The 115,343-nt window shown below is 56.5% G+C and carries 102 protein-coding genes, 6 tRNA genes and 1 other RNA gene (1 of these 109 running past the window's edge); 42 read left to right on the forward strand and 67 right to left on the reverse strand.

Annotated elements, in window-relative coordinates:
• Positions 1-7: 7 nt before the first annotated feature.
• The 3 genes from ACOTXR_RS11925 to ACOTXR_RS11935 form a co-directional block, all read right to left on the reverse strand.
• Positions 8-784, reverse strand: a complete 777-nt coding sequence (locus ACOTXR_RS11925; RefSeq protein WP_421767034.1) for an MASE1 domain-containing protein — start codon at positions 782-784, stop codon at positions 8-10.
• 215 nt (positions 785-999) lie between these two features.
• Positions 1,000-1,075: transfer RNA gene (locus ACOTXR_RS11930), tRNA-Ala, on the reverse strand.
• Between the two features lie 41 nt (positions 1,076-1,116).
• Positions 1,117-1,192: transfer RNA gene (locus ACOTXR_RS11935), tRNA-Ala, on the reverse strand.
• 217 nt (positions 1,193-1,409) lie between these two features.
• On the opposite strand from ACOTXR_RS11935, the gene ACOTXR_RS11940 reads away from it, so the two are divergent.
• Positions 1,410-1,772 (forward strand): YfeC-like transcriptional regulator, encoded by a 363-nt coding sequence (locus ACOTXR_RS11940; protein ID WP_014884727.1) that lies wholly within the window; start codon positions 1,410-1,412, stop codon positions 1,770-1,772.
• Position 1,773: 1 nt separating this feature from the next.
• The gene (locus ACOTXR_RS11945) at positions 1,774-2,166 is read left to right on the forward strand and encodes a YfeC-like transcriptional regulator (protein WP_032629138.1); all 393 of its coding nucleotides are present in this window, start codon (positions 1,774-1,776) and stop codon (positions 2,164-2,166) included.
• Between the two features lie 44 nt (positions 2,167-2,210).
• Here the strand turns inward: ACOTXR_RS11945 and gltX are convergent, their stop codons facing one another.
• The gene (gltX, locus tag ACOTXR_RS11950; RefSeq protein ID WP_058690513.1) at positions 2,211-3,626 is read right to left on the reverse strand and encodes a glutamate--tRNA ligase; all 1,416 of its coding nucleotides are present in this window, start codon (positions 3,624-3,626) and stop codon (positions 2,211-2,213) included.
• 258 nt (positions 3,627-3,884) lie between these two features.
• On the opposite strand from gltX, the gene ACOTXR_RS11955 reads away from it, so the two are divergent.
• The 5 genes from ACOTXR_RS11955 (at position 3,885) to ACOTXR_RS11975 (ending at position 4,442) form a co-directional block, all read left to right on the forward strand.
• Positions 3,885-3,960, forward strand: a tRNA-Val gene (locus ACOTXR_RS11955).
• Between the two features lie 41 nt (positions 3,961-4,001).
• Positions 4,002-4,077 (forward strand) — tRNA-Val (locus ACOTXR_RS11960).
• 29 nt (positions 4,078-4,106) lie between these two features.
• Positions 4,107-4,182, forward strand: a tRNA-Val gene (locus ACOTXR_RS11965).
• Positions 4,183-4,211: 29 nt separating this feature from the next.
• Positions 4,212-4,287, forward strand: a tRNA-Lys gene (locus ACOTXR_RS11970).
• A 29-nt stretch (positions 4,288-4,316) separates the two neighbouring features.
• Positions 4,317-4,442: non-coding RNA, RtT sRNA (locus tag ACOTXR_RS11975), on the forward strand.
• Positions 4,443-4,497: 55 nt separating this feature from the next.
• Here ACOTXR_RS11975 and ACOTXR_RS11980 read toward each other — a convergent pair.
• The 3 genes from ACOTXR_RS11980 to xapA form a co-directional block, all read right to left on the reverse strand.
• Entirely contained in the window at positions 4,498-5,388 is an 891-nt protein-coding gene (locus ACOTXR_RS11980; RefSeq protein ID WP_058690514.1) for a LysR family transcriptional regulator, read from the reverse strand.
• 67 nt (positions 5,389-5,455) lie between these two features.
• The gene (locus ACOTXR_RS11985) at positions 5,456-6,712 is read right to left on the reverse strand and encodes a nucleoside permease (RefSeq protein WP_058690515.1); all 1,257 of its coding nucleotides are present in this window, start codon (positions 6,710-6,712) and stop codon (positions 5,456-5,458) included.
• 51 nt (positions 6,713-6,763) lie between these two features.
• Entirely contained in the window at positions 6,764-7,588 is an 825-nt protein-coding gene (gene xapA / locus ACOTXR_RS11990; protein ID WP_023338616.1) for a xanthosine phosphorylase, read from the reverse strand.
• Positions 7,589-7,795: 207 nt separating this feature from the next.
• Between xapA and ACOTXR_RS11995 the strand changes: the two genes are divergently transcribed.
• On the forward strand, positions 7,796-8,137 hold the full coding sequence (locus ACOTXR_RS11995; protein ID WP_014884732.1) for a FlxA-like family protein: 342 nt from the start codon (positions 7,796-7,798) through the stop codon (positions 8,135-8,137).
• Here ACOTXR_RS11995 and ACOTXR_RS12000 read toward each other — a convergent pair.
• On the reverse strand, positions 8,134-9,069 hold the full coding sequence (locus ACOTXR_RS12000; RefSeq protein ID WP_014884733.1) for a LysR family transcriptional regulator: 936 nt from the start codon (positions 9,067-9,069) through the stop codon (positions 8,134-8,136). The two genes, ACOTXR_RS11995 and ACOTXR_RS12000, sit on opposite strands and share 4 nt — an antisense overlap.
• Before the next feature lie 89 nt (positions 9,070-9,158).
• On the opposite strand from ACOTXR_RS12000, the gene ACOTXR_RS12005 reads away from it, so the two are divergent.
• Positions 9,159-10,154, forward strand: coding sequence for a bile acid:sodium symporter family protein (locus ACOTXR_RS12005; protein ID WP_014884734.1), 996 nt, complete (start codon positions 9,159-9,161; stop codon positions 10,152-10,154).
• Here ACOTXR_RS12005 and ACOTXR_RS12010 read toward each other — a convergent pair.
• The 3 genes from ACOTXR_RS12010 to zipA all read right to left on the reverse strand — a co-directional run bounded on the left by ACOTXR_RS12010 (position 10,151) and on the right by zipA (position 13,436).
• On the reverse strand, positions 10,151-10,366 hold the full coding sequence (locus tag ACOTXR_RS12010; RefSeq protein ID WP_014884735.1) for a DUF3820 family protein: 216 nt from the start codon (positions 10,364-10,366) through the stop codon (positions 10,151-10,153). The two genes, ACOTXR_RS12005 and ACOTXR_RS12010, sit on opposite strands and share 4 nt — an antisense overlap.
• Position 10,367: 1 nt before the next feature.
• A complete protein-coding gene (ligA, locus tag ACOTXR_RS12015; protein WP_045268310.1) occupies positions 10,368-12,383 on the reverse strand; it encodes an NAD-dependent DNA ligase LigA in 2,016 nt (671 codons plus the stop codon).
• Between the two features lie 69 nt (positions 12,384-12,452).
• Positions 12,453-13,436 (reverse strand): cell division protein ZipA, encoded by a 984-nt coding sequence (gene zipA / locus ACOTXR_RS12020; RefSeq protein ID WP_421767035.1) that lies wholly within the window; start codon positions 13,434-13,436, stop codon positions 12,453-12,455.
• Positions 13,437-13,665: 229 nt separating this feature from the next.
• Here zipA and cysZ point away from each other — a divergent pair, with 229 nt between their 5' ends.
• The 5 genes from cysZ (at position 13,666) to crr (ending at position 18,459) form a co-directional block, all read left to right on the forward strand.
• On the forward strand, positions 13,666-14,427 hold the full coding sequence (gene cysZ, locus ACOTXR_RS12025) for a sulfate transporter CysZ (protein ID WP_058690517.1): 762 nt from the start codon (positions 13,666-13,668) through the stop codon (positions 14,425-14,427).
• A 163-nt stretch (positions 14,428-14,590) separates the two neighbouring features.
• Positions 14,591-15,562, forward strand: coding sequence for a cysteine synthase A (gene cysK / locus ACOTXR_RS12030; protein WP_014884739.1), 972 nt, complete (start codon positions 14,591-14,593; stop codon positions 15,560-15,562).
• A 317-nt stretch (positions 15,563-15,879) separates the two neighbouring features.
• A complete protein-coding gene (gene ptsH / locus ACOTXR_RS12035) occupies positions 15,880-16,137 on the forward strand; it encodes a phosphocarrier protein Hpr (RefSeq protein ID WP_000487600.1) in 258 nt (85 codons plus the stop codon).
• Between the two features lie 44 nt (positions 16,138-16,181).
• Positions 16,182-17,909, forward strand: a complete 1,728-nt coding sequence (gene ptsI / locus ACOTXR_RS12040; protein WP_014884740.1) for a phosphoenolpyruvate-protein phosphotransferase PtsI — start codon at positions 16,182-16,184, stop codon at positions 17,907-17,909.
• A 40-nt stretch (positions 17,910-17,949) separates the two neighbouring features.
• On the forward strand, positions 17,950-18,459 hold the full coding sequence (crr, locus tag ACOTXR_RS12045; RefSeq protein WP_003861316.1) for a PTS glucose transporter subunit IIA: 510 nt from the start codon (positions 17,950-17,952) through the stop codon (positions 18,457-18,459).
• A gap of 44 nt (positions 18,460-18,503) precedes the next feature.
• Here crr and pdxK read toward each other — a convergent pair whose 3' ends face one another.
• From pdxK to ACOTXR_RS12095, 10 genes are all read right to left on the reverse strand, one after another.
• Positions 18,504-19,340: a pyridoxine/pyridoxal/pyridoxamine kinase gene (gene pdxK / locus ACOTXR_RS12050; RefSeq protein ID WP_023338619.1), complete on the reverse strand. Its 837-nt coding sequence runs from the start codon at positions 19,338-19,340 to the stop codon at positions 18,504-18,506.
• 5 nt (positions 19,341-19,345) lie between these two features.
• Entirely contained in the window at positions 19,346-20,257 is a 912-nt protein-coding gene (cysM, locus tag ACOTXR_RS12055) for a cysteine synthase CysM (protein ID WP_014884742.1), read from the reverse strand.
• 117 nt (positions 20,258-20,374) lie between these two features.
• Complete coding sequence (gene cysA, locus ACOTXR_RS12060; RefSeq protein ID WP_014884743.1) at positions 20,375-21,469, reverse strand: sulfate/thiosulfate ABC transporter ATP-binding protein CysA; 1,095 nt, start codon at positions 21,467-21,469, stop codon at positions 20,375-20,377.
• Positions 21,459-22,334, reverse strand: coding sequence for a sulfate/thiosulfate ABC transporter permease CysW (gene cysW, locus ACOTXR_RS12065; protein ID WP_023331041.1), 876 nt, complete (start codon positions 22,332-22,334; stop codon positions 21,459-21,461). Before cysW ends, cysA begins: the two co-directional genes overlap by 11 nt.
• Positions 22,334-23,167, reverse strand: a complete 834-nt coding sequence (gene cysT / locus ACOTXR_RS12070; RefSeq protein ID WP_023331042.1) for a sulfate/thiosulfate ABC transporter permease CysT — start codon at positions 23,165-23,167, stop codon at positions 22,334-22,336. Before cysT ends, cysW begins: the two co-directional genes overlap by 1 nt.
• A complete protein-coding gene (locus ACOTXR_RS12075; protein ID WP_058690519.1) occupies positions 23,167-24,180 on the reverse strand; it encodes a sulfate ABC transporter substrate-binding protein in 1,014 nt (337 codons plus the stop codon). The genes cysT and ACOTXR_RS12075 overlap by 1 nt, the downstream gene beginning before the upstream one ends.
• Positions 24,181-24,343: 163 nt before the next feature.
• Entirely contained in the window at positions 24,344-25,243 is a 900-nt protein-coding gene (locus tag ACOTXR_RS12080; RefSeq protein WP_023331044.1) for a Dyp-type peroxidase, read from the reverse strand.
• A gap of 92 nt (positions 25,244-25,335) precedes the next feature.
• Complete coding sequence (locus ACOTXR_RS12085) at positions 25,336-25,911, reverse strand: RpoE-regulated lipoprotein (RefSeq protein WP_014884748.1); 576 nt, start codon at positions 25,909-25,911, stop codon at positions 25,336-25,338.
• Positions 25,912-25,974: 63 nt separating this feature from the next.
• A complete protein-coding gene (locus tag ACOTXR_RS12090) occupies positions 25,975-26,424 on the reverse strand; it encodes a DUF2919 domain-containing protein (RefSeq protein ID WP_032635908.1) in 450 nt (149 codons plus the stop codon).
• On the reverse strand, positions 26,411-26,836 hold the full coding sequence (locus tag ACOTXR_RS12095; RefSeq protein WP_014884750.1) for a GNAT family acetyltransferase: 426 nt from the start codon (positions 26,834-26,836) through the stop codon (positions 26,411-26,413). The genes ACOTXR_RS12090 and ACOTXR_RS12095 overlap by 14 nt, the downstream gene beginning before the upstream one ends.
• Positions 26,837-27,048: 212 nt before the next feature.
• Here ACOTXR_RS12095 and amiA point away from each other — a divergent pair, with 212 nt between their 5' ends.
• Positions 27,049-27,924 carry an N-acetylmuramoyl-L-alanine amidase AmiA gene (amiA, locus tag ACOTXR_RS12100; RefSeq protein ID WP_014884751.1) on the forward strand — a complete coding sequence of 292 codons (876 nt, stop codon included), beginning with the start codon at positions 27,049-27,051 and terminating at the stop codon, positions 27,922-27,924.
• Positions 27,924-28,823 (forward strand): oxygen-dependent coproporphyrinogen oxidase, encoded by a 900-nt coding sequence (gene hemF / locus ACOTXR_RS12105; RefSeq protein ID WP_058690520.1) that lies wholly within the window; start codon positions 27,924-27,926, stop codon positions 28,821-28,823. Before amiA ends, hemF begins: the two co-directional genes overlap by 1 nt.
• Positions 28,824-28,902: 79 nt before the next feature.
• Here the strand turns inward: hemF and maeB are convergent, their stop codons facing one another.
• Positions 28,903-31,182, reverse strand: a complete 2,280-nt coding sequence (maeB, locus tag ACOTXR_RS12110; protein ID WP_023331046.1) for an NADP-dependent oxaloacetate-decarboxylating malate dehydrogenase — start codon at positions 31,180-31,182, stop codon at positions 28,903-28,905.
• Between the two features lie 289 nt (positions 31,183-31,471).
• Between maeB and tal the strand changes: the two genes are divergently transcribed.
• On the forward strand, positions 31,472-32,422 hold the full coding sequence (gene tal / locus ACOTXR_RS12115; RefSeq protein WP_014884754.1) for a transaldolase: 951 nt from the start codon (positions 31,472-31,474) through the stop codon (positions 32,420-32,422).
• Positions 32,423-32,441: 19 nt separating this feature from the next.
• Positions 32,442-34,430, forward strand: a complete 1,989-nt coding sequence (tkt, locus tag ACOTXR_RS12120) for a transketolase (protein ID WP_014884755.1) — start codon at positions 32,442-32,444, stop codon at positions 34,428-34,430.
• A gap of 69 nt (positions 34,431-34,499) precedes the next feature.
• On the opposite strand, the gene ACOTXR_RS12125 is transcribed toward tkt, so the two are convergent.
• Complete coding sequence (locus ACOTXR_RS12125) at positions 34,500-35,543, reverse strand: DUF1176 domain-containing protein (protein ID WP_045268318.1); 1,044 nt, start codon at positions 35,541-35,543, stop codon at positions 34,500-34,502.
• Between the two features lie 109 nt (positions 35,544-35,652).
• A complete protein-coding gene (gene nudK, locus ACOTXR_RS12130; RefSeq protein ID WP_014884757.1) occupies positions 35,653-36,243 on the reverse strand; it encodes a GDP-mannose pyrophosphatase NudK in 591 nt (196 codons plus the stop codon).
• 220 nt (positions 36,244-36,463) lie between these two features.
• Between nudK and narQ the strand changes: the two genes are divergently transcribed.
• Together narQ and acrD are read left to right on the forward strand one after the other, a co-directional pair.
• The gene (narQ, locus tag ACOTXR_RS12135; protein WP_421767036.1) at positions 36,464-38,158 is read left to right on the forward strand and encodes a nitrate/nitrite two-component system sensor histidine kinase NarQ; all 1,695 of its coding nucleotides are present in this window, start codon (positions 36,464-36,466) and stop codon (positions 38,156-38,158) included.
• Positions 38,159-38,300: 142 nt separating this feature from the next.
• The gene (gene acrD, locus ACOTXR_RS12140; RefSeq protein ID WP_014884759.1) at positions 38,301-41,414 is read left to right on the forward strand and encodes a multidrug efflux RND transporter permease AcrD; all 3,114 of its coding nucleotides are present in this window, start codon (positions 38,301-38,303) and stop codon (positions 41,412-41,414) included.
• Positions 41,415-41,522: 108 nt separating this feature from the next.
• On the opposite strand, the gene ypfM is transcribed toward acrD, so the two are convergent.
• Positions 41,523-41,582: a protein YpfM gene (gene ypfM / locus ACOTXR_RS12145; RefSeq protein ID WP_015572204.1), complete on the reverse strand. Its 60-nt coding sequence runs from the start codon at positions 41,580-41,582 to the stop codon at positions 41,523-41,525.
• 387 nt (positions 41,583-41,969) lie between these two features.
• Between ypfM and ACOTXR_RS12150 the strand changes: the two genes are divergently transcribed.
• Genes ACOTXR_RS12150 through ACOTXR_RS12160 form a run of 3 tightly spaced genes read left to right on the forward strand, consistent with a single transcriptional unit; the run spans position 41,970 to position 43,679 of the window.
• Complete coding sequence (locus tag ACOTXR_RS12150) at positions 41,970-42,326, forward strand: ArsC family reductase (RefSeq protein ID WP_014884760.1); 357 nt, start codon at positions 41,970-41,972, stop codon at positions 42,324-42,326.
• Positions 42,327-42,329: 3 nt separating this feature from the next.
• Positions 42,330-43,457: a succinyl-diaminopimelate desuccinylase gene (gene dapE, locus ACOTXR_RS12155; protein WP_014884761.1), complete on the forward strand. Its 1,128-nt coding sequence runs from the start codon at positions 42,330-42,332 to the stop codon at positions 43,455-43,457.
• Between the two features lie 24 nt (positions 43,458-43,481).
• On the forward strand, positions 43,482-43,679 hold the full coding sequence (locus tag ACOTXR_RS12160; protein WP_014171111.1) for a YpfN family protein: 198 nt from the start codon (positions 43,482-43,484) through the stop codon (positions 43,677-43,679).
• Between the two features lie 61 nt (positions 43,680-43,740).
• On the opposite strand, the gene ypfH is transcribed toward ACOTXR_RS12160, so the two are convergent.
• The 6 genes from ypfH to dapA form a co-directional block, all read right to left on the reverse strand.
• On the reverse strand, positions 43,741-44,436 hold the full coding sequence (gene ypfH / locus ACOTXR_RS12165) for an esterase (protein ID WP_023338628.1): 696 nt from the start codon (positions 44,434-44,436) through the stop codon (positions 43,741-43,743).
• A gap of 73 nt (positions 44,437-44,509) precedes the next feature.
• Positions 44,510-46,462, reverse strand: coding sequence for a tRNA(Met) cytidine acetyltransferase TmcA (locus ACOTXR_RS12170; RefSeq protein WP_222834864.1), 1,953 nt, complete (start codon positions 46,460-46,462; stop codon positions 44,510-44,512).
• The gene (locus ACOTXR_RS12175; RefSeq protein ID WP_032635896.1) at positions 46,462-47,331 is read right to left on the reverse strand and encodes a neutral zinc metallopeptidase; all 870 of its coding nucleotides are present in this window, start codon (positions 47,329-47,331) and stop codon (positions 46,462-46,464) included. Before ACOTXR_RS12175 ends, ACOTXR_RS12170 begins: the two co-directional genes overlap by 1 nt.
• Positions 47,332-47,451: 120 nt before the next feature.
• Positions 47,452-48,165: a phosphoribosylaminoimidazolesuccinocarboxamide synthase gene (gene purC / locus ACOTXR_RS12180; protein ID WP_008501631.1), complete on the reverse strand. Its 714-nt coding sequence runs from the start codon at positions 48,163-48,165 to the stop codon at positions 47,452-47,454.
• Between the two features lie 109 nt (positions 48,166-48,274).
• Complete coding sequence (gene bamC / locus ACOTXR_RS12185) at positions 48,275-49,309, reverse strand: outer membrane protein assembly factor BamC (protein ID WP_014884765.1); 1,035 nt, start codon at positions 49,307-49,309, stop codon at positions 48,275-48,277.
• 16 nt (positions 49,310-49,325) lie between these two features.
• A complete protein-coding gene (gene dapA, locus ACOTXR_RS12190; RefSeq protein WP_200923645.1) occupies positions 49,326-50,204 on the reverse strand; it encodes a 4-hydroxy-tetrahydrodipicolinate synthase in 879 nt (292 codons plus the stop codon).
• 145 nt (positions 50,205-50,349) lie between these two features.
• Between dapA and ACOTXR_RS12195 the strand changes: the two genes are divergently transcribed.
• Both ACOTXR_RS12195 and bcp read left to right on the forward strand, forming a co-directional pair.
• Complete coding sequence (locus ACOTXR_RS12195) at positions 50,350-50,919, forward strand: glycine cleavage system transcriptional repressor (protein ID WP_014884767.1); 570 nt, start codon at positions 50,350-50,352, stop codon at positions 50,917-50,919.
• Positions 50,919-51,389: a thioredoxin-dependent thiol peroxidase gene (bcp, locus tag ACOTXR_RS12200; RefSeq protein ID WP_014884768.1), complete on the forward strand. Its 471-nt coding sequence runs from the start codon at positions 50,919-50,921 to the stop codon at positions 51,387-51,389. The genes ACOTXR_RS12195 and bcp overlap by 1 nt, the downstream gene beginning before the upstream one ends.
• Positions 51,390-51,484: 95 nt before the next feature.
• Here bcp and ACOTXR_RS12205 read toward each other — a convergent pair whose 3' ends face one another.
• Complete coding sequence (locus tag ACOTXR_RS12205) at positions 51,485-52,549, reverse strand: AI-2E family transporter (RefSeq protein ID WP_058691223.1); 1,065 nt, start codon at positions 52,547-52,549, stop codon at positions 51,485-51,487.
• A gap of 221 nt (positions 52,550-52,770) precedes the next feature.
• Here ACOTXR_RS12205 and bepA point away from each other — a divergent pair, with 221 nt between their 5' ends.
• Both bepA and arsC read left to right on the forward strand, forming a co-directional pair.
• The gene (gene bepA / locus ACOTXR_RS12210; RefSeq protein ID WP_222834612.1) at positions 52,771-54,234 is read left to right on the forward strand and encodes a beta-barrel assembly-enhancing protease; all 1,464 of its coding nucleotides are present in this window, start codon (positions 52,771-52,773) and stop codon (positions 54,232-54,234) included.
• Positions 54,235-54,247: 13 nt separating this feature from the next.
• Positions 54,248-54,604 (forward strand): arsenate reductase (glutaredoxin), encoded by a 357-nt coding sequence (arsC, locus tag ACOTXR_RS12215; protein WP_045281130.1) that lies wholly within the window; start codon positions 54,248-54,250, stop codon positions 54,602-54,604.
• Here the strand turns inward: arsC and ACOTXR_RS12220 are convergent.
• Entirely contained in the window at positions 54,601-55,425 is an 825-nt protein-coding gene (locus tag ACOTXR_RS12220) for a transcriptional regulator (RefSeq protein WP_014884772.1), read from the reverse strand. The two genes, arsC and ACOTXR_RS12220, sit on opposite strands and share 4 nt — an antisense overlap.
• 146 nt (positions 55,426-55,571) lie before the next feature.
• Here ACOTXR_RS12220 and celB point away from each other — a divergent pair, with 146 nt between their 5' ends.
• From celB to ACOTXR_RS12235, 3 genes are read left to right on the forward strand one after another with little or no spacing between them, the layout of a single operon-like run.
• Positions 55,572-56,891 (forward strand): PTS cellobiose transporter subunit IIC, encoded by a 1,320-nt coding sequence (gene celB / locus ACOTXR_RS12225; RefSeq protein WP_023337590.1) that lies wholly within the window; start codon positions 55,572-55,574, stop codon positions 56,889-56,891.
• A gap of 3 nt (positions 56,892-56,894) precedes the next feature.
• Positions 56,895-57,851, forward strand: coding sequence for a N(4)-(beta-N-acetylglucosaminyl)-L-asparaginase (locus ACOTXR_RS12230; RefSeq protein WP_078309317.1), 957 nt, complete (start codon positions 56,895-56,897; stop codon positions 57,849-57,851).
• On the forward strand, positions 57,851-59,269 hold the full coding sequence (locus ACOTXR_RS12235) for a leucyl aminopeptidase family protein (protein ID WP_058691221.1): 1,419 nt from the start codon (positions 57,851-57,853) through the stop codon (positions 59,267-59,269). The genes ACOTXR_RS12230 and ACOTXR_RS12235 overlap by 1 nt, the downstream gene beginning before the upstream one ends.
• Before the next feature lie 86 nt (positions 59,270-59,355).
• On the opposite strand, the gene ACOTXR_RS12240 is transcribed toward ACOTXR_RS12235, so the two are convergent.
• The 4 genes from ACOTXR_RS12240 to ACOTXR_RS12255 form a co-directional block, all read right to left on the reverse strand.
• Positions 59,356-60,057, reverse strand: coding sequence for a DnaA inactivator Hda (locus ACOTXR_RS12240; protein WP_213014348.1), 702 nt, complete (start codon positions 60,055-60,057; stop codon positions 59,356-59,358).
• 95 nt (positions 60,058-60,152) lie between these two features.
• Entirely contained in the window at positions 60,153-61,442 is a 1,290-nt protein-coding gene (gene uraA / locus ACOTXR_RS12245; protein ID WP_023337593.1) for a uracil permease, read from the reverse strand.
• An 83-nt stretch (positions 61,443-61,525) separates the two neighbouring features.
• The gene (gene upp / locus ACOTXR_RS12250; protein ID WP_008501641.1) at positions 61,526-62,152 is read right to left on the reverse strand and encodes a uracil phosphoribosyltransferase; all 627 of its coding nucleotides are present in this window, start codon (positions 62,150-62,152) and stop codon (positions 61,526-61,528) included.
• A gap of 216 nt (positions 62,153-62,368) precedes the next feature.
• Positions 62,369-63,799: a 6-phospho-beta-glucosidase gene (locus ACOTXR_RS12255; RefSeq protein WP_014884777.1), complete on the reverse strand. Its 1,431-nt coding sequence runs from the start codon at positions 63,797-63,799 to the stop codon at positions 62,369-62,371.
• 266 nt (positions 63,800-64,065) lie between these two features.
• On the opposite strand from ACOTXR_RS12255, the gene purM reads away from it, so the two are divergent.
• The 4 genes from purM to ppx all read left to right on the forward strand — a co-directional run bounded on the left by purM (position 64,066) and on the right by ppx (position 69,544).
• Entirely contained in the window at positions 64,066-65,103 is a 1,038-nt protein-coding gene (gene purM / locus ACOTXR_RS12260) for a phosphoribosylformylglycinamidine cyclo-ligase (protein ID WP_421767037.1), read from the forward strand.
• Positions 65,100-65,741, forward strand: coding sequence for a phosphoribosylglycinamide formyltransferase (purN, locus tag ACOTXR_RS12265; protein WP_014884779.1), 642 nt, complete (start codon positions 65,100-65,102; stop codon positions 65,739-65,741). The genes purM and purN overlap by 4 nt, the downstream gene beginning before the upstream one ends.
• Before the next feature lie 200 nt (positions 65,742-65,941).
• Entirely contained in the window at positions 65,942-68,002 is a 2,061-nt protein-coding gene (ppk1, locus tag ACOTXR_RS12270) for a polyphosphate kinase 1 (protein WP_014884780.1), read from the forward strand.
• A 3-nt stretch (positions 68,003-68,005) separates the two neighbouring features.
• Positions 68,006-69,544: an exopolyphosphatase gene (gene ppx, locus ACOTXR_RS12275; RefSeq protein WP_014884781.1), complete on the forward strand. Its 1,539-nt coding sequence runs from the start codon at positions 68,006-68,008 to the stop codon at positions 69,542-69,544.
• Positions 69,545-69,548: 4 nt separating this feature from the next.
• Here ppx and ACOTXR_RS12280 read toward each other — a convergent pair whose 3' ends face one another.
• The gene (locus ACOTXR_RS12280) at positions 69,549-71,789 is read right to left on the reverse strand and encodes an EAL domain-containing protein (RefSeq protein ID WP_058691220.1); all 2,241 of its coding nucleotides are present in this window, start codon (positions 71,787-71,789) and stop codon (positions 69,549-69,551) included.
• A gap of 353 nt (positions 71,790-72,142) precedes the next feature.
• On the opposite strand from ACOTXR_RS12280, the gene ACOTXR_RS12285 reads away from it, so the two are divergent.
• Positions 72,143-72,331 (forward strand): YfgG family protein, encoded by a 189-nt coding sequence (locus tag ACOTXR_RS12285; RefSeq protein WP_050582636.1) that lies wholly within the window; start codon positions 72,143-72,145, stop codon positions 72,329-72,331.
• Here the strand turns inward: ACOTXR_RS12285 and ACOTXR_RS12290 are convergent.
• Positions 72,328-73,218, reverse strand: coding sequence for a LysR family transcriptional regulator (locus ACOTXR_RS12290; protein ID WP_014884784.1), 891 nt, complete (start codon positions 73,216-73,218; stop codon positions 72,328-72,330). The genes ACOTXR_RS12285 and ACOTXR_RS12290 overlap by 4 nt on opposite strands.
• 95 nt (positions 73,219-73,313) lie before the next feature.
• On the opposite strand from ACOTXR_RS12290, the gene ACOTXR_RS12295 reads away from it, so the two are divergent.
• The 3 genes from ACOTXR_RS12295 to ACOTXR_RS12305 are packed head-to-tail and all read left to right on the forward strand — an operon-like array spanning position 73,314 to position 75,815.
• A complete protein-coding gene (locus tag ACOTXR_RS12295) occupies positions 73,314-74,543 on the forward strand; it encodes an MFS transporter (protein WP_421767038.1) in 1,230 nt (409 codons plus the stop codon).
• 49 nt (positions 74,544-74,592) lie between these two features.
• On the forward strand, positions 74,593-75,060 hold the full coding sequence (locus ACOTXR_RS12300) for a DUF6130 family protein (protein WP_014884786.1): 468 nt from the start codon (positions 74,593-74,595) through the stop codon (positions 75,058-75,060).
• 11 nt (positions 75,061-75,071) lie between these two features.
• Positions 75,072-75,815, forward strand: a complete 744-nt coding sequence (locus ACOTXR_RS12305) for an alpha/beta fold hydrolase (RefSeq protein ID WP_023337598.1) — start codon at positions 75,072-75,074, stop codon at positions 75,813-75,815.
• A gap of 49 nt (positions 75,816-75,864) precedes the next feature.
• Here ACOTXR_RS12305 and iolB read toward each other — a convergent pair whose 3' ends face one another.
• The 10 genes from iolB to ACOTXR_RS12355 all read right to left on the reverse strand — a co-directional run bounded on the left by iolB (position 75,865) and on the right by ACOTXR_RS12355 (position 88,995).
• The gene (gene iolB / locus ACOTXR_RS12310) at positions 75,865-76,689 is read right to left on the reverse strand and encodes a 5-deoxy-glucuronate isomerase (RefSeq protein ID WP_058691217.1); all 825 of its coding nucleotides are present in this window, start codon (positions 76,687-76,689) and stop codon (positions 75,865-75,867) included.
• Between the two features lie 9 nt (positions 76,690-76,698).
• Complete coding sequence (gene iolE / locus ACOTXR_RS12315) at positions 76,699-77,589, reverse strand: myo-inosose-2 dehydratase (protein ID WP_058691216.1); 891 nt, start codon at positions 77,587-77,589, stop codon at positions 76,699-76,701.
• 11 nt (positions 77,590-77,600) lie between these two features.
• The gene (locus ACOTXR_RS12320; protein ID WP_023331065.1) at positions 77,601-79,505 is read right to left on the reverse strand and encodes a bifunctional 5-dehydro-2-deoxygluconokinase/5-dehydro-2-deoxyphosphogluconate aldolase; all 1,905 of its coding nucleotides are present in this window, start codon (positions 79,503-79,505) and stop codon (positions 77,601-77,603) included.
• Between the two features lie 12 nt (positions 79,506-79,517).
• Positions 79,518-80,651, reverse strand: coding sequence for a Gfo/Idh/MocA family protein (locus ACOTXR_RS12325; RefSeq protein WP_014884791.1), 1,134 nt, complete (start codon positions 80,649-80,651; stop codon positions 79,518-79,520).
• An 8-nt stretch (positions 80,652-80,659) separates the two neighbouring features.
• Positions 80,660-81,688 carry an ABC transporter permease gene (locus ACOTXR_RS12330; protein WP_014884792.1) on the reverse strand — a complete coding sequence of 343 codons (1,029 nt, stop codon included), beginning with the start codon at positions 81,686-81,688 and terminating at the stop codon, positions 80,660-80,662.
• A gap of 11 nt (positions 81,689-81,699) precedes the next feature.
• Positions 81,700-83,247: a sugar ABC transporter ATP-binding protein gene (locus tag ACOTXR_RS12335; protein WP_014884793.1), complete on the reverse strand. Its 1,548-nt coding sequence runs from the start codon at positions 83,245-83,247 to the stop codon at positions 81,700-81,702.
• Positions 83,248-83,301: 54 nt separating this feature from the next.
• Positions 83,302-84,231, reverse strand: a complete 930-nt coding sequence (locus tag ACOTXR_RS12340; RefSeq protein WP_008502118.1) for a sugar ABC transporter substrate-binding protein — start codon at positions 84,229-84,231, stop codon at positions 83,302-83,304.
• 31 nt (positions 84,232-84,262) lie between these two features.
• Positions 84,263-85,249 (reverse strand): inositol 2-dehydrogenase, encoded by a 987-nt coding sequence (gene iolG / locus ACOTXR_RS12345; RefSeq protein ID WP_023337605.1) that lies wholly within the window; start codon positions 85,247-85,249, stop codon positions 84,263-84,265.
• 303 nt (positions 85,250-85,552) lie between these two features.
• Positions 85,553-87,478: a 3D-(3,5/4)-trihydroxycyclohexane-1,2-dione acylhydrolase (decyclizing) gene (iolD, locus tag ACOTXR_RS12350; protein WP_058691215.1), complete on the reverse strand. Its 1,926-nt coding sequence runs from the start codon at positions 87,476-87,478 to the stop codon at positions 85,553-85,555.
• Positions 87,479-87,489: 11 nt separating this feature from the next.
• A complete protein-coding gene (locus tag ACOTXR_RS12355; protein ID WP_048996845.1) occupies positions 87,490-88,995 on the reverse strand; it encodes a CoA-acylating methylmalonate-semialdehyde dehydrogenase in 1,506 nt (501 codons plus the stop codon).
• A gap of 292 nt (positions 88,996-89,287) precedes the next feature.
• Between ACOTXR_RS12355 and ACOTXR_RS12360 the strand changes: the two genes are divergently transcribed.
• Positions 89,288-90,118 (forward strand): MurR/RpiR family transcriptional regulator, encoded by an 831-nt coding sequence (locus ACOTXR_RS12360; RefSeq protein WP_008502123.1) that lies wholly within the window; start codon positions 89,288-89,290, stop codon positions 90,116-90,118.
• 57 nt (positions 90,119-90,175) lie between these two features.
• Here the strand turns inward: ACOTXR_RS12360 and guaA are convergent, their stop codons facing one another.
• Positions 90,176-91,753: a glutamine-hydrolyzing GMP synthase gene (guaA, locus tag ACOTXR_RS12365; protein ID WP_006811514.1), complete on the reverse strand. Its 1,578-nt coding sequence runs from the start codon at positions 91,751-91,753 to the stop codon at positions 90,176-90,178.
• A gap of 69 nt (positions 91,754-91,822) precedes the next feature.
• Positions 91,823-93,289, reverse strand: a complete 1,467-nt coding sequence (gene guaB / locus ACOTXR_RS12370) for an IMP dehydrogenase (protein WP_014884799.1) — start codon at positions 93,287-93,289, stop codon at positions 91,823-91,825.
• 159 nt (positions 93,290-93,448) lie between these two features.
• On the opposite strand from guaB, the gene xseA reads away from it, so the two are divergent.
• From xseA to ACOTXR_RS12385, 3 genes are read left to right on the forward strand one after another with little or no spacing between them, the layout of a single operon-like run.
• Positions 93,449-94,822 carry an exodeoxyribonuclease VII large subunit gene (xseA, locus tag ACOTXR_RS12375; RefSeq protein WP_023338662.1) on the forward strand — a complete coding sequence of 458 codons (1,374 nt, stop codon included), beginning with the start codon at positions 93,449-93,451 and terminating at the stop codon, positions 94,820-94,822.
• A 58-nt stretch (positions 94,823-94,880) separates the two neighbouring features.
• A complete protein-coding gene (locus ACOTXR_RS12380; protein ID WP_058691213.1) occupies positions 94,881-95,900 on the forward strand; it encodes a M4 family metallopeptidase in 1,020 nt (339 codons plus the stop codon).
• Positions 95,901-96,251 (forward strand): protealysin inhibitor emfourin, encoded by a 351-nt coding sequence (locus ACOTXR_RS12385; protein ID WP_014884802.1) that lies wholly within the window; start codon positions 95,901-95,903, stop codon positions 96,249-96,251.
• On the opposite strand, the gene ACOTXR_RS12390 is transcribed toward ACOTXR_RS12385, so the two are convergent.
• The 16 genes from ACOTXR_RS12390 to pbpC form a co-directional block, all read right to left on the reverse strand.
• Positions 96,248-96,469: a zinc ribbon domain-containing protein gene (locus ACOTXR_RS12390; protein ID WP_014884803.1), complete on the reverse strand. Its 222-nt coding sequence runs from the start codon at positions 96,467-96,469 to the stop codon at positions 96,248-96,250. The genes ACOTXR_RS12385 and ACOTXR_RS12390 overlap by 4 nt on opposite strands.
• Positions 96,470-96,519: 50 nt before the next feature.
• On the reverse strand, positions 96,520-97,554 hold the full coding sequence (locus ACOTXR_RS12395; protein ID WP_078309315.1) for an oxidoreductase: 1,035 nt from the start codon (positions 97,552-97,554) through the stop codon (positions 96,520-96,522).
• Between the two features lie 58 nt (positions 97,555-97,612).
• Positions 97,613-99,157 (reverse strand): peptide MFS transporter, encoded by a 1,545-nt coding sequence (locus tag ACOTXR_RS12400; RefSeq protein WP_023331072.1) that lies wholly within the window; start codon positions 99,155-99,157, stop codon positions 97,613-97,615.
• Between the two features lie 299 nt (positions 99,158-99,456).
• The gene (gene der / locus ACOTXR_RS12405; RefSeq protein WP_014884806.1) at positions 99,457-100,929 is read right to left on the reverse strand and encodes a ribosome biogenesis GTPase Der; all 1,473 of its coding nucleotides are present in this window, start codon (positions 100,927-100,929) and stop codon (positions 99,457-99,459) included.
• 112 nt (positions 100,930-101,041) lie between these two features.
• Complete coding sequence (bamB, locus tag ACOTXR_RS12410; protein ID WP_014884807.1) at positions 101,042-102,220, reverse strand: outer membrane protein assembly factor BamB; 1,179 nt, start codon at positions 102,218-102,220, stop codon at positions 101,042-101,044.
• A 10-nt stretch (positions 102,221-102,230) separates the two neighbouring features.
• On the reverse strand, positions 102,231-102,851 hold the full coding sequence (locus ACOTXR_RS12415) for a YfgM family protein (RefSeq protein ID WP_014884808.1): 621 nt from the start codon (positions 102,849-102,851) through the stop codon (positions 102,231-102,233).
• A gap of 13 nt (positions 102,852-102,864) precedes the next feature.
• Complete coding sequence (gene hisS, locus ACOTXR_RS12420; RefSeq protein WP_014884809.1) at positions 102,865-104,139, reverse strand: histidine--tRNA ligase; 1,275 nt, start codon at positions 104,137-104,139, stop codon at positions 102,865-102,867.
• 80 nt (positions 104,140-104,219) lie between these two features.
• Positions 104,220-105,338, reverse strand: coding sequence for a flavodoxin-dependent (E)-4-hydroxy-3-methylbut-2-enyl-diphosphate synthase (gene ispG, locus ACOTXR_RS12425; RefSeq protein WP_023337626.1), 1,119 nt, complete (start codon positions 105,336-105,338; stop codon positions 104,220-104,222).
• A gap of 26 nt (positions 105,339-105,364) precedes the next feature.
• The gene (gene rodZ / locus ACOTXR_RS12430) at positions 105,365-106,372 is read right to left on the reverse strand and encodes a cytoskeleton protein RodZ (RefSeq protein WP_023338666.1); all 1,008 of its coding nucleotides are present in this window, start codon (positions 106,370-106,372) and stop codon (positions 105,365-105,367) included.
• Between the two features lie 292 nt (positions 106,373-106,664).
• The gene (locus tag ACOTXR_RS12435) at positions 106,665-107,831 is read right to left on the reverse strand and encodes a bifunctional tRNA (adenosine(37)-C2)-methyltransferase TrmG/ribosomal RNA large subunit methyltransferase RlmN (protein ID WP_014884812.1); all 1,167 of its coding nucleotides are present in this window, start codon (positions 107,829-107,831) and stop codon (positions 106,665-106,667) included.
• 169 nt (positions 107,832-108,000) lie between these two features.
• Positions 108,001-108,432: a nucleoside-diphosphate kinase gene (gene ndk / locus ACOTXR_RS12440; RefSeq protein ID WP_003860625.1), complete on the reverse strand. Its 432-nt coding sequence runs from the start codon at positions 108,430-108,432 to the stop codon at positions 108,001-108,003.
• A 121-nt stretch (positions 108,433-108,553) separates the two neighbouring features.
• A complete protein-coding gene (locus tag ACOTXR_RS12445) occupies positions 108,554-109,429 on the reverse strand; it encodes a 4Fe-4S binding protein (protein WP_058691210.1) in 876 nt (291 codons plus the stop codon).
• Complete coding sequence (locus ACOTXR_RS12450; RefSeq protein WP_058691209.1) at positions 109,429-110,217, reverse strand: dimethyl sulfoxide reductase anchor subunit family protein; 789 nt, start codon at positions 110,215-110,217, stop codon at positions 109,429-109,431. Before ACOTXR_RS12450 ends, ACOTXR_RS12445 begins: the two co-directional genes overlap by 1 nt.
• A complete protein-coding gene (locus ACOTXR_RS12455; protein WP_032635853.1) occupies positions 110,210-110,839 on the reverse strand; it encodes a DMSO/selenate family reductase complex B subunit in 630 nt (209 codons plus the stop codon). The genes ACOTXR_RS12450 and ACOTXR_RS12455 overlap by 8 nt, the downstream gene beginning before the upstream one ends.
• Complete coding sequence (locus tag ACOTXR_RS12460) at positions 110,836-113,214, reverse strand: DMSO/selenate family reductase complex A subunit (RefSeq protein WP_058691208.1); 2,379 nt, start codon at positions 113,212-113,214, stop codon at positions 110,836-110,838. Before ACOTXR_RS12460 ends, ACOTXR_RS12455 begins: the two co-directional genes overlap by 4 nt.
• An 88-nt stretch (positions 113,215-113,302) precedes the next feature.
• Positions 113,303-115,343: the 3' portion of a peptidoglycan glycosyltransferase PbpC gene (gene pbpC, locus ACOTXR_RS12465; RefSeq protein ID WP_058691207.1), read on the reverse strand. 287 nt of this gene lie beyond the right edge of the window; 2,041 of the gene's 2,328 nt are visible here — the last part of the coding sequence; its start codon lies off the right edge, out of view — the gene reads right to left on this strand; its stop codon occupies positions 113,303-113,305.

Below are 115,343 nucleotides of genomic sequence, written 5' to 3' on the forward strand. Positions count from 1 at the left end.
TCTCATATCAGGAACTTGTTCGCACCTTCCCTAAGGTAAAGAGAATAAAAATCAGCGGCATTAAATAGCCCGCTATAACAGGGGATTCAAAAGGGCCACATAAAACAGCGAGAATGAAGCCTAGAAGCATGAGCCAGACAAATATAAACAATGAATTCTTATGGAAAAAAATGGGCTTCACGCTTCGTCGCCAGAAGGTAATGGCATAACGAGGATTAATTATCATTCTTAACGGGTAATAGAACATCATGGTAAAAATCAGCGCCGCGCCTATCAGACTTTGAATATCCACGACGTTATAAATTACCGTCCCTTCACCGAAGAAGGTGGAGATAGTTACCGGGAAATCAAACAAATAGCCCGCTAAATACATCGACATTTTAATGCCGAGTGGCACAATAAAACCGAGCCAGAATATCCGTAATCCAATGTGCTTGTTAGGAATGCAGTAGCGCCAGCGCCTGCCCAGCATGATGCGCAACAGGCCGCACGCCGCGAACAACGCAAAGGTCTGACAAAACAGCAATACTGAATATTGTAGCGGTGCTAAATTAATATAGAATAAATTAGTAACAGTAAAACCTAACAGAATGGGAAGAATTGCCCGACGACCAAATAACAGAATTACCGCCAGCATAACGCTCAGGGGTAACCACGCTAAATAAACGTCGTGACCATTCACAATCGCGCGCGGGGAGAGATAACGGGAGAAAGGAACCGCGATCAGGCATATCGCCAGGGCAATTATAAATATCTTTACATTATTGTACGTTTTTCTATTCATTAAGCTGATGCGATTATTATCCGTTCATATCATTGACCGGATGGATAATAGGTTTATTAATTGTGCGAATCAAGTTGAAGTCTATTTATGGACAGGTTTATTGATTTCGATTGAGGTCAGGTACAGGAATACCTTCTTTTTGATAACAAAATGCGGTGGTGAACGTTACAAACAGATAAAAAAAACCCTAGTCTTTTGACGAGGGTTTAAAATTTTGGTGGAGCTAAGCGGGATCGAACCGCTGACCTCTTGCATGCCATGCAAGCGCTCTCCCAGCTGAGCTATAGCCCCACATGTGACTTTACTGACCGCACTCTGTTGGGTTCAGAGTTTGGTGGAGCTAAGCGGGATCGAACCGCTGACCTCTTGCATGCCATGCAAGCGCTCTCCCAGCTGAGCTATAGCCCCATCGTAAAGCTGTCATGTTGACGGGCGGCATAATATGAATTCCGCCGCGGAGTGTCAACGGCAAATTCATTGACCGTGATTCAATCGCCGAAAATTCATGCAAATGAATCACTTTGCGAGCCTGCTCGCAGTCATGAGTTAAGCCTGTCACGTTTTCACGTTAAACGGTGCTATAAAATGAGCCGTTAATTAACCCCAAGAATATTCAGGAAATTGTATGATCAAGGAACGAATGACGCCGGAAGAGTTAGCCCTGCTCACCGGCTATAGCCGACAGACCATCAATAAATGGGTACGCAAAGAGGGTTGGATAACGTCACCAAAACCAGGCGTCCAGGGGGGCAAAGCACGCCTGGTACATGTGAATGAAAAGGTGCGTGACTTTATCCGCAGCGCGCGGCGGGCAACGGAGACATCCGCAATGCCTGACGGCATCAGCAATGAGCGTTCGCTTCATACCCTCCTCCTGACGCTGGCAAATGAAATGACGCCAGAAGAGCAGAAGCAGATGACATCACTGTTACTGCGGGAAGGGATTACCGGTTTGTTACAACGCCTGGGAATTCGCGACCAGAATTAATATGAAAAGATTACGTAGCAAAATGACCACGGAAGAGCTGGCGGAGAGTTTAGGCGTTGCCAGGCAAACGGTGAATCGCTGGATACGCCAGCAGGGATGGGAGACCGAAGGTCTCAATGGTGTGAAAGGCGGTCGGGCGAGGCTCATACACGTCGATGCGCGCGTGAAGGAACATATCATGCGCCTCCCGGCTATCCGAAACCGTCAGGCAGTGTACCACCTGGCAGAGACAACAGCGCCATACATTGTCCCCTCCTCTACTCTGCGACCGGATATCATTGCGACGCTGGAAAACCTGACGCCGTCTGAACAGGAACGTCTGGATGCATTCCTGAAGCGCGAAGGGTTACGCGGCTTTCTTACCCGTCTGAATCTGGCTGAATATACGGCATAAAAAAACGGCAGGTCACCCTGCCGTTCTGCCAGACTAAAATGTGATTACTGCTGGTTTTCACGTGCCGCAATAAAGTCCAGCGCTTTGTTAATACGCGCCACGCTGCGTGATTTACCAATTGCATGCACGGTCACATCCAGTGCCGGGGACTGGCCCGCACCGGTCACCGCAACACGCAGCGGCATACCGACTTTACCCATACCAACTTCCAGCTCGTCCGCCGTCGCCTGAATAGCGTCATGCACGTTCTCTGCGGTCCAGTCAGCGATCGCAGTCAGCTTGTCTCGCACCACTTCCAGCGGCTGACGCGCAACCGGGCGGAGGTGTTTCTTCGCCGCATCCGCGTCAAACTCATCAAACTCTTCATAGAAGTAGCGGCAGCTTTCAGCCATTTCTTTCAGCGTTTTGCAGCGCTCGCCGAGCAGTTTCACCAGGTCCGCCAGTTCAGGGCCTGTACGGGTATCAATATTTGCCTGCTCAATGTGCCACTGCAGGTAAGTCGCCACGTATTCCGGCGGCATGGTATTGATGTAATGATGGTTCAGCCACTGCAGCTTATCGGTATTAAATGCGCTCGCTGATTTACTCACTGAGCTCAGAGAAAAGAGTTCGATCATCTCTTCGCGGCTGAAGATCTCCTGGTCGCCGTGGGCCCAGCCCAGACGCACCAGATAGTTCAGCAGCGCTTCCGGCAAATAACCGTCATCGCGATACTGCATAACGCTGACAGCGCCGTGACGTTTAGACAGTTTTTTCCCGTCGTCGCCGTTGATCATGGAAACGTGTGCATAGACAGGCACAGGGGCATTCAGCGCTTTCAGAATGTTGATCTGGCGCGGCGTGTTGTTGATATGGTCTTCACCACGGACAACGTGGGTAATTTCCATATCCCAGTCGTCAACCACAACGCAGAAGTTATAGGTTGGAGAACCATCTGTACGGCGGATGATCAGATCGTCCAGCTCCTGGTTGCTGAATTCGATCGGGCCACGGATCTGGTCGTCAAAGATCACCGAGCCATCCTGCGGGTTAGCAAAACGCACCACGCACGGTTCATCAGCAGCATGCTCGCTATGGTCATGGCGGCAGCGGCCGTCATAACGCGGCTTTTCACCGTTTGCCATCTGCTCTTCACGCAGCGCATCCAGACGCTCTTTGGAGCAGTAGCATTTATACGCCGTGCCCGCGACCAGCATCTCATCAATAACTGCGTTATAGCGGTCAAAACGTTTGGTCTGGAAATACGGGCCTTCATCCCACTCCAGGTTCAGCCAGTTCATCCCATCCATAATGGCTTCAATTGCTTCCGGCGTGGAGCGCTCAAGATCGGTGTCTTCAATACGCAGCACGAACTCACCTTTGTTGTGGCGTGCAAAAAGCCAGGAATAGAGAGCAGTACGAGCACCACCGACGTGCAGATAGCCTGTCGGGCTCGGCGCGAAGCGAGTTTTGATTTTCATGAAATGGCCTTACGTTATAAAGATGCCGGCAATCGGCAAATCCCGGGGAAAAAACAATGGGCAATATTCTATCACTGTGGGGGGATTCCTCAATGTTCATCCCTTTATCATGAGCGAGTTTGCTGTTTTTGTTTAGAAATCATGCGCCACCGCCCGTTTTGCGATCGTTTTGTTTAATTTTACGACGAACGAATAAAAACTTTAGAAAATGCGTTGACTCATTTTCAACTCTCCCTATAATGCGACTCCACACAGCGGGGGTGATTAGCTCAGTTGGTAGAGCATCTCCTTTACACGGAGGGGGTCGGCGGTTCGAGCCCGTCATCACCCACCATCTACTTCGGTAGACTCGCAGTGTAGATAAGTGTTGAGATTGGGCGATTAGCTCAGTTGGTAGAGCATCTCCTTTACACGGAGGGGGTCGGCGGTTCGAGCCCGTCATCGCCCACCATTCTCATCTTATCGCAGTAGTTCCGAAATGGGCGATTAGCTCAGTTGGTAGAGCATCTCCTTTACACGGAGGGGGTCGGCGGTTCGAGCCCGTCATCGCCCCCCATTCTCATCTTATCGCAGTAGTTCCGAAATGGGCGATTAGCTCAGTTGGTAGAGCAGTTGACTTTTCATCAATTGGTCGCAGGTTCGAATCCTGCACGACCCACCAATGTAAAAAAGCGCCCTAAAGGCGCTTTTTTGCTATCTGCGATATGGATGATTCGAACCTGCAGCAGGTTCGAGCCGAACGCAGTGAGGCACCGGAGTCGTTTACGGCGACGGCCCGAAGGGCGAGCGAAGCGAGTCATCCTGCACGACCCACCAATGTAAAAAAGCGCCCTAAAGGCGCTTTTTTGCTATCTGCGCATCTGCAGTTTGTCTACTTTCCTGCCGTCAACGTCTCAATCAACGTCTTCACCGCCGGCGTCACCTGTTTCTCGTTATACACGACATACAAATCTGCCGGAATACGCTCTTTCAGCGGGCGAAACACCACGCCCGGCCACTGCATTTGCGCGTAACTGTCGGCAGCGAGCGTAATCCCCATCCCCATGCTTATCATCGCCAGTACCGTTTGTGGCTCTACGGCTTCGCGTACAATCATCGGTGAAAAACCGGCCTGCTGGCAGACGCGATGTAAAAATGCCCAGTCAGAATGTGCTGACGGCATCGTGACGAAATACTCGTCCTGTAAATCAGCAAGCGCAACGGATGGTTCCCTGATCAGCCGGTGATCTTCCGGCATCGCCACAAGAAACGCCGCCTCGCGCAACCGCACGCTGGTAAACCCCCCGGTGGGCTCCGTTGCCATTCGCCAGATCCCAATATCCAGCTCCTGCCGCTCAAGCAGCGCCATCTGCATGACCGGCGACTTTTCGCGAAAAACGACATCAACATTCGGATGTTCTTTCAAAAAAGTGCGCATAACCGTGCGCACCTCACTCCACATGGCGGTACCGACAATACCCAGCTCAATACGCCCTGCCTCACCCCGGCCAATTTGTTCGACGCGCGCCAGAGCCTGATTTGCGCTGGCAAGCAGCCGACGAGACTCTTCCATCAGCACTTTACCCGCATGCGTCAACGCGACGCTTCGCGAGTGGCGAATAAACAGTAACGTGCCCAGCTGGCTTTCCAGCTCTTTAATGTGCAGGCTTAATGGCGGCTGGGACATATTGAGACGGGCCGCAGCCCGTCCAAAATGCAGTTCCTCCGCCACGGCCAGAAAATAGCGCAGCAGCTTGAGGTCGGTTCGATAGACGCGTTCCATCAAAACATATCCTGGCGATAACACTTAAGCGCCTACCTTAAAGCCTTTCACCGCAGAGAGGGGAAATTTAGTGCGCAACTGTGCGCATCTCGCTGTTTTTACTGGCGTGGTGGTAGTTAAAGCTGAAATAAAACACTACGGCCAGTACCAGGGCATAGGCTGCAAACACCAGCCAGATCGTCTGCCAGTCTTTCACCCCATCCACCGAGAAATAATCAACTGCCATACCGCTCAATACCGATCCGAAATAAGCCCCAATACCGTTAACCGTCGTCATAAACAGCCCCTGTGCGCTGGCGCGAATATCGGTGCTGACCTCCTGTTCGACAAACACTGAGCCGGAAATATTGAAGAAGTCGAATGCACAGCCATAGACAATCATGGAAAGCATGAGCAGCACAAAGCCCGTTGCGGAGGGGTCGCCAAAGGCAAACAGACCAAACCGGAGCATCCAGGCCACCATGCTCATCAGCATCACGGCTTTAATACCAAACCGTCCGAGGAAGTACGGAATGGTCAGAATGAAGAACACCTCTGACATTTGCGAAACGGAGAGCAAAATGGACGGGTACCTGACGATAAAGCTATCTGCATACGCCGGATTACGGGCAAAATCATGCAGGAAGGGGCTACCGAAGGTATTGGTGATCTGCAGCACAGCACCCAGCAGCATCGCGAACAAAAAGAACACCGCCATGCGAGGCTGTTTAAAAAGAACAAAGGCATTAAGGCCCAGCTTGCTGGCCAGAGACTGGGCCGTTTTCTGCTTTGCCATGGGAATGGCCGGCAACGTCAAAGAATAGAGCGCCAGCAGCAGAGACGCGCCAGCTGCAATATAAAGCTGCACGTTGCTTAGCTCCGCCCCCATCAGGCTTATGGCCCACATTGCCACAATAAAGCCCACGGTGCCATACACCCGCACGCGCGGAAAATGGCTTACCGTCTCCAGACCCGCCTGCTCAAGACAGGAATAGGAGATCGTATTCGACAGCGCAATGGTGGGCATAAAGGCCATCGCATTGACCAGCATGACCCAGAACATCAGGCCGGGCTCATTCACCTGCGCGGCGTAACAGAGTGCGGCGGCACAGACGAGGTGGCAAATGACGTAGGCGCGGTCTGCCCGTAGCCATTTGTCGGCAATGATTCCCACCAGCGAAGGCATAACGATCGCGGCAAGGCCTTTGGAGCTGTAGACCATGCCCACGTCGGAGCCGGTAAAGTGTAGGGTGTTGATCATGTAAGCACCGAGGGTAACCAGCCAACTCCCCCAGATAAAATATTGCATAAAGGACATCATCTTTAAGCGAGTCGTGATGTTCATAGCCCATTCCTTATAGCAGTGTGGCCCTGACGGGCCACTTTATTGTTTTACTCAGGCAATATGGCGGAGAAAACCGCAGATAAGATTGATGAAGTTCTGGCGTGAGAGCTCAGCCGCCGCGAGCGTCTGCTCATGCGACAGCTTTACCTCGCCCAAACCTTCGGCGAGGTTGGTAATTGCAGAAACGGCTACAACCTTCAGGCCACAGTGGCGTGCGGAAATCACTTCCGGCACCACGGACATGCCGACCACATCGCCGCCGATAATTTGCATCATGCGGATCTCTGCCGCCGTCTCGAAGTTCGGGCCCGGATAAGAGACAAATACCCCTTCATGCAGCGGGAAACCCTCTTTCGCCGCCACGGTTTGCAGCATCGCACGGTAATCCGCGTCGTAAGCATTGGCCAGGGAGAAGAAACGGTCGCCAAAGCGCTCATCGTTCAGCCCCACCATCGGCGTGCCAGGCATGGTATTGATATGGTCGCTCAGGGCAACCAGGCTCCCCGGCAGAACTTCCGGGCGCAATGAGCCTGCCGCATTGGTGCTAAACAGCAACTCACATCCCAGCAGTTTGAACGTGCGGATCGCATCGGTCATGATGGTCATCCCGCGCCCCTCATAGAAGTGCCCTCGCCCTTTCATACAGGCAACAGGCACCCCGGCAAGATGCCCCAGCACCAGCTCGCCTGCGTGGCCGTGGACGGTGCTCACCGGGAAGCCCGGCAGTTTTTCATAGCTCAGGGAAACGGCATCATCAATCTGGTCGGCGAGCGCGCCAAGGCCAGAGCCGAGAATAAACGCCACGCGAGGCGTGAAGTCAGGCTTAGCCGCACGGATAATATCGGCGCAATACCACGGGTTTTTTGAGAGGGTCATAGAGGCTCCTTGAGAATGAAGATCGCGATCGCATGGATCGCATGACCCTAGTCTTATATCCGGAGCCTGCGGGTGACCTCCAATACACTTTCCCGGCACCATCAATACTGTTTTTGTATCAATGTAATGTCCTGCCAGATATGGCAGTTTTGCTCAAGCTAATCCCGTCAGTGCCGATACCTCTGTTTTATAACGCGAGGAAAAAGTATGACGACTATCCAGGCTTCAGCCCCACCCATTCAAACCAGCGGCGGCGGGAGTGGGGCTTCCGGCGGGAACGATATTGCTGCGCAAATCAGCCGTATTCTCGACAAGATCCAACAGCTGACTCAGCAGTTAAAAGAGCTGGCGGACAGTTCCGGCAGTGCAGATGAAAAGAAAAAGCAGCAGGAGCTCATTCAGACCCAAATCACCGTGCTACAGGCGCAGCTCGCCGCGCTGCAGCACCAGCAGGCTGAAGAGGAGCAAAAGAAACAGGAGCAAGCGCCGGGTAAAGTGGAAGGGGTGAATAGCCCGACAGACGATCATCAGATCGATATCTATATTTAATCGTCGGATGCGTTAAACAGTGGGTCGCGTATGCGGGCCTCGGTTAATCGCTGTGCCTGGATACGCACCACTTCCCATATAGCCTGCGCCGCCCCCGAGAGGGAACGATTTTTGCGCCGGACTAACATCAGTTTTCGCTCGACAACAGGCGTTAAACGCTTCACGGCCAGTCGGCTCCCCTGCGGCAGGGGGAGTGCCAGAGCGGGCAACACGCTGATCCCAATTCCGGCTTCCACCATGGGAAACAGCGTGGCCGGATGCCCAATTTCCTGCACGATGGTGGCCTTTACGCCCTGATTAACCAGCGCGGAATCGATCAGCGGACGGCTGCCGGAGGCATAATCCTGCAAAACCAGGTTCGCGCCCTGCAGGGACTGCCAGTTGACCGCCGGCAAGGTTGCCAGCGGATCGTCATCCCGGCAGAGCAGTAAAAAAGGCTCAGAAAGCACGCTTTCGCACGCCAGGTCGCTCACCTGGCCGGGGTCGATCACAATACCAAAATCCACATCTCCCTGACGGATGCTTTCCAGCACCCACTGCTGCGGCCGGTCATGCAACACAAAATCAATGTCCGGATAGCGGTGGTTTCCCTCCGCGATACACTGCGGGATAAGGTGTGCCGATATTGTCTGGCTGGCTGCGACCCGCACGGTACCCGAAAGCTGCTGCCCCAGCCTTCCCACGTCTCTGAGCGTGCTGTTCAGTTCATCCAGCAGACGTTCGAGGCGCTGGGCCAGCTGCTGCCCTGCTTCGGTCAGCACCACTTCGCGTGTGGTACGGTCAAGCAACCGCACGCCGGTCTGATTTTCCAGCTCTTTCACGCTGTGGCTGACTGCTGACTGGCTGAGGCCAATCATCTCTCCTGCCCGGCTGAAGCTACGGGCATGGGCAACGGTGACAAAAATACGAAGCTGGCGTAAGGAGTAATTCATCTGTTTAATTCATGAATGAATGCAATAAATCAATTTTATTTCTCAAATGGAAAAAAGCACAATAGCGACATCTGTTTTCAGGAGTCATTATGAAACTATTTCGTATTGTTGATCCGTTTACGCTTACTCTGGTGGTCACCGTTTTACTGGCCTCGTTTTTCCCGGCCCGCGGTGGTTTCGTCCCGTTTTTTGAGGGGCTGACGACGGCCGCTATCGCGCTGCTGTTCTTTATGCACGGTGCAAAACTCTCCCGCGAAGCGATTATCGCGGGTGGTGGCCACTGGCGACTGCACCTCTGGGTGATGTGCAGCACCTTTATTCTGTTCCCCATCCTCGGGGTGCTGTTTGCGTGGTGGGCGCCAGTTAACGTCGACCCGGCACTCTACACCGGTTTTTTGTATCTCTGTATTCTGCCAGCCACCGTGCAGTCGGCCATTGCGTTTACCTCCCTCGCGGGTGGCAACGTTGCGGCCGCGGTCTGCTCCGCATCGGCATCCAGCCTGTTAGGGATTTTCGTCTCCCCGCTGCTGGTGGGCCTGCTGATGAACATGCATGGCGCGGAGGGTAACCTTGAGCAGGTGGGCAGGATCTGTCTGCAACTGCTGCTGCCGTTTGTCCTGGGCCATCTCTCGCGCCCGTGGACAGGTGCGTTTGTGACGAAGCATAAAAAGTGGATCTCCAAAACCGACCAGACCTCAATTCTGCTGGTGGTTTACTCCGCCTTCAGCGAAGCGGTCGTGAACGGGATCTGGCACAAGGTGGGCGCAGGCTCACTGCTGTTTATCGTGGTGGTCAGCATTGTCCTGCTGGCGATTGTCATTGCCGTAAACGTCTTTGTGGCACGTAAATGCGGCTTCAACAAAGCAGATGAAATTACGATTGTTTTCTGCGGTTCGAAGAAGAGCCTGGCGAACGGTATCCCGATGGCCAACATTCTGTTCCCGACCTCGGTAATTGGGATGATGGTATTGCCGCTGATGATTTTCCATCAGATCCAGCTGATGGTCTGCGCCGTGCTGGCGCGTCGCTATAAACGTCAGACGGAAAAACTGGCGCAGGAAGAGACCCGCGCCGCGAAGGCTTAAGGACGTTTCAGGGGCTGAACCAGCTGGGTCAGCCCCTCGGTTTTGATCAGTAGCGTAATAGCCATCAGCTCGCCCAGTCGCCCGGCCGGAAACTCATCCTTACGGGCAAACCACAGCAGATACTCCTCCGGCAAATCGATCAGCCTGCGGCCCTTATATTTACCGAACGGCATCTCCGTATTGGCGATCGCAACGAGCTGCTCTTTTTCCACGTTACTCTCCTAACAGACGCATCATTTCCGCTTCGTCGATAACCTCAATGCCAAGTTCCTGGGCTTTCGCCAGCTTCGAACCCGCTGCTTCCCCGGCAATCACCAGGTCGGTTTTCTTCGATACGCTGCCCGCCACTTTTGCGCCCAGCGCCACCAGACGCGCTTTCGCATCGTCGCGTGAAAGCTGGCTCAGGCTGCCGGTCAGCACCACCGTTTTACCGGCGAACGGACTGTCGATCTCTTCAGCATTAACCACCACCGGCGCGGGCCATTTGATGCCCTCTGCCAGCAGTTTGCCAATGACTTCGCGGTTGCTCTCTTCCGCAAAGAAGTTAAAGACGTGCGTGGCGACTACAATGCCGACATCCGGCACTTTCTGCAGCTCGTCGATGCTTGCCTTTTCCAGCGCCTCCAGCGTGCCAAAGTACGCCGCCAGACCTGCTGCCGTTGCTTCCCCCACTTCACGGATGCCCAGCGCGTAAAGGAAACGGGCGAAGGTGGTCTCTTTTGCGGCTTCCAGAGCGTTAACCACGTTCTGCGCCGACTTCGGCCCCATGCGATCCAGACCGGTCAGCTTGCCCGCCGTCAGTTTGAAGAGATCCGCTGGCGTATGCACATACTCTTTTTCAACCAGCTGATCGATAATCTTATCGCCCATGCCGTCGACGTCCATCGCGCGACGGGAGACGAAGTGCTTCAGTGACTCTTTACGCTGCGCGCCACAGATCAGGCCGCCCGTACAGCGCGCTACCGCCTCACCTTCAACACGCTCCACGTCAGAGCCACACACCGGGCAATGGGTCGGGAAGACCACTTCACGCGTATCATCAGGGCGTTCAGACTCAACGACGTTTACCACCTGCGGAATAACATCGCCCGCGCGACGAACCACCACTTTGTCACCAATCCGCAGGCCCAGACGTTCAATCTCATCGGCGTTATGCAGCGTGGCGTTACTCACCAGCACGCCCGCGACCTGCACAGGCTCAAGACGGGCGACCGGGGTAATGGCGCCCGTACGGCCGACCTGGAACTCCACGTCGCGAACGAAGGTCATCTGCTCCTGAGCAGGAAACTTAAACGCCACCGCCCAGCGCGGCGCACGCGCCACAAACCCGAGTTGCTCCTGAAGCGCCAGTGAGTTCACCTTAATGACAACGCCATCAATATCAAAACCGAGCGTCGGACGGTCCGCTTCCACCTTGTGGTAGAACGCGAGTACCGCTTCTGGCGAGTCACAGAGCTGCACGCGGTTACTCACCGGCAGGCCCCACGCCTTAAACTGCATCAGACGCCCGAGATGCGTATCCGGCAGCTCGCCTCCCTCCAGGATCCCCACGCCGTAGCAGAAGAAAGTGAGCGGTCGCTTCGCGGTGATACGCGGGTCAAGCTGGCGCAAAGAGCCTGCCGCCGCATTACGCGGGTTAGCAAATACTTTCCCGCCGGTGCGGCGCGCTTCTTCGTTGATTTTCTCGAAACCCGCCTGGGGAAGAAACACTTCGCCGCGCACTTCCAGACGCGCAGGAATGTTGTCCCCCTGCAGCTTCAGCGGAATTGCGCGGATGGTGCGCACGTTGGTCGTAATGTCTTCACCCGTCGTGCCGTCGCCACGCGTCGCGGCACGCACCAGCACGCCGTTTTCGTAGAGAAGACTGACCGCCAGGCCATCAAGCTTCAGCTCGCAGCACCAGGTGAGAGCGTCGCTGCTTTTCAGACGGTCCTGCACGCGCTTGTTAAACGCGAGGAAGCTCTCTTCATCAAAGACGTTATCCAGCGACAGCATCGGCACTTCATGGCGTACCTGGCTGAACGCTCCCAGCGGCTCGGCACCGACGCGCTGGGTGGGAGAATCCGGCGTAATGAGTTCCGGGTGCTGCGCCTCCAGTTCGCGCAGCTCGCGCATCAGGCGGTCATACTCCGCATCCGGCACCTCCGGCGCGTCCATAACATGATAGAGATATTCATGATGGCGAAGCGTGGTTCGCAGGTCAGTGAGTTGTTGTTCGATTGAGTCCATATCGCACCATCAATGAGAAAAAACCCCCGACATGCGGGGGTTGAGGAGGAGTTGACGTAAACGCGATGATTACGCGTTGGCTTCCTTAACTTCGCGGATGCGGTCCTGATACTCGCGCAGTTTCTGCGGGGTCATCATTCGACGCTGATCGTCGAGCACCACACCGCCTACTTCGTCAGCGATATGCTGAGCGGATTGCAACATCAGCTTAAAGTTTTGCAGTTCATCACCGTAAGAGGGCACCTGCATAAAGATGGTGACACCTGGGGTCACGAAATCACCGGTCATTTCCGGATCAAAAGTACCCGGGTTGACCATATTGGCCAGGCTGAACAGCGCCGGGCCGCTACCGTCAGGGCTCAGGTGGCGATGGAAAATATTCATGTCGCCAAACTTGAAGCCTGCCTGTTGAATACTGTTAAGCAGCACGTCACCGTTGAGATGGCTACCGTGATGCGCGGCCACGTTCATGATGATCACCGCTTCTTTATGCTGCGGTTTTTCAACAACCGGTTCTGGCTGTGCTACCGGTTCTGGCTCAACATGCTGTGCTGGAGCAGGCTGCGGCGCTGGCTGCACATGAACAGGCTGCTGCGGCTGTTGTACCGGCTGCGCGGGCTGTTGTTGCACAGGCTGCTGCACGGGCTGCGGTTGAACCGGCTGTGGCGCAGCAGGCTGCTGATGGACAGGCTGTTGCGGCGGCTGGCGCACAGGCTCTTCTACCGGCTGCGGCGCCTGCTGGCGCGGCTGAGCAGAGGCGTACGGCGGTTGATACTGGTGCTGCGCAGGACGGGGGGCTTCATGCTCCCCATGAGCCGCGCCGGGCGCAGTATTGACCCGATGAACACGAACTTCACCCACGCCGTCATCGTCGCGACCGTCGATGTCATCTTCAATGTCATCGTCATCACGACTGGACTTCATGCGCTTCAGTGGGCGATCGCGGAACATCGAAGAACGCTCTTTACGTCTGGTCCAGAAACCATGTACCAGTAAAGCGATTATGGCGATCGCGCCAACAATGATTAATATCAGACGCAAATCCTGCATCATTATATTCTCTGTTGTTCTAACACCTTGCCACCACGGCAAACATTTACTCACTAAGAGTATTTGCCGTTTACGTCAAGTGCAAGTGTGTGCAGAGCATTCACAGCATAAAGATGAAGGAAATCGTGCTTTTTGCTGGTTTTTCGAACATTTCCGAACTGGTCATTAGTCCACAAGTGGATAATATAGGCGGCAATTCCACTGGTTGTGAAAAAAGGAGTACAGCCTGGTTATGGTTTCAACATCGTCTTCTCCCCCACGCAGCGGCGTCTGGTATTTTTCTCAGGGCTGGAAACTGGTTTCACTGCCGGGTATCCGACGCTTCGTCATCCTTCCGCTGTTGATCAACATTGTTCTGATGGGCGGCGCGTTCTGGTGGCTTTTTACAAAGCTCGAGAGCTGGATCCCTGCGTTAATGAGCTATGTGCCCGACTGGCTACAGTGGCTGAACTATCTGCTCTGGCCGGTGGCGGTGATCTCCGTGCTGCTGGTGTTCGGCTATTTCTTCTCAACCATCGCTAACTGGATAGCCGCACCGTTTAACGGCCTGCTGGCAGAACAGCTGGAGGCGCGGCTTACCGGCGCGACGCCGCCGGACACGGGCGTGCTCGAGATCATGAAAGATATCCCCCGCATCATGAAGCGCGAGTGGCAGAAATTTGCCTGGTACCTCCCCCGCGCGGTAGTGCTGCTTATCCTCTATTTTGTTCCCGGCATTGGCCAGACCGTGGCGCCGGTGCTGTGGTTCCTGTTCAGCGCCTGGATGCTCGCCATCCAGTATTGTGATTATCCGTTCGATAACCACAAGGTACCGTTTAAAGCGATGCGCAACGCCCTGCGTACCCAGAAGGTCGCCAATATGCAGTTCGGCGCGCTGACCAGCCTGTTCACGATGATTCCCTTCCTGAACCTGTTCATCATGCCGGTTGCTGTGTGCGGCGCGACGGCAATGTGGGTGGACTGCTACCGTGCTAAGCACGCGTTATGGAAATAATGCAAAAATGTGTAAAGCAGGGGTGGCTTATGCCGCCCCTTATTCCATACTGATCCCCATTATTTCCTTGCAGTATATAGATATGCGAATTCCTTACTTCCCCCTCCCTGCTTAGCAGGTATGCTGGGGCGGTATCCCAATTTCATACAGTTAAGGACAGGCCATGAGTAAGATTTATGAAGACAACTCGCTGACTATCGGTCATACGCCCCTGGTTCGACTGAACCGTATCGGTAATGGACGCATTCTGGCGAAGGTCGAATCTCGTAACCCGAGCTTCAGCGTAAAATGCCGTATCGGTGCAAACATGATTTGGGATGCTGAAAAACGTGGCGTGCTGAAGCCTGGCGTTGAACTGGTTGAACCGACCAGCGGTAACACCGGTATCGCTCTGGCCTATGTCGCTGCCGCACGTGGCTACAAACTGACGCTGACCATGCCGGAAACCATGAGTATCGAACGCCGCAAACTGCTCAAAGCACTCGGCGCGAACCTCGTACTTACCGAAGGTGCGAAGGGCATGAAAGGTGCCATTCAGAAAGCGGAAGAGATTGTCGCCAGCGATCCGGCAAAATATCTGCTGCTGCAGCAGTTCAGCAACCCGGCTAACCCGGAAATTCACGAGAAGACCACTGGACCGGAAATCTGGGAAGATACTGACGGTCAGGTTGACGTGTTTATCTCCGGCGTTGGTACCGGCGGCACCCTGACCGGCGTGTCACGCTATATAAAAGGCACAAAAGGTAAAAAAGATCTGATCACCGTTGCGGTTGAACCCACCGACTCACCGGTTATCACCCAGGCACTGGCGGGCGAAGAGCTCAAGCCGGGTCCGCATAAAATCCAGGGTATTGGCGCGGGATTCATTCCGGGCAACCTGGATCTGAAGCTGATCGATAAAGTGGTCACCATCACTAACGAAGAAGCCATCTCTACCGCGCGTCGTCTGATGGATGAAGAAGGCATTCTCGCCGGTATCTCTTCCGGTGCGGCTGTTGCGGCAGCGCTCAAACTTCAGGAAGATGAAGCCTTTACCAATAAGAATATTGTGGTTATCCTTCCTTCCTCGGGTGAGCGTTACTTGAGCACCGCACTGTTTGCCGATCTGTTCACTGAAAAAGAGCTGCAACAGTAATGCCAGCATGTTAATAACGCGTAAAAAAGCACCTTTTCAGGTGCTTTTTTGTGGCCTGCTTCAAACTTTTGCCCCTCCTGGCATTGCTTCACCCCGTTGGGTCTGGTATTTAAACCAGCAATTATTTTGATGCGTGAAATTAATCAGTGAACGAAATAGCCTTGCTGAATCGATTTTATGATTTGGTTCAAGTCTTGCTTTCGCTGCATAATGTTTAATGACGATCGAAACGTCAGCGCTAACAATACAGGCTAAAGTTCAGTCGCCAGGCTAGACTTTAGTTCCACAACACTAAACCTATAAGTTGGGGAAATACAATGTTCCAGCAAGAAGTTACCATTACCGCTCCGAACGGTCTGCACACCCGCCCTGCTGCTCAGTTTGTTAAAGAAGCGAAAGGCTTCACTTCTGAAATCACTGTGACTTCCAACGGCAAAAGCGCCAGCGCAAAAAGCCTGTTCAAACTGCAGACTCTGGGCCTGACTCAGGGCACCGTAGTCACCATTTCTGCGGAAGGTGAAGACGAGCAGAAAGCAGTTGAGCATCTGGTAAAACTGATGGCTGAGCTCGAGTAAGTTTCCGGGTTCTTTTAAATATCAGTCACAAGTAAGGTAGGGTTATGATTTCAGGCATTTTAGCATCCCCGGGTATCGCTTTCGGCAAAGCACTGCTGCTGAAAGAAGACGAGATCGTCATCGACCGGAAAAAAATTTCTGCCGACAAGGTTGATCAGGAAGTTGAACGTTTTCTGAGCGGTCGTGCCAAGGCATCTGCGCAACTGGAAGCAATCAAAACTAAAGCTGGCGAAACTTTCGGTGAAGAAAAAGAAGCCATCTTCGAAGGGCATATCATGCTGCTCGAAGATGAGGAGCTGGAGCAGGAAATCATAGCCCTGATTAAAGATAAAGGCATGACGGCCGACGCGGCTGCGCATGAAGTTATCGAAGGTCAGGCAACTGCCCTGGAAGAACTGGATGATGAATACCTGAAAGAACGTGCGGCTGACGTACGTGACATCGGTAAGCGCCTGCTGCGCAACATCCTGGGTCTGGCCATCATCGACCTGAGCGCGATTCAGGATGAAGTGATCCTGGTTGCCGCTGACCTCACCCCGTCCGAAACCGCACAGCTGAACCTGAAAAAGGTCCTCGGTTTCATTACCGACGCGGGTGGCCGTACCTCCCACACCTCTATTATGGCCCGTTCTCTGGAACTGCCTGCCATCGTGGGTACCGGTAGCGTCACCTCTCAGGTGAAAAACGGCGACTATCTGATTCTGGATGCCGTAAACAATCTGGTTTACGTCAACCCAACAAACGAAGAGATCGAAAAACTGCGCGCGGTTCAGGAGCAAGTTGCGACTGAAAAAGCGGAACTCGCTAAGCTGAAAGACCTGCCAGCCATCACCCTGGACGGCCATCAGGTTGAAGTGTGCGCAAACATCGGTACCGTACGTGATGTTGAAGGCGCTGAGCGCAACGGTGCGGAAGGTGTGGGTCTTTATCGTACAGAATTCCTGTTCATGGACCGTGACGCGCTGCCTACTGAAGAAGAGCAGTTTGCTGCGTATAAAGCCGTAGCAGAAGCGTGTGGCTCTCAGGCGGTTATCGTCCGTACTATGGACATCGGTGGCGACAAAGAGCTGCCATACATGAACTTCCCGAAAGAAGAGAACCCGTTCCTGGGCTGGCGTGCAGTGCGTATCGCCATGGATCGCAAAGAGATCCTGCGTGACCAGGTGCGCGCAATTCTGCGTGCCTCTGCTTTCGGTAAACTGCGCATCATGTTCCCGATGATCATCTCTGTTGAAGAAGTGCGTGCACTGAAGAAAGAGATCGAAATCTACAAACAGGAACTGCGCGACGAAGGTAAAGCGTTTGACGAGTCAATCGAGATCGGCGTGATGGTGGAAACCCCAGCAGCCGCGACCATTGCGCGTCATTTAGCCAAAGAAGTTGATTTCTTTAGTATCGGCACCAATGATTTAACGCAGTACACCCTGGCAGTTGACCGTGGTAATGATATGATTTCACATCTCTACCAGCCAATGTCACCGTCCGTACTGAACTTGATCAAGCAAGTTATTGATGCTTCTCATGCAGAAGGTAAATGGACTGGCATGTGTGGTGAGCTTGCAGGCGACGAACGTGCTACACTTCTGTTGCTGGGTATGGGTCTGGACGAATTCTCTATGAGCGCCATTTCCATCCCGCGCATTAAGAAGATTATCCGTAACACGAACTTCGAAGATGCGAAGGTGTTAGCAGAGCAGGCTCTTGCTCAACCGACAACGGACGAGTTAATGACGCTGGTTAACAAGTTCATTGAAGAAAAAACAATCTGCTAATCCACGAGATGCGGCCCAAATTACTGCTTAGGAGAAGATCATGGGTTTGTTCGATAAACTGAAATCTCTGGTTTCTGATGATAAGAAAGACTCCGGAACTATTGAGATTGTTGCTCCGCTCTCCGGCGAGATCGTCAACATCGAAGACGTGCCGGATGTAGTGTTTGCTGAGAAAATCGTTGGTGATGGCATTGCTATCAAACCAACTGGCAACAAAATGGTTGCTCCAGTTGACGGCACCATCGGTAAAATTTTTGAAACCAACCATGCGTTCTCTATCGAATCTGATAGCGGTATCGAACTGTTCGTTCACTTCGGTATCGACACCGTTGAACTGAAAGGCGAAGGCTTCAAACGTATCGCGGAAGAAGGCCAGCGTGTGAAAGTTGGCGACCCGGTAATTGAATTCGATCTGCCACTGCTGGAAGAAAAAGCCAAGTCTACCCTGACGCCGGTTGTTATCTCCAACATGGACGAAATCAAAGAACTGATCAAACTGTCTGGCAGCGTCACCGTGGGTGAAACCCCGGTTATCCGCATCAAGAAGTAATTCTTGCCGTACAGAAAAATGGCGCCTTCGGGCGCCATTTTTGTTTATGCGGGAAGGATAAGCTCGTCGTACCCTTTCGACTGGGTGTACAACATCACGTCAGTCACCCGATCCCCCGCCATGCGGATAGCATCGGCAACGGTTTTCCCCTCAACGATACCACTGACCAGCTCGGAACAGAACAGATCGCCCGTCCCTTTCAGATCGGTTTCTACGCGCGGATGCGCGCTAACGGTAACGCCCTCTTTCGTCACCAGCACCACGTGGATGTTGTGCGGGTCGTCAGCGACCGGCGCGCTGGTAATCGCCACCCATTTCAGGGAATCGGAAAGCAGCCCCTGCGCTGCCGCGACGGCGCTTTCCGGCGTGCGGCACGGTTTTCCGCTTAATACTTCCAGTTCATAGACGTTTGGCGTAATGCCCTGCGCCAGCGGCAACAGGTGCTCCCGATACGCTTGCGGAATATCCGGCTTCACGTACATTCCACTGTCAATGTCGCCAATAACCGGGTCGACCAGTACCAGCAGGTCAGGATGGTGCGCTTTGACCGCCTTCAGCCACTGAGCCAACAGGGCGATCTGGCTGGCGCTGCCCATATAACCGGTGGTGACCGCTTTAAGCTCGCGCAGGATCTCGCGTTCTTCCAGCGCCTTCAGGTAGCCGCTGAACCACTCATCGGGGATCACGCCGCCGTAGAAAGTGTCATAGTGCGGCGTATTGCTGAACAATACCGTCGGCACGGCGGTGACGTTCAGCCTGTGGGTACGAATATTCGGAACCGCAATGCTGTTCCCCACGCTGCCATAAACCACCTGCGACTGCACTGCGACAATATCGGTTTGCTGCGCCCGGGTGTTATCCCGGAATAAAATCATCTCCATGACGCTTAAATTCCCGCCCCCTGCGAATAACTCTCTTCACCAAAGACGCCGGTAGACAGATAGCGATCGCCGCGGTCGCAGATAATCGCGACCACAACGGCGCCTGGATTCACCTGCGCAACGCGCAACGCCCCCGCTACCGCGCCACCCGAGCTGACCCCGCAGAAGATGCCTTCACGCACGGCCAGCTCACGCATGGTATTCTCCGCCTCGCGCTGGTGAATATCCAGCACCTGATCCACCAGCTGCGCATTAAAAATGCCCGGCATGTATTCTGCTGGCCAGCGGCGAATCCCCGGAATGCTGCTCCCCTCTTCTGGCTGCAGGCCAACGATAGTGACGGCTTTTTCCTGCTCACGCAGGAAACGCGACACGCCGGTGATGGTGCCGGTGGTGCCCATGCTGGAGACAAAATGGGTAATACGTCCGTCGGTTTGCTGCCAGATTTCCGGGCCGGTGGTGGTGTAATGCGCGTAGGGGTTATCCGGGTTGTTGAACTGATCGAGCAGCTTACCTTCGCCGCGCTCCGCCATTTCTAAGGCTAAATCGCGTGCGCCTTCCATCCCCTGCTCTTTAGTGACCAAAATTAGCTCGGCCCCGTAGGCGCGCATTGCGGCGCGGCGCTCCTGGCTCATGTTGTCCGGCATCAGCAGCTTCATGCGGTAGCCTTTCAATGCCGCAATCATTGCCAGTGCAATCCCGGTATTGCCGCTGGTGGCCTCAATCAACACGTCGCCGGGCTTTATCTCACCGCGTTTTTCAGCCTGAACAATCATCGACAGCGCCGCACGGTCTTTCACCGAGCCTGCCGGATTATTGCCCTCAAGTTTGACCCAGATTTCACTGCCGTTGTCTGGCCCCATGCGCTGAAGCTTGACCAGAGGAGTGTTGCCGATGGTGTGTTCGAGTGTAGTCACGATTTTTACTCAATAAAAAAGCCGGGGGCGCGCAGCGATCCCGGCCTACAAGACTCAGTGATAACTGTAGGCCCGGTAAGCGCAGCGCCACCGGGCGATAAACATCCTAATAACCTATCAGGCTGACTCCGCCAGAGCAATATTCTCGCGCGTCTCGATGCGCTCCTTCCCGTGATAAATACGGGCATGCTGCAGACCGACAAACAGACGCTCGCCCCGGTGCGGCGGCACATCATCACGCATGACGACGGTCAGCGGCTCGGTATACCAGCCCAGCGGCTGTACCACCAATTGGGTGTAGTGCCCTTTAGGGCTAGCTTCCAGTACCTGCACCGGCAGCGGTGAATCCAGGCTGGTGCGGCGGCTCACGTCCACTTCCCACGGACGCAGGAACAGATCGACCGGCCCCTGATGCGCGGAGGTATAGCCCAGCGGCCAGCGGTGCGCGCCGACGTGGAACTGTCCACCGCGAATGGTGCCCTGCAGACGGTTCACTTCACCCATAAATTCCAGCACGAAACGGGTCGCCGGTTCACGCCAGAGCTGCTCCGGCTCGTCAACCTGCTCGATGTTGCCCTGGCTCATGACCACCACGCGGTCCGCCACTTCCATCGCCTCTTCCTGATCGTGGGTCACGAAGACGCTGGTAAACTTCAGCTCTTCATGCAGCTGACGCAGCCAGCGGCGAAGTTCTTTACGCACCTGCGCATCCAGCGCGCCGAACGGTTCGTCCAGCAGCAGAATTTGCGGCTCAACGGCCAGCGCACGTGCCAGCGCGACACGCTGTTTCTGTCCGCCAGACAGCTGCGCCGGGAAACGATCCGCCAGATGTGCCAGCTGCACCATCTCCAGCAGCTTAGTCACTTTCGCTTTGATGGTGGCGGCATCCGGGCGTTCGCGACGCGGCAGCACGGTCAGGCCAAACGCGATGTTGTCAAACACGGTCATGTGGCGGAACAGCGCATAGTGCTGGAACACAAAACCCACTTTACGATCGCGGGCATGCAGGCGGCTCACGTCGGTGCCGTGAAAGCGAATGTGCCCGCTGGTCTGATGCTCAAGCCCGGCGATAATTCGCAGCAGCGTGGTTTTACCCGAGCCAGACGGCCCCAGCAGCGCCACCATTTGTCCGGAAGGGATATCCAGCGAGATATCATTCAGCACCTGGGTGCGACCAAAAGACTTCTTAATATTGGCAATCTCAATGCTCATGATTTCCCTCCTGATGCTGACGTTTTTCCTGATTCTCTAAACGCCACTGCACCACACTCTTCAAAAACAGGGTCAAAATAGCCATCAGCGTCAGTAACGCTGCGGCAGTAAAGGAACCGACGGTGTTGTAGTCCTGTTCCAGTAATTCAATCTGTAACGGCAGCGACAGGGTTTCACCGCGGATGGAGCCGGAGACGACGGAAACGGCACCAAACTCACCAATCGCTCGGGCGTTGGTCAGCACCACGCCGTAAAGCAGCGCCCAGCGGATATTTGGCAGCGTCACGCGACGGAACATCTGCCAGCCTGACGCGCCCAGCAGCACCGCCGCTTCGTCTTCGTTGCTCCCCTGGCTTAACATCACCGGCACCAGTTCGCGCACCACAAACGGACACGTCACGAAGATGGTCACCAGCACCATACCCGGCCAGGCGAACATGACCTGCAGGTTATGCTCATCCAGCCAGCCGCCCAGCGGGCCGTTAGAGCCGTAAAAGAGCAGGTACACCAGACCCGCCACCACCGGCGACACGGCAAACGGAATATCCAGCAGGGTCAGCAGCAGCTGACGCCCCGGGAAGTTAAAACGCGTCACCAGCCACGCCAGCAGCGTCCCGAACACCAGGTTCACCGGCACGGTGATCAGGGCAATCAGTACGGTCAGCCAGATGGCATGGAGCATGTCCGGATTCGCCAGGTTCTCCAGCGCGGGCATCAGCCCCTTGCTGAACGCCTGAACGAAGATATACACCGTCGGCACGACGAGAATGAGGGCGGACACCAGCACGCCCACGCCAATCAGAAACCATTTACCCCAGTTGATACGGGGAGCATCGTATCGCTTCAATTGCGTAACTTCCGCCATCAGTGACCTACCACACGTCGACCAAAGCGACTTTGCAGAGTGTTAATTGAGTACAGCAGCAGCAGTGAGGCTGCGAGGATCACCGAAGCAATGGCGCTCGCCGCCGGATAATCAAACTCCTGAAGACGGATGAAAATCATCAGCGAGGTGACCTCCGTCTTCCAGGCAATGTTCCCGGCGATAAAAATCACCGCGCCGAACTCACCGAGGCTGCGGGTAAACGACAGCGCAACGCCCGCCATCAGCGCCGGGGAGAGTTCCGGCAACACGACCTTGCGGAAACTCTGCCAGCGCGAGGCCCCCAGCGTTTCCGCCGCTTCTTCATATTCCGGACCCAACTCTTCCAGCACCGGCTGCACGGTACGCACCACAAACGGGATGCTGGTAAAGGCCATCGCCACCGCGATACCAAGCCAGGTATAGGTGACTTTGATATCAAGCTTTGCCAGCCACTCACCGTACAGTCCGTTCACGGAGAAGAGCGACGCAAGGGTTAAGCCCGCAACAGCCGTCGGCAGCGCAAACGGCAGATCCATCAGTGCGTCAAGCAGCGTGCGGCCAGGGAAACGATAGCGGGTTAAGATCCACGCCATCAGCAGGCCGAACACACCGTTAAAAATGGAGGCGACAAACGCCGACAGCAGCGTCACTTTATAGGCGGCCACCACCTGCGGGTTGGTGACCACGTCCCAGTACTGCGCCCAGCTCATCTGCGCAAGTTGCATCACCAGTGCGCTGAGCGGCAACAACAGGATCAGGCAGACGAACAGCAGGCTGGTCCCCAGACTTAAGGTAAAGCCCGGCAGCACGCGTTTGGTCGAGACTGCAAACATTACTTACGCCCCGCCGCCAGCAACTTGTCTAACTCACCGCCGCTGGCAAAGTGCGTTTTCATCACCTCAGGCCAGGAGCCGAAATTATCTTCCACGCGGAACAGTGCGGTCTGCGGGAATTTATCCTTCAGTTTGTTCATCACGTCCGGGTTATTCACGCGGTAGTAGTAATCGGTAATGATGGTCTGCGCCTGCGGGCTGTACAGATAGTTGAGATAGGCTTTTGCCGCTTTCTCAGTACCGTTTGCCTTCACGTTTTTATCCACCCACGCCACCGGGAATTCGGCCAGAATGTTGGTTTTCGGGATAACCACCTCAAAGCCCTGCGCTTCATACTGTTTGCGGATGTTGTTCACTTCCGACTCAAAGCTGATCAGCACATCGCCCAGCCCACGTTCTGCGAAGGTGGTGGTTGCCCCGCGGCCGCCGGTATCAAACACTTCAACGTTTTTCAGGAACTGGGTCATGAACTGCTCGGTTTTGGCTTTATCGTTACCGTCGGCCTTGTCCGCCGCACCCCACGCCGCCAAATAGGTGTAACGCGCGTTACCGGAGGTTTTTGGGTTCGGGAAAATCAGCTTCACGTCAGAACGCACCAGGTCGCTCCAGTCGTGGATATTTTTCGGGTTACCTTTACGCACCAGGAAGCCCATGGTGGAATAGAACGGCGAGCTGTTATTCGGCAGACGGCTCTGCCAGTCAGCAGGGATAAGTTTGCCCTTGTCGTGCAGGATCTGCACGTCAGTGACCTGGTTGTAGGTCACGACATCCGCCTTCAGTCCCTGCAATATCGCCAGCGCCTGTTTGGAAGAACCGGCATGGGACTGTTTGATGGTCAGCTTATCGCCGTTATTGTCTTTCGCCCACTGCTGTTCAAACGGTGGGTTAAGGGCGGCAAACAGCTCGCGGGAGACGTCGTACGAACTGTTCAGCAGCTCAGTCGCCTGCGCCTGGGCCACCAGCAATAAACCTGCCAGCGCCAGAGTTCCTTTTTTCAGTACAGTAACGGCCATTGCGCTCCCTTATAAATGTGATGACTATCTTATAGTCATAATATTTATAACGAGGTCGAAAGGAGTAACGGTTTTATATACCGTTTGGTGATTTAGAAGCAGAAAAGGGAATAAGGCTGCAATCCCCCTCTCCCCTGCGGGGAGAGGGTTCGGGTGAGGGGCGTTAAAGCGCCAGCAGACGCTCAACGGACGGCGCGAAGTAATAGCCGCCGGTTACCGGCTTGGTGAAGCGCAGCATCGCGTCGCGCTTGCCGTCAGTGTCGCCGAACATGCTCATCAACTGCTGCTCGATGTTATACAGGCGTGCGCAGTACGCGCAGAAGTAAAGACCATGGGTGCCGCTTGCGGTGCCATACGGCAGGCTCTGGCGGACAATCTTCAGCCCTTTGCCCTCTTCTTTGAGGTCAACGCGGGTCAGGTGAGAGGTCACCGGACGGTCATCGCCGTCGATCTCTTCGTTCGCCTCTTTGGTGCGACCAATCATCATCTCCTGGTCATGCACGCTCATGCGGTTAAGCTGCTTGAGGTTATGCTCCCAGCGCTGCACGAACACGTAACTGCCGCCCGCATCCACGCCATCTTTGATGACCGCCACGTCACGACGCGTCTCTTCACCCGCCGGGTTTTCCGTGCCGTCGACGAAGCCGCTCAGATCGCGCTCTTCTACCCAACGGAAACCGTGAACTTCTTCCTGCACCTCAATGCTGTCGCCGAACGCTGCCACCGCGGCCTGGGCAACGGAGAAGTTAACATCGTGACGCAGAGAGAGAATATGAATGAGCAGATCGTACTGGGTGGCCGGAGCCAGACCTTTACCGTAAGGAATAAAGTCTTTCAGCTCTTCCGCCCCTTCGCCGCCGCTCAGCTGACGCCAGACGTTATTGCCAAAAGCAACAACGGCGCCGAGATGGGCATCCGGGAATTTGGCCTGGAAAGTCGCCAGTTTATCAACAAACGCTTTACTGGCCGCACGCAGGGCATCCACGTCCCCTTTGACATTGGCTTCGATCCAAATCGCCGCGCGGCAATGTTCTGGCAAAATGCCACTCTGAACCTGAGACATCGCTCCTCCTGAAATAAAGATGCCACGTCAGCGTGGCATTGATGGCGGGTATTATACCCGGATTTCAGCGAGGCGGTTTGTTCAGGCGCAAATTACTGCTTCCAGACTATTTTGCTCACTTTCCAGCTTTTCAGCGTGTCGTCAGACGGCATTAATCCCTCCGGACCGCTCCAGGTACCGGTGAAGACATAGCTGATGTGCTGGCTGCCTTCCGCCTTACATTCCACCGCGACGCCCTCGTCGGAAGGCGCGCTGGTGCAGTTGCCAAAGGCTTGTTTATACAGATCGCTAAACGGCGTACCCACTTTCACACCGCTGGCGGTCGGGATTTCGTCGTCGAGCACCGCAATGCGGTTCACCGTGCCTTTATCGCCATTAATCACCAGCGCCAGTTTGTCCCCTTTTAGCGCTTCAAAGTACCGCACAATGTTGCCATTCTCGGTTTTCATGCCGCTACGCAGGCGGTAGTCACTGCTCAGGGCGTCCTGAATGGCATCCTGATCGAGCGCGGTTGATGCGGTAATTTTTCCTACGCCCTGCTCGGTCACTTCCGTGGACGCGCCAAACCAGTTCCACGGATAGGCTGCGGACCAGTTAATGGAGGAGAGCGTTGAACAGCCGGTTAATGCCAGCGGGAGAGCGCATAAAAGTAAACGCAGCGATTTCATTGAAACGTCCTTACGTGTTAAATCAACGCTTGTTGGAGTACGACTTCGGTAAAAAGTGCCGTTCTAATCTGACTCTTGCGTAAAACAGGCGCGTAACCGGGGATTTGTGAGCAGCCACAGCAACGCCACAATATCCGCGATCACCAGCGCAATGCCGATACCCGAAAGGGGTTCACCGAACCACCAGAGCACGGGTTGCCAGAACAGTAGCGCTATCTGGGCAAGGATCAGCAGCCAGCGAAGCGCGCGCCACACACGCGGGATCGCATGCCGTCGGCCGCTGCATAAAAATGCCACCACCGCCGGTACGCCCGGCAGTAAGCCAAGCCAGAAGGCATCGTGATCGGGATAGAAGAGATTCAGCAGCGTGTCGCCCTGCCCGCGCGACGCGCCAGCCATCACAAACAGCACCCAGGTTCGCGCCTGCAGCAGCAGAACGCACCAGAATAAAAAAGGCAGCCTGAGGCGGCCCTGCGCGTCATAGTCTCCCGGGTGGATCTCAGTACTCTTCATCTTCGATCAGGCGCTTACCTAAATTCAGCACGTCAGAGTGCTCATAGCCCAGACGTTCATACATGCCCAGCACCACATCGTTATCTTCCCGCACCATGATCTGAATTTTCGGGCAGCCGCGAGCAATCAGCTTCTTCTCTAGCCGGTTCAGTAACGCATTCGCGATGCCACGCCCACGGTATTCCGGATGGACCCCAAGATAATAAGCCGAGCCGCGATGGCCGTCATAGCCGCCCATGACGGTGCCGACAACCTCGCCATTCACTTCCGCGACCAGAAACAGACTGACGTCGTGATTCACCTTCCGTTCGATGTCCATCTCCGGATCGTTCCACGGACGCAGCAAATCGCAGCGCTCCCAAAGGGTGATCACCTCTTCGAAATCTTCCTGGCGAAAAACGCGTATCTCCATGGTATTAACCGCCTTTTCGGGTTCAAAAACAGTGATTATGGCGCGTACGGGACGTTTAGCCAATAACCGGGGAAAATCTCGCCAAAATTTGGCATAATGTCACTTTGTCACGTATTGAAATGAAAAGTAAAACAATTCTCAATAAGGACTGTCGTAACGGGAAACACGATACGATATAACACCAGGACCCCTTTTTTTAGTATTCAGGCCGCATGAGCACATTCAAACCATTAAAAGCACTCACATCGCGTCGTCAGGTTCTCAAAGCGGGGCTGGCGGCCTTAACGTTAACCGGTATTGCAAAGCAGGCTCAGGCGAAAGACGAGAGCACGCTCAAAACCAGTAACGGACACAGTAAACCCAAAACCAAAAAGCCAGGCGCAAAGCGTCTGGTGATGCTGGACCCGGGCCACGGCGGGATTGATACCGGCGCCATTGGCAAAAACGGGTCAAAAGAAAAACACGTCGTGCTGGCGATTGCAAAAAACGTGCGCGCAATTTTACGCAGCAACGGCATTGACGCCCGTCTGACGCGCTCTGGCGACACCTTTATCCCGCTGTATGACCGCGTGGAGATCGCCCATCAACACGGCGCGGATCTGTTTATGTCGATTCACGCTGACGGCTTTACCAACCCGTCAGCCGCGGGCGCGTCGGTGTTTGCCCTGTCCAACCGTGGGGCCAGTAGCGCCATGGCAAAATACCTCTCCGACCGTGAGAACCGGGCGGATGAAGTGGCCGGGAAGAAGGCCACGGACAAAGATCATCTGTTACAGCAGGTGCTGTTCGACCTCGTGCAGACGGACACCATCAAAAATAGCCTGACGCTCGGCTCGCATATCCTCAAACGGATTAAGCCGGTGCACCGCTTGCACAGTAAAAGCACCGAGCAGGCGGCGTTTGTGGTGCTGAAGTCACCTTCAATTCCGTCCGTACTTGTTGAAACATCTTTTATTACCAACCCGGAAGAAGAGCGGCTGCTCGGCACCACGGCGTTTCGCCAGAAGATTGCTAACGCCATCGCCTCCGGCATTATCAGTTACTTCAACTGGTTCGATAACCAAAAAGCGCACGCCAGGAAACGTTAATGAAACCCAATGCTCAACTGGTCAAAACGTTCCTGCTGCAACTGCAGGATGAGATTTGCCAGAAACTGGCCGCCGCAGACGGCGGTGAATTTCAGGAGGATAACTGGCAGCGTGAGGCAGGCGGCGGTGGCCGCAGCCGCGTATTGCGAAATGGCGGCATCTTTGAACAGGCGGGGGTGAATTTTTCCCACGTTCATGGTGACGCTATGCCCGCCTCTGCGACAGCGCATCGTCCTGAGCTGGCGGGCCGAAGTTTTGAAGCGATGGGCGTTTCGCTGGTGGTGCATCCGCATAATCCGTTTGTGCCGACCAGTCACGCTAACGTACGCTTTTTCATTGCCGAAAAACCGGGGGCCGATCCGGTCTGGTGGTTCGGCGGCGGTTTCGACTTAACGCCCTACTACGGTTTCGAAGAGGACGCCGTGCATTGGCACGCCACCGCGCGCGACCTTTGTCTGCCGTTTGGCGAAGACGTCTACCCGAAATTTAAAAAGTGGTGCGATGACTACTTTTACCTGAAGCACCGCGACGAGCAGCGCGGCATCGGTGGACTGTTCTTTGACGATCTCAACACGCCCGATTTTGATACCGCGTTCAGCTTTATGCGCGCGGTGGGCGAAGGCTTTACTGAGGCCTATTTGCCCATTGTCGAACGTCGTAAAGATATCGACTATGGCGTGCGCGAGCGCGAATTCCAGCTTTATCGCCGCGGGCGCTACGTGGAGTTTAACCTGGTGTGGGATCGCGGGACGCTCTTCGGCCTGCAGACCGGCGGGCGCACGGAGTCGATTTTAATGTCGATGCCGCCGCTGGTACGCTGGGAATACTGTTACGACCCAAAAGAAGGCAGCCCGGAGGCTGCCTTGAGTGAGTTTCTGAAAGTACGCGACTGGGTGTAATTGCCGGATGGCGCTACGCTTATCCGGCCTGGTTAACCCGTAGGTCGGGTAAGCGAACGCGCCACCCGACGCACCGCCGCTACAGAGGCTGCGTCTGCGCCTCAACCACCGCCAGCGCCACCATGTTCACGATGCGTCGCACAGAAGCAATCGGCGTTAATACATGCACCGGTTTCGCCACGCCCATCAGTACCGGCCCTACGGTCACCCCTTCAGAGCTGGATACGCGCAGCAGGTTGTAGCTAATACGCGCCGCTTCCACGTTCGGCATAATCAGGATGTTTGCCGAGCCTTTCAGCGGGCTGTCCGGCATACGCTCGTTGCGGATGCTTTCCACCAGCGCGGCATCGCCGTGCATTTCTCCGTCAATCATCAGCTCCGGCGCACGCTCGCGCACCCGCTCCAGCGTCTGACGCATTTTGCACGCCGCCGCTGATTTAGACGAACCAAAGTTAGAGTGCGATAGCAGCGCCACTTTCGGCTCAATACCAAAGCGACGCACGGTTTCTGCCGCCATCACGGTGATCTCCGCCAGCTCGTCCGGGGTTGGATCGTCGTTAACGTAGGTATCGGCGATAAACGTGTTCCCGCTTGGCAGCAGCAGCGCGTTCATCGCTCCGGCGGCGTGAACCCCTTCGCGGTAGCCGAAGATCTCCTGCACCACGCTGAAATGCTCGTGGTAATCGCCGATGGTACCGCAGATCAGCGCATCCGCTTCGCCGCGATGGACCATAATCGCGCCGATCACCGTGGTATTGCTGATCACCGCCCGCTGCGCCTGCTCCTGGGTGATCCCACGACGCTTCATGATCGCGTAGTATTCGTTCCAGTACTCTTTAAAGCGCGGATCGGATTCGTTATTGACGATCTCAAAGTCCACACCCGGCTTAATCTGCAGCCCCAGTTTCTGAATGCGCATTTCGATCACGCTCGGACGACCAATCAGGATCGGCTTCGCCAGCCCGAGGCTCACCAGCTCCTGGGTGGCATGCAGCACGCGCGCCTCTTCCCCTTCCGCCAGCACCACGCGTTTTGCGTCCGCGCGGGCCTGAGAGAAAATTGGCTTCATAAACAGGTTGGTTTTGTAGACGAACTCGGTGAGTTTATCGACGTAAGCGTCGAAGTCCTGGATCGGACGCGTTGCCACGCCGGAGTCCATTGCCGCTTTGGCCACCGCTGGCGCGATCTTCACGATCAGTCGCGGGTCAAACGGTTTAGGGATGATGTAGTCAGGCCCGAAGCTCAGATCCTGATCGCCATAAGCAGAAGCCACCACTTCGCTCTGCTCGGCATGCGCCAGTTCCGCGATGGCGTGAACCGCTGCCAGCTTCATCTCTTCGTTGATCGCCGTTGCGCCAACGTCCAGCGCGCCACGGAAGATGAACGGGAAGCAGAGCACGTTGTTCACCTGGTTCGGGTAGTCCGAACGACCGGTACAGATAATGGCGTCTTCACGCACCGCTTTCGCCAGCGGCGGCAGAATTTCCGGTTCAGGGTTCGCCAGGGCCAGGATCATTGGCGCACGCGCCATCTTCTTCACCATCTCCTGGGTCAGCACTTTCGGGCCCGAGCAGCCAAGGAAGATGTCCGCACCGTCAATCACGTCCTCAAGCGTGCGTTTGCCGTCATCGTCCACCGCATACGCCGCTTTGGTTTCCGCCATGTTTGGCTCACGGCCTTTGTAGATCACGCCTTTGGAATCGCAAACCACGATGTTGTGTTTCTGCATCCCCAGCGCCACCAGCAGGTTCATACAGGCGATGGCCGCCGCGCCCGCGCCGGAGACCACCATACGCACGTCGGAAAGATTTTTCTCGACTACGCGCAGGCCGTTCAGAATGGCGGCGGTGCTGATAATGGCCGTACCGTGCTGGTCGTCATGGAACACGGGGATGTTCATACGCTCGCGCAGCTTCTGCTCGATATAGAAACATTCCGGCGCTTTGATGTCTTCCAGGTTGATACCGCCGAAGGTTGGCTCCAGCGCGGCGACGACGTTAATGAATTTATCCGGGTCCAGCTCGTCCACTTCGATATCGAACACGTCGATACCGGCGAATTTCTTGAACAGAACGCCCTTCCCTTCCATCACCGGCTTACCCGCCAGCGCACCAATGTTGCCAAGGCCGAGTACTGCCGTACCGTTAGAGATCACCGCGACCAGGTTACCGCGCGCGGTGTACTTATAGGCCGCCAGCGGATCTTTTTCGATTTCCAGACACGGTGCCGCCACGCCCGGTGAGTAGGCAAGCGCCAGATCGCGCTGAGTCGCCAGCGGCTTGGTTGGGGAAACCTGGATTTTGCCCGGAACGGGGAACTCGTGAAAATCGAGGGCACTCTGTTTCAACTGCTCATCCATCTTATTTTTCCTTTCACGTATCGGTCAAAAGGGTGACGTTTGCGATCCTGATGCACACCCTGGTGTGCCGCCTAGTATCGCCTCAGGACAGCGCATAAACTTTGAAGGCTGCCAAACTCTCACCATCACACATTAAAAATTGTTATCAATTTATAACAGCCATGTTACCCGTCTCAAAAGCAATGCCTCCCCCGTCTGCTATGCTTTTTTGTTAAGTCCATCATGATTTTCTCAGAAGTGTGAACTAACGCACTCATCTAACTCTTTTATTTCCAAGGAGTAATGATTTATGAACCAGCTAGACGGCATCAAACAATTCACCACCGTGGTTGCGGACAGCGGCGATATCGAGTCGATTCGCCACTATCAGCCGGAGGACGCGACCACCAACCCTTCCCTGCTTCTGAAAGCGGCAGGGCTTGCCCATTTTAGCCATCTGATTGATGACGCGATTGCTTACGGCAAGAAGCGCGGCAAAACGCAGGAGCAACAGGTTGCCGAAGCCAGCGACAAACTGGCGGTTAATTTTGGTGCAGAAATTCTGAAAAGCATTCCAGGACGCGTCTCGACCGAAGTGGACGCCCGCCTCTCGTTCGATAAAGAAAAGAGTATTACGAAAGCGCGTCGTCTGGTTGAACTCTACCAGGAGCAGGGAATTGATACGTCACGCATTCTGATCAAGCTCGCGTCGACGTGGGAAGGTATCCGCGCGGCAGAGGTGCTCGAAAAAGAGGGGATCCACTGCAACCTGACGCTGCTGTTCTCGTTTGCACAGGCACGCGCCTGTGCTGAAGCGGGCGTGTTCCTCGTCTCGCCGTTTGTCGGGCGCATCTACGACTGGTATCAGGCGAAACAGCCCATGGACCCGTACGTAGTCGAGGAAGATCCGGGCGTGAAGTCAGTGCGAAATATCTACGACTACTACAAACAGCACCGCTATGAAACCATCGTGATGGGGGCCAGCTTCCGCCGTACCGAGCAGATCCTCGCCCTGGCAGGCTGCGACCGCCTGACCATCTCCCCTAACCTGCTTAAAGAATTGCAGGACAAAGAAGAGACGGTGATCCGCAAACTGGTGCCAACCTCCACCGTCCTGCCGAAACCGAAGGCCATGACCGAAGCCGAGTTCCGCTGGGAGCACAATCAGGACGCGATGGCCGTGGATAAACTGGCGGAAGGCATCCGCCTGTTCGCCGTCGACCAGCGCAAACTTGAAGACCTACTCGCCGCCAAACTTTAACCTTGCCATGGAGTGAACTATGTCCCGTAAAGAGCTCGCCAATGCCATCCGCGCCCTCAGCATGGATGCCGTGCAGAAAGCCAATTCCGGCCACCCTGGCGCCCCCATGGGCATGGCTGATATTGCCGAAGTGTTGTGGAACGACTTCCTGAAGCACAACCCCAACGATCCTGCCTGGTACGATCGTGACCGCTTTATTCTGTCTAACGGCCACGCCTCGATGCTGCTCTACAGCCTGCTGCACCTGTCCGGCTATGATCTGCCGCTTGAGGAGCTGAAGAATTTCCGCCAGCTGCATTCGAAAACCCCGGGTCACCCGGAAATCGGCTATACGCCGGGTGTCGAAACCACCACCGGACCGCTGGGTCAGGGGCTGGCCAACGCCGTCGGACTCGCGATTGCCGAACGCACGCTGGCGGCACAGTTTAACCAGCCGGACCACGAGATTGTCGATCACTACACGTATGTGTTTATGGGTGACGGTTGCCTGATGGAGGGGATTTCGCATGAAGTCTGCTCGCTGGCGGGCACGCTGGGGCTCGGCAAGCTGATCGGCTTTTACGACCACAACGGCATCTCCATTGACGGGGAAACCGAGGGCTGGTTCACCGACGACACGGCGAAACGCTTCGAAGCCTATCACTGGCACGTCGTGCATGAGATCGACGGCCACGATCCCGAAGCGGTGAAAAAAGCGATTCAGGAAGCGCAGAGCGTGAAGGACAAACCGTCCCTGATTATCTGCCGTACGGTCATCGGCTTTGGCTCACCAAACAAAGCAGGTAAAGAAGAAGCGCACGGCGCGGCGCTCGGCGAAGAAGAGGTGGCACTGACCCGACAGAAACTGGGCTGGAAATACCCGCCGTTTGAGATCCCGAAAGAGATCTACAAGGCATGGGATGCGCGCGAAACGGGTGAAAAAGCCCAGCATGCCTGGAACGAAAAATTTGCCGCCTACAAAAAAGCATACCCGGAACTGGCGGCTGAGTTTTCCCGACGCATGAGCGGTGGATTGCCGGAAGACTGGGACGATAAAACCCAGGCACTGATTGAAAACCTGCAGTCTAACCCGGCGAAAATCGCCACCCGTAAGGCGTCGCAAAACACCCTGAATGCCATCGGCCCTATCCTGCCCGAACTGCTCGGCGGCTCGGCGGATCTGGCGCCGAGTAACCTGACCATCTGGTCGGGCTCGAAATCGCTGAAAGAGGACATCGCCGGAAACTATATCCACTACGGCGTGCGCGAGTTCGGGATGACCGCCATTGCCAACGGTATCGCCCATCACGGCGGCTTCGTGCCCTACACCGCCACCTTCCTGATGTTCGTTGAGTACGCCCGTAACGCAGCGCGCATGGCGGCGCTGATGAAGGCCCGGCAGATCATGGTCTACACCCACGACTCTATCGGGCTGGGTGAAGATGGCCCGACGCACCAGGCGGTGGAACAGCTGGCGAGCCTGCGCTTAACGCCAAACTTCAGCACATGGCGTCCGTGCGATCAGGTCGAAGCGGCAGTGGGCTGGAAGCTGGCGGTTGAGCGCCATAACGGCCCGACGGCGCTGATCCTGTCGCGTCAAAACCTGGCGCAGATTGAGCGCACCCCGGAGCAGGTGAAAAATATCGCCCGCGGCGGGTACATCCTGAAGGACAGCGGCGGCAAACCGGACGTGATCCTGATTGCCACGGGTTCTGAGGTGGAAATCACGGTGAAAGCGGCGGAGAAACTGACTGCCGAAGGTCACGCGGTGCGCGTCGTTTCCCTGCCTTCAACGGATATCTTTGATGCCCAGGACGAGGCATACCGTGAATCGGTGCTCCCCTCCAGCGTCGCGGCGCGCGTGGCGGTGGAAGCGGGAATTGCCGACTACTGGTATAAGTATGTGGGGCTGAAAGGAGCGATTGTCGGTATGCGGGGCTACGGTGAGTCCGCCCCTGCCGACAAGCTGTTCCCGTACTTCGGCTTTACCGTTGAGAACGTGGTGGAGAAGGCGTTGAGCGTGCTTTAGTGCGGTCTTCGTTGCCGGGTGGCGGCTACGCCTTACCCGGCCTACAACACCATCAAATCGTAAGCCGGACTACCGCGTGATCCACAGCGTGGGCCAGGCGTCCGGCCCGTTCCAGTTATCGCAGCTTGGCTCTTCCGCATACCGCACCAGGCGGAAGCGCTGGCCGTCGAAACGCCAGCGCGTCTGGATCCCACAATCACCGATCCCACGCCCCAGTGCGAGCGTCGTCAGCTCGCGTGTTTTTTCATCGAAGCTGGCGTTCATCAGTTCCATATCGCTACTCTGACTGGACGGGGTAAACGGCAGACGCAGCCTGACGCTGCGCGAGGTGAACGGTTTTTTACGCGATACCAGCCACGCCAGATCGACCGTATTGTAAGCCCCCGCCTCGCAGCTGACGATCAGCAGCGCTTTATCATCCGTTAATGCGGTGACGCGCACTTCGCGGCGGTTAGGATCCAGCGAGCACTGGCTGTTGTTCATCCGCCAGGTGCCGTAATCCAGCAGATCGTTCAGTTCAGCGTGGGAGAGTGGCGTTGGCGTGGGGTTCACCACGGCCACCTTTTTTAATGCCGGAGCTGGAGGCACGCTCAGCGGCGGGCTATCCCCTTTTTTAATCCATGCTGTTTCGCTGCCCACGCGCTTTTGCTGAGCGTCGATAAACAGCAGCGCCGCTTTCAGTCCGACCAGAGAGATCGTCTGCTTCCCTCCGCGCAGGGTCAGCCTCTGTCCTTCCTGAATCGTTTTCAGAAACGTGGTGAGGGTACCCGTATCGTCAGTCTTGAGATGCCAGGGCGTTAACTGCCAGTGCTGGGCATTGAGTTTTAAGGGAACGTCGTCGAGCAGCAGTCGGGGGGCGATGTCAGGCTCTTTTACCGGAGGAGCCGAAAGCCCGCCGAGATCGATACGCAGGCTGGCGTCCGTTTTTGCCCCAGCGCTACGGCTCAGCGTCATCACCAGCCCGCGGTGTTCACCGGTATTTCGGGCAACGCAAAAATTCTGGTTATTGCAGGTGACCTGCCAGTCAGAGAAAGACTGCTGCGCAGGTGCAGCCCACACCAGAGGTGCGGGTAGCACGCAAAAAAAGAAGAGAAGCAAAACGCAGTAGCGCATGAATGGCACAGCCCCGGAAACGAAAAGGTCAATCTGGGGCGTATCTTCGTGCCCTGGACGGGCGGGCTCAATCGGATTTATCGGATAGATTTATCTGAAATATAACTTATCACCGGACCTGCGCGGCGTTCATCACGCCGCTGGTTTGCAGATACTGCAGCAGGATCACCGCTTTACCGTCGCGTATCTCGCCGCTTTTCACCATTTCCAGCGCCTGAGCGAAGGGCATTTCAAGCACTTCAATATCTTCATCCTCGACCCCGCCGCCGCGGTGAGTACGCTGAGCGTCGGTGTATTCCGCAACGAAGAAGTGGACCAGCTCGGTCACCCCGCCTGGAGACATGAAAAGCTCAAAGACTTTTTGTACCGCACCCACCTCAAAACCCGTTTCTTCTATGGCTTCTTTGCGAATACAGACTTCCGGCTCATCGTCATCAAGCAGACCGGCGCAGGTTTCAATCAGGCGCCCGTCCGCGTTGCCATTGACCCATGTCGCCACCCGAAACTGACGAATCAATACCACGCTTTGCTTTTCGCGGTTATACAGCAGAATGGTAGCGCCATTGCCCCGGTCGTAGACTTCGCGTTTATGGCGAATAACGTCCCCGTTCTTACGGGTTAAATCGTAAGTGATGTTACGCAGGACAAAGTAATTTTCAGAAAGGATTTTGTCTTTGATAACGGTAATGTTCAGGGACATACGGGCTCCACGGCAAAATGAGTCTGTTTATACTACGCCGTGACGCTCGCTTTGTCGCCCGTGGGTTCAGACGGCGCGTTTCTCGCTGGATGATGTTTCCGGTTGCGCCAGGCGCAATAACCTTACTGTACGTATGAATAAAGTGTTTACTCATCACTGCGTTATCAGGCAATGTACACCTGCCCGAAACGTCTGATTATTTCTCCCAGAGAGCCGTTCTGTGGCCGTTAAGCGACCCGTTTCCGGAAGCCTTGCCTGGGCTTTCTTTTCGATAATTGTTCTCTCCGTGCTGACCAGCAGCGTCGCGCTACTGACCCTTGCCAGCAGCCAGCGCGACGCTGAAGCCATCAACGTTGCGGGTTCACTGCGCATGCAGAGCTATCGTCTCGGTTACGAGATGCAGCGTAACAGCCCTTCCCTTATGGCGCATCGTGAGAACTGGCGGCAGACATTAAGCGCACCTTCCCTGCAAAAGCTGAACCGCTGGTACGTTCCGGGCAATGTCAAAACGCGCTACCAGCAACTGCAGTTTGCCTGGCTGGAAATGGATAAGCACATCGCCCGCGGTGACAGCGCATGGTATGCCGCGCATATTGAGGATTTTGTCGGCCGCATTGATGCCTTTGTGCTCGCCCTCCAGCATTACAGTGAACATAAAATCCAGACAGTGACCCTCCTCTCTCTGGCTGGCGCCCTCGGGATCCTGCTGCTGACGCTGTTTACCCTGCGGCGTATCCGCCGCCAGGTCGTATTACCGCTGAATAATCTGGTGGCGGCCAGCGAGCGGATTGAGCGAGGAGAATTTACGACGCCTGCGCCGGATACCGCCCTACCCAACGAGCTGGGCCAACTTTCCCGCGCTTTCAACCATATGTCGGGGGAGCTACACACCCTTTATCGGTCGCTTGAAGCTTCCGTGGCGGAAAAGACGCGACATTTGCACGAAGCCCACCAGCAGCTCGACATGCTGTTTAAATGCTCCCAGGCGTTGAATACGGGGCAGATAGACAGCCATTGTTTTCGGCACATATTGCAGATTGTCCATGAATACACTCAGATGAATTACCTGGAACTCCGCACCAGCGACGACTGGCGACTGTGTGAAGGGACCGCGTCGGGCAGCATCCCGATGCAAAATCTGCCGGTACTGATGCAGGACACCCTTTACGGTGAACTGCGCTGGCAAAGCGAGACGGACAGCGTTCCCCTCCCGCTGATGAGAAGCGTGGCGACCATGCTCGGGCGCGGGCTGTACTTTAACCAGGCGCAAAAGCATTACCAGCAGCTGCTGCTGATGGAAGAACGCGCCACCATCGCCCGGGAACTGCACGATTCGCTGGCGCAGGTGCTGTCTTATCTGCGGATCCAGCTTGCCCTGCTTAAACGCGCGTTGCCAGCGGATAATGCTCCCGCGCAAACTATCATCACCGACTTCTCCCGCGAGCTGAACAACGCCTGGCAGCAGCTGCGCGAGCTGCTGACGACCTTCCGGCTGACGTTAAATCATGCGAATTTACCCGCAGCGCTGCAGGAGTCTCTCGATGCCCTGCAGAGCCAGACGCAGGCCAGGCTGCACCTCGACTGTCGTCTCTCCTCCCTGGCGCTTGACGCCCAGAAACAGGTGCATTTATTGCAGATCGTCCGGGAAGCCGTTCTGAATGCGATTAAGCACGCCCAGGCCAGCGAAATTACCGTTAGCTGCGTAACGGCGGTGGATGGCACGCACAGCATCAGCATTCGCGACAACGGCATCGGGATTGGCGAGGCAAGCGAACCGCCCGGACACTACGGACTGAACATTATGCGTGAGCGCGCACAACGACTCGGAGGCATGTTGCACTTTTCGCAACCGCAAAACGGCGGCACGCTGGTCTGCGTGACGTTCCCGGTACCTGCGCCGTTAACGGGTAAATAACGGTAAAGAGGCAAGCGCAGGGAAAAGCGCATGATAATTTACACTATCTCCTTTATTTCTCCACGTTTGACCTGGGCCTTACCGCTAAAGTTAGGCGGGCAATAAACAATAATGACGTGCAGCAAAACGAGGTCACTTTTACATGGCGAATTTTTTCATCGATCGCCCCATTTTTGCCTGGGTGCTTGCCATCCTGTTGTGTCTGACAGGTGTCCTGGCGATTACTTCTCTTCCTGTTGAGCAATATCCCGATCTGGCACCGCCTAATGTGCGTGTCACCGCAAACTACCCCGGCGCTTCCGCACAAACGCTGGAAAACACCGTGACGCAGGTTATCGAGCAGAACATGACGGGTCTGGATAACCTGATGTACATGTCCTCGCAAAGCAGCGCCACGGGACAAGCGACGGTTACCCTGAGCTTTAAGGCGGGCACCGACCCGGACGAAGCGGTGCAGCAGGTACAAAACCAGCTTCAGTCGGCTATGCGTAAGCTGCCCCAGGCGGTGCAGAACCAGGGCGTTACCGTACGTAAAACCGGTGATACCAACATTTTGACCATCGCGTTTGTCTCCACCGATGGCTCAATGGATAAACAGGACATTGCGGACTACGTCGCCAGTAATATTCAGGACCCGCTCAGCCGTATTAACGGCGTGGGGGATATCGACGCCTACGGCTCACAATACTCCATGCGTATCTGGCTCGATCCCAACAAGCTGAACAGCTATCAGATGACGGCCACCGACGTGACGGATGCCATCAAAGCCCAGAACGCACAAATTGCCGTGGGGCAACTGGGAGGAACGCCTTCCGTTGATAAACAAGCCCTGAACGCCACCATTAATTCGCAATCCCTGCTTCAGACACCGGACCAGTTCCGCAACATCACCCTGCGCGTGAATCAGGATGGCTCAGAAGTGCGTCTGAGCGATGTGGCGACGGTGGAAATGGGTGCTGAGAAATACGACTACCTGAGCCGATTTAACGGCAACCCGGCCTCTGGCCTTGGGATTAAGCTGGCCTCCGGCGCAAATGAAATGGCGACGGCGAAACTGGTGCTGGACCGTCTGGATGAGCTGTCGCAGTATTTCCCGCACGGGCTGGAGTATAAAGTCGCCTATGAAACCACTTCCTTCGTAAAAGCCTCGATTGAGGATGTGGTAAAGACCCTGCTGGAAGCGATTGCCCTGGTATTCCTGGTCATGTATCTGTTCCTGCAAAACTTCCGCGCCACGCTGATCCCCACTATTGCCGTCCCCGTGGTGCTGCTGGGTACCTTTTCGGTGCTTTACGCGTTCGGGTACAGCATTAACACCCTGACGATGTTTGCCATGGTGCTGGCAATTGGCCTGCTGGTGGATGATGCCATCGTGGTGGTCGAAAACGTCGAGCGCATCATGAGCGAAGAAGGTCTTTCCCCGCGCCAGGCCACGCGAAAATCCATGGGACAAATTCAGGGGGCGTTAGTCGGCATTGCGATGGTGTTGTCGGCGGTCTTTATCCCGATGGCCTTCTTCGGCGGCACGACCGGCGCGATTTACCGCCAGTTCTCGATAACCATCGTCTCAGCAATGGTACTCTCCGTACTGGTGGCCCTGATCCTCACCCCTGCGCTTTGCGCCACCCTCCTCAAGCCGCTGCACAAAGGGGAACATCACGGTCAGAAAGGGTTCTTCGGCTGGTTTAACCGGATGTTCAACCGCAATGCCGCCCGGTATGAATCTGCGGTCGGTAAAGTGCTGCACCGCAGCCTGCGCTGGATGATGATTTACGTTGTACTGCTGGGCGGCATGGTGTGGCTGTTTCTGCATTTGCCCACCTCGTTCCTGCCGATGGAAGACCGGGGGATGTTCATCACCTCGGTGCAGCTCCCGAGCGGCTCAACGCAGCAGCAGACGCTGAAAGTGGTCCAAAACGTAGAGCAGTACTTCTTCACCCACGAGAAAGATAACGTTGTGTCGGTCTTTTCGACCGTTGGCTCCGGCCCGGGCGGGAACGGACAGAACGTCGCCCGTATGTTTGTCCGTCTGAAAGACTGGAATGAACGGGACACCCAAACGGGAACCTCATTTGCCATCATTGAACGTGCCACTAAAGCCTTTTCCCGTATTAAAGAGGCGCGCGTCTTTGCGAGCAGTCCGCCAGCTATCAGCGGCCTGGGGAGTTCTGCCGGGTTTGATATGGAGCTGCAGGATCACGCCGGCGCGGGTCACGATGCGCTGATGGCGGCACGCGACAAATTGTTAGCGCTGGCAGGTAATGATTCTGGCCTGACCCGCGTGCGCCACAACGGCCTGGACGACAGCCCGCAGCTTCAGGTGGATATCGACCAGCGTAAGGCGCAGGCGCTGGGCGTCTCCATCGACGATATCAACGACACCCTGCAAACGGCGTGGGGCTCGAGCTATGTGAACGACTTTATGGATCGCGGTCGCGTCAAAAAAGTATATGTTCAGTCCGCCGCGCCGTACCGCATGCTGCCGGATGATATTAACCGCTGGTTTGTACGCAATAACAGCGGCGGGATGGTTCCCTTCTCGGCGTTTGCCACCTCGCGCTGGGAGAGCGGTTCGCCGCGTCTGGAGCGCTATAACGGTTATTCTGCGGTGGAAATCGTCGGGGAAGCCGCGCCGGGCGTAAGTACCGGCACGGCCATGGACACCATGGAAAAACTGGTGCAACAGCTGCCCGCCGGTTTTGGTCTGGAATGGACGGCCATGTCTTACCAGGAACGTCTCTCCGGCGCGCAGGCCCCCGCGCTTTATGCCCTTTCTCTGCTGGTGGTGTTCCTCTGCCTTGCCGCGCTGTATGAGAGCTGGTCGGTTCCGTTCTCGGTCATGCTGGTGGTACCGCTTGGGGTTATCGGTGCGCTGCTGGCAACCTGGATGCGCGGCCTGGAAAACGATGTTTACTTCCAGGTCGGGCTGCTGACGGTGATCGGCTTGTCGGCGAAAAACGCCATTCTGATCGTTGAGTTTGCCAACGAGATGAATGCCAAAGGCCACGAGCTGATGGCCGCCACGCTACATGCCTGCCGTCAGCGACTGCGCCCGATCCTGATGACCTCGCTGGCCTTTATTTTTGGCGTATTGCCAATGGCAACCAGCACGGGTGCAGGTTCCAGCAGCCAGCACGCGGTCGGTACCGGGGTAATGGGGGGCATGATTTCGGCCACCATCCTGGCCATTTATTTCGTGCCGCTGTTCTTTGTGCTGGTGCGTCGTCGCTTCCCGCTCAGAGAGCGGCAGGAATAACATTCAGCCATAAAAAAGGCGGCTTTATCAGCCGCCTTTTTATTGTGTGATTAATTCACACTATGATTATTTTACTTATTTAAGTGCTCTTGCAATTCTTACTGAATGTCATTTACGAAGCATGCCTTCGATAAAATCTTTCCAGTTCCCCAGTTCACGTTCAATCATAACAACCTCTCTTATTATTATGCGCATTCTACGAAAACGTATCATCATTGTGAAGACTATTTAACCAATTGCTGTGATTGTACCCCGCCACCGTTGGGGATTTATGATAAATATGAATGGAGAATCTTAAATTTTGTGTGACGGCCAGCAATATTTTGAAATAACCCTACGAACGGGTGAGCTTTATTTTACCCGCTGAGTTTGTTAGCAATTTATACCCGGTGGACATCTATGCTTAAATGATGAAAGAATATTCAGCGTACAGATGTGCGTTGAATTAAGCAGACGTGTAAATCCAGAGTATTCCTGAATGTGTTATATTCTACTTAAGGATATATCTTCGAATTTATTGAACATTTAATGGTCATAAGGACAAAAGGATTCACCATGGTTGTGATGTACGGCATTAAAAATTGCGACACCATCAAAAAAGCCCGCCGCTGGCTGGAAGCGAACCACATCGAGTACCGCTTCCACGATTACCGTGCCGATGGGCTTGATGCAGATTTTCTGCATAACGCCATCAATGAACTGGGCTGGGAGGCACTGCTTAACACCCGCGGTACCACCTGGCGTAAACTGGACGAATCCCTGCGCGCCAGCATCGTTGATGCCGACAGCGCGGCAAAACTGATGCGTGAAATGCCGGCAATTATCAAACGCCCATTGCTCTGCAAGCCAGGTCAGCCTATGCTGCTGGGTTTCAGTGAAACCCTTTATTCTGACTTTTTCGTTGAGGTGTAGTGTATGTCATGCCCGGTCATTGAGCTGACTCAACAGCTTATTCGCCGTCCTTCCCTTAGCCCGGACGACGCAGGTTGTCAGGCATTAATGATTGAGCGCCTGCGTGCCATCGGTTTTACCGTTGAACGCATGGATTTTGGCGATACTCAGAACTTCTGGGCGTGGCGCGGCCAGGGTGAAACGCTGGCGTTTGCCGGGCATACTGACGTCGTTCCCGCAGGTGACGCAGATCGCTGGATTAACCCGCCGTTTGAACCGACCATCCGCGATGGCATGCTCTTTGGCCGCGGCGCGGCAGACATGAAAGGCTCGCTGGCAGCGATGGTGGTCGCGGCTGAACGCTTCGTGGCTCAGCATCCGAACCACAAAAACCGTCTCGCGTTTTTGGTCACCTCCGACGAAGAAGCCAGTGCCCATAACGGTACCGTGAAGGTGGTTGAAGCGCTGATGGCGCGCAACGAGCGTCTCGACTACTGTCTGGTCGGCGAGCCGTCCAGTACCGAAGTGGTGGGCGATGTCGTGAAAAACGGTCGCCGTGGCTCACTGACCTGTAACCTGACCATTCACGGCGTTCAGGGACATGTTGCTTATCCACATCTGGCCGATAACCCCGTTCATCGCGCTGCGCCAATGCTGAGCGAACTGGTGGCGATTGAGTGGGATAAAGGTAACGAGTTCTTCCCCCCGACCAGTATGCAGATTGCTAACGTCAAGGCCGGGACCGGCAGCAACAACGTGATCCCGGGGGATTTCTTCGTCCAGTTCAACTTCCGCTTCAGCACCGAACTGACCGATGAGATGATCAAAGCGCGCGTTGTCGCGCTGCTGGAAAAATATCACCTGCGCTACACCGTGGACTGGTGGCTTTCCGGCCAGCCGTTCCTGACGCAGCGCGGCAAACTGGTTGATGCGGTAGTGAACGCCATCGAGCACTATAATGAAATTAAGCCACAACTGCTGACGACGGGTGGCACTTCAGACGGACGCTTTATCGCCCGTATGGGAGCTCAGGTTGTCGAACTGGGGCCAGTAAACGCAACCATTCATAAAATAAATGAGTGTGTTAATGCGGCAGATTTGCAACTGCTGGCTCGTATGTATCAACGTATTATGGAGCAACTCGTCGCCTGACGAATGCTCTGAGAGGAATAGCGAATGGATTGGCTTTCAAAGTACTGGTGGATTCTGGTGCTGGTGTTTCTGGTCGGCGTACTGCTCAACGTGATTAAAGACCTTAAGCGCGTTGACCACAAAAAGTTTCTTGCGAACAAGCCGGATCTCCCGCCACACCGCGATTTTAACGACAAGTGGGACGATGACGACGACTGGCCGAAGAAAGACCAGAAGAAGTAATTGTTAATCTCACCCCTCCCCCTAACCCTCGCCCCTGTGGGGAGAGGGGCTGGGGGTGAGGCTACATAAACTCAACAATATCATCGTCATTCGGCTTACCGCCGCTGAGCGCTTCATCAAAGTAGTGCTTCGGCACGGTATAACGCAGATGATCGAGCGCGAATTGCATGCTGCGGTCGTCAATCGCATGGCCCAGATCGTCAACGATATCCAGCGTCACATCTCCACCTTCACGAATCAATGCTTCCTGAGCGGCAACCGCATGTGAAAGCTCAATGACCCGGTCTTCACCACCGTGGATCAGATGGATCGTGGTCTGCGTGGTCGCACTCGTCGGCAGCGTCGCAAAGCGGCCGTTAAACGCGATCACCCGTGAAACCAGACCCGGCTGCGCTTTCACACTTTCCAGGGACATGATAGATCCCTGCGAGAAGCCAATCAGCGCGGTCGCGTCAGCACCCACGCCGCTCTGCTGCTGCCAGTAGCGTACGATGTCGATAAACGTGGGCATGATGGCATCAATGCGCGCCTGACGGTTCTCCTCCGTCACGCCCTGAACCGGGAACCACTGTCGTCCGTTCGGACCACACGGTTCTACGCCGCCGATGCTGACAATCAATGCTTCAGGGAAAACAGGCGCAAACCAGCTACCAATCTGCCCCATATTGACGGCATTATCGCCAACACCATGAAACAGAAGCAGTAACTGTTTAGCCGGTTTGTCAGGGCTTTGAACAACAAAATGGTCGTGTTTCATGGCGGTCTCCTTAATTGATGAGCAGGATTTTACGCCTATGCGGGGTAATGACCATGCCACTTTACTGAAGAAGTCATTGAAAAAATTGCCATTGCAAAATGTCTGCTTTCAACTGCTGACAGCGCGAATAATCAAGGCTCTCAAGCGCTTGCGCGGTTTCTTCGCGAAGCTTTGCCAGTAACGCTTTTCGCCCGACCGCTTCGCTTCTGCTTCTCCCCTCGATTTTCCCGCGCAGCGCCGGAAGCGACATATCTGTGGCTAACAGCAACCGCGTCAGCGCGGCTACCGAGGTTGAAAACGCCCGGTGCGCAAAAGCAAACCCCGCCAGCTCCAGCCAGTCTTCACTATTAAGGGTAGCTTCCCAGGCATCAGTCACCGGGATCTTTTCGCCATTCCAGGCCGACAGGACGCGCATATCGCGGCATAAACGCCGATGTGCCTGCGTACACAGTTGATGCCCGGCTTCGCTCTGCGGCAGCAGCGCCATCGCCGTGTAACACCCGCTGCTGGCTTCCCGATGGCTGCCCATTCGCACCAGCACAAACCCGCACCGCTGCCAGAAACGCCACAGCTCGTCGGTATAACCAAAACTCACGGAGAGATAATCTTCACCGCTGGCGTTCAGGATCAGCCGCTGACCGATGCCTTCCCGCTGACGACGGGGATGAACCGCAATGCGGCTAATCCGTCGGCCTTCCAGCGTCGCCGCAAGAGGCGTTCCGCCGTGCGCCGCCAGCGACTGCGCCACAAGGTTCCCGCGTGGACGACGAGAGCCAGCCCACACCGCCCGGCTGAGTTCGGGGGACAATCCGCCCTCGTCCACCAGCCAGATCGCGCCCGCAATATCAGCCCCCGCGTCCGCAACAGCAAAGTGCTGGCCGGGGGCGTCCATCATCCGGCGTAAATCGAGCGGTGAGGTCCGGTAGTGGGCAGCACAGAGCAGTTCATAAACGCTTGCCACTCGTGCCGGGTCGCTCTCCCACTCTTGTGGCTCCAGAGACCTTACAGACACCTCACCTTCCGGTTTGTGGTCGATAAGCGCATCGTCAAACAGCAGCGTATTCGCCACGATCCGTTCAAGCGGACATCCGGCCGCCCAGCGAATGGGGGTGGATAAGGTATAACGCTGCAACCCACTGAATCGGGCGCAGAACTTCAGCAGAAATCCCCTTCCCGTCCCTTCGTAACCCTGAACCGTAGTGGTCAGTAATACGCGGGGAAAGCGTGTCACCAGCTTCTCCAGCAGCGGGCCTGGGATGGCTGCCGCTTCATCGACAATCAGCCAGTCGGCCTGCAGCGTGGAGTCCAGCAGCGCATCGGGTGCCATAAAGTGAAAACGCTCGCCCGCGAAACGCGCGATGACATCCGCTGCGCCTTTCGCCGGGGCCGTCACCACCGCACTCCCCTGGATGCTGCCCAGCAGCATCCCCGCCAGCGCTGACTTTCCGCGTCCGCGAGGTGCCGTCACGGCAGCGATGCCCGCAGGCATGACCAAAAGCGCGTCGAGGATCGCCGCCTGCTCACGCTGCGGCTCACCGCTGGCGGGCTGCCAGGCGGGTAAATCTGGCGCAGCGGGAAGCGTCAGGGGATGATGCTGTTGCCAGACGATCGCATCCGTATCGGCGGCAAGCGTCCGGCAAAAATGGTGAACAAAGTGCGGGGTAGCGATCGGCTCTGCGCTGTCACTCCAGCGCACAGAATCGCTGTCTGGCCTGTCGGCCCAGCCAGAGAACGGTGGTACTCGCAGTACGAGGAGGCTCCCGGCGCGCAACGTTCCGCTGAGTGCGGCGAATGCGGAGACGTCAAACCCGGCATGCGCGTCAAACACAGCATGCAGGTATTCGCGTCCTAACAGTCCGCCGATGGCTTTAGACGGGTTTTCATTCAGCCACAGCCAGTCTCCCGGTAAAGCATCACGCAGGGCTGTGGCCTGGCTCAGCGTCCACGGCTCATCGCCCATGAGCACCACCAGACGGCGGTGCCCGGTTCGCTCAAGCTCGCGTATCAGATGTGCAAACGACACCATCACATGGCTTTGCCGAAGGTATTACACTGGGCAGGATCACCGCTGTCAAAACCGCGTTTAAACCAGCTGTAACGCTGTTGCGACGTACCGTGAGTGAAGCTGTCCGGTACGACACGTCCCTGGCTTTGCTGCTGAAGACGGTCATCGCCGATGGCCTGCGCCGCGTTTAATGCCTCTTCAAGATCGCCGGATTCCAGTACGCCCTGCTGCTGCATGCTGTGCCCCCAGACGCCTGCGAAGCAGTCCGCCTGCAGTTCCATCTTGACGGAAAGACGATTCACTTCAGCCTGAGACGCATTTTGCTGTAGCTGACGCACTTTTGGCTCAATGCCCAGCAGCTTCTGCACATGGTGCCCGACTTCATGCGCGATCACGTAGCCCTGGGCAAAATCACCGTCAGCGCCAAGCTTGCGTTTCATGTCATCGTAAAAAGAGAGATCGATATAGACGGTGCCATCTGCCGGGCAGTAGAACGGCCCCATCACAGATTGACCGGTACCACATCCGGTACGGGTTGCGCCCCGGTACATCACCAGTTTCGGCTGCTGATAGGTGCGCCCCATCTTCTCGAACTGCTGACCCCATGTATCTTCAGTGGTCGCGAGAATAACGGAGGTAAATTTGGCCGCTTCATCTTCGTTCGGGCTGATGGAGCGCGGAGACTGTTGTTGCTGTTGCAGCGGCTGACCGGTCATCAAACCGGTGAGGTCGACCCCGTAATAACCTGCGACCAGCACCACAATCAGCAGGATGAGACCGCCCTTGCCGCTGGGTAGCCGAAAGCCGGGTCCCCCCATTGAAGGGCCGCCGCCGCCATCACTGCGCCTGTCTTCTACATTGTCACTTTCACGACGCCCTTGCCAGCGCATAACCACCTCGAACTATCCCATTAATAATAGCTATGATCGTAGGCGGTTAACGGCAAGATTACCATAGGAAACAAAGGTAAGACGCCAAAGGATGCAAACATCCTTTGGCAAGTGAGGGAGTTAGTCGAGCTTAACGCCTAAACGGTGAGCAACCGCTTCATAGGCTTCAATCAGGCCACCCAGGCTCTGACGGAAACGGTCTTTGTCCATTTTATCCAGGGTTTCTTTGTCCCACAGGCGGCTACCGTCCGGGGAGAACTCATCACCCAGCACCACTTCGCCTTTGAACAGACCGAACTCCAGCTTGAAGTCGACGAGGATCAGGCCCGCATCGTCAAACAGCTTTTTCAGCACGTCGTTGGCTTTGTAGGTCAGCTCTTTCATGCGCGCCAGGTTCTCTTTATTGACCCAGCCGAAGGTTTCGCAGTAGGAATCATTGACCATCGGATCGTGCATGGCATCGTTTTTCAGGAACAGGTCGAACAGCGGTGGATTCAGTTCGATACCTTCTTCAATACCCAGACGCTTCACCAGGGAGCCCGCTGCACGGTTACGAATAACGCACTCAACCGGAACCATATCCAGTTTTTTCACCAGACATTCCGTATCGGACAGCAACGCTTCCATCTGAGTCGGGATACCCGCTTCGGCCAGTTTGGTCATAATGAAGTGGTTGAACTTGTTGTTCACCATGCCTTTACGATCGAACTGCTCAATGCGCGCGCCATCCCCTGCTGACGTATCATTGCGGAACTCGAGCACCAACAGATCCGGGTTTTCCGTGCTGTATACGGTCTTCGCTTTGCCACGATACAACTCAGCTTGCTTCTGCATCTTCATTACTCCTGGTGTGATGATTTGTGTTCAAAACTGGGCATATTATGCCACGCACACGTTTGCGTGGCACGAAAATAAAAAGGGCGGGATTAACCCGCCCTCGTATTTATTTGCTGAATGCTGCCTGGAAGACAGCGACCAGCGCATCGTTCTGCGACTGGGTCAGCGTGTGACCTTTTGGATCGATAAACTGCAGACTACTGCGGTTATCAAGGTCGCCTACCTGAATCTTGTAATCACCGGAGGCAAGCTGAGGATCTTTGGCGCCCAGCTCCAGCCATGCACTGTCGGACAGTGGCTTATAGGTTGCCGTCATGCTACCGGTTGAACGGGTACTGTCGGTCACTTTCATGCCCACTTTTTCCAGCGTCGCTGGCAGACGCTGCCAGGTCTGGTTAAACGGTGCACGCACCACCAGCATTGGCAGGCCGGTATCGTCCGCGCCGCTCTGAACGTCGAAGGTGACGCCGTTACGGCTCTGCGCCGCATTTGCGGCATCAGTGGCAGTCTTATCCAGACCCGCGGCAATCACGTTCAGCATTTCAGTGCTGTAACGCTGCAGGGAGGCGGCATCCGCAACCGGTTTGCCCGCCTGCTCCAGGTTTAACAGCTTAACGTTAACCGCCTGCTGATAACCCTGTGGTTTAACGGAGACTTGATAACGTCCACGGTACTGCTGATCTTCATCCAGGCGGTTCCACTCGATCCAGTCGGTGGTTAAGGTCTGGCTGGCGTCATCGCGTTTATCAATGGTGTAGTTCTTCGCCTGAATAACGCTCACCACCTGTGGCCACAGATTGCTTCCGCGCGCGCTTTCAACCAGCAGAGACGCCGTATCACCGGTGAACTGGGTACGCGCTCCGCTGACCAGCGCCAGAGGCTGAGCTGGTGGACGAATATCAAGCGCTTTACCCACCAGGCCACTGCCATTGGTGACGGGGATATTATAATCGCCGTTCTGAATCGGCAGGATCATACCAGCCGGTGCATGAAGTTCAGCAAGCGGGGTCGCATCCAGATAGGATTCATCACCGCTCACCTGGCGCTTGTAGCGCGAGTCTGAACTACAGGCAGCGAGCAGCATAACAAGCGAAACACTCGCAACCTTCGCCAGGCGCGACTTCTGTACTGAATAAGCCATCAAATCTCCCTAAACTTTACAGCAAACCGGCATGCTTCAGCGCTGCCCTGACGATGTCGCGACCGTGGTCGGTAATCGGTGTCATTGGCAAACGCAGCGTATCGGATGCTACAAGTCCCAACTCCTTACACGCCCATTTCACGGGGATCGGATTGGGTTCGACAAATAATTTATTGTGCAGCGGCATCAGGCGCTGGTTAATGACGCGTGCCTCATCAAAGTGACCGGCTGCGGCCAGTTTGCATATTTCAGCCATATCGCGCGCCGCAACGTTTGACGTTACGGAGATCACGCCATGACCACCGAGCTGCATAAAGTCCAGCGCGGTCGCATCATCACCACTCAACAGGATAAAGTCGTCTGAAACCAGCTCTTTGATCTGATGAACGCGGCTTAAGTTCCCTGTCGCCTCTTTAATACCGATAATATTTTTTACTTCCGAGAGACGGCCAACGGTTTCCGGCAGCATATCGCAGCCAGTACGGGACGGCACATTATACAGAATTTGTGGCAAGTCAGTATGTTCAGCGATGGCTTTGAAGTGCTGGAACAAACCTTCCTGGGTAGGACGGTTGTAATAAGGGGTCACCGTCAGACAGCCTACGATGCCGCTGTCGTTAAAACGTTTGGTCAGGCTGATCGCTTCTGCGGTTGCATTAGCGCCTGTCCCCGCGATGACCGGAATACGTCCGTCAGCCAGCTCCAGGGTCAGCATAACCACATCGCCATGCTCTTCGTGGCTCAGCGTTGCAGATTCACCGGTAGTCCCTACCGAAACGATCGCCGAGGTTCCATTGGCGACATGGTAATCAATCAGCTTCTTCATGCTAGACCGGCAGACGTTACCTTTTTCATCCATCGGTGTTACAAGCGCGACAATACTTCCCGTGAACATGAGCCATCCTCTGTGCGAACAAGAGCCTCAATGGTACGTTTGGAACTGTAATAAAAGCAAGCGACCTGAGGCCCTCAGGCGGTTGTATGCATGTTTTTTTTATGCTTTCCTTAGGAAGACTTAACCATGCAAAGGAAGAACAGGTTTGACAACCTCATCACAACATTACCTGGTTATCACTGCGCTGGGTGCCGACAGGCCGGGTATCGTGAACACCATCACCCGTCACGTGAGTAGCTGCGGCTGTAATATCGAAGACAGCCGTCTGGCAATGCTCGGCGAAGAGTTCACGTTTATCATGCTGCTGTCCGGAACATGGAATGCCATTACCCTTATTGAATCCACCCTGCCGCTGAAAGGCGCGGAGCTGGATTTGCTGATCGTGATGAAACGCACTACCGCGCGCCCGCGCCCGGCCATGCCCGCTACCGTCTGGGTGCAGGTTGAAGTCACTGATTCCCCGCATCTGATCGAGCGTTTTACCGCGCTGTTCGACAGCCATCAGATGAACATTGCCGAGCTCGTTTCCCGCACGCAACCGGGCGACGAGAGCACCGTTCCCACGCTCTTTATTCAAATCACTGCACACAGCCCTGCCTCACAGGATGCGTCAAATATCGAGCAAGCGTTCAAAGCCCTCTGTACAGAATTAAACGCGCAGGGCAGTATAAGCGTCGTCAATTATTCGCAGCACGAACAGGATGGAGTTGAGTAATGAATCCACTGAAAGCCGGTGACATCGCACCGAAATTTAGCTTACCGGATCAAGACGGTGAGCAAGTAAATTTGACCGACTTCCAGGGACAGCGTGTTCTGGTCTATTTCTACCCGAAAGCCATGACCCCCGGCTGCACCGTACAGGCCTGCGGCTTACGCGATAACATGGACGACTTGAAAAAAGTCGGTGTGGAAGTGCTGGGTATCAGCACCGATAAACCAGAAAAGCTGTCACGATTTGCGGAAAAAGAGCTGCTGAACTTCACGCTCCTTTCCGACGAAGACCACCAGGTTTGCGAGCAGTTTGGCGTCTGGGGTGAGAAAACGTTTATGGGTAAAACCTATGACGGCATTCACCGCATCAGCTTCCTGATTGACGCTGACGGTAAAGTTGAACATGTGTTTGACGACTTCAAAACCAGTAATCACCACGACGTGGTGTTGAACTGGCTAAAAGCAAACGCCTGATCAACAGCAAAAAGGCAACGTCAGTTGCCTTTTTTAATGTTTGCTCCCTCTCCCGTGGGAGAGGGTTGGGGTGAGGGCATCAGCCCGCACAAAATCTACTTCTCTTCCACCGCCGGTACATCCGGCCATGCATGCACCACCGCTTTAATCAGCGTGGCCAGCGGAATCGCAAAGAACACGCCCCAGAACCCCCACAGCCCGCCGAAAATCACCACGGATAAGATAATCACCAGCGGATGCAGGTTTACCGCTTCGGAGAACAGCACCGGTACCAGCAGGTTCCCGTCAAGCCCCTGAATAATCAGGTACACCGCGAAGCAGCTCCAGAACTCCGTCCCCAGACCAAACTGGAACAGCGCGACGCCCACCACCGGAATGGTGACCACAAACGCGCCGATGTACGGAATCAGGACCGAGAATCCCACCAGCACGGCCAGCAGCAGCGAGTAGTTGAGGCCGAAGATCAAGAAACCAATCCAGGTTGCTACCCCCACCACCATCATCTCCAGCACCTTGCCGCGAATGTAGTTAGTGATCTGCTGGTTCATCTCTTCCCAGACCTGCCCCGCCAGCCCGCGGTTGCGCGGCAAAATACGCCGCACGGCGTTAAGCATCTGGTCTTTATCTTTGACCAGGAAGAAAACCATCAGCGGCACGAGCACGAGGTAAACGGCCAGAGTGAGCAGCCCCACCAGTGAGGCCAGCGAATATTTCACCACCGAGTCGCCCATCGTCATGATGCGGGCACGCATGTTTTCCGCCATCGCGTCGATGATACCGGCGTCCATCAACGCGGGATAACGGCGCGGCAGGGTGGCGGCGAAATCAGAGAGCTTATTCAACATGCCGGGCATATCGCGGATCAGATAGATCCCCTGCTGCCAGGCCACGGGCATCACCACGAAGGCCATCAACAGCAAAATGCCGACAAACAGCACCAGGACGATGCTCGCCGCCCAGCGACGAGAACAACCGATATGTTCCAGGCGCGCCGTTGGCCACTCCAGCAGATACGCCAGCACAATCGCCACCAGCAGAGGCGCGAGAAGGCCGCTGAAGAAGAACAGAATACCGAATCCGGCAACCAGAATAACCAACAAAGCAATGGCTTCCGGGTCACTGAACCGACGCCGGTACCACTGCATTAACATTTCGAGCATACAACCCTTCCCTGAATCGAATGGCGGGAGTGAGACGGTGAATTGTATCTAACTGTCACAAAAAAGACTTTCGCTTTTTGTATCCCTGTCACAATCCGCAAAAGCCTGATGAATGGGATTTTCTTCATGCTGTAACACAGCTACACTCGCAGGGCAGCAGAGATGAACGATATGGCGGTTCATCGGTCAAATTAGCACATCCAACATACAGGACAGTGGTTATGTTCAGGCAGTTGAGAAAAACACTGGTTGCAACACTGATTGCCGCAGTGACGGTCGGTCAGGTGTTGCCCGCTTTCGCTGACTCGTCCGACTCATTGCCGGACATGGGCACCACAGCAGGAAGCACGCTCTCTATCGGGCAAGAGATGCAAATGGGCGATTACTATGTTCGCCAACTGCGCGGCAGCGCCCCGCTGATTAACGATCCTTTGCTGGTACAGTATATTAACGGGCTGGGGATGCGTCTGGTGGCGCACGCCGACTCGGTCAAAACGCCCTTCCATTTCTATTTAATCAATAACGACGAAATTAACGCCTTCGCCTTCTTTGGCGGGAACGTGGTGCTGCATTCGGCGTTATTTCGCTACTCTGACAACGAAAGCCAGCTGGCTTCGGTGATGGCGCACGAAATTTCACACGTCACCCAGCGCCACCTGGCGCGTGCAATGGAAGACCAGAAGCGCAATGCCCCGCTCACCTGGGTGGGCGCGCTGGGTTCTATTCTGCTCGCAATGGCCAGCCCACAGGCGGGGATGGCGGCACTGACCGGTACGCTGGCCGGAACGCGTCAGGGGATGATCAGCTTCACCCAGCAAAACGAACAGGAAGCGGACCGTATCGGCATTCAGGTTTTACAGCGTTCGGGCTTTGACCCGCAGGCCATGCCGAGCTTCCTGGAAAAACTGCTCGATCAGGCACGTTACTCTTCCCGTCCCCCGGAAATTTTACTCACCCACCCGTTACCGGAAAGCCGTTTGTCGGATGCACGTAACCGTGCCAACCAGATGCGCCCGGTCGTCGTGCAGTCGTCTCAGGACTTCTACATGGCGAAAGTGCGAACGCTCGGCATGTACAACTCCGGGCGTAACCAGCTTACCAGCGATCTGCTGGACACCCTGGCGAAAGGCAACGTGCGTGAAAAAAACGCCGCGCAATATGGCCAGGCATTACAGGCGATGGAAGCCAGCAAATACGACGACGCGCGTAAAGCGCTGCAGCCCCTGCTGGCCGCAGATCCGAATAACCCATGGTATCTCGATCTCTCGACGGATATCGATCTGGGGCAGAAGAAAACCACCGATGCGATTAACCGCCTGAAAGGGGCGAAAGACATACGCACCAACCCGGTGCTACAGCTTAACCTTGCTAACGCTTACCTACAGGGCGGTCAGCCAGCGGAGGCTGTGACCATCCTGAACCGCTATACCTTTAACAATAAAGATGACCAGAACGGCTGGGAATTGCTCGCCCAGGCCCAGGGGCAACTGGGTAACCGCGATCAGGAACTGGCCGCGCGTGCTGAAGGCCTGGCACTGGCGGGTCGCCTCGATCAGGCGATTTCCTTGTTGAGCAGTGCCGGCTCGCAGGTCAAACTCGGCAGCCTGCAACAGGCCCGCTACGACGCGCGTATCGACCAGCTGCGTAGTCTGCAACAACGCTTTAAGCCGTACGAGAAGATGTAACCAAGGAGAAGTCATGACAGACGCGGTAAAAATTTATCATAACCCTCGCTGCTCTAAGAGCCGCGACACGCTCAGCCTGCTGAAGTCTAACGGTATCGACCCTGACGTGGTGTTGTATCTCGACACACCGCCGGACGCGCAGACGCTTCGTCAGCTGCTGCACATGCTGGGAATGGGCAGCGCGCGCGAACTGATGCGCCAGAAAGAAGATCTGTATAAGTCACTGAATCTGGACGACACGTACCTCAGCGAAGACCAGCTGATTCAGGCGATGGTTGAGAATCCAAAGCTGATTGAGCGCCCGATTGTGGTGGCAAACGGTAAAGCACGCATCGGCCGTCCGCCGGAAGATGTCCTCGACATCCTCTAGTCCTTACGCCGCAGCGCTTCCAGAAACGCCTGCGGCGTACTTTCTCCCAGCTTTTTCTGCGTTTTACCCCGGTTATAAAACTCGCATAGCGTGATAACGACCTCTCCAGCCGGTTCATCATTCACTCGCGGAATAATATCCCGGAGCGGTAGCGCCACCTGCAGCGCATTGTGCTTGTGTGGATGAGCGTTAACAACAACGTCTTGTGCAGGCAGCGTCGGTTCAAAACCGAAAGTCTCAACAGATTGTATATCAGCGGGGCAGGCCTCCAGCAGCGCGCGCGTCCAGGTAGTGAGCAACTGCGGTGAAAGACCCGCATAGAGCCGGGCATAACACCAGCCGCTCACCGGTTCGCGCGCCCAGAGCAGGTGTTGTTCGCCCCCATCATCCATATGCAGCGACAAAGGCTGATGATACAGCAGCAGCGTATGCGGCCTGATGCCAGCTTTCAGCGCCTTTTTTCCCTGCAACGAAGCCCCTTTTTGTTTCGCGGGTGCCGGTTTGAGATAGCGACTCAGCGTTGCCCGTGAGACGGGGATGCCCAGGATGTCGTTAACTATCTGCAGCAATTCATCTAATGGCGCACCTGATATGTCGCGCAGGGCATTAACCAGCGCAACCTGCTCTTGTCTCAGCGCTTTGTGTATCACTTTTGGCGTAGTGTGGTTATCCGAAACCCGATCGCGGTTGCGCCAGCGCCTGACGGTAGTGACCGAGATCCCCAGCTCAACGGCCAGTTCCCGGTCGCTTTTATCAGACTGCTGAAGGTAGCGGCGGATGCGCGGCGTGGTGGTGGCATTGGCGTGCAGTTTGATTTCCATTCCAATCCTCCTGAAACTAATCTGATGAGATTTATATTATAAAAGCGATTGCTTTGTGACCGATTTCACCTTTCGCTCACCGCGCTTCACTGATAATCCACAGACATAACATAAACAACACCCCTCAATCTTGTACGGAGTTCACAATGAACAATGTTCTGGGATTTCTTGAAGCAAAACTGATGCCGCTGGCGGCGAAAACGGCCCAGCAGCGCCATCTCGGGGCCATTCGTGGTGCCTACGTTTCATTCATGCCATTTATCATCGTCGGCTCCATTCTGCTCGTCATCTCGTCGTTCCCGAATCAAACCTATCAGCAGTTTATGTCTCAGGCCTTTGGTGAGAGCTGGAGCGCGATTATCGAAATTCCGTTCAATGCGGTCTTCTCCACCATGTCGCTGTTTATCAGCTTCCTGGTCGCCTTCCGCCTGGCCGAACACTATGGCGAGGACCGTATCTCCTGCGGCATCCTGGCATTGGTCGCATTTTTAATCCTGACGCCGTTTATCAAAGTGGCGGAAAACGGCGGCATTACCGTCATACCGGTAGAGTGGATTGGCAGCAAGGGGCTGTTTGTGGCGATGATCGGTTCGCTGCTATGGACGGAACTGTTCTGCTGGCTGAAGCGCAAAAATCTGGTCATTAAAATGCCGGACGGCGTGCCGCCTGCGGTGCAGGAGTCCTTCGCGGCGCTGATCCCGGCCCTGCTGGTCATGATACTGGTGCTGGGTATCCGCATCATCTTCGAAAATACCCACTACAACACCATCCATCAGTTCATTTACGAGGTGGTCGCCACGCCGGTACGCCACTACGGCACCTCTTACTTTGGCGCGCTGATGACCGTATTCAGCATCACTATTCTGTGGTCAGTGGGGATTAACTCCGGCTCGATGATCAACGGCATCATTCGTCCGCTGTGGATGGAAAACCAGACCGATAACATCGCCGCCATTCAGGCGGGCACGACTCCGCCGCACATTATTACTGAACAGTTTTTTGACATGATCTGGATGGGGGGGGCGGGCGCCACGCTGTCGCTGGTGATTGCGATGCTGATTTTCGCCCGCAGTAAAAACATGCGCGAAGTGGCGCGCCTCGGCGCGGGGGCGTCGGTGTTTAACATTAACGAGCCGATCCTGTTTGGCCTGCCAGTGATCATGAACCCGATCATGCTTATTCCGTTCAACCTGGTGCCGCTGGTGCTGGTTACCGTGCAGTATGCGGCGATGAAAATTGGCGCGGTCGCCGTCACCACCGGGGTGTTTATCCCCTGGACGCTGCCACCGGTCATCAGCGGTTTTATCGTTACCGGGCACCTGAGCGGCAGCGTGATGCAGCTTATCAACCTGCTGATTGGCGCCATGTTGTACCTGCCTTTCATGCGTATCGTGGACAAACAGTACCGTGCTGCGGAGCTGAGCACGGTCACGCAAACTGACACCACCCTTGCAAAACAGGAGTAAAGCATGTGGGGAATTATCGCAACCTGGCGAATGGCGCTTGAAGGCGTAACGGAATCTGCATCTGCCCTGGCGGCGGGAAAACCGGTCTCAGCAGCGGTGGTGGATGCCGTCGCTGCCGTGGAAGACTTCCCGCTGTATAAATCCGTCGGCTATGGCGGGCTGCCTACCGAAAACGGCGATGTCGAGCTGGATGCGGCGTACATGGACGGCGACACGCTGGCGTTCGGTGCCATAGGAAATCTGGTGGATATCGCCAATCCGGTGCGCGTGGCGCACGCGCTGAGCCGCCAGCGCTACAACAGCCTGCTGGTCGGCCAGGGCGCACGTGAATGGGCACTGAGCCAGGGCTTTGCCGACAAAACCATGCTCACGGAGCGCGCCATGCAGCACTACCGCAAGCGCTGCCGCGAGACGCTGGATAAAGGCTTAAGTCCGTACGACGGACACGATACCGTCGGCATTATCGGTCTTGATAAGCAGGGTTCCATGAGCGTCGCCACCTCCACCAGCGGCCTGTTTATGAAAAAACGCGGCCGCATTGGGGATTCCCCCATTATCGGCTCCGGCTTTTACTGCGACAGCGAAACCGGTGCCGCTACCGCCACGGGCGTCGGTGAAGATCTGATGAAAGGCTGCACCAGCTACGAAATCGTTCGCCGGATGGCGCAAGGCATGTCGCCGCAGCAGGCCGCAGATTCAGTGGTGTTCGAGCTGGAAGATAAGCTGATGTCGCGCTTCGGTCGCGCGGGCGATCTCTCCGTGGTGTGCATGAATAACAAGGGCGAGTTCGGCGCCGCGACGAATATCAAAACCTTTTCGTTTGTGGTGGCGACGGCTCGACAGCCTCTCACCGTTTATCGCACAGAGCGTCTGCGGGAAAAAACGCATTATCACGCGGTAGACGATGAATGGATGCAGGCCTATGCCGCGCGGATCCGCGCCCCGATTGAGGAGTCATGATGATTACATATCAACTCATTACCGCACTTTCCGACGCAAAGCCGCAAAGCCATTTCATCGCCCGCACCGCCTGTGCGCATTTGCCGCAAACTGCGCTTATCGCGGAAATGCGCGAGTCCAGCGGCATCGCTGACGCCCGCTTTGGCTGCGCCCCTTTTGCCCGGATCACGCTGCTCCCCGATGCGCTCTGGCACGATAGCCTGACAGAAGGATTGCTCACGGCGCTGCGCCCGCTGCTGGCCTCACCCGTGAGTCCCGATGTGATGCTGGACGTGACAAATATCGACGACGTCGTGCTGGCGCAAGTGCTGCGTTTTCTCTTTAATCAGGCGCACCGGCTGAGCGATTTGCAGCTAAAGAAAACCGACGATGACGTCCGTATTGCGCATATCACCGCCCTCTGCCTGCCGGAACAACAGGCGAAGCTGGAGGGTGTTTTCCGCCAGCAGCAGGCTATCGCGCACGGCATGGTCGCGGCACGACGTCTGGCGGATATCCCCTCTGACCGGTGTACGCCGCAGTTTGTGGTAGAAGAGGCATTAAAGCTCTGCGCCCTCTTCCCCGCCCTGCGCTGCGAAGTGCTCAACGAAAAAGAGATTGTTGAGCACGGCCTGGGTCTACTGCACGCCGTGGGCAAAGGGGCGAGCTACCCGCCACGTCTGCTGGCGATGCATTATGATGGCACTCACGACGGCCCGGTGCGCTGCTATGTGGGAAAAGGCATCACCTTTGATACCGGCGGTCTGTGGCTGAAAGAAGGTGCGGGCATGTACACCATGAAATATGACATGTGTGGGGCGGCTAACGTGCTGGGGCTGATGCTCACCGTGGCAGAGCTGGGATTACCCGTACGCATCATGGGCGTGCTGGCACTGGCAGAAAATGCCATCGGCCCCAATGCCATGCAGCCCGGCACGGTGGCAACAGCCTGCAACGGCACCACGGTTGAAATCAACAATACCGATGCTGAAGGTCGACTGGTGCTGGCGGATGCCATCGCCTGGGCCAGCCAGCGGCATCCGCAGACGCGCTATATTATTGATATGGCGACCTTAACCGGTGCAGTCGTGAAGGCGCTGGGGTATGAGCTAAGCGGGCTAATGACGCAGGATGAACCGCTGCGCAGTGCGCTGACGCAGGCAGGGAAACAGAGTGGCGACGAAGTGTGGTCCCTGCCGCTGGATGCGCGGTTGAAAAAGCAGACCGACAGCGCCATCGCCGATCTGTGCAACACGCCAACCAACAATGCGGCGATAAGCGCCTCGGCGGCGTGGTTGCTGCATCACTTCTGCCCGCCAACCATTCCGTGGGCGCATCTGGATATCAGCGGCACGGCGCTGTGGCGTGAAGGTGGACGGAGCGTGGCATCAGGACGGCCGATTCCACTTCTGGTAGAGCATCTGTTGGAGGATCTTTAGCCCGGTGGCGCTACGCTTACCGGGCCTACAAAGTCCTTCACACCCTTGTAGGCCGGGTAAGGCGCAGCCGCCACCCGGCAAAAAACTCAAAGCTTAAGGATATCTTTCACAAACGGAATGGTCAGCTTGCGCTGGGCGGTAATGGAAGCGCGATCGAGCTGATCGAGCGTATCGAACAGGGTGCGCATTTCCCTGTCCAGGCGCTTGAGCAGGAAACGGCCCACGTCTTCCGGCAGCTCAAAGCCACGCTGCTTTGCGCGCAGCTGTAATGCCTGAAGCTTATCTTCATCCGACAGCGGCTGGAGCTTGTAGATTTGCCCCCAGTCCAGACGTGACGCCAGATCCGGCAACCCAAGATTGAGCTGGCGCGGTGGACGATCGCCGGTGATCAGCAGTCGGGTTTTGCCCGACTCCAGAATGCGGTTATAGAGGTTAAAGATCGCCATTTCCCACGGCTCATCCCCCGCCACGCATTCGATATTATCGATGCAGACCAGGGAGAGATGTTCCATTCCCTCCAGCACGTCAGGCACGAACCAGGTACGTTTATCCAGCGGCACATAGCCTACCGCATCACCGCGCGCCGAAAGCTCCGCGCAGGCGGCATGCAACAGGTGGCTGCGCCCCGCGCCTTCGCGTGACCAGATATAGATGTATCCGCTGTGCTCCTGGCGCAGCACGTTTTGCAGTGCAGCCAGTAAAGAGGGGTTATCACCCGGCCAGAAACTCGCAAAAGTTTCATCGTCAGGGAGATAGAGTGGCAGAGAGAGCTGTGCCGGTCCGTTCAGAAGTACCTCAACCAGATCTTACGTAAAATCGGAACGGAGTTTAACACGGAACCAGCAAGGAGAGAACCGGGCGGATCGTCCACCCGGTTAAAGGATCAATGTGGCGCTTTTTCGCTTTCGTCAGCGTCCAGTACCACCTCTTCCGGGCGGATCACCGAGATCAGCTTGAAAATCAGGCTCAGGCCCACGCCGACGATGGTCGCCAGCGCCATGCCTTTCAGCTCGGCCGCACCGATGTGCACCTTCGCACCGCTCACGCCGATAATCAGAATGACCGAGGTGAGGATCAGGTTCTGCGCTTTGCTGTAATCCACTTTCGATTCAATCAGCACGCGAATCCCGGAGGCACCGATTACCCCGTACAGCAGCAGCGAGACGCCGCCCATGACCGGCACCGGGATGATCTGAATCGCTGCCGCCAGCTTACCCACGCAGGAGAGCAGAATGGCAATAATCGCCGCGCCGCCAATAACCCAGGTGCTGTAGACGCGGGTGATTGCCATCACGCCGATGTTCTCACCGTACGTGGTGTTTGGCGTGGATCCGAAGAAACCGGAGATGATGGTGGAGAAACCGTTCGCAAACATGGAGCGGTGCAGACCCGGGTCGCGGATTAAATCACGCTTAACGATGTTCGCCGTTACCACCAGGTGGCCGACGTGCTCCGCAATCACGACCAGTGCGGCGGGCAGAATGGTGAAGATAGCAAACCACTCGAAGCGCGGGGTGTAGAAGGTTGGCAGCGCGAACCAGTGCGCCTCGGCAATCGGTGTGGTATCCACCACGCCCATCACGAAGGAGAGCGCATAGCCCGCCAGCACGCCGATCAGGATCGGGATAATCGCCATAAAGCCGCGGAACAGCACGGAGCCAAACACCGTCACGCCCAGCGTCACCATCGAGATAATGATGGTTTTAGAATCCGGCGATTGCCCGTCCGCAGGCAGCAGACCGGCCATATTCGCCGCCACGCCCGCCAGTTCGAGACCGATGACGGCAACGATTGCGCCCATCGCCGCAGGGGGGAACATCACGTCCAGCCAGCCGGTACCGGCTTTCTTCACAATGAAGGAGACCAGGCAGAACAGTACGCCACACATGATAAAGCCGCCCAGCGCCACTTCATAACCCAGCGGCAGCAGCAATAGCACCGGAGAGATAAAGGCGAAGCTCGACCCGAGATACGCCGGGATTTTGCCTTTACAGATAAAGAGGTACATCAGCGTACCGATGCCGTTGAACAGCAGCACGGTAGCCGGGTTAATGTGAAACAGGATTGGCACCAGCACGGTTGCGCCAAACATGGCGAACAGGTGCTGCAAACTAAGCGGGATAGTCTGTAAAAGCGGCGGTCTTTCACTCACCCCGATAGCACGGCGCGTCATAGTGTTTTCCTCTGAGTTTTGTTGTTGGTGTTTTATTCAAAAAAAAGCCGACTATCAAAGTCGGCTTTTTTATCGTTATTCGATTATTTCGTACCAAAGATCTTATCGCCGGCATCGCCGAGCCCCGGGATGATGTATCCGTGCTCGTTAAGACCCTGGTCGATAGAGGCGGTGTACAGCTCAACGTCCGGGTGCGCTTTTTCCAGCGCCGCGATCCCTTCCGGTGCCGCAACGAGTACCAGCACCTTAATGCTGCTGCAGCCCGCTTTTTTCAGCAGGTCGATGGTGGCGATCATTGAACCGCCGGTCGCCAGCATAGGGTCAACCACCAGCGCCATACGTTCGTCGATGTTGGACACCAGCTTCTGGAAGTAAGGAACCGGCTCCAGCGTCTCTTCATTACGGTAGATACCGACCACGCTGATGCGCGCGCTTGGTACGTGCTCCAGCACGCCTTCCATCATACCCAGACCGGCACGCAGGATAGGCACGACGGTAATTTTCTTCCCTTTGATCTGCTCAACCTGCACCGGGCCGTTCCAGCCTTCGATGGTGACTTTTTCCGTTTCCAGATCAGAGGTTGCTTCGTAGGTCAGCAGGCTGCCCACTTCAGAAGCCAGTTCGCGAAAACGCTTCGTGCTGATGTCATGCTCACGCATCAGGCCCAACTTGTGTTTAACGAGTGGGTGTTTCACTTCCACAATCTTCATTCTCTTTCTCCTCTGAGGTGGCATCCGCAAAAAAATCGCGGGATTATACCGCTTTTTTCGGATTGCGCCATACCCATCTTGCTTGACATATGTCAATCAAAGACAAAAAAGCCGGAGGCAAGGCTCCGGCTTGGGTGCGGGGTTCTGCCGGGTGGCGCTAACGCTTACCCGGCCTACAAATCCCGTAGGCCCGGTAAGTGCAGCGCCACCGGGCAATTATAGCTGCTCGCCGTTGCTCGCAATCACCTGCTTATACCAGTCGAAGGACTTTTTCTTGCTGCGGTTCAGCGTGCCGTTCCCTTCGTTGTCTTTATCAACAAAGATAAAGCCGTAGCGTTTTTTCATTTCACCGGTGCCGGCAGACACAAGGTCGATACAGCCCCACGGGGTGTAGCCCATCAGGTCTACACCATCTTCCACCACCGCTTTTTTCATCTCGCGGATGTGCGCAGAAAGGTAATCAATGCGGTACCGATCGTTTACCGTGCCGTCACTCTCCTGCACGTCAATCGCGCCAAAGCCGTTTTCAACAATGAACAGCGGCAACTGGTAGTGATCCCAGAACCAGTTCAGGGAGTAGCGCAGCCCAACCGGGTCAATCTGCCAGCCCCAGTCGGATTTCTGCACATACGGGTTAGAGACCAGGCTCTTGCTCTCGTCGTAATCAAGCTGCGGGTTGTCCGCCGTCGCCTTGGTGGCAAAGGACATGTAATAGCTGAAGCCGATATAATCAACGCAACCCTGGCGCAGCGCTGCTTTATCCTCATCGGTAATATCCAGCGCGAACCCGCGACGTTCAAAGTAGTTGAGCAGATGCTGCGGGTACTTACCGCGGACGTGCACGTCGGTAAACCAGTAGCGACGGTGCATCGCATTCATCGCCATCATCATATCGTCCGGCGCGCAGGTCAGCGGATAGATAGGACACATAGCAATCATGCAGCCGATCTGCAGCGACGGATTAATTTCGCGTCCCGCCTTCACCGCCAGGGCGCTGGCCACCAGCTCGTAGTGCGCGGCCTGGAACATGACCGGCTCACGGTCTTCACCCGGCGCATACTTCAACCCGGAGTTGGTGAACGGCGCAAAATCTTCGTGGAAGTTAGCCTGGTTGTTGATCTCATTGAAGGTCATCCAGTATTTCACTTTATGCTGATAGCGCTGGAAGACCACTTTTGCAAAACGAACGAAAAAGTCGATCAGCTTACGGTTGCGCCAGCCGCCGTATTCCGTCACCAGGTGGAAAGGCATCTCGAAGTGAGAAAGCGTAATAACCGGTTCGATGCCGTACTTCAGGCATTCGTCGAACAGATCGTCATAGAATTTCAGGCCAGCCTCATTAGGCTCCCGCTCGTCGCCTTTCGGGAAGATACGCGTCCAGGCGATGGAGGTACGGAAACATTTGAACCCCATCTCGGCAAAGAGTCTGATGTCTTCTTTATAACGATGGTAGAAATCAATGGCTTCATGGTTAGGGTAATTCTTCCCTTCCAGCACGCCGTTGGTGATTTCACGCGGTACGCCATGCGCACCCGCCGTCATGACGTCGGCAACGCTTACGCCCTTGCCGCCCTCTTTCCAGCCGCCTTCCAGCTGATGCGCCGCAACGGCACCACCCCACAGAAAATCTGCTTTAAATCCTGACATTCGCTTTCCCTCATTCTGCGTTATTTTCTGCAAAAACAATTACAGAAACCGGTTTCAGTTCGATGATGTGCAAAGGGGTTATCCGTTGCAAGCAGATCGCCGAAACCGGTTTCATTTTCGTGAACAGAGTCAAGTTTGTTGCCCCGCAATGGCCAGAGAGAAAAAAAGATCCCTGCACCGAGAATAGGCTCGCAAACGTTTGCCTGGACTGTTAGAATTGCGCCGATTTTTCTTACTAGCTATGCAATCGCGTGGGGACTTGAGCCGTGACCAACAAAACTTCTCTCAGCTACAAAGATGCCGGTGTTGATATTGACGCAGGTAATGCGCTGGTTGACCGAATCAAAGGTGTGGTGAAAAAAACCCGCCGCCCGGAAGTGATGGGTGGTCTGGGTGGATTCGGCGCACTGTGCGCGCTGCCGCAAAAATATCGTGAACCTGTTCTGGTCTCGGGAACTGACGGCGTAGGCACCAAACTGCGCCTGGCGATGGATTTAAAACGTCACGACACGATCGGTATCGATCTGGTTGCGATGTGCGTGAATGACCTGGTGGTTCAGGGTGCAGAACCCCTGTTCTTCCTCGATTACTACGCGACCGGCAAACTGGATGTGGATACCGCAGCCAGCGTCATTAACGGTATCGCCGAAGGCTGTCTGCAGTCCGGCTGCGCGCTGGTGGGCGGTGAAACCGCGGAAATGCCTGGCATGTATCACGGCGAAGATTATGACGTCGCAGGCTTCTGCGTCGGTGTAGTAGAAAAATCAGAAATTCTCGACGGCAGCAAAGTGGCTGATGGTGATGTGCTGATTGCGCTGGCTTCCAGCGGCCCACACTCCAACGGCTACTCTCTGGTGCGTAAAATTCTCGAAGTCAGCGGTTGCGACCCACAAACCACTGAGCTTGAAGGTAAACCGCTGGCTGACCATCTGCTGGCCCCGACCCGCATCTACGTGAAAAACGTGCTGGAGCTTATCGAGAACGTTGACGTTCACGCCATTGCCCACCTGACCGGCGGCGGCTTCTGGGAAAACATTCCGCGCGTCCTGCCGGATAACACCCAGGCGGTGATCGACGAATCCTCATGGCAGTGGCCGGCAGTCTTTAACTGGCTGCAGACCGCAGGCAACGTGAGTTCTCACGAAATGTACCGCACCTTTAACTGCGGCGTGGGCATGGTTATCGCCCTGCCAGCAAGCGAAGCCGATAAAGCGGTTAAGCTGTTGACCGAGAAAGGTGAAAACGCGTGGAAAATCGGTACGATTAAAGCCTCCGATTCCGAAGAGCGTGTGGTCATTGAATGAAAAACATCGTGGTGCTCATTTCCGGCAACGGAAGTAATTTGCAGGCCATCATAGACGCCTGCAAACAGAAGAAAATTAACGGCACCATTCGGGCAGTATTCAGCAACAAGGCCGACGCGTTCGGCCTTGAGCGCGCGCGGCAAGAGAGCATTCCCGCGCACGCGCTGGAAGCCAGCCAGTTCGCCGGGCGTGAAGCCTTCGACCGCGAACTGGTTAACGAGATTGATGCCTATGCACCGGACGTGGTCGTACTGGCGGGCTATATGCGTATTCTGAGCCCGGCGTTTGTCGAACACTTCGCCGGGCGACTTCTGAATATCCACCCTTCCCTGCTGCCAAAATATCCCGGCCTGCACACACACCGTCAGGTGCTGGAAAATGGCGATGAGGAGCACGGTACCTCTGTGCATTTCGTCACTGACGAACTGGACGGTGGCCCGGTGATCCTGCAGGCGAAAGTCCCGGTCTTTGATGGCGACAACGAAGACGACGTGACCGAGCGCGTGCAAACCCAGGAACACGCCATCTACCCGCTGGTGGTCAGCTGGTTTGTTGACGGGCGTCTTGAAATGCGCGACGGTGCAGCCTGGCTGGACGGCGTTAAGCTTCCGCCTCAGGGTTATGCGGCCGAAGAGTAGTTTGTTATGTCGGGTGGCGCTACGCTTACCCGACTTATTGCATTACCCGATATTGCCTCCCCCAACTCTCTAAAATCCCCAACAAAAAAAATAACTGTCATACTTTTCTGGCACTGTTGGACATATCGTGGAAATGCTCGCCATAATAAGGACGAGACGGATTTACCACGTCCTGTGATTGAACTGGAGTGTGAGCTGTAATGGGTCAGGAAAAGTTATATATCGAGAAAGAGCTAAGCTGGTTAGCATTTAACGAACGTGTACTCCAGGAAGCGGCCGACAAAAGTAACCCGCTGATCGAACGCATGCGTTTTTTGGGCATTTATTCCAACAACCTGGATGAGTTCTACAAGGTTCGCTTTGCCGAGCTGAAAAGACGGATCATCATCAGCGAAGAACAGGGCTTAAATTCTCACTCGCGTCATCTGCTGGGTAAAATCCAGTCCCGCGTGTTGAAAGCCGATCAGGAGTTTGACGGCCTGTATAACGAACTGCTGCTGGAGATGGCGCGCAATCAAATCTTCCTGATTAACGAACGTCAGCTTTCCGTTAACCAACAAAACTGGCTGCGCCACTACTTCAAACATTATCTCCGCCAGCACATTACCCCGATTCTGATTAACCGCGAAACCGACCTGGTGCAGTTCCTGAAGGATGACTACACCTATCTGGCCGTGGAAATTATTCGCGGTGAGTCCATCAGCTACGCGCTGCTGGAGATCCCGTCCGACAAGGTGCCGCGCTTTGTGAACCTGCCGCCGGAAACCCCGCGCAGACGCAAGCCAATGATCCTGCTGGATAACATCCTGCGTTACTGTCTGGACGACATCTTCAAAGGCTTCTTCGACTACGATGCGCTAAACGCCTACTCGATGAAGATGACCCGTGACGCCGAATACGACCTGGTCCACGAGATGGAAGCCAGCCTGATGGAGCTGATGTCCTCCAGCCTGAAACAGCGCCTGACGGCCGAGCCGGTCCGCTTTGTTTACCAGCGCGATATGCCGGACGCCATGGTGGAGATGCTGCGCGAGAAACTGACCATTTCGCGCTATGACTCCATCGTACCCGGTGGCCGTTACCACAACTTTAAAGACTTTATTGGCTTCCCGAACGTTGGCAAAGCCAACCTGGTGAACAAGCCGCTGCCGCGCCTGCGCCATCTCTGGTTTGATAAATTCCGCAACGGGTTTGACGCCATTCGCGAACGTGACGTCCTGCTCTACTATCCTTACCACACGTTTGAACACGTACTTGAACTGCTGCGTCAGGCCTCTTTCGACCCGAGCGTGCTGGCGATCAAAATCAACATCTACCGCGTGGCAAAAGATTCCCGCATCATCGACGCGATGATCCATGCGGCGCACAACGGCAAAAAAGTGACCGTGGTAGTAGAGCTGCAGGCACGTTTCGATGAAGAAGCCAACATTCACTGGGCACGCCGTCTGACGGAAGCGGGTGTGCACGTCATCTTCTCCGCGCCTGGGCTGAAAATTCACGCCAAGCTGTTCCTGATCTCCCGTAAAGAGGGCGAAGACGTGGTGCGTTATGCCCACATCGGAACCGGGAACTTCAACGAGAAAACGGCGCGGATTTACACCGACTACTCGCTGCTCACCGCCGACGCCCGCATCACTAACGAAGTGCGCCGTGTATTTAACTTTATTGAGAACCCGTACCGCCCGGTGAGCTTTGACTATCTGCTGGTCTCGCCGCAGAACTCGCGCCGCCTGCTGTACGATATGATCGATAAAGAGATCGCCAATGCCCAGAAAGGTTTGTCATCTGGCATCACGCTGAAGCTTAACAACCTGGTCGATAAAGGTCTGGTGGACCGTCTGTATGCGGCGTCCAGCTCCGGCGTGCCGGTTAACCTGCTGATCCGCGGCATGTGCTCGCTGATCCCGGAACTGGAAGGCATCAGCGACAATATTCGCGTTATCAGCATTGTTGATCGCTACCTGGAACACGATCGGGTCTATATTTTCGATAATGCGGGTGATAAACAGGTCTATCTCTCTTCGGCAGACTGGATGACGCGCAATATTGACTATCGAATTGAAGTCGCGACCCCGCTGCTGGATCCGCGCCTGAAACAGCGTATCCTCGACATTATCGAGATCCTATTCAGTGATACGGTGAAAGCGCGCTATATCGACAAAGAACTCAGTAACCGCTATGTACCGCGCGGCAATCGTCGTAAAGTGCGGTCGCAACTGGCGATTTACGACTATATCAAATCACTCGAGCAACCCGATTAACCTATGCCGATAAATGATAAGACCCCACGCCCGCAGGAATTCGCCGCGGTCGATCTTGGCTCTAACAGTTTCCACATGGTCATCGCCCGTGAGGTGGATGGCGCGCTGCAGATCATCGGTCGTCTGAAGCAGCGCGTACACCTGGCGGATGGTCTTGATGAACGCAGCATGCTGAGCGAAGAGGCGATGGAGCGCGGCTTAAACTGCCTGTCCCTGTTTGCTGAGCGCCTGCAGGGCTTCTCGCCTTCCAGCGTTTGCATTGTGGGGACCCACACGCTGCGCCAGGCGCTGAACGCCCCGGAGTTCCTCAAGCGAGCCGAAAAAGTGATCCCCTACCCGATTGAGATCATCTCCGGTAACGAGGAAGCGCGTCTGATTTTCATGGGTGTTGAGCACACCCAGCCGGAAAAAGGGCGCAAGCTGGTTATCGACATTGGCGGGGGTTCTACGGAACTGGTGATCGGCGAAGACTTTGAGCCGCGTCTGGTGGAAAGCCGCCGTATGGGCTGCGTCAGCTTCGCGCAGATGTATTTCCCGGGCGGCGCCATCACCCGTGAAAACTTCCAGCGGGCGCGTATGGCCGCGGTCCAGAAGCTGGAAAATCTGGCCTGGCAGTACCGTATTCAGGGCTGGAACGTGGCGCTGGGCGCGTCGGGTACCATCAAGGCGGCGCATGAAGTCCTGCTGGCAATGGGTGAAAAAGACGGGTTTATCACGCCTGAACGCCTGACCCTGCTGACCGAAGAAGTGCTGAAGCATAAAAGTTTTGATGCCCTAAGCCTGCCGGGTCTTTCTGACGAACGTAAGGCGGTATTTGTACCGGGTCTGGCTATCCTCTGCGGCGTGTTTGATGCGCTTGCCATTAAGGAGCTGCGTCTCTCCGACGGTGCGCTGCGTGAAGGCGTGCTGTATGAGATGGAAGGCCGCTTCCGCCATCAGGACATTCGCAGCCGCACCGCGCAAAGCCTGGCCAACCAGTACAACATCGACCGCGAGCAGGCGAAGCGCGTGCTGGAAACAACGGTCCAGATGTACGAACAGTGGGAAGAACAGAATCCTAAGCTCGCGCACCCGCAGCTTGCCGCCCTGCTGAAATGGGCCGCGATGCTGCACGAGGTGGGGCTGAACATTAATCACAGCGGAATGCACCGCCATTCGGCCTATATTCTGCAAAACAGCGATCTGCCTGGCTTTAACCAGGAGCAGCAAACCATGATGGCGACGCTGGTGCGTTATCACCGCAAGGCCATCAAGCTCGACGATCTGCCGCGCTTCACGCTGTTCAAGAAGAAGCAGTTCCTGCCGCTCATCCAGCTGCTGCGTCTGGGCGTGCTGCTCAATAACCAGCGTCAGGCCACCACGACGCCGCCGACGCTGAAGCTGACAACCGACGATCACCACTGGACGCTGAGCTTCCCGCACGACTGGTTCAGCCAGAACGCGCTGGTCCTGCTGGATCTGGAAAAAGAGCAGCAGTACTGGGAAGCGGTCACCGGCTGGATGCTCAAAATCAAGGAAGAGAGCGCCGACGTCGCCGCATGATGACTCAGGCGTCCGCGGTGGACGCCTCAGTTTCCGCCAGTGACTCAAGCGCAACCGGCTTGCCAATCAGATAACCCTGCACATAATCGATGCCTAGCGCGTGAACCGCGCTACGTATCTCTTCGGTCTCGACATACTCCGCCACCACCAGCATCTTCTTCATGCGTGCCAGATGGCAGATAGACGCCACAATCTGATAGTCCAGACTGTTGTTGACGATATTACGGATGAAGCTGCCGTCAATCTTGAGAATGTCGGCATCCACGCTTTTCAGCCGCGCATAGCTCGCATAACCGGTACCGAAATCATCAATCGCAATGCGTACCCCCATTTTCTGCAACTGCCTGAGGATGTGTAGCGCCTGTTCCGCGTTGCAGAAGGTGCTGCACTCCGTCACTTCAAAGATCAGCTGCCACGGCTCGATGGCATAGTGGGTCAGCAGACGACTCACCTCGAGCGGGAACTGCACCCGACACACCGTTGAAGGGGCCAGATTAATGGCAAAGCGCTGGCCGGGCAGTTTCTCGCGGTGCGCTGCAAGGAAGCGCAGCGTGTGGTCCAGTACCCACAAATCCACCCGCGAAGAGAGTCCAAACTCCTGGGCAACGGGCAGGAATTGTTCAGGCGAGATTAACAGCCCGTTTGCATCGGTCATGCGCAGCAGCACTTCGTGATAGCTGTCCCCCCGCAGGCCGCGCACAGGCTGAACCAGCAGCGTGAATTCGTTGTTATCCAGCGCACGCTGCAGGCGACTCATCACCGCGACTTTATCCTTCAGGCTACGCTGCAGGTGGACGGCACCACGTTGCTGAAGGTTTTCCGGGTGGTTAGAGGAGAGCGACAGGTCAGCCACTACCCCCAGCTCGCCCAGCACCAGATAGAGGTGGTTGACGGGCGAACGTACATAGCAGTAGCTCACGCCCACCTGCGGCTGCAACGGTATGCCATCCCAGATAAAGCGGAACTGTTTGATATGCTCGTCCAGAGTTTCAATCCGCTGCTGGTGCGATTCCGCGTTAAGGCGAATCGCCAGGTCACAGCCCGTGAGGTGATAAACCTTTTCGTTGGACTGGAGCCTGGCATTAATCCATTGCGCCAGCCGCTGTTTGTACTGAATGCGCAGCAACACGCCATAGTTACGCCCCAGAATCTCCAGCTCAGGAATACGCACTAAACAGAGCGCCGACCACGGGTTTTTCGCCAGATCGCGCGACAGCGCCCGCAGGTTAGGCATATGCACAACCGGGTCGAGTAACGCCAGCCTGCGGGCACGCTTGTTCACCGCGCGCTGCCGGGTCGCCAGCATCGACATGTAAATCACCACGAACGAAAAGACCAGGTAACTGGAAGAGGTGATCGCCAGCTGAACGTCGTATCCCTGGTTCATTGGAATATAGCGGTAAAAATAGTGGATAGACACCAGCAGTATCGGCGTCCAGATAAGCGAAATCAGCTTATAGCCAAAGCGCATCGCCCCCCAGAGCATCACCGGCATCAGCAACGACAGGGTATAGTTGGTGGTGAAAATGGAACTGTTTTCATTCATCGGGAGCAGCAGCAGCGAAATCAGCCCGCCGAGCGCAACAGCCCAAATCAGAAACTCAGCGGGCGTCACTTTTGCGTCTATCTGGCTACGGATCTGCGAGATGAGACTGTTGAGATAGCGCGGATGCCGAATCAGGCGGATCAGCAGATAACATAGCGGCACGCCCGTCAGCCCGCTGACCAGCAGGGCCTGATAGTTAATCAGCGTGCGAATATTGAGAGGGTTCAGCCCCGCCAGGCTCTGACGACTCTCATATATGCCGAGATACACCGCAAACTGGAACAGCACCAGAAACAGCGTCGCAGGGCAGAAGGCCTGCCAGAACATACGCTGCGCCATCAGCCGCACGTCGCCATAGGCCGTCATATTTCGTCTGGGCGCAAAAACCCGATAGCCGCCCCAGCTGAGCACTAACGGGACGATAAAATGGAACACACCGGCGACGGTTTCGAACAGCCCGACCGACGGGTAATAGCGAATAAACAGCGCCAGTACAATACCGGGCAGAGCTTCCAGACCAAAAAACATCATCAGCGAAAGCAAAAAAGAGAGCGGTAAATAATAGAGCGCCGCAATGCCGTCGCCCAGCTGCGTGAACGTATTCGCCACGCTCAGCACGGGCAGTAACCCCACCGGCAAAATAAGCGGCAATGCCCACCAGCGGTTTTTATTGTTTTTAAGAAAAGCGAAAATGTTCATAGATGCCCGGTTAAACCCCTTTTACTCCAGAGGGAAAATAAAGACAGGCATCCAACCTGACCTGACGCCGCCCCGGTGATGTGCAGGGCGAACAGTGTGGAGGAGGGATTTTAAATACCAGAGCCGGGAATCCGTTGACTTAAATCAAACTATTTTATGCAAATACGCCTTACATGCGTTTTTTTTGAAATAATTTTCCTCATATTATCAATATGGTAAATGCAACAATCAATTTCAATAACAATAATTAATGTAAACACTGACGGTTATTTACACATTGCGGAATTGACCCTGTCTTTCCGCTGTGCCTTAATATCCCCATCGCCCAAAAGGGCATGCCCAGGAAAAAGAGAGTGAGTCAGGCCACGCGTATGCGCAAACGACACCGTTTTAACACCCGAATGACCCGCATCATACTGCTCATCAGCTTTCTGTTTTTCTTTGGCCGCTTCGTTTACTCTTCCATTGGCGCCTGGTATCACCATCAGGACAAGATCCAGTTGCAGCAGTCCAGCCTGAACGTCGACGCAGCTGACCGCTAGCCCGCCGGATGGTTTTGCACCAGCCGAATAATTCCTGCTATCCCTTTGCTAAGGATCTTATCCTGCCGCATTACGATAGCCAGCTGTCGCTGCAGCATGGGCGTCAGCGACATCACGCACAGCCCTTCACGGTCAGCCTCATGCGCTACCGCCATTCCTGGAACGATACTGTAGCCCAGCCCCACGCGAACCATACGCTTAATCGCCTCAATGCTGCCAAGCTGCATCACCGGTGCGATCGTTAATCCGCTGGCAGCAAACCAGCCATCAATGAGCGTCCGGGTACTGCTGCCTGACTCAAAGGCGATCAGCGACTGAGCATGGAGCACCTCCGGGGTTAAGTGCCTGAAAGCGTCCTGCTGCGCCTGCGAAGCAATAAAGACAAACTCCTCGTCCATCACCGGCATGACGTCCAGCGCTTTGCCGCTGACCGGCAGCGTCACCAGCCCCATATCGAGACGGTTCTCTTCGATAGCCCGGACGATGTCGAGCGTGTTGCCCGTGGTTACGCCCACCCGCAGGAGCGGATAGTCGCGGCGCAGTTGCTCCAGTAACGGCGGCAAAAGATGGATACAGGCCGTCGCCCCCGTGCCAAGCGTAATGGTCCCGCTAACATCGTGTCTGAACGCACCCACGGACTGGAGGGTTTCATCCACCACTTGCTGAATGCGTTCCCCGTGGGCCAGCAGGGCCTCTCCGGCGGCCGTCGCCTTAATGCCTCGCCCGGTACGTTCCACCAGGCGCGTTTGCAAAAACTGCTCCAGCTGACGTACCTGCATGCTGACAGCGGGCTGGGAAATGCCCATCAGATCCGCCGCAGCGGAAAAACTGCCGCGCTGGATCACCAGCCGGAACGTCGCGAGATAGCCCAGATTAAGCGTCGTCATTCAAAGTTTCTCTTATACCGCGCATAAGGTTGCAGACCTGTTTGCACAATACCTCGCTCGCTATGCTGGGGACAACTGCATAACGGAATGAAACAATGGAAACTCCTGCCCTGCCTCGTCGACTCGCCCTCACTGCCGGATGTCATCAACTCATCAACTGGGGGATCTCGTTTTATATGCCCGGTACCTTCGCGCTGGCGATATCAGCCGATCGGGGGTGGTCATCACCACAGATTTACCTCGGCCTGACGCTGGCAATGCTGGTGATGGCGGCGGCCTCCCCTTTCATCGCCCACCTGCTGGAACGCTTTGGCGGCCAGAGGGTGGTGATGAGTGGCACGTTGCTGATCGCCACAGGCTGCGCGGGTATGGCATATACCCAGACGTTATTTGGTTGGTATTGCGTCTGGCTGATCACCGGCATCGGGATGCGCCTGTCGCTGTACGATGCGCTGTTCGCCGCGCTGGTGAACCTCTACGGTCAGCAGGCGCGAAGAACAATCTCACGCGTCACGCTGGCGGGCGGGCTGGCATCCGCCGTCTTCTGGCCGCTGGGTGATGGCCTGCTCCACCTTATGAGCTGGCAAGAGGCGCTAAGGGTTTATGCCCTCTTTGGCCTGCTGAGCGCGGCGCTGATCCGCTCGCTTCCCCGGCAGCGGCTAACGGTGACGACAAAGGTCACCGCGCCACCTCTGCGCAACGAACAACGAAACGGCTGGCTTTATGCAGCCTTCATCGCCCTTTTCACCTTTGTCTCCAGCGGTACGTCTACCCATCTGCCAGAGTTTATCGCCAGCTTCGGCCTGCCGGTCACGATCGGCATCCTGTGGGGGATAGGTCAGACGGGGGCTCGCTCGCTGGAGGTGCTGGCGGGTGCCCGCTTAACGCCGTTCAAACTGACCCTTTTCACCGCCCTTGCCATGCCGCTCTGCTTTCTGATTGGGCTAAGCAGCACCCGGTTTGCCTGGTGTGCCGCCGGGTTTGTGCTGGGTTTTGGTGCCATCAACGGGCTAATGACGATAGTCAAAGCGAACCTGCCGCTGGAGCTGTTTAGCGTGGAGAGCTATGCCCGCCGCACCGGTATGCTGCTTATTCCTGGCCAGCTCACAGCAGCGGCTTCACCGTTTGCCTGTGCATGGTTAAACAAAACGCTGGGGATCGCCGGAACAATGTGGGTATCAACGGGGCTGACGCTGGTGATTGCCGGGCTGGCGATAGCGATTGTGCGCCGTCCCGGCAGGCAAACTGTAACGCACTGTATCCAGCGCACCACGCAGACAAACGGGTACAAAACACCGCCTCAGGCAAATATCACCGATACATAAAAATGGTTTTCTTTCCCTGTCGTCATTCATAACCGGAGGAGAGAGACCGATGATTCGTCGATATGTACTTTTACCCGTACTCGCCCTGGCATCTGTAGCGCATGTCCAGGCCACACCGCTGGGCAACCTCAGCGCCGCCGATGTTAATGGCCCAGCCGCCGTTGCGCCGTTGGCACAGCCGCAGCCGCCCGCAAAGCTGATAGTCGATCCACCGCTTGCCGGGCCGCTAAGCAAAGGCGCAGTGTTTATTCAGTACCGGGCCGAAAACCTGCGCATTGAACCTGTATTTGGGCCCGACGCGCTGAAAGTCACACCTCGCATCGGCCACATCCACGTCGTGGTAGATGACGCGCCGTGGCACTGGGCTGACGCCAGCGGAGAGCCGGTGATTCTGGTGGGTCTGCCCGCCGGTAAGCACAAGGTGACGATTATTCTGGCCGATCCGACGCATAAGCCCCTCGATCACAAAACCATCGAATTCACCGTGCCGCCCCACGCGGCGATCCACCATTTTTAAGGAGTCTGAAGATGAAAGCACTGTCTGTACTGACAGCAGGCCTGCTGGCGCTTTCGGCCAGCGCTTTTGCGGAGAATAAAACCAGCGTCGTGCTGGTGCACGGCGCGTTTGCCGACGGCAGCAGCTGGAATAAGGTGATTACCCGGCTGCAAAAACACCATACCGAGGTTATCGCCGTTCAGCTCCCGCTTACGTCGCTAAAAGATGACGTTGCGGCCACCCAGCGCGCCATCGCCCGTGCTAAGGGGGACGTCGTGCTGGTCGGTCACTCCTGGGGTGGCACCGTGATTAGCGAAGCGGGCAACGATGCACGGGTTAAATCGCTGGTTTACGTGGCGGCGTTCGCGCCGGATTCCGGCCAGTCGACGGCAGAGCTGGCGAATACCTTCCCGGCCCCGCCCGGAAGTGCAGGCATCGCTAAAACGGCTGACGGCGACTTATACCTGCCGACCGAAGCCGTCAGGAAGGATTTCGCACCGGATGTGAAACCGGCTGAACAACTGACCATCGCCGCCACGCAGGGGCCAATTAAAGCCGATGCATTTGGCGAAAAGGTCACTCACGCCGCGTGGCACAATAAGCCGAGCTGGTATGTGGTGAGTGAGAATGACCGGATGATTAACCCCGCGCTTGAGCGCGCGATGGCGAAGACGATCCACGCGAAAACCACCGGGGTCGCGGCGAGTCACGTGTCGATGGTGAGCCAGCCAGAGGCCATCGCCCGAACGATTGAGCAGGCGTTAGAAGCAAGGTAAGCGTTTCACAGGCCGGGTAAGCGCAGCGCCACCCGGCAAAAAACCCGCTTCAGCGGCTGCCTGTGGCGGGATAATCCCGATTAATCCACGCGTGGTCCTCTTCCCAGGTAAACATCCATTTGCGTACCGGGCCGGCCATCACGTTGAGGTAATAGCTATCGTACCCGGCCATCGTCGCCACCGGGTGATATCCCTTCGGCACCATGACCACATCACGGTCGTAGACCGCCATGCACTCGTCCAGCGTTCTATCGTCGGTGTAGACGCGCTGCATGCAGAACCCCTGATCCGGGTTGAGGCGATGGTAGTAGGTCTCCTCCAGATAGGTTTCCTGCGGCGGATTATCCGTGTCGTGCTTGTGGCTCGGATAGGAACTGGTACACCCTTCGTTGGTCCAGACCTCCACTACCAGCAGGCTGTCGGCAGATTTACCTTCCGGCAGAATGTTATGCACATAGCGCTGGTTGTGCCCCTTGCCGCGCGCCTCGCCGTCGATGTCCTGCGGCGCAATCAGCCGCGTCGGGTATGTGCCTTTGCCCGGCGCAGCGCAGACGGCCAGCTCCAGCGTCGTCAGCGCCGTCACCTGCACCGTCTCCTGCGGGGTGACGTACACCGCCCACGGCTTAATGCGCTCAAACGGGCTCATCCGCTCGCCAATATCGTTAAACTGCGCGGAGGGCGTGCTGATGGAGGCGCGCCCGGCGACCAGCACCAGGCAGCGCTCTTCGTTGATGGCGGGCAGCGTCAGCACCTGCCCCTCCTGCAATTCATATGCCTCAAAACCGACATATCCCCAACCCGCACTTTCCGGCGTAACGGACTGGGTGCGCCCCTCAGCATTCGGCTGTTGCCAGCGTGATAACAGACGTGACATGTCACCTCCTCAGATAAGCCCGGCGTCGTGCGCCAGGCGGCTCAGGTTGTTATACCCCAGACGGGCATAGGTCAGCGGATGGGCAATCGCCGGATCCTGCTCCGCCTCGACCACCAGCCAGCCGTGATAATCCTGCGCTTTCAGCAGCCGCATGATCGGCGGGTAATCGACGCAGCCATCACCCGGTACGGTAAATACGCCGCTTAGCACCGCATCGAGGAAGCTGGTTTTGCGGTTTTTAACGTCCGCCAGCACGTCGGCACGCACGTCTTTGCAGTGAACGTGGTTGATGCGCGACGCCCAGCGCTGCGCCACCGCCAGCGGGTCGGCTCCGGCAAAGGTCAGATGGCCGGTATCCAGCAGTAACCCCACTTCCTCAGCGGTGTGGGTCATCAGGTTGTCCACGTCTTCGGCGGACTCAATCACCGTGCCCATATGGTGATGGTAGGCAATCTGCACCCCCTGCTGCTGCGTATAGCGGGCAAATTCGCTGAGCTTCTCCCCGTACTCCTTCCAGCGTTCCTGCGGGAAGCGCGGGCGCAGATGCACCGGGGTCTGCTGCTCGCCGTGAATACAGCCGCTCACTTCCGCAAAGACCAGCACCTTCGCCCCCAGCTCGCGCAACAGCGTCAGGTGGGGCTGCACGGCGGCGATCTCCTCCTCCACGCTGCGCTCCAGCAGGCGGCCAGAGTACCAGCCGGAGACCAGCTTCAGGTCGTGGCGCTGTAAAATCGGGCCGAGCAGGCGCGCCTCGCGCGGGAATTTATTGCCCAGTTCGAAACCGGCAAAACCGGCCTCTTTGCCTTCGCTCAGGCAGGTCTCCAGCGACGTCTCCGCGCCGAGGGAAGGCAGATCGTCGTTCGTCCACGTCAGCGGGTTAATGCCCAGTTGTACACTCATTGTCGTCTCCATTATGCGTGTCCGCGCTCGCGCCACCAGGCGATAAGCTGCAGGTAGTTGTCCCGGATGCGCGCCACCAGCTGCGCATCGTCAATATCGTGTTTCAGCCACGCGCGGGAGGCGTCACCAAACAGCGTGCGCCCCACGGCGAAGCCTTTAACCAGCGTCTGCCCTGCGGCGGCTTTGAAGTCGGCACGCAGCTGCTCTGCCGGGGCATCCAGACCGAGGATCACCACCCCGCGGCAGTGCGGGTCCCGACGTTCGATAATCTCGTTCAGTGCCGTCCAGCCGCTGGCTGAGAGCGGCGGCAGTTTCCACCAGTCAGGGTAAATCCCCAGGTTGTAGAAACGGGAGATGGCGCGCAGGTAGAGCGCGTCGCTGCGCGGCATGCTGGCGGGCAATATCACCTCCAGCAGCAGTTCATGCCCGGACTGGCAGCAGGCGTGGTACACCTCGGCGATTTTCTGCTCCTGCTCAAGGCGCAGGCCGTGGGCATCTTCCGGATGGAAAAAGACCAGACATTTCACCACGTGCTCCTGCGGCCAGCTGATGAGCTGGGTGCCGATGTTACCGTGCTCCATCTCCAGCGGCCGGGAGCCCGGCAGCTCGATGGGACGACCAATCCACCACCCTTCCCCGGTGATGGCGTTTAGCGCATCCTGACCAAAGGTGCCGTCGCACAGCAGACCGGCTTTACCCTCCAGCCCGGCGCGGTTTGCCGCCTCGCGGCTGGCTTGGAGGATCAGCTGCTTCAGTGCCGGAATGCGCCCGATCGACGCACCGCACTGCAGCGCCATCTCTTCCAGCTGGCTGCGATGGTCGAAAGCCATCACGCACAGCTCCGGCCATTCGCGACGGCGGGTCGTCACCCGGTGGAGATGGTTAAGACGCGGGTCAAGATCCGGGCGCGGAACACGTGCGGCGCGAGAAAGATAATCATCCAGCTCTGTTTTGCTCGGCATCGCCGGAGCGCAGCCGTGGCGGGAGACCACCAGCGCACCGCAGGCATTGGCATAGCGGCACGCCTGCTCCCAGCCTTCGTCGTTCAGGTAACCGCGCAGCAGGCCGGACATAAACGCGTCCCCTGCGCCGAGGACATTCAGCACCTCGACGCGCACGCCGGTCACCGTCAGGCCGTCGTCCAGACGAGGCGGAATGGCATCGGTATAGACCGAACAGCCCAGCGCGCCGCGTTTGCAGACCAGCGTAGCCTGACTCACGCCACGCACCTGCGCCAGCGCCTGCAAGGTATCGGTGCTGCCGCCCGCAATGTGGAACTCCTCCTCGGTGCCGACAATCACGTCGAAGAGGTGCAGCACCTCCTGCAGCTCGCGGGTGACCTTATCGGCGGCGATAAAGCGCGTTTCCCCGTCGCCTAAGGAGGTCAGCCCCCACAGCACCGGACGGTAGTCGATATCCAGCACCGTGCGCACGCCGTGGCGGCGGGCATAGCCCAGCGCCGTCAGCACCGCCTCGCGGGTCTGGGGATGAGAAAGGTGAGTCCCGGTGATGGCAAGACACCGTGCGGAGGCAATGTAACTTTCGTCCACATCGCTGGCGGTAATCGCCATATCCGCGCAGTTATCGCGATAAAAAATCAGAGGAAAAGTGTCCCGGTCTTTAATGCCGAGCAGCACCAGCGCCGTGAGGCGTTCTTTGTCGGTAATCAGATGGCTGGTATCGCAGCCCACCTGGTTTAACTCTTCCCGCAGGAAGCGGCCCATATGTTCATCGCCGACGCGCGCCAGCATCGACGAGCGTAACCCCTGGCGCGCGGTGCCGTACGCCACGTTGCCGGACGACCCGCCAAGATATTTGGCGAAGCTCGACACATCTTCCAGACGGGCGCCAATTTGCTGACTGTAGAGGTCTACCGCCACGCGGCCCATGCATATCACATCAAACTGCTTTTCCACGTTGAACCCTCTTCAGACAATGTCGTTCACGTTCAGCCAGCGGCCTTCCAGGTGTGAGAGTGCTATCGCGTCCAGCACGCGAGACACCTTCCAGCCCTCTTCGAAGTCCGGCCACATCGGCGCGTCGGCGGCAATCCCGTCCACCAGGTCACGCACCTCCACCGTTTTTTGATCGTTAAAGCCAATCCCATGGCCTGCCCCCATGCAGAACGCACCGTAGTCCGGGTGAGCCGGGCCGACGAGCAGCGTGCGGAATCCCTGACGGTTCACCGGGTCGTCATGCAGATAGAGCTTCAGCTCGGCCATGCGCTCCTGAGTGAAACTGATGGCACCTTTCGTCCCGGTGATGACATACGACAGCCCCATCTTGCGGCCGCAGGCGACGCGAGAGGTTTCAATGACGCCCTGCGCCCCGCCCGCAAAACGCACCATCGCGTGGGCCTGATCCTCGTTTTCGACGGCAATCATCTCTGCCGAACCCGCCTTCGCCGGACGTGCCGGGACCACGATCTTCAGGTCGCCGCAGACCTGCTCGATATCTCCCACCAGGTACTGGGCCATATTGACTATATGCGCCGCGAGGTCGCCCAGCGCCCCCAGGCCTGCGGTCTCTTTGAAGCAGTGCCAGTGAATGGGCGAGAGCGGGTCGGCCATATAGTCTTCGTTGTGGGTGCCGTAGAAGTGGATCACCTCGCCAATCTCGCCGCGCGCGATAATCTCCTTCGCCAGCTGCGCGGTCGGGTTTTTCATGTAGTTGAACCCCACCAGCGTTTTCACCCCTGCCCGCTTTGCGGCGTCGACCATTTCACGCGCGTCATGGGCGTTGAGCGCCAGCGGCTTTTCGGAGTAAACGTGTTTGCCGTGACGGATCGCCTCCAGCGCCATCTCTTTATGCAGATGGTTGGGAGAGCAAATATCCACCACGTCAATGGCCGGGTCGGCCACCAGCGCCCGCCAGTCCCCGGTGGAGCGGTTGAAGCCAAACGCCTGCGCCCGCGCTGCCGCCAGTTCCGGCGTAACTTCCGCCACCATCTCGCGCACCAGCCTGCCACGCAGGTTGAACACCGTCGGGGCCTGGGCATAGGCGATGGCGTGCGCCTTGCCGATATACCCGGTGCCAATCAATCCAATACGAACCTCTTTCATCATGATCCTCACAGTGCGCCGCGACGGCTCTTGGCGTAGGTGTCAAACGCCACCGCCAGAACGATAATTAATCCGGTGATAATTTGCTGGTAGTAGGCTGAGACGTTCATCAGCACCAGGCCGTTAATCAGAATGCCCATGATGATGGAGCCGATAATGGTGCCGCCAATACGCCCGTAACCGCCCATCAGCGAGGTACCGCCGATCACCACCGAGGCGATGACGCGCAGCTCAAAGGAGATACCGGCTACCGCCTCGGCGCTTCCCAGACGCGCGCTCAGAATGAAGCCCGCCAGCCCCGCCAGACAGCCAATCAGCACGTAGACGCTGACCAGCACGCGCTTGACGTTCACCCCCGCCAGGCGTGCCGCCTCCGGGTTTCCGCCAATGGCGTAGACGAAACGGCCCCAGCGGGTTTTATGCAGCGCCAGATACCCCCCCAGGGCGACGAGGGCGAATATCCAGATAGGAATGGAGATGCCGAGCAACTCCCCGCGCCCCCACCAGCGGTAACCCGGGTCGAAACCGGCAATCGGCGCGCCGTCGTTAATCACCAGCGTCAGGCCACGCCAGATGGTCATCCCGCCGAGGGTGACTATAAACGGCGGCAGGCGCAGGCGCGTGACGCCCAGACCATGCAGGAAGCCAATTGCCGTGCCCATCGCCAGACAAATCCCCAGCCCAATCAGCCAGCTCATGCCTCCCCAGGCGTTCGGGTCGACGGTGGTGAAGTTGTCGCCCTTGATCACGTACGCCGCAGTCATGGCGCACACCGCCAGAATGGAGCCGACGGAGAGATCGATCCCGGCGGTCAGGATGACGAAAGTCATCCCCACGGCCATGATCCCGTAGATGGAGACTTCAGTTAATATGTTGAAAATATTGCGTTCAGAGAAAAAGTTGCTGTTCTGCGACTGGAAGAAGATCAGCAGCAGGATCATGAAAATCAGCACCCCGAATCGCTCGAAGAAGGCGATGGGATCGATGCGTCCGGCGCGTTTGACCGGGGCCTGCGTTTTAGAAATCATCTGCGTCATGAGAAACTCCGTTATGCCGCGTTCAGGGCGTTGTGGTTGATGGCCATCATCGTCATCAGCCGTTCTTCGTTAGCGTCGTCACCGTGGATCTCGCCGGTCACCCGCCCTTCACTGAGGGTGATGATCCGGTCAGATACCGCCATCACTTCAGGCAGATCGGAGGAGATCACGATCACCGCCACGCCCTTTTTTGCCATCTCAAACAGCACCTGGTGCACTTCCGATTTGGTGCCCACGTCGATACCGCGCGTCGGCTCATCGACAATCAGCACGCGAGGATTGAGCGCCATGCAGCGCGCGAGGATCACCTTTTGCTGGTTACCGCCGGAGAGCTTGCGCACCTCCTGCGCGCTGTTGACCATTTTGATCTGCAGCGCCTGGCGGTAGGACTCAATCAGATCGTCCTCTTTGCGGGTATTCACGAACCAGCGCCACTGCAGCAGCGAGGAGAGGCAGGAGAGCGACAGGTTGTCGCGAATCGACAGCCCCAGCACCGCCCCCTCTTTTTTACGGTCTTCCGGTACCAGCGCCACGCCCTGATCGAGGGCGTAGAGCGGGTCGCGCGGCTGGTACGGCACGCCGTCCAGCTCAAAGCTGCCGGAGGTAAAGGCATCTGCGCCGAACAGACAGCGCGCCACTTCGGTACGCCCCGCGCCCACCAGGCCAGCAATCCCTAACACTTCCCCGGCGTGGACGTGGAAGCTGATGTCGTGCAGGGCAATGCCGTGGGGATCGAGCGGCGGCTTCTCGCGGCTCAGCCCCTTCACCGCCAGGCGGACGGGTTTGTCTTCATGATGCGTTTCGCTGGCCGGACGACGATTAAAGGCCACGTCGCGCCCGACCATCAGGCGGATCAGCTGCTCAACGTTGGTTTCCGCCACCGCACCGGTACCGGTGAAACGGCCGTCCTGGAAAACGGTGAAGCGGTCGCAGAGCTGGAAAACTTCATGCAGACGGTGGGTAACGTAAATAATGCTCACCCCGCGGTTTTTCAGCTCACGTACCACGCGGTGCAGGCTTTCCACCTCGCTGTCGCTCAGCGCGGCAGAAGGTTCATCCATGATAATCAGCCTGGCGTTGAGGGTCAGCGCCCGGGCAATCTCCACCATCTGCTGCTGGGCGACGCTCAGGCGGGCCACCGGCGTGGTTGGCGCAACGTTCAGCTGCAGGTAATCGAGAATGACCTGCGCCTCCTGGTTAACCGCTTTTTCGTCGACGATCAGGTTACGTTTGCGCGGTTCGCGCCCGAGAAACATGTTTTCCGCGACAGTCATATTGGGCAGCAGGTTAAATTCCTGATAGATGGTGATAATGCCCTTGTTTTGCCGCTCAACGGGGGAATCATCCACCGGCAGCATTTCGCCGTTAAACCAGATATCCCCCCGGGTTTGCGGCTGCGCGCCCGCGAGCGCCTTCAGCAGCGTGGATTTTCCCGCTCCGTTTTCCCCCAGCAGGGCATGGATCTCCCCCGCGCCGACGGTCAGCTGAGCGCTGCTCAGCGCCCAGACGCCGGAAAAACTTTTGGCCAGGTCGGTCACTTTCAGTAAGGGTTGCGACATCGGTCTGCTCCTCCTTTAGAGTGCGCCGCCGCTCGCGCGGCGGCTGCGGATACGTCAGTTACCGGCCTCACCGATACGTTCAGCCTGCTGCAGATTCTCTTTGGTGATCAGCGTCGGCGGGTAGTCGGCCCCGGTGATGGCTTTCTTCTCGCGCACGTTGGCCACCAGCTGGCTCATCGCCGTCTGCACCGCAAAGCCCGGACGCTGATCCGCCGTTACTGCCAGCCAGCCGTCGCGCACGCGGGCCAGCGCTTCCGGTACCGCATCAAAACCGGTGACCAGAATTTCGCCCGGCTTCACGCCCTGGCTCTGCAGCGCTTCAATCGCGCCCAGCGCCATATCGTCGTTAGCGGAGAGGATCACCTGCGGGCGTTTCGGCAGAGAAGGCAGAACGCTTTCCACGATGCGCATCCCTTCCGAACGCATCCAGTTTCCGGTCTGATCGGCGACGATCTTGTACTTATCCCCGCCCGCCTTCAGGCTGTCGCGGATCCCTTTGGTGCGTTCAATATTGGAGGAGGAGCCCGGCTGACCGGTCAGCAGAATAATCTCCGCTCCGTCGGGGAATTTGGTTTTCACGAAGTCGCCAATCGCCTGGCCGCCTTTGTAGTTATTAGCCCCGAAGTGCGGCACTTTTTTCTGGCTGTCGACGGAGCGGTCAAGGGTCACCACCGGCAGCTTCGCATCCTGAATTTCATCTACCGCGCTGGAGACGGCGTTTACGTCATTCGGGGAGACGATAAAGCCCTGCGCCCCACGAGTGATGGCATTTTCCAGGTCAGCCACCTGTTTCGGTGAACTGCCCTGCCCGTCCAGCACCTGAAGCTTCACGCCCATCTCTTTTGCGGCTTTCACCGCCGTGCGCTGCATGTGTACTTCAAACGGCATGGCCAGGTTTGGCGTACTGAAAACAATTTGCTCGTTTTCGGCGAGGGCAGCCCCGGACGTCATGGCGATGAGGGCGGCTACGATCAGTTTTTTCATTATTATGTCTCTCTGTGTAGGGGGGTTGTGTTTAGAGGACGATCTCGCGCTGGCTACGCAGCGACTCCAGCGCTTTATCCGCGAGGTACAGCGCACGTTCACCATCATCACCGCTGCAGTCAGGCACCGCTTCGCCGCGCAGGACCGCAACAAAGTGTTCCCATTCCGCGGCGTAAGCGGATTTGTAGCGCTGCAGGAAGAAGTGTTCCGGCAGCGCGCTGGTGCAGCCCTGTTTGCCGTAGTGCTGCACCTGGTTTTCCAGAATATTGCCCGCGCACAGCAGCCCTTCGGAGCCGTGCAGCTCCAGGCGCTGGTCGTATCCGTAAGATGAGCGGCGGCTGTTGACGATGGTCGCCATCGCGCCGGAGGCATATTTCAGAACGATAAATGCGGTGTCGATATCCCCCGCCTCGCCAATCGCCGGATCGACCAGGTTACTGCCCTGGGCATAGACCGACACCGGCTCTTCGCCCATGATGAAGCGCGCCATATCAAAGTCGTGAATGGTCATATCGCGGAACATGCCGCCAGAGACGCGCACGTACTCTGCAGGCGGCGGAGACGGGTCGCGGGAGATAATCAGCAGCGATTCCGGCTTGCCGATGCGCCCGGCCTGGGCGTCGGTTTTCACCCGGCGGAACTGCGGGTCAAAGCGGCGGTTAAAGCCGATAAACAGCGGCACGTCGTACTCTTTGACCACTTTCAGGCAGTCGCGCACGCGGGCAAGGTCGAGGTGTACCGGCTTTTCGCAAAAGATGGCTTTGCCATGGCGGGCGGCCATTTCAATCAGGTCCGCGTGGGTATCGGTGGCGGAGGCAATCAGCACGGCGTGAACGTTAGGGTCGGTCATCGCCTCAATCAGGCTCTGCTGACGGGCCTGATACTGCGTGGCGAGACGGGTGGCAAATTCCTGATTCGGGTCAACCACGGACCAGAGCGTGGTCGCGCCGTGGCTGGCGATGTTAGCTGCATGTACCTGGCCAATTCGGCCAGCGCCCAGTAAAGCAATGTTAAACATAACGGCTCCCGGTGTTGGTGAATGCTGTGAACTAACGACCCTATAAATAAAACATTTATTTCATTTCTATAAATAGTGAAAATTATGTTTTTGAGTGCGAGTTAACACTTTTGAGATGAATGAGATAAATTTTGTTATCAATCTCACAACATAGGAGAACAGCCATTTTCCCCCTCACCCCAGCCCTCTCCCTCAGGGAGAGGGAGTAAAAACCGCACCGATTCGGCCCCTCTCCCTGAGGGAGAGGGTTAGGGTGAGGGGAAACAAAAAAATGAAATGAAAATTTCGTTACGGCGGGAAAACTTAATACTGGCGGGCTTTTTTCACCTGCGCCTGCGTTTGCAGAGCGGCTTCACGCACGGCAGAAGACGCCGCCACCTGCGCGTCGCCGGTTCGCCACCACGAGGCGTAGTCATGGGTCATGGTCTTCGGCAGCACCTTGATGTCCAGCAGCGTCGGGCCCGGATGCGCGCGTGACGCCTCCAGCGCCGCCAGCAGGCTTTGCTCATCGTTTACCCGCCACGCGCGGCAGCCGTAGCTTTCAGCGTTTTGGGCAAAATCGACCTTCACCAGCGGCCCGTCCAGCCGTCCGGTTTCCGGGTTGCGATGGCGGTTTTCGGTGCCAAAGCTCCCCATGCCGTGCCCCATCTGCAGATTGTTAATGCAGCCAAAGCTGGCGTTATCAAACAGCAGAACGGTGACCTTAATCCCCTCCTGCACCGCGGTTTGCAGCTCGGAGTGCAGCATCATGTACGAGCCATCCCCCACCATGGCGTACACCGGCTGGTCGGGTCTGGCGAGCTTCGCACCGATGGCCGCCGCAATCTCGTAGCCCATGCAGGAGTATCCGTATTCCAGGTGATAGCTGTCCGGCGTTTTCACCTGCCAGAGCCGCTGTAAATCGCCCGGCAGCGATCCGGCCGCCCCCACCACGATGGCGCTATCTTCAATATGCTGGTTGATCAGCCCCAGCACCCGCGTCTGGGTCAGGCGAGTGTTGAGCGTTTCGCCATATTCCACCAGCTGGCTATCCAGGTGCCCTGCCACTTCGGGCGCATCAGCAGGATGCCACTGGCGATCCCACAGGCGACGGCACTCGTCGCGCCACGCGGATTTCGCCTCGGCGATCGCCTCTCCCCAGCCGCTGCGATAATCGCCGAGCGACTGGGTTAAGGCCTGAAGTCCGGTTTGAGCATCAGCGATCAGTGCGGTGGCGTCCAGCTTCAGGGCGTCGAACTCCGCCACGTTCAGCAGCAGAAATTCGACGTCCGGATGGGAAAAGAGCGTCTTGGAGCCGGTGGTAAAGTCCGTAAGACGCGTGCCGATGCCAATCACTAAATCCGCCTGGGGCGCGAGCTGGTTGGCCGCCAGTCCCCCCGTCACCCCAACGCCACCCAGGTTAAGTGGGTGGTCACTTACCAGCGCCCCCTTCCCGGCCTGGGTTTCGGCAAACGGCAGCTGCAGCGTCTCGACAAATTCGCGAAACGCCTCATGCGCGCCGGAATAGCGCACGCCGCCGCCGCACACCACCAGCGGACGACGCTTGCGGGCGATCAGCGCCCGCGCCTGCGCCAGACGCTGCGGGTCAGGCGGACGACGTTCGATGTGGTGCACGCGGCGCGCGAAGAAGCTCAGGGGATAATCCCAGGCTTCCCCCTGCACGTCCTGCGGCAGGCAGAGGGTCACCGCCCCGGTATTGGCGGGGTCAGTAAGCGTTCGCATCGCGCTTAGCATGGCGCTCATCAGCTGCTCGGGACGGTTGATACGGTCCCAGTAGCGAGAGACCGGACGAAAGCAGTCGTTGGTACTGATGCTGAGATCGTGATACTGCTCGATCTGCTGCAGCACCGGGTCAGGCTGGCGGCTGGCGTAGATATCGCCCGGCAGCAATAACAGCGGAATGCGGTTCGCCGTAGCGGTTGCCGCCGCGGTCACCATATTGGCGGCGCCCGGCCCGACGGAGGAGGTGACGGCGAAAATGCGCTGACGGCGGTGCTGTTTGGCGAATCCCGTCGCCATATGGGCAATGCCCTGCTCGTTGCAGCCCTGCATAACCTGCAAATGGCCCGGATCTTGTTCCAGCGCCTGGCCGATGCCGAGCACGTTACCGTGCCCGAAAATAGTCGCCACGCCCTCCACGAAGGGCATTTCGTCGCCATCCACGCTGACGTATTGTTGATTAAGGAACCGGACCAGCGCCTGGGCCATAGTCATACGTTCGGTTTGCATAACGCCTCCTGTCAGCCCAGCGTTGGCATGGAGAACGCAGCGCCTGTCTCCTGCTGCATTTCCGGCCAGCGTGCGGTGATGGTTTTCATTCGGGTGTAGAAACGCACACCGTCGTTGCCGTGGACGTTGAGCGCACCAAAGATAGAGCGCTTCCAGCCACCGAAACTGTGGAATGCCATCGGCACCGGGATCGGCACATTGACCCCGACCATGCCCGCCTGCACCTCTTCGCAGAAGCGACGCGCGCAGCCGCCGTCACGGGTGAAGATTGCCGAACCATTACCATATTCATGGCGGTTAATCAGGTCCACCGCGCTGGCGTAATCTGCTACGCGCACCACAGAAAGCACCGGGCCGAAAATCTCTTCTTTATAGATGGTCATCTCCGGGGTGACGTTATCAAACAGCGTCGGCCCGACGAAATAGCCCTGCTCGTGCCCCTGCACGCTGAAGCTGCGACCGTCCACGCGCAGCGTCGCGCCCTGCGCTTCCCCGCTGTCGATATAGCCCAGCACCTTGCTACGGTGCGCCGAGGAGATGAGCGGCCCCATTTCGTTTTCCGGCGTCTGGTCCAGACCCGGCCCGACGCGCAGGGAGGCAATCTGTTTTTCCAGCCGGGCGCAGAGGTCATCGGCGGTTTTATCCCCCACAGCCAGCACCACCGAGAGCGCCATGCAGCGCTCCCCCGCCGCACCGAAGCCTGCGCCCATAATGGCGTTAGCGGCCATTTCCATGTCGGCATCCGGCATGAGAATACAGTGGTTTTTCGCGCCACCCAGTGCCTGACAGCGCTTTCCGTGGGCGGACGCGGTCTGGTAAATGTATTCGGCAATCGGCGTCGAGCCGACAAAGCTCACCGCCTGCACGCGCGGGTCGGTCAGGAGCACGTCAACGGACTCTTTGTCACCCTGCACCACGTTGAACACGCCGTCCGGCAGGCCAGCATCTTTCAGCAGCTGCGCCAGCGCGAGCGCCAGGGAGGGATCTTTTTCTGACGGTTTCAGCACGAAGGTGTTTCCGGTCGCCAGCGCAATCGGGAACATCCACATCGGCACCATCGCCGGGAAGTTAAACGGCGTGATCCCAACGCAGACCCCGAGCGGCTGCATCAGCGAGTGGCTGTCAACGCCGGTGCCGACGTTGGCTGAGTGCTCACCTTTTTGGAGATGAGGGATACCGCAGGCAAATTCCACCACTTCCAGACCACGGGTGAGTTCGCCCACCGCGTCGGAGAAGACCTTGCCGTGCTCTTCGCTGATGAGACGGGCCAGGCGATCCATGTTCTCTTCCAGCAGCGCCTTGAAGCGGAACATCACGCGCGCGCGCTTAAGCGGAGCATGACGCGCCCACGCAGGAAACGCCTGCTGCGCGGCGGCAATTGCCTGCTCCGTTTCCTGTGCCGTACTCATCACCACCTGGCGGATCTGCTTGCCGGTGGCCGGGTTGAAGATCGCCTGAACGCGCTGGCCTGAACCGGTGACACATTCGCCGTGAATAAAATTCGCTACCGTCTCCATCCTTAACCTCTCGCTGTTGATACGTGACTGTTACCTGAACACTGTGTACCGAACACTATATATGAAACAAATATTCCATTTTAAGTTGAAATAAAATAAATGATGATTATTGTGATCAAGGATGGATTTTTATGTTAACAGCCAACAATACTGACGCAGCGTGCGCTATTAAGGCATTTCGGGCGTGGGAATGACTGAAGCTTCTGTTTCATTTTTGCTGCCAGATGGATGGCCGACATTTAAAAGACGCGGTTTTGCGTTTAGAATCACAGGACTGTATTTGGGGGATAACATGACGACAGCAACCAGCCTGAACGAACTGCAGCAGCAAATCCGCGATCGCTACGATAGCCTGAGCAAGAGGCTGCAGCAGGTCTCCCGCTATGTGCTGGATAATACGAACAGCGTGGCCTTTGATACGGTTGCCGTGATTGCCGAGCGCGCCGACGTGCCGCCCTCGACGCTGATCCGCTTCGCCAACGCCTTTGACTTCACCGGCTTCAACGAAATGAAACAGCTGTTTCGCATGAACCTGGTGGAGGAGACCGCCAGCTACAGCGACCGTGCCCGGCTGTTTCGCGAAATGGAGAGCGAGGCCGTGCCCGAAACCCCGCTCGACATCCTGCAGGAGTTCGCCCGTTCAAACGCCCAGGCGCTACAGCAGCTGGCCGCCCGCGCCGAACCGGAAATGCTGGAGCGCGCGGTACAGCTGCTGGCCGACGCCGACACCATCTACATCGCCGGTCTGCGCCGCTCCTTTAGCGTCGCGGCCTACCTAACCTATGCCCTGAGCCACCTGGAGTGTCGCCCTATTCTGCTCGACGGTATGGGTGGGATGCTGCGCGAGCAGATCAGCCGCATTAAGGCGCGCGACATTGTGGTGTCGATCAGCTTCTCGCCGTACGCGGAAGAGACGGTGATGGTCAGCGAAACCGCCGCCAGCGTCGGCGCGCGGCAGATTGTGATTACGGACAGCCAGATCAGCCCCCTGGCGACGTTCAGCGATCTTTGCTTTGTAGTGAAAGAGGCGCAGGTGGACGCGTTTCGGTCCCAGTCGGCGACGCTGTGCCTGGTGCAGTCGCTGGTGGTGGCGCTGGCGTATCGGTTGGGTGAAGGAAAGTGAGGCAATAAAAAAACCCCCTGCGCAGGCAGAGGGTTTTGGTGTTAATTCAGCGGGAAATCATTCCCACTCAATCGTAGCCGGTGGCTTACCGCTGATGTCATACACCACGCGGGAAATACCGTTCACTTCGTTGATGATGCGGTTAGACACGCGGCCTAAGAAGTCATACGGCAGGTGCGCCCAGTGCGCGGTCATGAAGTCGATGGTTTCTACCGCACGCAGGGAAACAACCCAGTCGTACTTACGGCCATCGCCCATCACGCCGACGGAGCGAACCGGCAGGAATACGGTGAACGCCTGGCTTACTTTGTTGTACAGGTCAGCTTTGTGCAGCTCTTCGATGAAGATCGCGTCTGCGCGACGCAGCAGGTCGCAGTACTCTTTCTTCACTTCACCCAGTACGCGCACGCCGAGACCCGGGCCCGGGAACGGATGACGGTAGAGCATGTCGTACGGCAGGCCCAGTTCCAGACCGATCTTGCGTACTTCATCTTTGAACAGCTCGCGCAGCGGTTCAACCAGACCCATCTTCATCTCTTTCGGCAGGCCGCCCACGTTGTGGTGAGATTTGATGACGTGTGCTTTACCAGTTGCTGAAGCAGCTGATTCAATCACGTCAGGATAGATAGTGCCCTGTGCCAGCCATTTAACGTCTTCCAGCTTCAGCGCTTCTTCGTCGAACACTTCCACGAACACGCGGCCGATGATTTTACGCTTGGCTTCCGGATCGTTCTCGCCTTTCAGCGCGTCCAGGAAACGCTGCTCACCTTCCACGTGAACGATGTTCAGACCGAAGTGGTCACCGAACATGTCCATCACCTGCTGGGCTTCGTTCAGACGCAGCAGACCGTTGTCCACGAAGACGCAGGTCAGGTTTTTGCCGATGGCACGGTGCAGCAGCATCGCGGTCACGGAGGAGTCGACGCCGCCGGAGAGGCCGAGGATCACTTTGTCATCACCAACCTGCTGGCGGATACGCTCCACGGCGTCGTCGATAATTTTTGCCGGGGTCCACAGCGCTTCACACTGGCAGATGTCGCGCACGAAGCGCTCCAGCATGCGCATACCCTGACGGGTGTGGGTCACTTCCGGGTGGAACTGCACGCCGTAGAAGCGCTTTTCTTCGTTCGCCATGATCGCGAACGGGCAGCTTTCGGTGCTGGCAACGGTCACGAAGTCAGACGGGATAGCGGTGACCTTGTCGCCGTGGCTCATCCACACGTCCAGCAGCGGTTTGCCGTCAGCGGTCAGGGAGTCTTCGATACCACGCACCAGTGCGCTGTCGGTGACGACTTCTACCTGTGCATAGCCGAACTCACGCTCGTTAGAGCCTTCTACGTGGCCGCCCAGCTGCATAGCCATGGTCTGCATACCGTAGCAGACACCGAATACCGGCACGCCTGCTTCGAACACGTACTGCGGCGCGCGCGGGCTGTTCTCTTCGGTGGTGCTTTCCGGGCCGCCGGACAGGATGATGCCGCTTGGATTGAATTCGCGAATCTGTGCTTCCGTGACATCCCACGCCCACAGTTCGCAGTAAACGCCCAGTTCACGTACGCGACGCGCCACCAGCTGAGTGTACTGAGAACCAAAATCGAGGATGAGGATGCGATGTTTATGAATGTTTTCCGTCATTGACGCTAATTCCGAGGCAAGTGAAACAGATTAAATAAATCGCCCGACACGAGGTCGGGCGAAGAAAAATCAGGAGCCCAGACGATAGTTCGGGGACTCTTTGGTGATCGTCACGTCGTGAACGTGGCTCTCCTGGATACCCGCACCGCTGATGCGTACGAATTCCGCTTTGGTACGCAGCAGGTCAATGGTACCACAGCCGGTCAGACCCATACAGGAGCGCAGGCCGCCCATCTGCTGGTGAATGATCTCTTTCAGACGGCCTTTATAAGCAACGCGGCCTTCGATACCTTCCGGCACCAGTTTGTCAGCGGCGTTATCGGTCTGGAAGTAACGGTCAGAGGAACCTTTGGACATCGCGCCCAGGGAGCCCATCCCACGATAGGATTTGTAAGAACGGCCCTGGTAGAGTTCGATTTCACCCGGGGATTCTTCGGTACCGGCCAGCATGGAGCCCACCATCACGGCAGCAGCGCCCGCGGCGATGGCTTTCGCGATGTCGCCAGAGAAGCGGATACCGCCGTCAGCGATAACCGGAATACCGGTGCCTTCCAGCGCTTCAACCGCGTCAGACACAGCGGTGATCTGCGGAACGCCCACGCCGGTGACGATACGGGTAGTACAGATAGAGCCTGGACCGATACCTACTTTCACCGCGCTGCAGCCGGCATCAGCCAGCGCACGAGCGCCTGCGCCTGTTGCCACGTTGCCGCCGATGATCTGCAGGTCCGGGTACTTAGCACGGGTGTCACGAATACGCTGCAGAACGCCTTCGGAGTGGCCGTGAGAGGAGTCGATCAGCAGGACGTCAACGCCCGCAGCCACCAGCGCATCAACACGCTCTTCGTTACCGGCACCGGCACCCACCGCTGCACCCACGCGCAGACGGCCATGCTCGTCTTTACAGGCGTTAGGTTTACGTTCTGCTTTCTGGAAATCTTTCACGGTGATCATGCCGCGCAGATGGAAGTTCGCATCGACAACCAGCGCTTTCTCAACGCGTTTTTCGTGCATTTTCGCCAGCACTACGTCGCGGGTTTCACCTTCGCGAACGGTCACCAGACGCTCTTTTGGCGTCATGTAGACGCTGACAGGCTGGTTCAGGTCAGTCACGAAGCGCACGTCACGGCCGGTGATGATGCCAACCAGCTCGTTATCTTCGGTCACAACCGGGTAACCGGCGAAGCCGTTACGTTCGGTCAGGGCTTTCACTTCGTGCAGGGTGGTGGTTGGCAGAACGGTCTGAGGGTCAGACACAATGCCGGATTCATGTTTCTTCACGCGGCGAACTTCTTCCGCCTGACGCTCGATAGACATGTTTTTATGGATAAAGCCAATGCCGCCTTCCTGTGCCAGGGCGATAGCCAGGCGCGCTTCAGTCACGGTGTCCATTGCCGCGGAGAGCATAGGAATGTTCAGACGAATGGTTTTCGTCAACTGCGTGCTGAGGTCGGCAGTATTCGGCAGAACGGTGGAATGAGCGGGAACGAGGAGGACGTCGTCAAACGTCAGTGCTTCTTTAGCGATACGTAGCATGGGCAATATCTCTGACCTGGGTGGTTAAATATTGCCGTGGCATTATACAGAGCGTAACCGATTGCATCTACACTTTTTTAAAAAAAATGCTTGCGATTGCCTCTCAGCAGGTTACTATCGACTGAATAACTTGCTGATTTAGAATTTGATCCCGCTCACATGTTATCCTCTCAATCCCCCTCAATTTATACCGTCAGCCGCCTGAATCAGACGGTGCGTTTGCTGCTTGAGCAGGAAATGGGGCAGGTCTGGATCAGCGGTGAGATCTCTAACTTCACGCAGCCCTCTTCCGGCCACTGGTACTTTACCTTAAAAGACGACACCGCCCAGGTGCGCTGCGCGATGTTCCGCAACAGCAACCGCCGCGTGACGTTTCGTCCGCAGCACGGCCAGCAAGTTCTGGTTCGCGCCAATATTACCCTGTATGAACCGCGCGGTGATTATCAAATTATCGTCGAGAGTATGCAGCCTGCGGGCGAAGGGCTGTTGCAGCAGAAGTATGAGCAGTTAAAAGCAACGCTTTCTGCCGAGGGGCTTTTCGACCAGCAGCTTAAAAAACCGCTGCCCTCTCCTGCCCACTGCGTTGGGGTTATCACCTCAAAAACCGGTGCGGCACTGCATGACATTTTGCACGTCCTCAAGCGTCGCGACCCTTCCCTGCCCGTCATCATCTACCCGACCGCCGTGCAGGGCGACGATGCGCCGGGCCAGATTGTGCGCGCCATTGCGCTGGCCAACGCGCGCCAGGAATGTGACGTACTCATCGTCGGGCGCGGTGGCGGCTCGCTGGAAGACCTGTGGAGCTTTAACGACGAGCGCGTGGCGCGGGCAATCTTTGCCAGCCTTATCCCGGTCGTGAGTGCCGTCGGGCATGAAACGGACGTGACGATAGCCGATTTTGTCGCGGATTTACGTGCGCCTACGCCTTCCGCGGCGGCAGAAGTGGTGAGTCGTAACCAGCTGGAGCTGCTGCGTCAGATCCAGAACGGCCAGCAGCGCCTTGAAATGGCGATGGACTACTTCCTCGCCAACCGTACCCGTCGCTTTACCCAGCTTCATCATCGTCTGCAGCAGCAGCACCCGCAGCTGCGCCTGGCGCGTCAGCAGACGGTGCTGGATCGTCTGCGCCAGCGCATGAATATCGCGCTGGATACTCAGCTGAAACGCGCGGTTTCGCGCCAGCAGCGCGTGACGCAGCGCCTTAACCAGCAAAATCCGCAACCGAAAATTTACCGCGCGCAAACGCGGATTCAGCAGCTGGAGTTTCGTCTGGCGGAGACTCTCCGCGCCCGGCTGAGTACCACCCGCGAACGTTTTGGCAATGCGGTGACCCATCTTGAAGCGGTCAGTCCCCTCTCCACGCTGGCGCGCGGCTATAGCGTCACCACCGCGACGGACGGGAAAGTGCTGAAACAAACCAAACAGGTCAAAGCCGGGGATGTGCTGACCACCCGCCTGTCTGACGGCTGGGTAGAAAGCGAAGTGAAATCAATTAAACCGGTGAAAAAGACGCGTCAGCGCAAAACCGGATAATTCTTCGCCGGTTACTTACTATACTGCAGCTATTCCCTTTTTTGATAAGGAGAGCTGCATGACCCATCTTTATAGCGTTATTCCCCCTTATATTCTGCGTCGTATTATCGAAACGGGCTCCGAGCCGCAGCAGCGCTGCGCCCGTCAGACCTTAACCCACGTACAGACGTTAATGGCCCATATGCCGGGCAAGCCCGCCGCCCCGCACGTGAATAAAGCCGGTCAGCTGGAGCGCGATATTTACGATGCGAAGCAAACCCAGGAGCTGCCGGGTACCCAGGTGCGTTATGAGGGTCAGCCGTCGAATGGCGATGTCGCGGTCGATGAAGCCTACGCGTATTTAGGGATTACCCATGATTTCTTCTGGAAAGAATATCAGCGCGATTCACTCGATAATAAAGGGCTTATTTTGACCGGGACCGTTCACTACGGCCGGGAATATCAGAACGCCTTCTGGAATGGTCAGCAGATGGTATTTGGCGACGGCGATGGGGAAATATTTAATCGCTTCACGATTGCCATTGACGTGGTGGCGCACGAGCTGAGCCACGGCGTAACCGAGACCGAGGCCGGACTGATCTATTTTGAACAGTCGGGCGCGCTAAACGAGTCTCTCTCTGACGTGTTTGGCTCGCTGGTGAAACAGTATCATCTGAAGCAAACCGCCGATAAAGCAGACTGGCTGATTGGTGAAGGGCTGCTGGCCGCAGGAATTAACGGCAAAGGGCTGCGCTCGATGTCTGAACCCGGCACCGCCTACGATGACCCGCTGCTCGGCAAAGATCCGCAGCCCGCGCACATGAAAGATTTCATTAAAACGCGCGAGGATAACGGCGGCGTGCATCTGAACTCCGGTATCCCCAACCGGGCGTTTTATCTGGCCGCGACGGCGATCGGCGGTCACGCATGGGAAAAAGCGGGTTATGCCTGGTACGACACAGTTTGCGATCGCAATCTGGCGCAGGATGCAGATTTTGTGGCCTTTGCAAAACTAACGATCGCGCACGGAGAGAAACGCTCCGGTAGCGACGTCGGAGCGGCCATAAAACAAGCCTGGGAACAGGTGGGAGTGCTGTAAATGCAGGTTCCGGAACTGACGGATGACGCCGTAGTTGAGCTGGCCCGGGAAGGCGGCGTCGCTTTTATCCCTAAGCTGAGCGGTCAGCGCACCATCGCGCTGTCCTCGCTCAATGAAGCCCAGCGCCAGCGCCTGGTGAGCATCCTGGAGCAGGCGTTTCCACGCGGCCAGCCGCCCGGGCAAGCCACGTCACCCGGCAGCGGTGACCAGCGCTATTTCCGCATCCAGATTATCTGGACCGGGCAGAATCAGGCACATTATGCCGATATCATCGTGCTGGTGCCCGAGCAGGAAGCACCCGAGTCGCTGGTGGAACTGTGGCAGAAAGGTGAAGGCTGCGTGTGTGATTAACGTTCTGCCGGAATAAACTCCACGCGCTTTTTAGAGATTAAGCCGTGGCCGTTCTGGCAGAAATAATCCACCGCGCCACAGGCTTTTAAAACCTGGAGCGGCTGATGGCACTCCGGGCAACGGGCTTCAAGCGCAATGTCTTTGTTACAGTTCTCGCAGTGCGCCACCCCATTCTGGGGCTCCAGCGTTGCCTGGCAATCCGGGCAGGTAATCGTCATGGTGACTCCTTCAAAGCATTCAGGTCTGGGGTAATTTTACCACGTTGCGTTCAGTGCGGACCACGCAACTGTTGCTGCAAGGTCAGCAGCAGCGCAACTTCCTCGATCCGACGGCGCGTGGTACGGCTCACCTCCTGCGGATCCCGCTCAAACAGACTTTTATCGCCAAGAATATGTCCCGCAAGACAGTGCTCGTAGATTGTGCCGGGGAGAGACCAGCGCTGGATATCATCCCCCTCAATGACCTCCAGCACATCTTCCGCGCCGCGCCGGTCGTGACTGATGGTGCGCCCGTCACGCAGATGCAGACGCAAGCCTTTTTGCCCGCCCGCAGGTCCTGCGTATTTGTTAAGCCAGATGTCCACCGGTACGCCGCTGATGCTTCCCTGAAGATGCGCTTCACCTTCTGCCGTGGTCAGGTCTCCTTTTGCAATAGCGCGGCCCAGACGGTCTTTAGCGGCAACGACCTGTAGCGTCATCTCCTCATCGCCCCCCAGAAAGCACATCGTTTCACGCAGCATCGCCAGCACATGCGTACCGATATCCAGAATCACGCCATCAGGGTGACGAAGCGTTCTGGTATCCGGTTCACCGGTGGCGAAATTAAGCGCGATGGGTTCGCCGACAGCGTTATACCCGCTTGGCTCCTGCAAAAAGCCTTCGATTCTGACGACGTCAGAAAAATGATCAACCAGCGAGCGCTTCGCCGTTTCGGTGCGCGCCATCCAGTGGTCGAGCGCCAGCACGCGGGATGCCGCACCGGGCGTGGCCAGCAGCGCATTAAGCTTATCTATTTGGGGAAGCGTGGCAACAATCGGTTTTTCTATCACAATCCGGGAGATCGGTGAGGCGATCGCCTGCTCAAGCACCTCAAGATGGTGCAGCGATGCGGTAGTGATAAAGAGGGTATCAAGCGGGGTGGCAAGCAGTTCCGCAAGCGAGGCGCAGCGCGTCACGCCTTCAGGGTGTTTTGCCGGGAGAACATCAAACCCGAAACAACGAACCGGGCGGCCATACAGGTTACGCAATGCGGGCAGATACGCTGTCTCCACTACCGCACCAAGACCAACAAATCCTAACTGCATATTTTCACCTCAGGGAATAACGTGCCGGGGCGTAACGCCAGCCCCGGCACGCTGAGGTTTATGAGGCGCTAGCTGCCGGTTTCGTTTGCGCATTTTCCAGCATACGACGCACCGGAACAATGAGGACGATCAGCACCGCGGCACAAATCAGCAGCGCGATGGAGCAGCGGGCGAAGAGATCCGGCAGCATATCCAGCTGGTCGGCCTTCACGTGACCGCCGATCAGGCCGGCCGCCAGGTTACCCAAGGCACTGGCGCAGAACCACAGACCCATCATCTGGCCGCGCATTCTTTCCGGCGCCAGCAGGGTCATGGTCGCCAGACCGATCGGGCTCAGGCACAGTTCACCCAGCGTCAGCATCAGGATACTGCCCACCAGCCAGAACGGCGACACCCCCGCCCCACCGTTGCTCAGTACATTCTGTGCCGCCAGCATCATCAGGCCAAAGCCCGCTGCCGCACACAGAATACCGATCACGAATTTGGTGATACTGCTCGGGCGGATGTTCTTCGTCGCGAGTTTCGGCCATGCCCAGCTGAACACCGGGGCCAGCAGGATGATGAACAGCGCGTTAATCGACTGGAACCAAACCGCCGGGATTTCAAAATCACCGATCATGCGGTTAGTGTAGTCGTTGGCAAACAGGTTGAACGAGGTTGGCTTCTGCTCAAACGCAGACCAGAAGAACGCCGCGGAGACCAGCAGAATAAAGCACACCAGCAGTCTGGCGCGTTCTTTACGGTTCAGGCCAGCAAAAACAAACAGATAAATAAAGTAGAGGGCAACAGACGCCGCAATCACGTAGACCAGCACGCTGGCTACCGCGACCGGGTTAATCACAATCACGCCCTGCGCAATCAGCGTCACGAGCGTTGCCACACCTGCCGCCAGCACCAGCAGCCAGATGCCCACGCCATTACGCTTCACCACCGGACTGTTCCAGGTGGAATCCAGACCGACTTCGCTGTCGTAGCGTTTCATCGCCGGAACCGCAAACACGCGGAAGATAATCAGCGCCACCAGCATCCCGATGCCGCCAATACCAAAGCCCCAGTGCCAGCCGTGGGTTTTAATCAGCCAGCCGGAAATCAGCGGGGCAATGAACGAGCCCATGTTGATGCCCATATAGAACAGCGAGAAACCGCCGTCACGACGCGCATCGCCTTTTTTATACAGAGTCCCCACCATGACCGAGATACAGGTCTTGAACAGGCCAGAGCCGAGCACGATGAACATCAGGCCGATAAAGAACAGGTTGTCACCCATGATGGCCGACAGCGCAATCGACAGGTGGCCGAGCGCAATCAGAATTGAACCGTACCAGACGGCTCTCTGCTGCCCAAGCCAGTTATCCGCCAGCCAGCCCCCCGGCAGCGCGGCCAGGTACATGGTCCCGGCAAAGATACCGACAATCGCCGAGGCGTTTTCACGGGCCAGGCCCATCCCGCCGTCATAGACGGTGGCGGCCATAAACAGGATCAGTAACGGACGAATGCCGTAAAACGAGAAACGCTCCCACATCTCGGTGAAAAACAGTGAACCGAGCGGATACGGATGGCCGAAGAACGTTCGGCTCTCTTTTTGATTAACAGAGGATTGCATAATTCTCCCGAAAGGTATGTGTCGTGCTTGTAAACACCAGCAAGTACGCCGGCCAGTTACGTATCTGACCGATTTTTTACATGCGGCGAAAAGTTAGTTAACCATTTGATAACCAGTTGCTAGTTTTGTCTAGTACCGGGCCCGGGACTTTAAGACGAAAATTCGACGATTGTCTACTTTCTTAGTTTTAAACATGGTTAAAAGTGAATAGTGATTGACATCACACAGAGAAAACCGGCGGTATGATTTGGCAAAAAAAAGCCCGCGACATGCGCGGGCTTTTGTGAGTTCAGCAAAGCTTATTTGCTTTTCTTAATGTGCTTAATCAAGCGCTTACGCTTACGCATCTGGTTCGGCGTCAGGGTGTTGCGCTTGTTAGCGAACGGGTTTTCCCCTTCCTTGAACTGGATGCGGATAGGCGTGCCCATCACGTCCAGCGATTTACGGAAGTAGTTCATCAGATAGCGCTTGTAGGAATCCGGCAGGTCTTTCACCTGGTTGCCGTGGATCACCACGATTGGCGGGTTATAACCCCCGGCGTGAGCATATTTCAGCTTCACGCGGCGACCGCGTACCAGCGGCGGCTGATGGTCTTCCGCAGCCATATTCATGATGCGGGTCAGCATGGCGGTGCTCTGACGGCGGGTGGAGCTGTCATAGGCTTCACGCACGGATTCGAACAGGTTACCGACGCCGCTGCCGTGCAGGGCAGAAATAAAGTGCACGCGCGCAAAGTCGATAAAGCCCAGACGGAAGTCGAGGGTCTCTTTCACCTGCTCGCGCACTTCATTGCTCAGGCCATCCCATTTGTTGACCACGATAACCAGTGAGCGCCCACTATTGAGGATAAAGCCGAGCAGAGAGAGATCCTGATCGGAGATTCCTTCGCGTGCATCAATGACCAGCATGACGACGTTGGCATCTTCAATCGCCTGCAGGGTTTTGATAACGGAGAATTTTTCCACCACATCGGTGATTTTCCCGCGCTTACGTACCCCGGCGGTGTCAATGAGGACATACTCACGTTCATCGCGCTGCATCGGGATGTAGATGCTGTCGCGCGTGGTGCCAGGCATGTCGTAAACGACCACGCGCTCTTCACCCAGAATACGGTTAGTAAGTGTAGACTTACCTACGTTTGGACGCCCCACGATAGCCAGCTTGATTGGCAGATCCTGCGGATTGAAGTCGTCTTCAGGCTCTTCTTCGCCCTCAACGCCCTCTTCAAACTGCGCCCAGTATTCAGCGTCTTCGTCCACCTCTTCCGGCGGGTTAACTTCATCAACCCATGGCAGCAGAACGGTTTCCAGCAGGCTGGTCACGCCGCGACCGTGCGATGCCGCAATGGGGTAGATTTCCCCCAGGCCTAAAGACCAGAAGTCTGCAACGGCCTGATCGGCATCGATACCGTCAGTTTTGTTCGCCACCAGGAAAGTAGGCTTTTCACGCGAGCGCAGGTGTTTGGCGATGGCGGAGTCTGCCGGCATCAGGCCAGCGCGCGCATCCACCATAAACAGCACCACGTCCGCTTCTTCAATCGCCAGCAATGACTGTTCCGCCATGCGGGTTTCAACGCCGTCCTCTGTACCGTCAATACCACCGGTATCAATACAGATGAACTCGCGTCCTTCCACCTCTGCACGACCGTACTTACGGTCACGCGTCAGCCCCGGGAAATCCGCAACCAGCGCATCACGGGTGCGTGTTAAACGGTTAAAAAGAGTGGATTTTCCAACGTTAGGGCGCCCGACAAGCGCGACCACAGGTACCATGTTTGAAGCCTCATAAAATTCAAATAAACGTCGCATTCGCGGCGTTTTTAAAAATGTCAAAACGGCTCCTGAGTGAACAGGAGCCGTTTAGTATACTACAACCGCCGGGTAATTAACGCGTGATCGCGTACAGCGTACCGTCTTTTGCCTGAATCAGCAGTTTGCCGTCAGCCACAACCGGATCGGTCAGGAAACCAGAGCTGTCGACTTTTTGCTGTGCAACAAAGCGGCCGTTATCCGGATCAATCCAGTGCATATACCCTTCGCTGTCGCCTACCACCAGGCTGCCGTTGTACAGTGCTGGCGCGGTCAGCAGACGGTGCAGCAGATCGCTTTGCGTCCACAGTGTCACGCCGCCTTCAGTGCTCAGCGCCAGCAGACGGTCGTTCTGGTCAACCATATAGATACGGTTACCGTCCACAATGAAATCATTTACAGAACCCAGTTCACGTTTCCACATGATCTGGCCGCTGCGCAGATCCAGCGCGGTGAGGTTACCGTTATAGGCCAGCGCGTAAACCACACCATCTACGATGACCGGCGTTGTGTCGACGTCGCTCAGACGGTCAATTTCCGTTGAGCCTGTAGCCTGAGAGATACGCTGCTGCCAGATCATCTGGCCCTGCTGCATCAGCACGGCACTCACGCGACCGTTATCACCGCCTACAATTGCTGCACCGAATGCGGTAGCAGGCGCGGATTCACCGCGCAGAGAGAGCGCAGGCATGTCAAGGTTGACGGTCCATTTCACCAGACCGTCCGCTTCGTTCAGCGCCTGCAGCTGGCCGTTGCTGGTATGAATCAGCACCAGGCCGTCGCTGACGACCGGGCGAGACAGGGATTCACCGGCCACGGTAGTTTGCCAGGCAATGGAGCCGTCGCTGGTGTTCAGGGCATAAACCTGCGCCTTTTCGCTACCCACGTAGACATGACCACCGGCAACCGTCAGGCCGCCAGACAGCAGTGCAGGTTTACGGGAGAACCAGCCATCTTTTTCCGCCAGGTTAACAGACCAGACTTCTTTTCCGTCATCAGCATTGACCGCTTTCACGGTACCTTTACGATCTGCGGCATAAACAACGCTGTCCGCAAAGGCCGGATGAAGGTTGGAATAAAAGTCACCAATACCATTACCAACGGAGACATCCCACGCGGTAGAAGGGGTAAACTGGTTTTCAACCGTCGGCAGTGGGGACATTTTTACAACGTCTTCTTCGCCACTGAACAGTGAACAACCACTCAATAACGTAACAGAAAGCAGTCCTGGCAGAAGTAATTTACGCAATTGCATCGGGTCCCTCTCAGACGGACAAATTATTTATTTTCATCTGCATCATTTCGCTCAGCGCAGGTGAAGCTTTGCTATCCACGCCAGCTTGCCACGCTTTACGCGCGCCCGCTTTGTCACCTTTGCTCAGCAGCGCTTCACCGCGCAGATCGGCAACGATGGCAGCAAAACCTTCGCCTTTAACTGTATCGAGCGTTTTCAGCGCATCGTCAGCTTTTTTCTGCTGAACCTGAATACGTGCCAGGCGCAGATTAATCACTGCTTTCAGGTTTTCATCGCTGGCAGCAGCAAGACCCTGAGTCAACTGAGCAACAGCTTTATCCAGTTCGTTCTTATCAACGTACTGCTGAGCCACTTCCAGCGCAGCCAGCGCGCCGTAGGTGTTTTTGTTGTCAGCAGCAAATTTCTCTGCCGCAACCAGCGTTTGTGGCTGATCGGCACGGATCGCACTCACGGTATTTTCATAGGTCAGAGACGCGCCGCGCGCGGTATCCGCCTGATGATTGTTCCAGTAACGCCAGCCAATCAGCGCGCCCACACCTAAAATCACCCCAACAACCAGCGCTTTGCCGTTCTCAACAAAGAAGCGTTTAATCGCGTCGACCTGATCGTGTTCGTTCTCGTAAATTTCCACGCAGTCTTTCTCCTTAGCCCAATAGAGTGCGCAAATGCGCCGCAACGCCGTCCTGCGTTACCGTTGTTTGCTCACCAGAGCGCAGGTCTTTAACTACCACTTCGCCGTTAGCCACTTCGGACTCACCCAGCACCAGTGCAATACTTGCGCCCCACTTATCGGCACGAGCAAACTGTTTTTTGAAGTTGCCGCCGCCATGATTGGTCATCAGCTTAACGCCCGGCAGCGCATCGCGCACGCGTTCGGCAAGCTGCATCGCCGCAGACTGCGTTTCCGCGCCTGAGGCCACCAGGTATATATCGACAACGGAATCTGCTTTAAATTCCGGATTAACAGCCTGAACTAACAAAACAAGTCGCTCAAGGCCCATCGCGAAGCCAACACCAGGTGCTGCACGGCCACCCAGTTGCTCAACCAGACCGTCATAACGACCGCCGGCACACACGGTGCCTTGTGAACCGAGGCTGGTGGTCACCCACTCAAACACGGTGCGGTTGTAGTAGTCCAGGCCGCGCACCAGACGCTGGTTCACGGTGTAGGCAATGCCCGCCGCTTCAAGCAGCTTGCACAGGCCGGTAAAGTGTTCGCGAGACTCGTCGTCCAGGTAGTCACCCAGTGCAGGTGCATCATTCAGCAGCGCCTGCACATCCGGGTTTTTGGAATCCAGCACGCGCAGCGGGTTGCTGTACATGCGGCGTTTGCAGTCTTCGTCCAGCTTGTCTTTATGCTGTTCCAGGAATGCAACCAGCGCATCGCGATAGTTCGCACGCGCTTCCAGAGAACCGATAGAGTTCAACTCCAGCGAAACGTGCTCAGCAATACCGAGCGCGCGCCACCAGCGGGCCGTCAGCATAATCAGTTCGGCGTCGATGTCCGGACCCTGCAGGCCAAACACTTCCACACCCAGCTGGTTGAACTGACGATAACGACCTTTCTGCGGACGTTCGTGGCGGAACATCGGGCCGATATACCACAGGCGCTGCTCCTGATTGTACAGAAGACCATGTTCGATGCCGGCGCGTACGCAGCCCGCCGTCCCTTCCGGACGCAGAGTCAGGCTGTCGCCGTTGCGGTCCTCAAAGGTGTACATCTCTTTTTCAACCACATCGGTCACTTCGCCGATCGCGCGTTTGAATAACGGGGTCTGCTCTACAATCGGCAAACGGATTTCGCTGTAACCGTAGCTGCCGAGCACCTGCTTCAGTGTGCCTTCAATGCGCTGCCAGATGGCGGTTTCGCCAGGCAGGTAATCGTTCATGCCGCGGATGGCTTGAATGTTTTTTGCCACGTTTATTCTCTTTCTATATACAAAAAAAACCCAAAGAATGGGTTCAATCATACATGGGAAGCGGCACGCTTCCCATCACGTTATTTTTCAACCTGCTGAACGCTGATACGCTGTGTCTCGTCCATCATCGCGGCTTTAGCGCGGATGCGAGCTTCGAGCTGGTCGATCATGTCACTATTATCCAGACGATCTTTACGAACGCCATCTTCATAGAGACCACTTTTCTTGTTACCGCCGGTCACGCCCAAGGTGGACACCAGCGCTTCACCCGGACCGTTCACCACGCAGCCGATGATGGAGACGTCCATCGGGGTGATGATATCTTCCAGACGCTGCTCCAGGGCATTCACCGTACCGATCACATCAAATTCCTGACGCGAGCAGGTTGGGCAGGCAATGAAGTTGATCCCACGCGCCCGAATACGCAGTGATTTCAGGATATCAAAACCGACCTTGATCTCTTCTACCGGATCGGCCGCCAGCGAAACGCGCAGGGTGTCACCGATCCCTTCAGAGAGCAGCAGTCCCAGACCGATCGCGGATTTTACAGAACCGCTACGCAGGCCACCCGCTTCGGTGATCCCGAGATGCAGAGGCTGATCGATCTGTTTTGCCAGCAGGCGGTACGACTCCACCGCGAGGAATACATCGGACGCTTTTACGCTAACTTTGAACTGATCGAAGTTAAGACGATCGAGATGATCGACATGGCGCATCGCGGATTCGAGCAGCGCCTGCGGCGTGGGTTCACCGTATTTTTCCTGCAGATCTTTTTCCAGCGATCCCGCGTTGACACCGATACGGATAGGGATATTTTTGTCACGGGCGCAGTCCACCACCATGCGGATGCGCTCTTCGTTACCGATGTTGCCCGGGTTAATACGCAGGCAATCAACACCGTATTCGGCCACTTTCAGCGCGATACGGTAGTCGAAGTGGATATCCGCTACCAGCGGAACGCTGACCTGCTGTTTGATCAGCTTGAACGCCTCTGCGGCATCCATGGTGGGCACGGAGACGCGAACAATGTCCGCGCCTACACGCTCTAATGCTTTGATTTGGTTGACCGTTGCTTCCACGTCCGTGGTGCGCGTGTTGGTCATCGACTGAACGGCGATGGGTGCTCCATCGCCGACTGGCACATTCCCAACGTAAATCCGTTTCGATTTTCTACGTTGAATCGGAGCCTGGTTATGCATGAAAAATCTCCCGCGTTGCCCGTCTGTTACTGTGCTGCTGATTGTTCGGCATTAACGGTAAGACGTGCAACCTGGTTAGTTCTGATAAAGCGGCTCAGGTCGACAGGTTTTCCTTGATACTGGATCTGTACCGCTGCCGGAGCGCCGATTTTAAGTTTGTAAGGTGCCTGACCCGTTAGGTTTAACGTGCCATCTTTCCGCTGCAGGCCGCTAAACAGTTTTTTACCTGTCGCGTCAGTGACTTCCAGCCAGCAGTCGGCAGTGAAGTTCATCACCAGCGCGTTTGGATCGGCTGCTGGTGCGGCAGTAGCCGCCGGGTCGGTAGGCAGGGATGCCGCGGTATTGTCCGTTGGCTGAGTCGCCGCAGGCGCGTTCGCCGCAGTATCAACATTCGCCTGAGAAGGGGCAACGACCGCGTTCTGATCCTGAGCCTGAGGCGCAGCGGTGTTAGCCGTGGCTGCCGGAGCCTGCGCCGCATCGGTTGCCGGAGCCGTTGTTTGCGGCTCGCTTGAGGTGGCTGCACCGTCGGTGTTCAGCGGGACGCTCTGAGCGCCACCATTCCCTGCCTGATTGAGTTCAGCAGAGGATTGATCGGCCATGGTGGTGATCTCTTCCTGCTGCGCCTTATGGTTTTGCCACCACCACGCGCCGGTCAGGCCGATCACCACAAACAGCACCAGCCAGGTAAAGCTCATCAGCCAGCCATCACGTTTTTTACGACGTTTCCCCAGGGAGAAAGTTTGCATCGGCGCCACTTTCGCTGCGCGAACCGGTGCCTGCTTCTCCATCATTGGCAGTAATTCGTTTTCGGGGATGTGCACCAGTTTTGCGTAAGAGCGGATATAACCGCGCAGAAATGTTGAAGCCAGATCGGCAGGCGCCTTATCTTCTTCAATATCGCGAACCGTGGAAACCTTCAGGCACAAGCGTTCTGCAACGGCTTGCTGGCTGAGTCCGAGTTGTTCACGGGCGTTGCGAAGACGAACGCCAGTGGAGAGTGCTTCATGTTGGTCGTGAGTGGCTTCAGTATTCATTCGCTACAACTACTGGTACGTGAAAAAAAGGGTTCAGGTGCCGGTGAGTCACAATGCCACCCGCACCGCGAAACTTCAGGTCAGTTAACCTTGAACAGACAGTATAAGACTGTCAGCCCGGAGATGACAGTACAGCCCTGCCCGAACGGCTAAACTGTTGTTACGTCGTTACATACTGCCCGAAAGTCGGATGAAACGCACCGTAATTATTGATCAGTCTTCACGAATCTGACTGATTATTCAGTAAGATTATGCATCACGGCGCAGATAATGCGCCGTGAGTGCATAATAATCAAACAGCTTTGACCGCAATCGTCTCACCCTGCATGCGTTTACGCAGGGTACGTTTGGTTCGATCAATGACATCGCCAGCCAGTTGTCCACACGCTGCATCAATATCATCACCACGGGTTTTACGCACGATAGTGGTGAAACCATACTCCATCAGTACCTTGGAGAAACGGTCGATACGGCTGTTCGAACTACGGCCATACGGCGCCCCCGGGAACGGGTTCCATGGGATCAGGTTGATTTTGCATGGCGTATCTTTCAGCAGCTCAGCCAGTTGATGCGCATGCTCGGTACCGTCGTTAACGTGGTCAAGCATCACGTACTCGATGGTGACGCGGCCCTGGTTGGCGTTGGATTTCTCCAGGTAACGGCGCACGGCAGCGAGGAAGGTTTCGATATTGTACTTTTTGTTGATCGGTACAATTTCGTCACGAATTTCATCGTTGGGTGCGTGCAGAGAGATAGCCAGCGCAACGTCAATCATGTCGCCAAGCTTATCCAGCGCAGGGACAACGCCTGACGTCGACAGCGTCACACGACGCTTGGACAGGCCAAAACCGAAGTCATCCAGCATGATTTCCATTGCCGGTACCACGTTAGTCAGGTTCAACAGCGGCTCACCCATCCCCATCATCACCACGTTGGTGATAGGACGCGTACCGGTCACTTTTGCCGCACCGACGATTTTCGCCGCACGCCAGACCTGGCCGATAATTTCAGAAACGCGCAGGTTACGGTTGAACCCTTGCTGTGCGGTAGAGCAGAATTTGCACTCCAGCGCGCAGCCCACCTGGGAGGAGACACACAGCGTGGCGCGGTCTTCTTCCGGGATGTAGACGGTTTCAACGCGCTGATCGCCTACGGCAATCGCCCATTTGATGGTGCCATCGGCAGAGCGCTGCTCTTCCACCACTTCCGGGGCGCGGATTTCAGCCACTTCTTTGAGCTTGTTACGCAGCACTTTGTTGATGTCAGTCATTTCATCAAAGTTGTCGCTGCAGTAGTGGTACATCCATTTCATCACCTGATCGGCACGAAACGGCTTCTCACCCATATCTTTAAAGAACTCGCGCATCTGCTGACGGTTCAGGTCCAGCAGGTTAATTTTTCCATTTTTATTGGGAACCGCAGGAATGGCGACTTCAGAGGTATTCACTAATTCAGACATAATATTTTCCGGCCTCGTTGTTACACGTTGTGGCCCCTGGAGGGTTGAATAGAAACGCCCCGGACAGCGGTCTGCTCATCCGGGGCGTTGCATTGTACAAAGTCTGGCGCAGGGATGCCACGTTTGCACGTGGCATTTACGAAATTAATGTGTAAACGAAACCGTTAAATTAACGGGTGCGTGGACACACTTCGCCTTCTGCGAAGAAGAAGGCGATTTCGCGTGCAGCAGATTCAACGGAGTCAGAACCGTGGGTGCCGTTCTCGGTGAAGCTGTCCGCGTAGTCAGCGCGCAGGGTACCGGCCAGCGCGTTGTCCGGGTTGGTTGCACCCAGCAGATCGCGATGGCGCTGTACTGCGTTCTCGCCTTCCAGCACGGATACGACGATAGGACCGGAGGTCATGAACTCAACCAGACCGTCAAAGAATGGACGGCCTTCGTGCTCAGCGTAGAAACCGCGAGCCTGCTCAACGGTCAGGTGCAGCATTTTGGTGCCAACAATTTTGAACCCTGCTGATTCAAAGCGAGCGAAGATGCTGCCAATAACGTTTTTTGCCACCGCGTTTGGTTTGATGATGGAAAAAGTACGTTCAATAGCCATGATAACCTCTGTCAATGTTCTGTTGTTTTGCATACCTGAGTATGGTGTGGCGCGGATTATAATGAGCAATAGCGCCATTGCCTATGGTTCTGCATAACATTTTTTTAAAATGAGACGAAGATTAGCAACAGGTCGAATCGCGCATAGCGAAGTGATGGCGTGAACAGAGGGGGCAGTGCTTTTCATCCATCCTGAATGACCAGAAATGACGATGACACGTCAGGCAAACAGCCTCACAGGCAGGCGTCACGCTGCTTTTCGCGCTCTGTTCTGTCTGCGTTATGCTTATCGCGCCATGCTGACACACCGCTTCGCACCCCCCACACCCGGTACAGCGTCCGGTTTCCACCACTAGCGTGGCATTCTCAAAACGAATTGCGTTTTCCGTGCAGCTTCGCCAGCATGCCCCACACAACATACATTTTCCGATGTCGAGAACGATATCTGACTCGCTAAATTCTGCGAATGCCCTGCGCAGCTGACGCTGGCCCGGCACGACGTTACAGCGGCGCACATCCTCCCGCGGAACATACATAAGCGCACGGCGGGCAATATTCACCTCGTTGATCGGGTCAGGCTTAAAAGCCCATACCGCTTCACCCCGTCGACGAAGCACAAGATTGAGCCGGGCAAGCGCCAGTAACCAGGCCGGGTAGTGTTCCGCTTCAATACTGATAAAACGCACGCCGTGTTGCGTGTGCCATAGCAGCAACTCATTCACAACAGGAGCATGTTCAGTAAAAGGCCCAACGAGGGTATCGCCACGCAGAAAGCGTTTTCGCGGCGTGATGTCGGCAATGGCCTCGGTGGGACAGACGAACAGGCAATCACCGCAGCCTATACAGCGCTGTTCATCAACCGAGATGCCCATTTCAGTAAAAGAAAAAACCTGCGCGGGACAAACGTCCGCGCAGGCACTGCAGTCAGCATGGCGAAAACGGCGACGCACGCACGCATGCGTCACCTCTATCGCCGGGGATAATGACAATTCGCCCATCAGCCAATACTGAAGAAAACGAAGCGCAGCATAAGCTCACCCACGATCAACAGCGCACTGCCCAGCAGCATTGGGCCTCGCGCCGCTTTCAGACCGCCCGCGGCAAAGCACAGCATACCCGCAACCGAAACGCACCAGCTCAGCAGATGTACCGTGCGCAGTTGCTCCAGCATCTGCAACGGTGCGTGAGGGAACGTCACCACGGTGTTATCCATGGTCGCAATGTCTGCCAGCCAGACGGGCTGCATGACCAGACGCACAAGCACCAGCAGCGCGACAATGACAACCGCCGCACGCACGGAAGTTTGGCAGCGCAGCCCAACGGCCATGCAGGCTGAACCTATGATCCCCACTGAGCCGATGAACAGCACCAGAGTGTTAATGTGCTGCCAGGTCACCACCGACGTATGCATGTAGATCTGCGCCATGCAGAACACATCCACCAGCCCGGCAACACCGGCCACAACCAACAGCATCTTCCAGCCTGTTTTTTTGGCAAACATCAGCAGCGTCGCAAGGCCCAGTGCCGCAAGGTAAAGGCTGGCAAAGACGATCTCACGGCTCAGCCAGGAGCTGGAAACGTGGCGCAGCGCGTTAAGGGCGTTGAGCGGATAGCCCATGTGCAGCGCCGAGGAGAGAAGCCCCAGACTGGCCAGGACAAACGCCCCGGCAGCGGGCAGCAGCAGACGAGAGTGCGATGCATGCGCCTCGCCAAACGCCAGCCAGAGGGTCACGCCTACCGATCCCTGCAGGAACAGCGTAAATATCAGCAACGGTAACTCATGCATGACGCTTCCCCTCTTTCTCTGCACCCTGATGCGCTTTGATTACCAGGTTCGGTTGTGTGATGGAAGAATCAGGCAAACCTTTCACATCGCAGACCGCGCCGTATTTCTCCCGAAGTTCATCAATGGGTCCGAATTTGATCGCTTCGAGCGGACAGGTCGCCACACAGACTGGCTGCTCCCCCTTTGCCTGGAGATCCACGCAAAAATCGCATTTCGACATCTGTCCGGTCTGCTCATTGAGCTGCGGCGCGCCGTAAGGACATGACCATGCGCAGTAGCCGCAGCCAACGCACTTGTCCGTATCGACGCGCACGATGCCGTCGCCCGGACGCTTGTGCATCGCGGTAGTCGGGCAGTTTTTGGTGCATACCGGGTCCGCACAGTGGTTACAAGAAATAGAGAGCGTGTAAGCAAAAACGTTATTGCTGACGCCCCCCTGCCCGGTTGGAATGAAATTTCCGCCGTTGACTTCATAAACGCGGCGGAAACGACGTCCAACCTCAAGGTTATTTTTATCTTTGCACGCCACCTGACAGGCCTTGCAGCCCGAACAGCGGGAGGAGTCGATATAAAAACCCAGTTGTTTATCGCTCACCGGCGCGTAGTGTTTAAACTGACTCATGCTTTCGCTACCTCCACCAGCATGGTTTGATGAGAATTCCCTTTCGCAAGCGCGGTAATACGGGCTGAACTGAGGACGTTCGCGCAACCACCTTTATCAATACCCTGCTCGTCCGGCTGCCACCAGGCACCAGCCTGCATGGCAACGACGCCTGGAATGATGCGCGGCGTCACCTCGGCCGGGATTTCACAAATGCCGCGCGCGTTATGGATGCGCACGGTATCACCCTGCGCAATGCCGCGCTTTTGCGCATCCTGCGGGTTAATCCACAGCTTTTGCTGCTGGGCTTCAATTAACCACGGGTTAGCATATTGGGTTGAGTTGGCACGGTTTTTCCCTTTCCAGGTAATCAGCTGAAGCGGGAAAGTTTTCGCCAGTTCATCTTCCGGGCCTTCATGAGCGGGAACGTAGTGCGATAGCGCCGGAATTTCCGGGTGATGCATGTCGTACAGACGCTTCGAGAAGATCTCAATCTTCCCGGACGGCGTCGGGAACGGATGATTTTGCGGATCGCGAATGTTGTCTTCAAAGGCAACGTACGGCGCGCTTTTGAAAAGATGCTGACGCGTTTTCTGTAGCGTCGTGAAGTCCGGCAGATTTTCCTCCGGCATCGCCAGCCGCGTCTGCTCCCAGATGTGCTCAATCCACGCTTTTTCGTCACGGCCCTCGCTGAACGCGGGTTCAATGCCGAGCTTCGCGGCAACCTCACGCAGCCAGTCGTAATCTGAACGGCGCTCAAACTCAGGCTCAATCAGCTTTTCCGACAGGATCAGATAGCTCGCGGTCCCCCAGGTTTCGCCAATATTCCAGCGCTCCATAAAGCTGGTTTCCGGCAGAAGAAGATCGGCGTATCTGGCGCTCGGCGTCATAAACAGATCGCTTGCGACAATAAACTCGATTTTCGACTCGTCTTCCAGCACGCGGGTCGCCTGATGGAGATCCGGATTCTGGTTAGCCAGGTAATTGCCGGCCAGCGAGAACAGGATGCGGATATTGCTGTCCAGCTTGTCAGCCTCTTTCAGACCAACATCCGCCGTCACCTGAGAAGCATCGTCGGCGGCCTGCACCCAGTTCATCACCGATATTTTGGCTTTTACCGGGTTATCCGGCATTTCGGGCCCTGCCGCAAATTTGCGGTTAGCGCAGCCGCCATAGCCTGCCGCCCAGCCGCCTTTTACGCCGACGTTACCCGTCAGCGTCGCCAGTAACGTTGAGCCGCGCGCGGTGCGCTCGCCGCAGTTGTGACGCTGCGGCCCCCAACCCTGGATCAGTGCAGCAGGTTTAGTATTTGCGTAGTCGCGCGCCAGCTGACGGATAGTCTGCGCAGGCACATGGGTAATTTTCTCGGCCCACTCAGGCGTTTTCGCCACGCCGTCTTTTGCCCCGCTCAGGTAAGCCATCAGGGATTCATTGGCCGGAACACCTTCCGGCATTGATGCTTCGTCAAAGCCCAGGGTATAGCGCTGAATGAAGTCGCGATCGTGCAGATTCTCTGTGACGATCACGTACATCATGGCATCCATCAGGGCGTTGTCGGTGGCAGGAAGCAGCGGGATCCACCGATCGGCAAGGGAGGAAACCGTGTCTGAATAGCGCGGATCGACAACGATAAAGCGGGTGCCGTTTTGCTTCATCTTCTGGAAGAAGTAGTTGCTGTGACCAAAGATCGTCTCCGTCGGGTTATGCCCCCAGAGGATGACCAGTTTCGTATCAAGCAGCGTGTCCAGAGAACTGCCGCTGGCGGCGGTGCCATAGGTATACGGCGTGGCTGCCGCCGTGTTGCCCATACTGACCGAGTGATAGCTTTCGAGGTAGCCGCCGGTTAAGTTGAGCAGACGACGAACCATTTTATCGCCGGAAAACGTTCCGCCAGAAACTGCGGTGCCCACATGAACATAGCGTGAAGCCGCACCGTATTTTTGCGTAATCGTTTTTAATTGATTCGCTATTAGCGTCGTGGCTTCATCCCAGGTAATACGTTCGAATTTCCCTTCGCCACGTTTACCTGTACGCTTCATTGGATATTTAAGCCGATCGGGATGATAAACAAATTTCCGATACGCTCTGCCACGAACGCAGGCACGCATAACCGGCATCTGCGGATCCAATGCATTATCCGGGCGCGTGGAAATACGGGTGACAACGCCTTCGCTGACGTGAGCTCGAATATCACACTTCCCCCCGCAGTCAAACGTGCTGCAGGTTTGCACCACTTTTTCTTCCGGCGCCGCACGCGTTGCCGCGGCGTCCTGCGCCTGCACGTTGCGGGTTGTCACAACAAGCGGAAGGGCGGCGAGCGCCGATCCTGCCTGAATAAATTGACGCCGGGATATCTCGGGAATAAAACCCTCTCCCTGATTTTTATTTTTTTTCATTGCTCGTTCCTTCAAATAAAAACGCATTCTCGTTTTTTTTCAGGAACGAATGTTGATAATTATCAAGCTAACGCTTTAGGGGTAAAACTTAACGGCCCAGCTCGAAATTTACCGTCGCCGTTTGTCCAGCCCCATCCATCACAAATAATTGATAATTACCCGGCAAATATAATTTTAATGAATAATTATAATTCCGTCCTTTTAACGGTTCTCCGTTTAAAAACCACCAGCGCTCACCTTCTCCACCTGTCGTACTGACAGAAAGCGTCACATTTCCTTCACCCGGGAGTCGCTTAATCACAGCTCCCTCTCTGATTCCCGAAATCATCAGCGGTGCCGCATTGTTATTATCCAGAGGCGGACAGACTGTTGATTTCGCAGGAAGACGCGCCGCCCTTTTTTCTGCTGCTGGCAGCCACGACTCCAGCGGCAGCGGCCAGACATCGAGGATTTTCTCCGTGGCATCCGGGCAATCTGCTGCAACACGCTTACCCGTTTTATCAAACCAGACCGGGAAACGAATGCCGCGAATACCTTCCTGTTCCGGTAAAAGCAGCGTAGGCGGCTCACTTCCTTCCAGCAACCATGTGGAAAGGCGACGCCGACAGTTTTCACTGCCTTCCGGCAGCGACTGACCGCCAGGCCAGCAGATCACACCCTGCCCGACGCTCTCCGGACGCGGATCGCGCGGCAGGCGGGCTTCGTCTACCGTCGAGCGAGACTGAAGCAGGTTATTTATCTGATTCAGGAGCGGCACCGCGCTGGCAAAACCAAACTGCCCGGCCACGGGCGTACCGTCCGGTCGTCCGGTCCAGATGCCAATGACGTAACGGGCGTTCAGACCTATTGCCCAGGCATCACGGTAGCCGTAGCTGGTGCCGGTTTTCCACGCCAGCGGCGCAATTTGCGGTAGCGCACTGTCCGGCAGCGGCTGCGCCTCGTTGGCGAGAATACGGCGAATAATCCACGCTGAACCTGCCGATAACAGCGGGCGCTCAACAAGCGCGTCGCCAGGCTGGAAGCGCAGCCTTCCCGCCTTGCCGTGTCGGGCAAAGGCGCTATAGGCAGCGGCGATATCGGCCAGCCGCGCGCCTGCACCTCCCAAAATCAGCGACAAATTCGGTTGCGCCCCCGCAGGCAGGATCAGCGGCAGCCCGGCATTGCTCAGCATTCCGGCAAAACGCTTTGGCCCGTAGGCTTCCAGCACCTGCACCGCCGGCAGGTTGAGGGAGCGTACCAGCGCTTCACTCATGCTGACCGGCCCGTGGAAGCCGCTGTCGAAATTTCCGGGGCGATAATCACCGGTTTTTCGAGGAACGTCCTGAAGCAATGAGGCGGGATGGATCAGGCCATCATCCAGCGCCATACCGTAAATAAAGGGTTTCAGCACCGATCCCGGCGATCGGATCGCATTGACCATATCAACATGGCTAAATCGACTGTCGTCGTTAATATCCACCGAACCGACCCAGCCGCGCACTTTCATATCCGTATGATCCACGACAATCATCGCCAGCGAGCTGCGTGCCGGCAGGCGGGATTTCCAGTTCATCGCCAGCTCTTCCAGCTGTCGTTGTAGTCCGGCATCCAGCGTGGTGACAATTTTTGTGTCGCGGCTTTTGCCGAGCATCATGCGAGCAAAAAGCGGCGCCAGCTGCGGCATCTGACGGGGAGCCAGCCATACCGGCTCTTCACGGGACTCTTTTACCTGTTTTTCTGACCAGACGCCCTGGGTCATCATGCGGTCGAGCACTTTATTGCGTGCCGCTTCGGCCCGCTCCGGCCAGCGGTCCGGGCGCAGACGACTTGGTGCCTGCGGCAGTACGGCCAGCAGCGCTGCATCGGAGTAGCTAAGCTGCGAAGGTGGTTTCCCCAGATAGGTCCAGCTTGCTGCCCCTACCCCCTGCAGCGTGCCGCCAAACGGGGCACGGTTGAGATACAGCGTAAGAATATCGCGTTTGGAGAGATGCCACTCCAGCTGCATCGCCCGCCAGAGCTGACGGATCTTTCCACCGAAGGTGCGCGGATGCGGATCCAGCAGGCGCGCCACCTGCATGGTAAGCGTACTTCCACCCGAGACCACTCTCCCGGAGGTGAGATCCTGCCAGGCGGCGCGCATGACAGAGAGT

The sequence above is a fragment of the Enterobacter cloacae complex sp. IR53030 genome (genome assembly GCF_049238365.1).
Taxonomy (GTDB): Bacteria; Pseudomonadota; Gammaproteobacteria; order Enterobacterales; family Enterobacteriaceae; genus Enterobacter; species Enterobacter kobei.

Bases quoted from the DNA above. Each gene is read 5' to 3' on its own strand.
- ACOTXR_RS11925 (WP_421767034.1), bottom strand. From the start codon at position 784: ATGAATAGAAAAACGTACAATAATGTAAAGATATTTATAATTGCCCTG.
- ACOTXR_RS11940 (WP_014884727.1), top strand. From the start codon at position 1,410: ATGATCAAGGAACGAATGACGCCGGAAGAGTTAGCCCTGCTCACCGGC.
- ACOTXR_RS11945 (WP_032629138.1), top strand. From the start codon at position 1,774: ATGAAAAGATTACGTAGCAAAATGACCACGGAAGAGCTGGCGGAGAGT.
- gltX (WP_058690513.1), bottom strand. From the start codon at position 3,626: ATGAAAATCAAAACTCGCTTCGCGCCGAGCCCGACAGGCTATCTGCAC.
- ACOTXR_RS11980 (WP_058690514.1), bottom strand. From the start codon at position 5,388: ATGGAACGCGTCTATCGAACCGACCTCAAGCTGCTGCGCTATTTTCTG.
- ACOTXR_RS11985 (WP_058690515.1), bottom strand. From the start codon at position 6,712: ATGAACATCACGACTCGCTTAAAGATGATGTCCTTTATGCAATATTTT.
- xapA (WP_023338616.1), bottom strand. From the start codon at position 7,588: ATGACCCTCTCAAAAAACCCGTGGTATTGCGCCGATATTATCCGTGCG.
- ACOTXR_RS11995 (WP_014884732.1), top strand. From the start codon at position 7,796: ATGACGACTATCCAGGCTTCAGCCCCACCCATTCAAACCAGCGGCGGC.
- ACOTXR_RS12000 (WP_014884733.1), bottom strand. From the start codon at position 9,069: ATGAATTACTCCTTACGCCAGCTTCGTATTTTTGTCACCGTTGCCCAT.
- ACOTXR_RS12005 (WP_014884734.1), top strand. From the start codon at position 9,159: ATGAAACTATTTCGTATTGTTGATCCGTTTACGCTTACTCTGGTGGTC.
- ligA (WP_045268310.1), bottom strand. From the start codon at position 12,383: ATGGACTCAATCGAACAACAACTCACTGACCTGCGAACCACGCTTCGC.
- zipA (WP_421767035.1), bottom strand. From the start codon at position 13,436: ATGATGCAGGATTTGCGTCTGATATTAATCATTGTTGGCGCGATCGCC.
- cysZ (WP_058690517.1), top strand. From the start codon at position 13,666: ATGGTTTCAACATCGTCTTCTCCCCCACGCAGCGGCGTCTGGTATTTT.
- cysK (WP_014884739.1), top strand. From the start codon at position 14,591: ATGAGTAAGATTTATGAAGACAACTCGCTGACTATCGGTCATACGCCC.
- ptsH (WP_000487600.1), top strand. From the start codon at position 15,880: ATGTTCCAGCAAGAAGTTACCATTACCGCTCCGAACGGTCTGCACACC.
- ptsI (WP_014884740.1), top strand. From the start codon at position 16,182: ATGATTTCAGGCATTTTAGCATCCCCGGGTATCGCTTTCGGCAAAGCA.
- crr (WP_003861316.1), top strand. From the start codon at position 17,950: ATGGGTTTGTTCGATAAACTGAAATCTCTGGTTTCTGATGATAAGAAA.
- pdxK (WP_023338619.1), bottom strand. From the start codon at position 19,340: ATGGAGATGATTTTATTCCGGGATAACACCCGGGCGCAGCAAACCGAT.
- cysA (WP_014884743.1), bottom strand. From the start codon at position 21,469: ATGAGCATTGAGATTGCCAATATTAAGAAGTCTTTTGGTCGCACCCAG.
- cysW (WP_023331041.1), bottom strand. From the start codon at position 22,334: ATGGCGGAAGTTACGCAATTGAAGCGATACGATGCTCCCCGTATCAAC.
- cysT (WP_023331042.1), bottom strand. From the start codon at position 23,167: ATGTTTGCAGTCTCGACCAAACGCGTGCTGCCGGGCTTTACCTTAAGT.
- ACOTXR_RS12075 (WP_058690519.1), bottom strand. From the start codon at position 24,180: ATGGCCGTTACTGTACTGAAAAAAGGAACTCTGGCGCTGGCAGGTTTA.
- ACOTXR_RS12080 (WP_023331044.1), bottom strand. From the start codon at position 25,243: ATGTCTCAGGTTCAGAGTGGCATTTTGCCAGAACATTGCCGCGCGGCG.
- ACOTXR_RS12085 (WP_014884748.1), bottom strand. From the start codon at position 25,911: ATGAAATCGCTGCGTTTACTTTTATGCGCTCTCCCGCTGGCATTAACC.
- ACOTXR_RS12090 (WP_032635908.1), bottom strand. From the start codon at position 26,424: ATGAAGAGTACTGAGATCCACCCGGGAGACTATGACGCGCAGGGCCGC.
- ACOTXR_RS12095 (WP_014884750.1), bottom strand. From the start codon at position 26,836: ATGGAGATACGCGTTTTTCGCCAGGAAGATTTCGAAGAGGTGATCACC.
- amiA (WP_014884751.1), top strand. From the start codon at position 27,049: ATGAGCACATTCAAACCATTAAAAGCACTCACATCGCGTCGTCAGGTT.
- hemF (WP_058690520.1), top strand. From the start codon at position 27,924: ATGAAACCCAATGCTCAACTGGTCAAAACGTTCCTGCTGCAACTGCAG.
- maeB (WP_023331046.1), bottom strand. From the start codon at position 31,182: ATGGATGAGCAGTTGAAACAGAGTGCCCTCGATTTTCACGAGTTCCCC.
- tal (WP_014884754.1), top strand. From the start codon at position 31,472: ATGAACCAGCTAGACGGCATCAAACAATTCACCACCGTGGTTGCGGAC.
- tkt (WP_014884755.1), top strand. From the start codon at position 32,442: ATGTCCCGTAAAGAGCTCGCCAATGCCATCCGCGCCCTCAGCATGGAT.
- ACOTXR_RS12125 (WP_045268318.1), bottom strand. From the start codon at position 35,543: ATGCGCTACTGCGTTTTGCTTCTCTTCTTTTTTTGCGTGCTACCCGCA.
- nudK (WP_014884757.1), bottom strand. From the start codon at position 36,243: ATGTCCCTGAACATTACCGTTATCAAAGACAAAATCCTTTCTGAAAAT.
- acrD (WP_014884759.1), top strand. From the start codon at position 38,301: ATGGCGAATTTTTTCATCGATCGCCCCATTTTTGCCTGGGTGCTTGCC.
- ACOTXR_RS12150 (WP_014884760.1), top strand. From the start codon at position 41,970: ATGGTTGTGATGTACGGCATTAAAAATTGCGACACCATCAAAAAAGCC.
- dapE (WP_014884761.1), top strand. From the start codon at position 42,330: ATGTCATGCCCGGTCATTGAGCTGACTCAACAGCTTATTCGCCGTCCT.
- ACOTXR_RS12160 (WP_014171111.1), top strand. From the start codon at position 43,482: ATGGATTGGCTTTCAAAGTACTGGTGGATTCTGGTGCTGGTGTTTCTG.
- ypfH (WP_023338628.1), bottom strand. From the start codon at position 44,436: ATGAAACACGACCATTTTGTTGTTCAAAGCCCTGACAAACCGGCTAAA.
- ACOTXR_RS12170 (WP_222834864.1), bottom strand. From the start codon at position 46,462: ATGGTGTCGTTTGCACATCTGATACGCGAGCTTGAGCGAACCGGGCAC.
- ACOTXR_RS12175 (WP_032635896.1), bottom strand. From the start codon at position 47,331: ATGCGCTGGCAAGGGCGTCGTGAAAGTGACAATGTAGAAGACAGGCGC.
- purC (WP_008501631.1), bottom strand. From the start codon at position 48,165: ATGCAGAAGCAAGCTGAGTTGTATCGTGGCAAAGCGAAGACCGTATAC.
- bamC (WP_014884765.1), bottom strand. From the start codon at position 49,309: ATGGCTTATTCAGTACAGAAGTCGCGCCTGGCGAAGGTTGCGAGTGTT.
- dapA (WP_200923645.1), bottom strand. From the start codon at position 50,204: ATGTTCACGGGAAGTATTGTCGCGCTTGTAACACCGATGGATGAAAAA.
- bcp (WP_014884768.1), top strand. From the start codon at position 50,919: ATGAATCCACTGAAAGCCGGTGACATCGCACCGAAATTTAGCTTACCG.
- ACOTXR_RS12205 (WP_058691223.1), bottom strand. From the start codon at position 52,549: ATGCTCGAAATGTTAATGCAGTGGTACCGGCGTCGGTTCAGTGACCCG.
- bepA (WP_222834612.1), top strand. From the start codon at position 52,771: ATGTTCAGGCAGTTGAGAAAAACACTGGTTGCAACACTGATTGCCGCA.
- arsC (WP_045281130.1), top strand. From the start codon at position 54,248: ATGACAGACGCGGTAAAAATTTATCATAACCCTCGCTGCTCTAAGAGC.
- ACOTXR_RS12220 (WP_014884772.1), bottom strand. From the start codon at position 55,425: ATGGAAATCAAACTGCACGCCAATGCCACCACCACGCCGCGCATCCGC.
- celB (WP_023337590.1), top strand. From the start codon at position 55,572: ATGAACAATGTTCTGGGATTTCTTGAAGCAAAACTGATGCCGCTGGCG.
- ACOTXR_RS12230 (WP_078309317.1), top strand. From the start codon at position 56,895: ATGTGGGGAATTATCGCAACCTGGCGAATGGCGCTTGAAGGCGTAACG.
- ACOTXR_RS12235 (WP_058691221.1), top strand. From the start codon at position 57,851: ATGATTACATATCAACTCATTACCGCACTTTCCGACGCAAAGCCGCAA.
- uraA (WP_023337593.1), bottom strand. From the start codon at position 61,442: ATGACGCGCCGTGCTATCGGGGTGAGTGAAAGACCGCCGCTTTTACAG.
- upp (WP_008501641.1), bottom strand. From the start codon at position 62,152: ATGAAGATTGTGGAAGTGAAACACCCACTCGTTAAACACAAGTTGGGC.
- ACOTXR_RS12255 (WP_014884777.1), bottom strand. From the start codon at position 63,799: ATGTCAGGATTTAAAGCAGATTTTCTGTGGGGTGGTGCCGTTGCGGCG.
- purN (WP_014884779.1), top strand. From the start codon at position 65,100: ATGAAAAACATCGTGGTGCTCATTTCCGGCAACGGAAGTAATTTGCAG.
- ppk1 (WP_014884780.1), top strand. From the start codon at position 65,942: ATGGGTCAGGAAAAGTTATATATCGAGAAAGAGCTAAGCTGGTTAGCA.
- ppx (WP_014884781.1), top strand. From the start codon at position 68,006: ATGCCGATAAATGATAAGACCCCACGCCCGCAGGAATTCGCCGCGGTC.
- ACOTXR_RS12280 (WP_058691220.1), bottom strand. From the start codon at position 71,789: ATGAACATTTTCGCTTTTCTTAAAAACAATAAAAACCGCTGGTGGGCA.
- ACOTXR_RS12290 (WP_014884784.1), bottom strand. From the start codon at position 73,218: ATGACGACGCTTAATCTGGGCTATCTCGCGACGTTCCGGCTGGTGATC.
- ACOTXR_RS12295 (WP_421767038.1), top strand. From the start codon at position 73,314: ATGGAAACTCCTGCCCTGCCTCGTCGACTCGCCCTCACTGCCGGATGT.
- ACOTXR_RS12300 (WP_014884786.1), top strand. From the start codon at position 74,593: ATGATTCGTCGATATGTACTTTTACCCGTACTCGCCCTGGCATCTGTA.
- ACOTXR_RS12305 (WP_023337598.1), top strand. From the start codon at position 75,072: ATGAAAGCACTGTCTGTACTGACAGCAGGCCTGCTGGCGCTTTCGGCC.
- iolB (WP_058691217.1), bottom strand. From the start codon at position 76,689: ATGTCACGTCTGTTATCACGCTGGCAACAGCCGAATGCTGAGGGGCGC.
- iolE (WP_058691216.1), bottom strand. From the start codon at position 77,589: ATGAGTGTACAACTGGGCATTAACCCGCTGACGTGGACGAACGACGAT.
- ACOTXR_RS12325 (WP_014884791.1), bottom strand. From the start codon at position 80,651: ATGAAAGAGGTTCGTATTGGATTGATTGGCACCGGGTATATCGGCAAG.
- ACOTXR_RS12330 (WP_014884792.1), bottom strand. From the start codon at position 81,688: ATGACGCAGATGATTTCTAAAACGCAGGCCCCGGTCAAACGCGCCGGA.
- ACOTXR_RS12335 (WP_014884793.1), bottom strand. From the start codon at position 83,247: ATGTCGCAACCCTTACTGAAAGTGACCGACCTGGCCAAAAGTTTTTCC.
- ACOTXR_RS12340 (WP_008502118.1), bottom strand. From the start codon at position 84,231: ATGAAAAAACTGATCGTAGCCGCCCTCATCGCCATGACGTCCGGGGCT.
- iolG (WP_023337605.1), bottom strand. From the start codon at position 85,249: ATGTTTAACATTGCTTTACTGGGCGCTGGCCGAATTGGCCAGGTACAT.
- iolD (WP_058691215.1), bottom strand. From the start codon at position 87,478: ATGCAAACCGAACGTATGACTATGGCCCAGGCGCTGGTCCGGTTCCTT.
- ACOTXR_RS12355 (WP_048996845.1), bottom strand. From the start codon at position 88,995: ATGGAGACGGTAGCGAATTTTATTCACGGCGAATGTGTCACCGGTTCA.
- ACOTXR_RS12360 (WP_008502123.1), top strand. From the start codon at position 89,288: ATGACGACAGCAACCAGCCTGAACGAACTGCAGCAGCAAATCCGCGAT.
- guaA (WP_006811514.1), bottom strand. From the start codon at position 91,753: ATGACGGAAAACATTCATAAACATCGCATCCTCATCCTCGATTTTGGT.
- guaB (WP_014884799.1), bottom strand. From the start codon at position 93,289: ATGCTACGTATCGCTAAAGAAGCACTGACGTTTGACGACGTCCTCCTC.
- xseA (WP_023338662.1), top strand. From the start codon at position 93,449: ATGTTATCCTCTCAATCCCCCTCAATTTATACCGTCAGCCGCCTGAAT.
- ACOTXR_RS12380 (WP_058691213.1), top strand. From the start codon at position 94,881: ATGACCCATCTTTATAGCGTTATTCCCCCTTATATTCTGCGTCGTATT.
- ACOTXR_RS12385 (WP_014884802.1), top strand. From the start codon at position 95,901: ATGCAGGTTCCGGAACTGACGGATGACGCCGTAGTTGAGCTGGCCCGG.
- ACOTXR_RS12390 (WP_014884803.1), bottom strand. From the start codon at position 96,469: ATGACGATTACCTGCCCGGATTGCCAGGCAACGCTGGAGCCCCAGAAT.
- ACOTXR_RS12395 (WP_078309315.1), bottom strand. From the start codon at position 97,554: ATGCAGTTAGGATTTGTTGGTCTTGGTGCGGTAGTGGAGACAGCGTAT.
- ACOTXR_RS12400 (WP_023331072.1), bottom strand. From the start codon at position 99,157: ATGCAATCCTCTGTTAATCAAAAAGAGAGCCGAACGTTCTTCGGCCAT.
- der (WP_014884806.1), bottom strand. From the start codon at position 100,929: ATGGTACCTGTGGTCGCGCTTGTCGGGCGCCCTAACGTTGGAAAATCC.
- bamB (WP_014884807.1), bottom strand. From the start codon at position 102,220: ATGCAATTGCGTAAATTACTTCTGCCAGGACTGCTTTCTGTTACGTTA.
- ispG (WP_023337626.1), bottom strand. From the start codon at position 105,338: ATGCATAACCAGGCTCCGATTCAACGTAGAAAATCGAAACGGATTTAC.
- rodZ (WP_023338666.1), bottom strand. From the start codon at position 106,372: ATGAATACTGAAGCCACTCACGACCAACATGAAGCACTCTCCACTGGC.
- ACOTXR_RS12435 (WP_014884812.1), bottom strand. From the start codon at position 107,831: ATGTCTGAATTAGTGAATACCTCTGAAGTCGCCATTCCTGCGGTTCCC.
- ndk (WP_003860625.1), bottom strand. From the start codon at position 108,432: ATGGCTATTGAACGTACTTTTTCCATCATCAAACCAAACGCGGTGGCA.
- ACOTXR_RS12445 (WP_058691210.1), bottom strand. From the start codon at position 109,429: ATGGGCGAATTGTCATTATCCCCGGCGATAGAGGTGACGCATGCGTGC.
- ACOTXR_RS12450 (WP_058691209.1), bottom strand. From the start codon at position 110,217: ATGCATGAGTTACCGTTGCTGATATTTACGCTGTTCCTGCAGGGATCG.
- ACOTXR_RS12455 (WP_032635853.1), bottom strand. From the start codon at position 110,839: ATGAGTCAGTTTAAACACTACGCGCCGGTGAGCGATAAACAACTGGGT.
- ACOTXR_RS12460 (WP_058691208.1), bottom strand. From the start codon at position 113,214: ATGAAAAAAAATAAAAATCAGGGAGAGGGTTTTATTCCCGAGATATCC.